Here is an 81,528-nt window from a genome sequence, read left to right as displayed (position 1 = left end):
TCCCGACCGTGCGTTTGTTTCCAACGCTAGCGGTAGCGGGTCGGCCGAACAACCGCGGCCTGCACATCAGCTAGATCCCTCGGCTGCGCTCGGGATGACAAGAAGGTTTAGTCGCTCGGCTTTTCCGTCGGCCGCATCAACGGGAACAGCAGTACGTCGCGGATGCTCTCGGCGCCGGTCAGGAGCATGATCAAACGGTCGATACCGAGCCCCATCCCGCCGGCTGGGGGCATGCCGACTTTCAGGGCGTTGAGGAAGTCGTGGTCGATCGCCTGTTTCTCGGCGTCGTCGCCGACCTGCTGCCGGAAGAGGTCTTCCTGGACATCCGGGTCGTTGAGCTCGGTGTAGCCGGGCGAAATCTCCTGGCCGTTGATCGCGAGTTCGTACACGTCGGCGAAGTACGGATCGTCCACGCACGGCTTGGCCAGCGGGATGATGACCGATGGCACGCGCGTGACGAAGGTCGGGTTGATGAGCGTGGGCTCGACAAGCTTCTCGTACACATTTACTAGCTGCTCTGCCGGTGATGTGGCTCCGATGCAGAACTGGGTGAACTGCACCAGGTTTCGGCGACCGATGTCGGTACCGGCTGATGTAAGAAGATCGACAATCTTTAACCGCAAATCTTCGTCCGAGATGCGGGCAGCTAGCTTCTGTACGTCGTCTTTCGTCAACTCTAGCTTCTCTATCTCATCTGCAGCGTCATCGGTCAACGCTGTAGCAAGTGCTTGAAGTACGTCGGCGTCTGCGTCTGCGAGTGAACACTTGCTGAACGCCCATCCCGTCCGCTCCTCCACCAACTCCGCCATCGACGCGCGGCGCCACGGGCGTGTAAGGTCGATCATCCGGCCGTTCGGATGCTCGATCTTCAGCCCGCCGCAGAACTTCTCGGCCAGCTCGCACACCAGCTCCTCGACCCACTCGGCCATCGTCTCCCACGATCCGAACGCCTCGTACGCCTCGAGCATGGTGAACTCGGGGTTGTGGCGGGGGGAGATGCCTTCGTTGCGGAAGTTGCGGCCGATCTCGAAGACCTTGGGCATGCCGCCGACCAACAGCCGCTTGAGGTACAGCTCGGGGGCGATGCGCATGAACAGGGGGATGTCCAGGGCGTTGTGGTGGGTCGTGAAGGGCCGCGCGGCCGCCCCACCCTGCAGGCTTTGCAGCATCGGCGTTTCGACCTCGATGTAGCCGCGGTTGCGGAGGAACTCTCGGATGTGCTGGACGATCTGCGTCCGCTTGACCGCCAGGTCCATCACCTCCGGGTTGGCCCAGAGGTCGGTGTAGCGCTGGCGGTAGCGGAGGTCGGTGTCCTCGAGGCCGTGGTACTTGTCGGGCGGCGGGACCAACGCCTTGGCGACGGCGTGGATCTTCGTGACCCAGATGGTGGTCTCGCCCTTGTTGGTCGTGCCGAGCGCGCCCTCGACGGCGAGGCGATCGCCCAGGTCGAGCAGATTGCGGACGGCCCAGGCGTTGTCGTCGTGCTCGGCGAGCCGCTTCTTGTCCAAGCCGATCTGCAGGTCGCCCGACGCGTCGCGCAGGGTGATGAACGAGAGCTTGCCCATGTCGCGCTTGAGCACGATCCGCCCCTGCCCGAGCACCGTCGGCCCGCCGTCGTGGCCCATCGACTCGTCGTACTTGCCGCGAATGTCCGCCAGCGGCTCGATGCTATCGACGCGGTGGCCGTACGGATCGACGCCGAGCTCGCGGAGTTTTTCGAGCTTGGCCCGGCGTTCGTTTTCGTATTCGGAGCGGTGCTGCGTGCGTTGTTCGGCGGAAGCGTCCGGCATGGAGAAAGCGTAGGCGGGCTCGCGACTGCGGCGGTGCCGTTCGCTCTCGGCCAATCATCGCCGCTCCTCACAGCGCAAGACGGAGAACGATCTCGCCGTCGTCGACTTCGCCGGTGGGGCGAAAGCCGTAGCGTTCGTAGAATGGGCCGGGGCAGCCGTCGCCGGGGACGTAGGACGTACCAAGCGCGTCACCGTCGGGAAGCGTTCGGACGTGGGCGACGATAAGGTCAAGGCCGGTGGTGCCGTAACCTTTACGTTGGTGCTCGGCGTAGATCATGTAGCGCCAAAGAAAGTACGACGCCTTGCCATCGGGGGCTTCGGGATGGTCCGGGCCAAGGAGCTCGAGCATCGCGAACCCGATGGGCTTGTCGCCGATGCACAGCGCACGCGGCCAGGCGCGCTCCAGGTCTACGTACGCCTCGGCGAGGGACCGGACGTTGGGCGCGACGAACTTTTGCTGCTGCGGTTCGACGCTCAAGGCGAGGACGTCGCGGAGCATCGGCCGCGTGATCGGCTTGAGTTGGATGGCGTGGGCGGGTGAGGTCATATGGGCCTGAACGAATGAAAGCTTAGGCGAGGTCACAACCACCACGTGCCGTTGTCCTTCGGCGGTCGGATGACCGAGAGCTCTTCTTACCGAGCCCAAGTGTCCACCGGCGTTACCGGACGTTTCGTCCGTGGACATACCGCGACGCTTGGCCGATAAGACACCGGTGCGGCGGGTTGCATTTGCGTTCATTTTCCTCCTGATCTTCGCTCAGTCCGCGGCGGCGGCGCTGCGGACGGTCGAGACGCGGTACTACCGGATTCACGCGGACCTGCCGAGCTCGCTGGTCGCGTCGATCGGCGACGAACTGGATCGCATGCACGTCGAGTACGCGCGGCGGTTGGCCGGGTTCGGCGTGCCGGCGGCGGCGAGCAAGTGCGAGATCTACCTCTTCGAAAACGAGTCGGACTACGTCGGCTTCGTCGGCGAAGCGCACGGTCACAGCGGCGGCGTGTTCATGCCGGACCGGAACGCCATCGCGGCTTACCTCGGCGACCAGGGCCGCGACCGGCTGCGGGCCGTGCTCCGACACGAGGGCTTCCACCAGTTCGCCCATGCGGTGATCGATCACGACATCCCCGTCTGGCTCAACGAGGGCATCGCGCAGCTCTTCGAGGAAGGCATCTGGGTCGAGGAAGGCAACGCATCGCGCCTCGTGCTCGGCCAAGTCCCGCCGACCCGGCTGCGTCGGCTGCTCGTCGACGGCAAGTCCGGCAAGTTGATGCCCCTCGACCAACTCATGGCCCTCGACAGCGAGGCATGGTGGGCGAACATGGCCGACCCCGACACGTCGGCGATGCAGTACAACCTCGCGTGGGCCGCGGCACACTTTCTCGTGTATGACGAGCAAGGCGGCGACCACCGGCTGCGGCGGCGTCTGCTCCACGCGCTCAAGCTCATGCACGCCGGCTACGGGGCCGACGTCGCGATGCGGCGGAGCTTCGGTGACGACTACCGGCCGATGCAGTCGGCGTTCCTCCAGTACTGCAACCAACTCCGCCCCACCGCCGAGGCGACCGCGCTGGAACACCAACGCATCCGCGCCGACATGATCCGGCTGCTGCACGGCAACGGCATCACGTTCAAGAATGCCGGCGAACTACGCCGCTTCGCCGACCGGCACAAGGTACGGATCACCTACCAGGACGGCACGCTCCGCTGGCAGAGCAACGCGGACCCCGCGCGGCATTTCGTCGATCACGCCGGCAACCCGCTGCCGGACAGCCAGCTGTTCTTCTCACGCGCACAGCGTTCGCTGCCGGACCTGATCTGCCGGCCCGGCGGTCGGGTCGAGCTCGTGACGCGGTTCCATCGCTTCGGCGATCACGTCGACCACGAAACCGTCGTTCGTCTGCGGTAGACTTCGCGAATGTCCCGTGCAGCGATCGGACTCGGCTCGAATCTCGGTGACCGGGCGGCGCACATCCGAGCGGCGCTCGACGTGCTCGCGCCGGTGTCGGTGAGCACGAACTTCGAGAACCCCAGCGTCGGCGGGCCGGCCGACGCGCCGGACTTTCTCAACGCCGCGGCCGTCATTGAAACCGACCGCTCACCCCGTGAACTGCTCGCTAAGTTGCACCGCATCGAGTCGGACCTCCACCGCGAGCGCCCCTTCCCCAACGCTCCGCGGACACTCGATCTCGACCTGCTGTTGTACGACGACCTGATTGTCGACGAGCCGAATCTCACTGTGCCACACCCACGGCTGCACGAGCGGCGGTTCGTGCTGCACCCGCTGGCGGAAATCGCGCCGGACTGGCGACACCCAGTGTTCGGACGGACCGTCGCAGAGTTGCTGTCGGGCCTGCCGGCGAATGCGTAACGTGCGGCCATGCAGGTCGCGGAGAAGATTGCGGAGTTTCGGAGACTGCGGGCCGAGTGCGGCAACGTGGCGTTCGTGCCGACGATGGGGGCGCTCCACGAGGGCCACCTCGCGTTGATCCGGGCGGCCAAGACCCACGCCGCGACGGTTGCCGTGAGTATTTTCGTGAATCCGACGCAGTTCGGGGCGAACGAGGACCTGAGCCAATATCCGCGTCCGATCAAAGCCGACCTGGCCAAGTGCGACGCCGAGGGTGTTGATCTGGTGCTTAACCCGTCGCCACAGGAGATATACCCGACCGGCACGCTCGACACGATCGTCGATCTGCCCGAGTTGACCGGCAAGCTGGAAGGTCGCCATCGGCCCGGCCACTTTCGCGGTGTGTGCCAGGTCGTGCTCAAGCTGTTCAATATCGTCCGGCCGACCGTGGCGGTGTTCGGGCGTAAGGATTTCCAACAACTCCGCGTGATCGAAGCGATGGTCGAGGCACTGGACGTGCCCGTGCAAATCGTCGGCGAGCCGACCGTTCGCGAAAGCGACGGGCTGGCGCTGAGCAGCCGCAACGTCTACCTCGCGCCCGACGAGCGGCGGCGTGCCCTGTCGATCATCGGCGGGCTGCGCACGGCTAAAGCCGAGTACGAGTCCGGCATCGAACAAACCAATCGGCTCGAGTCCACCGTCCGCAACGCGATCATGGCCAGGGGTTCGGTCGAACAGGGCGACAACCTCGGCCACATCCCCGTCTCGATCGACTACGTTCAAGCGGTCGATCCCCGCACGCTCGAGCCGAGGCTCGCCGTGGATGGGCCGACGATCATGGTCGTCGCGGCCCGCATCGGGAAAACCCGACTGATCGACAACTTGGTCATCCGCGATTGACGCCTACGCTTTTGCGTGCAAGACGTTCTGTTTCGCATCCCGTTCCTGGACCTGCCGATCTACGGGTACGGGCTCATGCTCGTGCTTGGCGTCTTTTCCGCGATGGGTTTGTCGAAATGGCTCGCGCCGAAGGTCGGGATCGATCCGGACTTTTTTCAGAACGCCGCCCTGCTCGCGGTGTTTTCCGGCATCGTCGGCGCACGTCTCTCGCACATCTTCGAGAACCTCGACAAGTTCACCGATCCCACACGCTCGTTCGGTGCCAACTTCTTCGACGCGATCAACCTCACCAGCGGCGGCCTCACGTTTTTCGGCGGGTTGATATTCGCCGCGCTGGTGACCATCGCTTACGCGGTCTGGAAAAAAGTCCCGCTCAAGCTCGGGATGGACGTGGCGGCTCCCTGCATCGTGCTCGGGCTGGCGTTCGGGCGGATCGGGTGTTTGCTCCACGGCTGCTGCTGGGGCGGCGTGTGTGACCTGCCTTGGGCGATCGAGTTTCCGTACGGCTCGCCGGCCCACATGGATCATGTCGAAGCCGGGCTTGTCGCACCTCCAGGGCCACAACTGGCGGCGCTCGAAGCAATCAACCCCGCGGCCGCCGAGCGGCTCAAGGCCGACTTTCACTCCCTGCCAGTTCATCCCACGCAGCTCTACTCCTCGGCCAACGCGTTCTTTCTGACGGCGGTCCTCATTGCGTTCTTCCACGTCCCGCACCAAGCCGGCCGGGGGTTGGCTTTGATGATGATTTTGCTCGGGTCGAGCCGGTTCTTGCTCGAGACGATTCGTCGCGAGCCGACCGTGATCGGAAGCTTCTCGTTCAGCATGGTCGTGGGACTCCTGCTTGCGGCGGCGGGCGTGGTGCTGTGGTTCCTGATGCCAAAGCTTGGGCCCACCACGACCGTCGACGTGACGGCGAATCCGCCGGACGTTGAGCCCAAACCCGCTCCCGCTACGGTGCCGGCATGACGTTCCCCGACCGCCTCCACGCGGCCATCCGTGAGAAGAACTCCGTCGTCTGCGTGGGCATCGATCCGAACTACTTTCGGCTCCCCGACGCGGTGATTCCGGGAGCACGCAACGCCAATGACGCCGCGGCGGTGGTCGATGCGTTTTTCACGTTCACGTTGGGCGTGCTCGACGCGGTCGCCGAGTACGCTGCGGCGGTGAAGTTTCAGTCGGCGTACTTCGAGCAGTACCACGCCGAGGGCGTCGAGGCGTATTTCTCGCTCATCCACGAGGCGAAGACCCGCGGCCTGATCGTCATCGGCGACGCCAAACGCGGTGACATCGGCGCGACCAGCGAAGCCTACGCCGCGGCCCACCTCGCCCCCATGGCCGGTGAGGACGTCGAAACGCCCGACGCCTTGACGGTCAACCCGATGCTCGGCATGGACACGCTCGAGCCGTTCGTCAATGCCGCCGTTGACGAAGACAAGGGGCTGTTCGTCCTGGTGCGCACCAGCAACCCGGGCAGCGCGGAACTGCAGGACGTGCAACTCGCGGACGGGCGGACGTGGAGTGAGATGGTCGCGGAGAAAGTGAATGATCTCGCTCACCGCCCCGCCGCGCTCGGCCGTTGCGGCTGGTCGGCGATCGGGGCGGTCGTGGGGGCGACACAGGCTGAGCAAATGCAAAGCCTGCGTCGACGCTTGCCGGACAGCCCGTTGCTTTTACCGGGCTACGGGGCACAGGGGGCGACGGCCGAGATGACCCGCGCGGCCTTCGAGAACGACGCCCCCGCTCTGGTCAGTGCGAGCCGCAGCGTGCTCTATCCCGAAGGTGACGGCGACTGGCAACAAAACATCGCCGCCGCCGCGAAGGCGATGCGGGACGAGCTGCGCAATCTCTAACTTCCACGGCTTCAGCCGTGGGTCTGCAACGAGTAACGTCAACCGCTGACCCACGCCTGAAGGCGTGGGCTTTCGTATGGTGTGGGCGTGAACGACCTTGCCGGCAAACGTGTGACCGTCTTCGGGCTCGGCCGCTTCGGCGGCGGAGTGGCCGTGACACGCTGGCTCTGCACGCAAGGCGCGATCGTGACGGTCGTCGACTCGGCGAACCGCGATGCGTTGGCCGAGTCGATCACCGAGATCGACGGCTGTGACGTGACGCTGAAAATCGGCGACGAACCGGATGCCGGCGATTTCTCGGACACCGACCTCGTGGTCGCCTCGCCCGCAGTCCGGCCGGGCCATCCCATGCTCGCGGTGGCGGCCGACTCGAAGGTCGAAGTCACGACGGAGGTGGTGCTTTTCGCCGAACGTTGTCGCAGCCGATACGTCTTCGGCGTCACGGGCACCAAGGGCAAGTCCACGACCGTCGAGCTGCTGGCCCGCATGCTCCGCGTCGTCGCCAAAGGCGATCGGCCGGACGTCCGCGAACGGCCGAACAAGGTCCGAGCCGTCTTCGACCACAAGCGTCCCCATGGCGTCTGGGTCGGAGGTAACAACGGCACCCCGCTCATCGAGCACCTCGACCGCATCGACCCCGACGATTTCGTCGTGCTGGAACTGTCGAGCTTCATGCTTTGGCACCTGGGCCGAAGCGGATGGTCGCCGCACATCGCCGTCGTCACGATGATCGGCTCCGACCACCTCGACTGGCACGGCTCGCAGGAGGCATACGTCAACGCCAAGCGAAACCTCGTGCGGTTCCAGCGGGAAAGCGATTACGCCGTCGTGGCGAGTAGTTCGCCGCTGAGCCGGGGGTTCAAGGATTACACGCCGGCGACAGTGATCGAGTACGGCAAGCGGGCGAACCTGCCGGAGAAGATCGCCCCGCTGCTGCCCGGCAAGCACAATCGGCTCAATGAGCGAGCTGCCTACGCCGCGGCCAAGCTCTTCGGGCTTTACACGGACGAGGCGGTTGAAGCTTGCGCCGACTTTCGTGGCCTACCGCACCGTCTGGAACTGGTACACGAAGCGGACGGCGTCCGCTGGATCAACGACTCGATCGCGACGATCCCCGCCGCCGCAGCCGCCGCATGCGAGGCGTTCCCGGCAGGCAACGTGATCCAGATCATCGGCGGCAAATCCAAAGGCGGCGACGAAACGCCGATGATCGACACGCTGACCAAGCGGGCCAAAGCCGTGCTTTGCATCGGCGAGACGTCGGCCGCGTTGGCGTTGAAATTGGGGGGGATCGCCCGGGTGTGCGAAACCCTCGACGCGGCCGTCGCCGAAGCCCGCGACCTGGCCACCGAGGGCGATGTCGTTCTGCTCTCCCCGGGCTTTGCCAGCTACGACCAGTTCGCCAACTTCCAGGAGCGTGGGGATGCGTTCCGGCAGCTTGCCAAGGCCTAATCCCATTCGCCTAGCCGCATTTTCGGGGCTCCGGTCCGATAAAATCTTATCCGACGGTCGTTTATTGGTTGCCCGATGGGCGGATTTCGCCATAGTCGTAGTTTCCGCCTATTCCCCCAACCCGTGCCGGTTCAGCCCGCACATGAGAGTGAGAGATTGATGCGTCTTACGAGAACATCGGAGCTTGTATGTGGGCGTACGTCCGCACGTCATTTGATTTGGGCTGCCGCGGTGGCAACCTTTCTTCCCGCGGCGACCGCCGCTGCTTGCGACATTTGTAGCTGGGGCTCGGCCCACGCGGACGGCACGCCGTTCCCCGTCGAGGATCGTATCGCCGCCTACAACGCCAACCTCGCCCCCGGCCAACGGCCCATCGACCTGAACAACTACGGCCCCAACGCCGCGATCGCCGAGATCGGCCCCGGCGGCACGACCCAGCAGGTCTTCGTCGACTTCAGCGGCGCCATCCCCGGCGTTTACTCCCCCGCCGAGCAGGCCAGCGTCATCACCGGCCTCAGCAACCTGTTCGCCGGCTTCGATATCAACTTTTCCCTGACCGACCCTGCCGGCGCGGATACCGATCTGGTCTTCGACGCCTTCGGACTTGGCGGCATCGCCGTCACGGGCATCGACTTCCGCAACATCTCCGCCAGCGATCTGGCGTTCATCGGGACCGACGGCCTGCTGGGGTTTTCATCGGCCGAGCAGGTCAACTACGCCATTAACGTTGGCGGCCATGAGCTGGGACACACCTTGGGACTGCGCCACCATGACGCGTTCGGGCCGATCGGTTCGGGTGTTCCCAGCACCGGGCTCGAGACCGGCTTTGTGCCGTCTTTCCCTGGCGGTACTGCTGCCAACGAGTTCTTTGGCAACACCATGTCCACCCCCGCCTTCGGCGGCGACTTCGGCGTGTTTTTCAGCGGCTTCACAAACTTCAGCGACCGCTCGGCGATCAAACTCCAGTTCGCTGCAGTGGACGACATCATCCCCGAAGCGGCCGGCTTCAATAACACGCTCGCCACCGCCCAGCCGATCGAACTGCAACTTCTCGACCTCTCCGGTATCCAGCCGATCGGCGAAGAGTTCTTCGGCGAAGATGTTCCCGTCCGCGCCAACGCCGTCACCGGCACGCTCAGCAGTGCGGCCGACCTCGACGTCTTCGAAATCCAACTCTTCGCCGGCAACCTGCTCAGCGTCGAGATCGTGAGCGAATCGGTCGCCGAACGCTTCACGGACCTCATCGACGCCGAGGTCACCGTCCTCGACGAAGACGGCAACCCACTGGACTATTTTGGCACCAGCGCGTTCAACGACGACGAGATCGAGACGCTCGACTCGTTCATTTTCGATCTGCTGATCCCCGAGGATGGGACTTACTTCGTGGAGGTTGATGCCACCTCCCTCAACCCGACCGGCAGCTACGAGGTGTTCTTCGCCAGCGTCGGCTTCATCCCCGAGCCGGGCTCGCTGGCACTGGCGGGCGTGGCCGGACTTGCCCTGCTGCGTCGCCGGGTCGGCTGATCCCATTGCTCATCCGCTGCTCCTGACAACCGCCGATCTGGCCTTCTGCCAGATCGGCGGTTTGTCGCGCCATGACCGCCACAAGTGCGGCAGTTCGACTCACGAAACCACCGTCACGGCCCCAAAACAACGATTTCCAACTGGCATGCCGGTTGTAATTGCTTTGGCTTACCACGACTTTCCCGTATCCCAACCCCGTTTTCTCGGAGTTCCAAAGACCCATGCCCGCCAAAATGCTCTCCTTCGACGCCGAAGCCCGCAAGCATCTGCTGACCGGTGTCCAGAAGCTTTCACGTGCCGTTAAGACCACCCTAGGCCCCCGCGGCAAGAACGCCGTCATCGACAAGGGCTGGGGTGCCCCCACCGTCACCAAGGACGGCGTCACTGTCGCCGAGGAGATCGACCTCACCGACAAGTACGAAAACATCGGTGCCAAGATGGTCAAGGAGGCCTCCAGCAAGACCTCCGACGCCGCCGGCGACGGGACGACGACCGCGACGGTCCTCGCCGAGGCGATCTTCGCCGAGGGCTACCGCTACCTCACCGCCGGCACCGACGCCAACGCCCTGGCCCGTGGCATCCGCCGTGCCACCGAGGCCGCCGTCGACGCGATCGTTAAGCAGTCCAAGCCGATCGACGCCTCCAAGAAGGCCGACATCCAGAATGTCGCCGCCATTTCCGCCAACAACGACCAGGAAGTCGGCAAGATCATGGCCGACTGCTTCATGAAGGTCGGCAAGGACGGCGTCATCACCGTCGAGGAAGGCAAGAGCCTCGACACCTACGTCGACGTCGTCGAGGGCATGCAGTTCGACCGCGGCTACCTCTCGCCCAACTTCATCACCGATCAGGACGAGATGGCCGTCGAGTTCGACAAGCCGCTCATCCTCGTTTACGAAGACAAGATTTCCTCGGCCCAAAAGCTGCTGCCGATCCTCGAGAAGATCCAGACGGCAAAGAAGCCGCTGTTGATCATCGCCGAGGACATCGACGGCGAGGCACTCTCGACGCTGGTCGTCAACAAGCTCCGTGGCATCCTCAACGTCGCCGCCGTCAAGGCTCCCGGCTACGGCGATCGCCGCAAGGCCATGCTCAACGACATCGCCGTCCTCACCGGCGGCCGGGCGATCATGAAGGACCTAGGCGTCGAGCTCGACGCCGTCGAACTGACCGACTTCGGCACCGCCAAGAAGGTCCGCATCGACAACGACAACACCACGATCATCGAGGGTGCCGGCAGCAGCGCCGACATCCAGGGACGCATCGAGCAGATCCGCCGCGAGATCGACACCACCACGTCCGACTACGACCGCGAGAAGCTGCAGGAGCGCCTGGCGAAGCTCGCCGGCGGGGTGGCCCAGGTCAACGTCGGTGCCGCGACCGAGGCCGAGCTCAAGGAAAAGAAGGCCCGCATCGAGGACGCCCTCCATGCGACCCGCGCGGCCGTCGAGGAAGGCGTCGTCCCCGGCGGCGGCACCGCGATGGTCCGTGCCCTGGCCGCCCTCGACGAGAAGAAGCTCAAGGTCACCGGCGACGAGGCCGCGGGCGTGAAGGTCATCCGCCAGGCACTCATGGCCCCGCTCAAGCAGATCGCCGAGAACGCCGGCCACAGCGGCAGCGTCATTGTCCGCCGCGTCATGGAAGACAAAGCCGCCAACGGCTTCAACGCCCTCACCGGCGAACACGTCGACATGATCGCCGCCGGCATCCTCACCCCCGCCAAGGTCGAACGCACCGCCCTGCAAAACGCCAGCGAAGTCGCCACACTCCTGCTGACCACCGACTGCATCATCGCCGACCAACCCAGCAAGGGCGGCGACGACCACGACCATGACCACGAGGGCATGGATTACTAAGGAGCCTCGATGACGTTTCGCATCACTATCGATCGCGACGAGGATGGCGCTTGGGTTGCCGAGTGCCCATCGATTCCTGGCTGTGTCAGCCAAGGGGCGACACGCGACGAGGCCATAGCGAACATTCGCGAGGCGATCGCGGTGTGCCTTGAGGTTCGCCAAGAACAGGGCCTACCCCTGACTGTTGAGACCGCTGACGTCGAGGTCACCGTCTGATGCCAGCTCTGCCCGTGATGAGCGGCCGAGAAGTTGTTGCTCGATTCGAGTCGTTCGGCTGGTCGGTCGCCCGACAACGCGGCAGTCACATCGTCATGATCAAACCCGGCGAGATCGCAACGCTTTCCATCCCAGATCACCGTGAAGTAGCCAAAGGCACCCTCCGCAAACTAATCCGATCCGCTGGCCTGACGGTCGCACAGTTCGTCGCCGGCAGCCAAGACTGAGAAACCAAATGCCCACCAAACTCAACCCCCTGAATGACCGCGTCGTCGTCAAGCGTGACGATGCTGAAGAGACCACCGCCTCCGGCATCGTCCTGCCCGAGGCTGCCAAGGAGAAGCCGACCAAGGGCAAAGTCCTCGCCGTCGGCCCCGGCAAGCAGTCCGACGACGGCAAGCGCCACGCCCCCGGCGTCAAGAAAGGCGAGACCGTCTACTACGGCAAGTACGCCGGCACCGAGATCGAGGTCGACGGCGACAAGCTCGTCATCCTCCGCGAGTCCGACATCCTCGGTGTACTCGAGTAAGTGGGAAGTGTGAAGGCTGAAGTTTGAAGTTGCAGAACGCACTTCGACGCTCAGCCAGCTTCCCCCACTTCACCCTTCCGCATTCACACTTCAAACTTCCCCACCATGTCATCCAAGCAAATGAAATTCGACACCGACGCCCGAGCCGCGGTGGCCAAGGGATTGTCGACGCTCGCCAAGGCGGTCAAAGCCACGCTCGGGCCCAAGGGCCGCAACGTCGTGCTCCAGAAATCCTTCGGCGGCCCCCGCATCACCAAGGACGGCGTCACCGTCTCCAAGGAAATCGAACTCGAAGACCCCTTCGAGAACATGGGCGCCAAGCTCATCAACACCGTCGCGAGCAAGACCGGTGACAAAGCCGGCGACGGCACCACCACGGCGACCGTCCTCGCCGAGGCGATCTTCTCCGAAGGCGTCAAGCACCTCACCGCCGGCGTCAACGCCGTGCAGGTCCAGCGTGGCATCATGAAGGCCACCGAGGCCGCCACCGCCGCCATCGACGAGATGAGCAAGAAGGTCAAGGGCAAGGACGACTACCAGAAGGTCGCCACCATCAGCGCCAATGGCGACGAGGCCATCGGTGCCCTACTCGCCGAAGCGATGGAAAAGGTCGGCAAGGAAGGCGTCATCACCGTCGACGAGGGCAAGGGCCTGGAGTCAACGCTCGAGTACACCGAGGGCATGGCCTTCGACAAAGGCTACCTCTCGCCGTGGTTCATCACCAACCCGAACACGCTCGAATGTGAGCTTGAGAACCCGTACATCCTTCTTCACGAGAAGAAGATCAGCAACCTCAACGATCTATTGCCGTTGTTGAACAAGGTCGTCGGCGGCAGCCGGCCGATGCTCATCATCGCCGAGGACGTCGAGGCCGAAGCGCTCGCCGCGCTGGTCGTCAATAAGATGCGCGGCATCCTCAACGTCGCCGCCGTCAAAGCCCCCGGCTTCGGTGATCGTCGCAAAGCCATGCTCGGCGACTTGGCCGCCGTCACCGGTGGCACGTTCCTCTCCGAAGACCTCGGCGTCTCTCTCGAAGCCGTCGAGCTCGACCAGCTTGGCACCGCCAAGCGCGTCGTCATCGGCAAGGGCGAAACCCTCGTCGTCGAAGGTGCCGGCAAGAAAAAGGACATCAACAGCCGCGTCGAGCAGATTCGCCGTCAGATCGAGACGACCACCTCCGACTACGACCGCGAGAAGCTGCAGGAGCGTCTGGCCAAACTCACCGGCGGCGTTGCCGTCGTGAAGGCCGGCGCCGCGACCGAGACCGAGATGAAGGAACGCAAGGACCTCATCGACGACGCCCTCCACGCGACCCGCGCGGCCGCCGAGGAAGGCATCGTACCCGGCGGCGGCGTGGCCTTGCTCCGCGCGATCTCCGCCGTGGTCGCGGCGAAGAAGTCGGGCAAGGGTGACGAGAAGCTCGGCTTCGACATCGTCGCCGACGCCATGAAGGCCCCCGCCGCCCAGATCGCCGACAACGCCGGCGAGGACGGCGAGGTCATCGTGTCCAAGATCCTCGACAAGGCCAGCCCCGTGTCCTTCGGCTACAACGCCCGCACCGACACGTTCGAGGACTTGTACAAATCCGGCGTGATCGACCCGGCCAAGGTCGTCAAGACCGCCCTGCAAAACGCCGCCAGCGTCGCCGGCCTGGCCCTGACTACCGACGTGCTTATCACCGAGCTCAAGGAAAAGGACGACAAGTCCACGCCCGTCGCCGGTGCGGTTGCGTAACGCCGCCCTGACGAGGTGCTGAATGCTCAAGTCCATCGCCAAGGGAGTGCTTCGACGACACGGCCTCGGGTCTCACAAGGGCCCGGACGTGCCGTCGAAGCACTTGCTGAACGTGCTCGAGCTTGCTGTGACGAGCCTGTTCGATCAGGACGCGGGCGTGACGTGCATCCAAATCGGTGCCAACGATTGTGCCGGCTACGACCCGTTCGTTCCCTTGATCCGCCCTGGTTGGAAGAGCATTCTCGTCGAGCCGCAGCCTTGGGCGGCGGACCGTCTCGACGCCACCTACGCTGACAACGCGAACATCCATGTGGAACGTAGCGTGATCGCCGCGGCATCCGGCGTGGCCAAGCTGTATCACGTGTCGGGGCTGGACGATGGCTCCTCGATGCTCGAAGGCGTCGCGTCCTTGTCACGAGATCATGTCGTTCGACACGTGGGCGACGAAAACCGGATCGCGACGATCGAGGTGCTCGCACTCACGTTTGCAGACCTCAAACAAAAGTACGGGATCGAGCAACTCGACATCCTCTCGATCGATGCCGAGGGGTTCGACTTCGAGATTCTCAAGATGATCGATTTCGAAGCAGACCGACCGAGCGTAATTTTCTACGAGCACCGAAACTTAGCGTTTGAGGACGCCGAATCGGCAATCGAACTGCTCGCCGATGCGGGATACCACCTCGCCCGCGTCGGGATGGATACCGTTGCGGTGCGGACCGACCGACTGACCAATCCGAAACCCGCCGACAGCCGTTAGCACGCCCAAGAGTGTCATTCCATGCCAGCGACCAAGCGCGACTACTACGAAATCCTTGGCGTCGCCAAGTCCGCCTCCGAGTCGGACATCAAGAAGGCGTACCGCAAGCTGGCGATGAAGTACCACCCAGACCGCAACGAGGGTGACGCCGGCGCCGAGGCAAAGTTCAAGGAAGCCGCCGAGGCGTACGAAGTCCTCTCCGACGCGACCAAGCGGCAGCGCTACGACCAGTTCGGCCACCAGGGCGTCGCCGGCGCGACCCACGACTACTCGCACATGAACGCGACCGACATCTTCTCGATCTTCGAGGAGATGTTCGGCGGCGGCGGGCGTGGCGGCTTTCACGTCAACATGGGCGGAACCGGCGGACGCTCCCGTCGCGGCCGGCGCGGATACGACTTGGAAACCCAGGTCAAACTCACGCTCAACGAAGTCGCCGAAGGCACCGAAAAAACCATCGAGTTCGAGCGCCAGGAGATCTGTGACAACTGCGACGGCGACGGCATGAAACCGGGCGTCGAACAGAAACCCTGCGTCGCCTGCGGCGGCCAGGGACGCGTCGCGCAGCAGGGCTTTGGCGGCATGTTCCGCATGGTCAGCACCTGCCCCAACTGCAAGGGCCGCGGCAAGATCGTCGACCCCTCCGACCGCTGCGACAAGTGCCGTGGCGAGGGCAAGGTCGACATCAAACGCAAAGTCACCGTGAAGATTCCCGCCGGCGTTCACGAGGGCCAAGCCGTCCGCATCGCCGGCGAAGGCGAACCCGGCGAAAACGGCGCGCCGCCCGGTGATTTGCACTGCTACATCGAGGTCGCCGACCATCCGATGTTCAGCCGCCAGCACGACGACATCGTCTGCCAGATTCCGATCAGTTTCACGCAAGCCTCGCTCGGCGCGGCCCTTGACGTTCCGACGCTCGACGGCAAGGAACAACTCACCATCCCCGCCGGCACCCAACACGGCCAGGTCTTCAAGCTCAAAGGCAAGGGCCTGCCCGACCTCCGCAGTTACAAGCGCGGCGACCAGCTCGTGCAGACCATGATCGAGATCCCCAAGAAGCTCTCCGAAAAGCAGCGCGATCTCCTAATGGAGTTCGCCAACACCGAGGACCACGACATCCTCCCGCAACGCAAGGGCTTCATGGACAAGCTCCGCGACCTGTTCGACTAAACACCCCAACCTCCCGCCATGAACGGCCAAGAAGAACAGTACGAAGAACCCACCGAGCAGGACTTCATCGAGGACGATGAGCAACAGCCGGAAGACGTCGACATACCGATGACCGACGCCGAGGCCGATCCCGCGGCGGAAATCGAACGACTCCAGGCGGAGCTCGCCGCGTTCCGGGAGAAGTTCGCCCGTGTTCAAGCCGACTTCCAGAACGCCAACCGCCGCATGGAGCGTGACAACGCACAGCGGCTCGGCATCGCCGTGGGAGCGTTCGTGAAGGAACTGCTCCCGGTCATCGACAACCTCGAGCGCGCCCTGCAAGTCGACCCTGATGCCCCGGCCTCCCAAGTCCTCGGCGGCGTTCAGGCGACGCTCGACAGCTTCCTCCAAACGCTCGGCAAACAGCAGGTCGAACGCATCGCCCCCGAACCGGGCACCCCGTTCGATCACAACGAGCACGAGGCGCTCATGCAACAGCCGACCGACGAGTACGACGAGCCGACGGTGACACAATTACTTCAAGCCGGCTACCGCCACGCCGGTCGCACCATCCGGCCGGCCCAGGTCGCCGTGTCTTCCGTGAGTTGAGAACTGCCATGCCCACCTACGACTACCGCTGCGACGCCTGCGAGCACGCCTTCGAAAAGTTCCAGTCGATGTCCGCATCGCACTTGCGCAAGTGCCCCGCATGCGGAAAGAACAAGCTCAAGCGGCTCATCGGCACCGGGGCCGGTGTGATCTTCAAAGGTGGCGGGTTCTACGAAACCGACTACCGGTCCGAGAGCTACAAGAAAGCAGCCGACGCGGACAAACCCGACGCGGGGAAGAAGTCCGACGCCAAGCCGGCAAAGTCGGAAAGTAAGGCGAAGACAGAAACCAAGCCAGCCGAGCCAAAGCCGACGAAGAAACCCGGCAACGATGCCGAGTGACGCCGCCGAGCCACCGCCCTGCCCGATCTGCAAAGGCACCGTCGAGCCGGACGCCACGACATCGCCGTTCTGCTCGAAGCGTTGCCGTCTCGTCGATCTGAACCGCTGGCTCGACGGCAAGTACCAAGTGCCGGCCGTCGAGGGGGACGGCGACGAGGTCGAGGGCGTGGTCGACTCGCCGGATGACAAGTCGCCCTAGACCGTCGCGCCGCCCCACCGGTTCGCTTTTGCTCACCACACGCCGGGCCAATACCATCGCCCGCCCATGACTGAGCAGCCGTCCGAGCCCGCCGAGCAACCCGAACCTGGTGAACCGGGGTCCGCACCCGCGTCGCTGATCCGCCCGCAGACCCTCGTCCACGGCATCGATTGGCCCAACTTGTTTCCGTTCACCCGCCTGTTCCGCGCCTTCGGCGTCGCGGCGCAGCCGTCGATGCTCATCCTCGCGTTGGCCGCGATTCTCACGCTCTACGTCTTCGGCCAGGCGCTCGATGCTGCGTGGTACTACGTTTCCGATCGTGTCGTCCCCGGCGAGGTCGAACTGTTCCATGAGACCGCGGGCGGCGACAATTTCGAAGCGGCACTCGAAACCAAACGCGAGAGCATCCGCAACCACTACGAGGCCTACCAGCGATCGGTCAATGCCGGCAATCCCGAAGGCGTGTCGCTCGATGCGATGCGCGACGCATCGATCGAAAGGCGTGACAACGCCATCGCCGCCGCCGAGCGTGCGCTGGACGGCGTGAGTGATGAACGTCGCGCCGACGCCGAACGGTTGTTCGACCGCCGCGTGCAGGACGCTTACGAAACGACGAGCCAGGATTGGGCCCGGCTCAAACAAATCAACGGCGAAGGCCCGTTCGCAACGACGCTCAAGTGGCAGACCGACGCATTGAACCAGTTGGTGGGATCGCTGCTTCGGCTAGACATCGACGGTGCGGTCGCGGCGATCGGCCGCTCGCTGGGTACGGGGCCGTCCTGGGCGGTCACCCGGTTTCCCGTGTACTTTGCGATCTTCTTCGCGTTCAAGATCGCCGTCCTCGCGGTCTTTGGCGGCGCGTTGACCCGCATCGCGGCGGTGTATGTCGCTCGGGACGAGAAGATCTCGATCCGCGAGGCGCTCAAATTTTCCTCCGGCAAGTTCCTCAGCTTCGTGAGCGCGCCGTTGATCCCGTTGTTGATGCTCGCGGGACTCGGACTCGCGATCGCGTTGGCGGGACTGCTGCTGAACATCCCCGCCATCGGGCCGATCGCGGTGGGCGTGGGGTTCATCCTCGTACTGCTCGGCGCGATGGTGATGAGTCTGGTCGTTGTCGGACTCGTCGGCGGGTTCAACCTGATGTACCCGACCATCGCCGTCGAAGGCACCGACAGCTTCGACGCGATCAGCCGCAGCTTCAGTTACCTGTACGCCCGGCCCTGGACGTTGGCGTGGTACACGTTGCTGTCGCTGCTTTACGGCGCGGTTGTCTATAGCGTGTTCCGACTGTTCGTCTGGCTCACGCTCTCGCTCTCGCACGGCTTCATCGGGCTGTTCTCGTTCCGCAAACTCGAGGGCGGACGCGAGGTGATCCCGGCCGTGTGGGACGAAGCACCGAGCTTCGGCAAGCTCAGCTACGACATCGATTTCATCGCACTGTCGTTCCCACAGGACATCGCGGCGTTCTTCATCGCGTTCTGGGTGTACCTCGCGATCGGGCTGCTGGGCGCGTTCGCGATGAGCCTCTACTTCGCCAGCTCGACGATCATCTACTTCCTCATGCGCAAGGACGTCGACGCGACCGAACTCGACGACGTGTACATGGAAGAAGACATCGACGACATCTTCGGCACGTACGACGAAGAGGAGCAGGACGCAGCACCGGCCGACACGGCCACCGCGTGAGTTGGCTTCACGAATCAGAACCGAAGCTCGACCGCCGCACGGACGTACGCCTCGTCGCTGATATCGGTGAGACTGTCCTCGTCACGGACGTCGAAGCCGACGTTGAACTCGGTGTCGAATGCGTAGCCGATCGCGAGGATGGCGTTGGCCCGGTAATCCTTGGTTTCCTGCACGCGATACCGCAAACCCATCTCCAAGCGTGACTGCTGGAAGAGGATGCGATCGTTTCCGTTGGGCAGGTCGTCGACGGCGAACGCTTCGGACTGGCCCGCGATCTCGCCGAAGATGCCGAACCCTTCGCGGAAGCCGTAGTCGATGCGGCCGGTGAAAGAATCCGGCAACGAATAGTTCAGGCGAATTTCCCAGTTATCGTCGGGCCGCCACGTGACCGAACTGAACGGGAAGCCGACCGAAAGTTCGAGCTCCTCGGTGACCGGGCGTGTGTATTGAAAACCGAGCAGCGGGAAGTCGGGGAAGATGGTGCGGTTGCCGTCGAAGTTGATCACGACCCCGAAGCGGTCGCCGGCCTTGAAGTACTTGCCGTTTTGGGTGAACTCCTTACCGACCGCTAAGTTGGCCAACGCGTACCAGGCATTGCCGTCATCGAAAGCCCCCGCCCCGGCGTAGCCGACGCCGAGCGTCAGGCCGGCGACGATCGTCTTGTCTTCGCTCTGGAACAACCCCATGCCGTAGCCGATCGACACGTCAACAAGCTCTTCCGGCAAGAGCGGGTCCCCGGTATCGAGATACAGGTGCGTGATGTTGTAACCGACGCGCGCTTGAGCCCGGCGGAGGATGTCGTCCTCGCCACCCGGGATGCGGAGCCGGCCTTCACTTTGGAAAATGTCGAGCCCCGCGCTGAAACCGTCGCTGGTGCTGCCGGTTTCAAAGATCAGGGCATGGGTCATCGTTTCAAACTCCACGTCCTCGGGCAACGGGTTCAGAAGCAACTCCGGCCCGGTCTGAGCCACGGCCAACGAAGATGCGGCCGAGACGGCCACGGCGGCGACCAAAACGCGCGTTTGAATGCTCATGGGGCGAACTATCGGCAAACTGCCCCCAGATTCAAGCACTCAAATCGCTACAAACTACACAAGCAGACGTTCAGATTTGCAGAAATGAGCGATTCGGTTAGCTTCGTGCGGTCACCTCATTCACGGAGAATCACCCGCCAATGCGCAAACCAACCCCACTCGCTGCCGCTTCCGCCGCGGCGTTGATCGGACTGACCGCTCCCGCGACGTATGGTGCCGCCGTGTCGCTGACCGCGTCGGGCACGATCGATCAACTGTTCAACAACACCGCCGGCGATCTGCCCAGCCCGCTCGACGGCATCGCCATCGGCGACGAGTTCACGGTGCAGTTCACGTACTTCGACGACGGTGCGGTCGATTTGGATCCCGACCCGAACGAGGCCGCTTACGCGGGACAGATCGATCCAGATTCCTACGTCATCACGATCGCCGGGCTCACGCTCGACTTTGTGGTCGAGACGGCCATCGGCGTCGGTAACGACGGCGGAACCGACCCCAGCCCCGGCAATGTCACCGACACCGTGAGCTGGGGTGCCCAGCAGAGTGTCGACGGCACGGAGGCGGGTGCCTTCTCGTCGGGGATCGCCCTTTCCGACACGGACGGCACCGCGCTGAGTTCGACCGCCATCCCGCTCGGCCCGTTCACGCTCGCCGACTTCGAGGTCGCCGCGTTTTCGATCAACAACATCATCCTCGACGAGTTCGGCGTGCCGACCGGCGAGTCGTTCTCCATCACCGGCGACATCGATTTCCTTGAAGTCGCCGGCGACGTGGACACCGGCGATGGCGACGACGGCGAGCCCGGCGGCGGCAACGGCGATGACGGAAACGGTGGCGACGGCCCAGACGACGGTGACGGCGGTAATGGCAGCGGCGACGACGGGGGCGACGACCTGCCGAACATGGGCGATGACGACGGCGGCATGGGCGGAACCGGCGGCGGTGGCAACGGCAGTGGCGGCGATGGCGACGACCCGGCCGTGATCCCCGTCCCGGCTGCGGCGTACTCGATCCTGCCGATCCTCAGCTTCCTCGGCTACCGCAAGCTACGCCGACGAAGCTAGCCCCTGAAGCCAGACACGGCTCTGCCGCGTCGTTTCGGCCAAGCGTCGGGCCTAGGCTCGACGCTTGGCCGATTTTCGCTTCGACATCCACGCCTTCGATGACTCCGCCCGACAAGGCACCGCACGCTACGGAACCGTCACCACCCCACACGGCACCTTCGACACCCCCGCCTTCATGCCCGTCGGGACGCAGGGGTGCCTCAAGGGGCTCACCCCGGACATGGTCCGCGACACCGGGGCCCAGTGCATTCTGGCCAACACCTACCACCTGATGCTCCGCCCGACCGCCGAGGTCGTCGCCGAACTCGGCGGCGTGCAGCGGTTCGGGGCGTGGAACGGGCCGATGCTCACCGACTCGGGCGGGTTCCAGGTCTTCTCGATGGCCGACATCTCCGACCGCGATGACGACGGCGTGACCTTCCGCAGCCACCTCAACGGCGACCGAGTCCGCCTGACGCCCGAGCGGTCGATGCAGGTCCAGAACCTGCTCGGGGCCGACATCATCATGGCCTTCGACGAGTGCCCGGACTCCACCGCCGACCGTGGTGTGCAGGAAACCGCGCTGGAACGCACCCTCCGCTGGGCACAGCGTTGCATCGACGCCCATCAGCGACCGGATCAGGCCCTTTTCGGCATCGTTCAGGGCGGGCTCCACCGCGACCTGCGGCTGCACTGCGCGGCGGAGCTGTCCAAACTCGATCTGCCCGGCTACGCCGTGGGCGGGTTGGCGGTGGGTGAGGGGTACGACGCGATGGTCGGGGTGCTGGACTACACGTGCGACGCCCTGCCGGCCGAGAAACCGCGATACCTGATGGGCGTGGGCTACCCGCGGGACATCGTGGCGGCGGTGACGCGGGGGATCGACATGTTCGACTGCGTCCTGCCGACGCGTAACGGGCGGAGTTGCACGGCCTTCACCGCCAACGGCGTGGTCAAGCTCCGCCACGCCCGCCACAAGGCCGACACCGGCCCGATCGAGCCGGGCTGCGACTGCTACGCCTGCACCCACTTTTCCCGCGGCGCCATCCGTCACTTCTCACATGCCGGCGAGATGCTTGGACCCATGCTCGTGAGCCTGCATAATGTGCGGTTCTACCAACAACTCATGGCGGACCTCCGCCGGGCGATCGCCGACGGAATGCTCGGAGCGTTTCTCGAGCACGACCCTCGGACCCACATCGGCCCCGCCGCCGACTCGCCAGACGTGTCGATCGCCACTGCCCCCAACGACGCACCCGAATGACCCTCCCGTCAACGATCCTCCTGCTCGCCGAAGCCCCCGCCCCGGGCGCGGGCTCCCTGCTGACCAGCCCGCTCATCCCGTTGATGCTGGTCATGGTCTTCTTCATCTACATGTCCTGGTCCAACAGCCGGCGACAAAAGAAGGAGCGCGATGCGATGCTCTCGTCGCTGAAAAAGGGTGACGGCATCACGCTCAACGGCGGGGAGATCGGCAAGATCGTGGATCTCGACGAAAAGACCGTGTTGGTCAAGGTCGACGAGACCAACAACACCAAGATCCGCTACCGTCGTGATGCCGTGCTCACCCGCAACGGCGACCCCAAGGCGGACGCCAAGTCCGACAAGTCCGGCTCGAAAGACGAGTCCAAGGCGGACTCCAAAGACGACACCGACACGAAGAAGTAATCGGCCCCAAACCGCAAGCTCATGCCCACCGAAGTCAAAGGCCGCGTCGCCGCCATCCTCTCCGTGCTCATCCTCGCCATATGGGCGATCTTCCCCGGCATGTTTTCCGGGGATTTCAAGAGCAACCTCCGCCCCGGCATCGACATGGTCGGCGGGACTTCCCTGCTCTATGAGATCCAAGCGCCCGAGGGTGCGGACACGTCCAATCTCGTCGATCAGGTCATGGCCGCGCTCAAGAAGCGTGTCGACCCCGACGGCACGCGCAACCTGATCTGGCGCCCCCAGGGGAACCGGCGTCTGGAAATCCAAATGCCGCTCACCGACGAGGCCAACAGGGCCGCCGAGGTCAGGCAGCAATACGCCCAGGCACAAACCGCGCTTGAGAACACCAACGTCCGTACGTCGACGGTCTTGTCGGCCCTTCGGGCGGACCCGACCACGGACGCCGCAAGCCTCGCCGGCGACAACCCGCTGCGAGCCGATCTGTTCGCCCAGATCAAGGACGCGTTCAACGCATTGCAGGAAGCGGAGGCCGCCGAAGACGCTCAAGCCGCCGCGACCGCGGAGCTCAAGCTCGACGAGCTTTCGCAGGCCGTCCCCGCGACCAACCTCCGCCCCGACGAGCTTCGGCTCATCCTCGACGGCGACCCCGAACTGCTCGACGAGAAACTCGAAAACATCCGCGCCGATGCGGCCGACTTCCCGAGCCGGCTCACGGCGATCGACCAGTACGTCGACGCTTACAACGAGTTCAAGCTCGTTCGCGACTCGATCGACGACAGCGCGTCCCTCAAGCAACTCCTCCGTGGCAGCGGTGTTCTGTCGTTCCACATCGTCGCCAACGACATGCCCCCGGCCGAGTATCAGGGGTGGGTGCAGCGCCTCCAGGAACGTGGCCCCCGTGCCGCGGCCGGCGACATCGCACGGTGGTACGAGGTCGCCGAGGAGAACGCCGAGGGACTGGGCACCACCTTGTTCAACGGCAAGCAGTACATTCTCGTCTACACCGACCCGCAACGGTCGATGATCAACGCACCGGGCAGGCCCGACTGGTCGCTGGCCAGTGCGCAGGAGCAGTTCAACGGCTCCGAACGGGTCGCCGGATTCAAGTTCGATGCGATCGGCGCCCAGCTTTTCGGTGACCTGACTCGGACGTACAAGCCGCAGGGCGCTCAGCGTTGGCAAATCGGCATCGTGCTCGACGACGAGCTGATCTCGGCACCGAACATCAACGGTCCGATCCTCGGCGGCCAGGGCATCATCGAAGGCGGTGGCCAGGCCGGCTTCGATCCCGACGAACTTGCCTACCTCGTCACCACGCTCAACGCCGGCTCACTCCCGGCGCAGCTCACCGACGACCCGATCGTCGAACGCACCATCGGCCCCTCGCTCGGTGCCGACAACCTCTGGCGCGGGCTCATGGTCTGCATCGTCGGCGTCATCATCGTCGCGGTCTTCCTCACCAGCTACTACTACCTCTCGGGCGTCGTCGCGACCTGTGCGGTGCTGATGAACCTGCTGCTCATCCTCGGGTCGATGGCGGCTTTGCCGGGCGCGACGTTCACGCTGCCGTCGGTGGCGGGCATCGTGCTCTCGATCGGCATGGCCGTCGACGCCAACGTGCTCATCTTCGAACGTCTCCGCGAGGAACAACAGCGCGGCCTCTCCATCCGCCAGGCCATCGCCAACGCCTATGACCGCGCGTGGTCGGCGATCATCGACTCGAACGTCACGACACTCATCACCGCCGCGATCCTGTACGCGTTCGGTTCCGAGGAAGTGAAGGGCTTCGGCCTGACGCTGATGATCGGCACTGTCGTCTCGCTCTTCACCGCGCTGTACGTCACCAAGACGGTCTTCGCGATCCTGGTCAACAACTTCGGCATCGAGAAGCTCGGGTCGATCCCGCTGTCGCTGCCGTGGTGGGACGACTTCCTCAAGCCCGACATCGACTGGATGCGCAAGATCTGGATCCTCACGATCCCGAGCTTCGCCACCATCTTCATCGGCTTGGGCTTGTTCGGCTACTACTGGACTCAGGACCGCATGCTCGACATCGAGTTCTCCAGCGGCACCGCCGTGCAGTTCACGCTGAACGAGCCGATGGAAATCGAAGACGTTCGCACGCTTGTCGGTGACGAATCGTTCGAAGAAGTGCTCGAAGCGGTCAACGTCCAAAGCGTCGATCAGCCCGGCATCGAGGACGGCAAGGTCTACGAACTCGTCACCGTCAACCAGGACTCCAACCAGGTCCGAGACGCGGTGATGAACGTCTTCGGCGAGAAGCTCGAGCTTCAGTTGCCCAGCAACTTCACCGGATCGGACCGGTCGTTCGCCGAGGTCGAAGGCACGCTCGTGCAGCCGATCGAGAGCGGACAAACAACGATCGACGACTTCGACGTGCCGGACCTCGCCGGCTTCGGTGGCGGTGCGGCGGTTCTGCTGACCGACCTCGATCCACCGCTGCCGGTCGACGAGATCAAAAGCCGAATCGAACAGAAGCGTCTCCAGCCCGACGCGGGCAAGGCGGCCAACCTCACCGGCATTGACGTGTTGCCCGTCGCCGGCACCGGCGGCACCACGGCGGTCGTGGTCATGTTCGATCCCAACTTCGCCTACAACCCCGACAACCCGGCCGTCATCGCCGACTTCGCCGAGAACATCGCCGCCCCGCTGTGGGACGTGACCCGCTCCGCGATCTCCGACCCGGCCGAGCTCGACAAGGTCACCAACTTCGACCCGTCGGTCGCCTCCGACTTCCGCAACGACGCGATCGTCGCCGTCATCCTCTCGCTGATCGTGATCGTAGCCTACATCTGGCTGCGGTTCGGCAACCTCAAGTACGGTGCCGCCACGATCATCGCGCTGCTGCACGATGTCTGCTTCGTGTTCGCAGGCATCGGCGTCGCGCACATGCTGGCCGAGACGTTCATCGGCGACCTGCTGCTGCTCGAAGCGTTCCGTATCAACCTCACCACCGTCGCGGCGGTCCTGACCGTGATGGGATTCTCGATGAACGACACCGTCGTCGTCTTCGACCGCATCCGCGAGAACCGTGACAAGGTCGGCCACGTCGACGCAAAGGTCGTCAACAACTCGATCAACCAGACGCTCTCACGCACCCTGCTCACCGGCGGCACGACGATGGTCACCATCTTCGTCATGTTCGTCTTCGGCGGACCCGGCATCCACGCGTTCACCTTCGCGATGCTCATCGGCATCGTGGTCGGCACCTATTCCTCGATCGCCATCGCCTCGCCGATCCTGCTGCTCGGCGGCGCGCCCAAGGACGAACGCGTCTACCGCGGCGAAGGCGGGGGCAAACTCGACGTGGGCGTGCCGACCGACATCGTCAATCCGGCAAGCTGACCCCGCCGGTCCGGGCGTTTGCGTCCGTCGGCCAATCGCTATGATAACGGTGAGCCAAGGATCGGCTCACCGCACGCAACCGCACCGGTCAGGGATGACCCCAACACGAGGTTCTCGCTCATGCGTCTAGCCCGAAATGAACTGAAGATCGCCGTCGCGGCAATGTGTCTGCTTGTTCTGTTCGCCGCGGTGTACTTGGTGATCAAGCTCACGAGCGACAACGGGACCATCGTTGCCGACTCCGGCGATCAGCCGAGTGTGCCCGTGACCGACGAAACCGGCACGGAAGCGACCGACGAAACCGAACCGGTCACCGTGATGGACGACGAGCCGGTCGATCCGTTCGAAACCGAGCCGACCGTTGACCCGTCCGAGGCGAGCAGTGCCTGGGACGAACTTTTTGCCGGCGGCGACAGCCCGACGCTGATGCAGACGCCCGGCGCCGACGGCTCCGAGCCGCAGTTGGCCGGCGACCTCGGTGGTGGCATCGAACTCGGCGACGACGATGATGTCGAGCCGGACCTCGCCAGGCTTTCGGCCGGCACGACCGACCTGCCCGACACGCCCGCTGACGACGTCGATGACACGCCCGTCCCGGACTTCACCGGCCCGCGAACGTACATCGTCAAGCAAGGCGACAGCTTCTACACCATCGCCCGCGATCAACTCGGCGACGCCAATCTCTACCGTGCCATCGAGCAGGCCAACCCGCTTGTCGACCCGCGTCGCATCCGCCCGGGCATGGAGATCAAGCTACCCGACGTCTCCAATCTTCGCAGCGGCAACGGCACCCGCGCCGTCGCCCCCGAGGCCGACCTCACCATCGACGGCCACGTCATCAAACCCGGCGAGACGCTCTCCGACATCGCGCTCCAGCACTACGGCAAGAGCTATCTCTGGCGCGACATCTACGAAGCCAACCGCGACAAACTCGAAAGTCCAAACCGCCTGAAAGTCGGTGTTGTGCTGACTATCCCGGAGCTTACCGAGTAGGCAAGTTTCTGGTCCATGCCACGGGCTTTTCCTTACCCTAACCGCGCTCGTCGCTGTGTGTCTTCTTCCCCGGAGGTACACCATGCGGGTGACGACAACTCACGTTTTGACACTGCTGGCAACGCTTTTCGTGTTCCCGGCTTTCGCACTGGCCCGTGATCGATTCTCACCCCTTGACCGAGCCCTGGCTCGTGTCGAGCGGGCCGAACGGGATGTCTACGACGCCAAGCTTTCGCTACGCGACGCAACATCGCTGTTCGACAACATCGCGGTCCAACTCCGCGAAGCCCAGCGTTTTGGTGGCCGCCTCGACGGTTTACGCAACGACCTGATCCGCGCCGAGCGCGACCTGATCGAAGCCGAGCAGGCCGTCGCGATCTACACGCAGGAGGTTCGCAGCCTCGACCGGCTGCTCCACGAGCAACGGGCCTTTCGCGCCCGCTGTGTCGACCGCTACGCTAACGAGCGCGAAGTGGCCCGCTTGCGGTACGAACTCGATCACATCGAGAGCGACCTGCGCCGCGGACACGGGTACGGTTTCAACCGTGCCGACTTGATCCGCAGGGCCGACCGCGTCCGCTTCGAGTTGCGTGTGCGCACCGACAGCGAGCGGAACATCATCGCGGACCTGCGCCGGGCACAGGACACGCTTCTCGATGCCGAGCGGGCCGCGGAGCGATTCCGTTGCGACGTGCGTGACCTGCGTGCCGCGATCGCCGAGTGTGATCGGTACGACCTGCGTGGCCTCCGACGCGACTACGCCCTGGCCGAGCAACGCGTCGACGATGCCCGATGCCATCTGGACCGTGCCGAGTCGAACTACGCCCTGGCCGTGCGAGACTATGAGCGGATCGAGCGTGAGTACGCCTTGGCTCACCGTGACGATCGCGAGGCCGACCGGTTCTACGGCCGTGACCGCGGAGGCCGTGGCTACGAAAATGGCCGCCGACCCCGCGAACGCTACCGCCGGTGATGGCGTATCACTGTCATGCGGGGCTGACTGCCCCACGACGCATTTTCTCTCCTTCCCATGCAAGCCCGCGGCGTGAAACCCGCGGGCTTGTTTTTGCGTCATGTGGGGCCAACGTTTCTTTGGCGACGAGACGCGCGTGCTGCCGATGTCAGGGGTAACTCCACCCCCTCATGGCCCGCACCCGAAAGTCCGAGAAAAAGCCGTCCAAGCCCGCCAAGAAGCCCGATCCCGCCCGGATCGAGCGAAATCGACAACTGCGACGCCGCCTTGCCCACGGGGCCGGTGTCGTCGCGGTGCTCGTACTCGTCGGCGCGGGATACCGGCTCTCGTGGAACGAGGTGCGTCAAGCGTCCTTGCCCGAGGAGCCGCCGAAGCTTGTGCTTCTCGACTTCCCCGATTGGCTCGGGGATCAGGGCGAGCTTTTGGTTCGACAAGCCGTCGGGCAGGTGCCAGCGACGAGTCCGCTAGAGTCGGACGCCTTGCTCGCCGTGCGCAGCCGGCTCGAAGCCGAGCCGTGGGTGCGCAGCGTCACGTCCGTGCGTCGTCGAGCGACGACCGAGGGTGACGTGATCGAGGCCGTCTGCGACTACCGCGCGCCGGTGGCCGTGGTCGAGCACGGCGGTTTCTTCTGGATGGTCGACCGCGACGGGGTGCTACTGCCCAAGAAACTCGGCGTCGATCAACTCCGCCGACAGGTCATCGGCGAGGATGGCGAAACCCGCATGCGTCGCATCGAGAACGTCAAGCTCGACCCGCCCCATCCCGGCGAGGTCTGGGCGGGTGAGGACTTGAAGGCGGCGCTGCGGATGGAAGCCCTGCTTCGGCAAGAGCCCTGGGCCGGGCAAGTCGCGGCGATCGACATGGCCAACTACGGCGGTCGCCGCGATGTGGTCGGCCCGCACGTCGCACTTCGGACCCGCCATGGCAATCAGATCGGCTGGGGCCGACCGCCGGGCGAGGAAGATCCGTTGCTCGAAATCGCGACCGATGCCAAGTCCGCCCGTTTGCGTCACCTGCTCGCCCAGTTCGGCCGCATCGACCTCAACGCCTCCCGCACCGACCACCGCGACGAACGCATTCTCGTCTATCCCGAGGGTAACGGCGAAGCGAAGCTGGCAGGGTACGCGGACCTGAGCGAGTAAGGGGGCTCAGAGCTCCACCGAACCACGCTCGGTGATGCCGCGAACGAGGTCCTTGAAATCGTCGTGGAAGACGAAGTTGTGCTCGGGGAACGACCGACCGCCCATGTTGTTGTCGATGTGGCTGAACATCAGTTGGATGTCCGCGACGTCGTGGCCGTCCTGATTGGTGACTTTGCCGGTGATGCCGGCGCCGGTGTCGTTGAGCGTGTCGATCTTGGCCGAAAACGTCAGCGTGTCACCTGGGACGGTGAGGCGATGAAACTCAGCCTTGCCGACCTTGGCGAGGATCACCTTCAGGGCGAAGTCGTTGGCATGCCCGACGAGGATGCCGGCCGTCTGGGCCATGCCCTCGACGATCAGCGAGTGCGGACAGACCGGGAAGCCGGGATAGAGATCGTGCAAGTGCTCCTCGGCTGCGGTGACGTTCTTGACCGCGACCGCGGAGGTCCGCGGTTCGAGTGACGTGAACTTGTCGATCCAGAGCCAGCGCATAGGGGGGAGAAGTGGGTGAGTTGGTAAGTGGGTGAGTAGGTTGAGCGATTCGGTCTGCAGGCTCTCACCTACTTACCGACTCACAAACTTACCTACTCCCCCTCCCCCAACTTCCGCTCGACGTAGTTCACGATCGCGTCGACGGTGAACAGCTTGCTCATCTCGTCGAGCTCACTGCCGGCCTCGAAGTCTTTGAAGTCGGCGTGGGGCATGCGGCTCTTGAGTTCGGTGATGCCCGCTTCGGTCATCTTGCCGTCCTTCACGTACTCTTCGTTCTGGGCGATGTTCTCGGGCATCATCTCGCCCCGCGGGATCTTGAAGCCGAACTCTTTTTCCAGGCGGAACTGGATGTCGAGGAAGTCGATACTCTCGGCCCCGAGGTCGTCGCGGATAACGGCGTCGGCCGTCACTTCGTCATCGTCGACGCCGAGCGCTTCGACGAGAACTTCCTGCACCTTCTCGAAAATTTCATTGCGATCCATCTTGTTCAGTCTTTCGTGGGTGTTTGTTTTTACAGGTTCAAAGGGCCGGTCGCGGTCAGCGTAGCCCAGGCGGCTTTGTGATGTGCGACCAAACGGGAATCGACCTCAACCGGGGCGGCCTGCTTGTCGGCGAGGTTGAACGCCGACAGGTCCAGCTTGCCGGCCAACGCCCGCTCACCGGCGACCGTGCCGACCGCGTCGAACGTCGCTATGCCGTCGGCTTCCTTCTTGAGTTCGACGGTCACGTCGAGCGTATCGCCGGGGGCGACGAACGTGCCATAACGGACGTTGCGGGCCCGTTTGAGCACCACCATGCTGTGGGCAAAGTCGCTCCGCAGATGCACCAGCCACGCCGACGCCTGGGTCAGGGCTTCGAGCATCATCACGCCCGGCAACACCGGAAAGCTCGGAAAATGGTCGCCGAGGTACTCCTCGGCGAGGCTCACGTTCTTGCGCGCCACAAGCTTCGACTTGTCGTCGCTGACCGATTCGATGCTGTCAATGAGGCGGAATTTCAAAGGTGCTGCCCGGTTACCGTGCATTGGTACCGGTAGCCGGACCCAACTTCAAGCGTCCTTCGGCTTGACCGCGTCATTCACCGCTCCAACGATGGCCGTCCCCCCAGAGGTCCGCATCATCATGTACGCAATCATCGACGACAACGGCAAGCAGCGCAAGGTTTCCGAAGGCGACATCGTCCGCATCGACCGCCCCTACAACGCCGAGGAAAAGTCGATCACCTTCGACCGCGTCCTGCTGGTCGGCGGCGATGATGTGAAGGTCGGATCCCCCGCCGTTGCCGGTGCGTCCGTGACCGCCGACGTGCTCCGGCAGGTCAAGGACAAGAAGATCGTCATCCAGAAGTGGAAGCGTCGCAAGGGTGACAACACCAAGTCCGGCCACCGTCAGAAGTACACCGAAGTGAAGATCACCGGCATCAGTGTCTGATGCCGGCAAAGCCCACGCCTTCAGGCGTGGGTCCGCCGCGATGCACGATCTACCGCAGACCCACGGCTGAAGCCGTGGGCTTTTATTTGCGCGGATCGCTCACCTTCCCCGCGAACAGGATGACCCCGTCCGCACTGCGGATCAGGTACGCAAATGGGCGGTCGACGATGAACTCGGCCATGTCCATCGGCGGAATGCTGGTTGCCTCCATGCCGAGCGCCGTCGCTGCGGCGGCTTGGGTGCCTTTTTCATCAACCCGGATGTACATCTCGTGAACCGCCGTGCCGACGCGCAACGTCTCGGTCGTGGTGATCCCTCCAAAATCGGCCCCCTCGGCGAATGGCAGCGTCATTCCGAGCGACTTCATCGTCTCGATCAGCGACGTGTTGAACCGGGTCTGGAACTTGGGAATGCCCACACGGACTTGCTGATCGACCAGTGCCGCGTCGAGTTTGGATACATCAAGCTGATCGATTATGGCGTCGAGTGATTCGCCCTCGTCGGGCAGCAGCACGACCATGGTCGCGTCGCCCTCGTACGGCATCCGCAATGCAGCGGCAGCGTCGAGCTTGGCGTAACCGAATCGCGCGGTTTGGTGCATCCTCGGGACGTCTACCGCACCACCGGGCGTGGCGAACGGGCGGTCGAAGGTCGATTCCTTCTCAAACGGCTGTTGCCAATCGGCATTGAAGTACACTGCGCTGGTCAGCATGAGCCGGGTCGCGTCCGGGTCGATGCTGTCGGGACTAACCAGGTCCGTGATGCGTTCGGCGGTGGTTTGCTCGACCCAGCTGTTGATCCGTTCTGCAGCCGCTTCAGGATCGGTGAAGTCCAATGGGATGACGCCCACACCGAAGTTCAACTGCAGATTTACCTCATAATCCGACTCAATCTGAAGATCTTCAGCGGCCCAGACGGCGTTGATCACACTGAGCTTGAAACCGTCGGATGATCGAGTCAGCTTTGCGAAACCGCCAGCCGTGTTCCCGGGGACCTCGTCCAGGTGCAGGGTTCGGAGCATCTCGGCATGGGTCTCCCCACGTGCGCCGTAGGCAACCATGCTGAATGCCGCCGCGATGCTCACGGGCGAGAGGTGCAAGTCGTCGCCCTCCACCGTTCGCAGCAAGTCCAGCGCGAAGGCATTGGTCGCCGCGGTCGCGGCATCGAGGGAGACTGGTTCCACCTCAGCCTGCGGGGGCTCGACCGGCTCAGCCGGCTCGATCGGCGGCTGCGGCTCACCGTCATCACAACCGACAAGAATCCACACCATCGGGATTGCCAGCAGCATCAAGTGTTTCATGCCTGGCAGCATAACGAGTCTGTCAAGGTCGATGATTCCCGCGCGGCTACAGTGAACATCGTGAGTACCTCGCTGCCGATCTACGACCAGAACATCGACACCGTCGAGAAGAAAGAGAAGTGCGGGCTGTTCGGGATTTGGGGAACCGAGCAGGCGAGCCGGGTGACGTACCAGGGCCTGTTCGCGCAGCAACATCGCGGGCAGGAGTCGGCCGGCATCGCCGTGCGCAAGCGTGACGGCGAGCTCAACGGCCACGCGGGCATGGGACTGGTGTCCCAAGTCTTCAAGAACGGCCGACTTTTCGAAGAAGAACTCGCCGGCCACGCCGCCATCGGCCACGTCCGCTACTCCACCACCGGCAGCTCCGAAGTCTGCAACGCCCAGCCCATCCTCCAACGTTACCACCTCGGCCCCGTGGCACTGGCCCACAACGGCAACCTCGTCAACGGTGAAGTCCTCCGCCGTCAGTACGAAGAGCACGGCCACATTTTTCAGTCGACCACCGACACCGAAATCATCGTCCACCTGCTGGCCAAGCCGAGCCATGCCAGCAAGGCCGACCCGTTGCCGCACGTGCTCAAACACCTTCAAGGCGCGTATGCACTGCTGTTTCTGTTTCCCGACCGGATCGAATGCGTGCGTGATCCGTGGGGCATTCGGCCGCTGAGCATCGGCAAACTGCCCGGCGGCGAGTGGGTCGTGGCGAGCGAGACGTGCGCGTTCGATGCAATCAACGCCACGTTCGTGCGCGACGTCGAACCGGGCGAGATCGTTTGCCTCAATGACGAAGGCATGTCCAGCCGCTGCTTCATCGAGCCGGCGGAGAAGCGTGCGCAGTGCGTGTTCGAGCATGTGTACTTCGCCAACCCGGCGAGCCGGGTCTTTGGGCAGAACGTGCATGTCGTGCGCGAGCGGATGGGTCGGCAGCTGGCACGCGAGAGCGCCGTCGAGGCCGACATCGTCATCCCCATGCCCGATAGCGGCCGATCCGCGGCACTGGGTTACTCGAAAGAGTCCGGCATCGAGTTCGAGGAAGGGATCGTGCCCAACCGCTTCGTCGGCCGCACGTTCATCCTCCCCGATCAGGTCGCCCGCGATGCCGCCGTGGCGCTCAAGCTCAACGTCATCGAGGAACTCGTCCGCGGCAAACGCGTCATAGTCGTCGACGACAGTATCGTCCGCGGCACCACGACACGCTCGAAGATGCGCGCCCTGCGCCGCGCCGGTGCAAAGGAAATCCACCTACGCATCAGCTGCCCGCCGATCCGGCATCCGTGTTTCTACGGCATCGACTTCGCCACCAAGAAAGAGCTCATCGCCGACGGCCGAAGTGTCGAGCAGATTCAGAACTTTCTCGAAGTGGACAGTCTCGCCTACCTCTCGCTCGAAGGCACGGTCGCGTGCAGCAAGGTCGAGTCTGACCATGCCTGCACCGCCTGCTGGACCGGCGAGTACAAAGTGCCCATCGACGAGGCGACGGCCAAGTTCAACTTCGAGCGCGACCAGCTCCGAATGTTCAAATGATCAAGCGGCAGCCCGAACTTCGGCAGCCGGGTCGTAGCCGGACACGCGACGCAAAAGTTCTATGAACTGATGGCAGGCCTTGCGCACCGCGTCCGGTGACGCCGTGGCAGTCACCGCGTTTTCGAGGACGGTCGCCTCACGGGTGATCGCGTCAAACCCGTAGCCTCCGCCGGCACCTTTGAGTTGGTGGGCCGTGCGTTTGATCTGCCGCAGCGCGTCCGCGTCGGGCAGACGATCAAGCTCGCGGGTGAGCGTGACGACGTGCTCGGGCAGATCAGCCACGAACGCCCCCACCAGTTCAACCATCATCGGGTCGTCGACGAAGCTGCTGTGGAGCTTGCGCGTCGCCACGGTCCCGGTGTCGATCGCCGACTCGATGAACTCGTAAAGTTCCGCAGGACGCACGGGCTTGGCAAAGTAGGTGTCGCACCCTGCCGCGATGCATCGCTCGCGATCGCCGCTCATCGCGTTGGCGGTGAGTGCGGCGATCGGGCGCTGGTAACCCTTGGCCCGCAACTGGCGAGCGGCGGTGTAGCCGTCCATGACCGGCATTTGCATGTCCAGCAGCAGGCAATCGAACGGACGCCCGGTCTTCTCCGCCTGAGCAATCGCCTCGATCGCATCGCGGCCGTTTTCCACGTAGGTCACATCCAGGCCGGCCGCTTCGAGGTGGTGAGCGAGCAACTGCCGATTGTCCGCCCCGTCTTCGGCCAAAAGCACACGGCCCGAAAGGCTCGGCACGCTCGGCCGATCCGCGACGGCAGCGGTGGCGCTGCCCGAAATGATCAACGAGTCGATCGGCCGGCAAACATCCAGATCGACAGGCCCGGGATCGATGATGACCCGGAACGTCGTCCCTTTGCCGGCAGTGGAACTGCAAACGATCGACCCGCCGAGCAGCTCCGCCAGTTGCCGGCTGATCGAGAGCCCGAGACCGGTCCCGCCAAAGCGTCGGGTGGTGCTCGAGTCGGCCTGCTCAAAACTCTCGAAGAGGCGACCGAGTGCGTCGGGATGAATGCCGATGCCGGTATCACTGATGAACACGCGAAGCATTCGCTTGCCTGCCGCGTCGGGCGGCATCAGTTCGCAGGCGATCTCGACCTTGCCCTGCTCGGTGAACTTCAGTGCGTTGCCGGCGAGGTTGAGCAGAATCTGCCGAAGCCGCACGGGATCGCTCACGATCTGCGTCGGTACCGGTCCCTCGGACCGCAGCACGAGCTCGATGCCCTTCTCGGCCGCACGAACCTTGAGCAGATCGGCAACATCGGCGAGCAGCGTGGGTAGTTCGATCTCCAGTTGCTCCACGTCCATTCGGCCCGCTTCGATCTTCGAGAGGTCGAGGATCTCGTTGATGATCGACATCAGATGCTCCCCATTACGACGGATGGTGGCGATGTGGGCGTTGCGATCGTCGGGCAGGATCGACTCGTCGCGCAGCAGGTCCGCGTACCCGAGGATCGCCGACATCGGCGTGCGGATCTCGTGGCTCATGTTGGCGAGGAAGTCGCTCTTGGCCTGGTTGGCCAGTTGAGCGGCGGCCGTCGCGGCGTCGGCGCGATCCCGGGCGGCTTTCAGTTCGACACCCTTGGCCTCAAGCTCGCCGGTGGCCTGCACGAGCTTCTGGTTGAACAGGATCATGTCCAGCTCGGCCTGCTTTCGCTCGGTAACATCCTCGGCGATCCCCAGCACGCCGATGACGTTTCCGTCGGCGTCACGCATCGGGATCTTGGTTGTCGAGAAAACGCGCTGGCTTCCGCCTGGGCCGGACACGTCCTCCTCCTTGGCCCGCATCGGCACGCCGGTGCGGATGACGTGCTCGTCATCCCGACGAAACGCCTCGACCTGCTCGGGTGCGAACGGCAGGTCCGCGTCGGTCATGCCCTGGAGTTGGTCTTTGGGTATCCCGAACATGCGTGCGGTCGCGTCGTTGCAGCCCTGGTAGACGCCGGCGCGGTCTTTCCAGAACAGCAGGTTCGGGTTGATCTCGATGATCTCTTCGAGCCGGCGACGCTCGACTTCGAGCTCGCGGAGCAGCACGTCCCTGCGTTCTTCGAGTTTGTGCGCGTCGTTGATGTCGTGGATCGAGCCGCTGCAGTGAATCCGGCCATCGTGCTCGAACCGCTCCCCACGGGCGGCGAACCAGCGGAAGGTGCCGTTGCGATGACGCAATCGGTAGCGAACGCGGAACGGTTCGCCCAGATCACGCATGCGGTGGTACGCGACGGTGACACCCGGCACGTCGTCGGGGTGCATCAGCGCGAAGAACGCCTCGCGGCTGTCCTCCATCTGGCCGGGATCCGTGTAGCCGAGCAAGCCCTTGAGCCGTGGGCTGAGGTACACGATGCCGTCGGGTTCGATGGTTTCCCAGAAGCCGGCGCTGCCGGCGATGGCGAAGCGGTCGAGCCGGCCCTGTGCGTCGTTGAGCCGACGCTCACGGTCGGCCAGGTCGGCCTCGGCCGTGACCGAAGGGGTGATGTCCTGAACCGCCGCCACGGTGAAGGGGTTGCCGTCGGCGTCGATCGACTTCACCGCCGTTACGCACCCCCATGCCGATTCACCGTCGGGCCGAAGATACCGCTTCTCACACTGCAACGTCGGCTCATCACCGGCGAGCCATGCGCCGACCGTCTCGATGCTCCCGGTCGGGTCGTCGGGGTGAGCGAAGTCATGCACGCAACGTCCGATCGCATCGGCACGGGTGCGGCCGAGGAACTGGCACAGCGCATCGTTGGCGTCGAGTAAGACGCCCTGTGTGTCGGTCACGGCCACGCCAATCCCACGCAGATCCAGCACGTCGAACTGCGCGGCCTTGGAACGGGCACGCGTCACATTCCGGCGGTGGCTTTGCAACGCCTGCTCCGCGACACGCGCGACCCGTTCGAAAGCGGTGCGTTGGTCGGCGGTCAACGAGCCTGGCGCGTTGCCACAAACACACAGAACGCCCACCGTTTCGCCATCGCTCCGCAACTGGATACCCGCGTAGCGTCTCAGCCCGTCGTCAACCGCGACGAACCGATTATCGGCCGTGTGAGAATCCGCGAGACAATCGGCGATCTCCAAAAAGTCCGACCGCATCACCACGAGGTTGCATAGCGCGTCGGACCGCGGAATTCTTTCGATGTCGCAGCCGAACGCGCCCTTGACCTCCAACACCTCCCGGGTTGCCATCGAGACAAGGGCCATGGGCGAGTCGGTCACCTGCGCGGCGAGCGCCGCCAGATCGTCAAAGACGGGGAGTCTGCCGTGCTCAAACGCCAGCGCATTCACGGCGTCGAGGCGTGCCGACTCGTCGGCATCGTTACCCTTCGGCGGAAGTGTTGGGTCGGCGTGGGTCATCGACAGGCCTCGCGATGCCAGCACCGGACGTCCCAAGGACGACCGCGCGGGTCAGGAATTGCATCGACGTGGCAAGGCCGCCCCTTGACCCGTTGGGCCGACGGTTTGCGCAAAAGACTTGGAACTGACCCGACACGATTTGGCTTATCGGACAGAGCTGATCGTCAGTCGATCGACCACGAGCCGAGGAACGCGGTGCAACCCAGCGACATCCGTGTCGCCCACACCGGTCCCCGACGTCGCACGCTCCGACGGAACTTCGCGACGTCACAACCCTGTCACGTCACGCGCTCGACGTCAGTGCGTGGGCCAACACGCTTGCTCGGATTCCGTTCCCAGCGCCGGACGCAGTTGGATGTCCCGCCCGGCACTCATTGCCGGGCCTGCTCTACGGAGCCTGGTCCATCCGAAACGTCCGGTCAGGCATCCTGCCTGTCACCACGACACGGGTTCGATCGCGCCGCGGCGCCGCCCTCGCGAGCCGGCCCGGTCTGACATGTCCAACTGATCCGGCCACACATCCCGGCCGGGTCATTCACCAAGGTCGATCACGCGGGGTCAACCGCATAAGCATCAGCCACTTCGGGCGTCAGCCGTTCTTGATCGACTGTTCGTAGAGCTCGTCCTGCCGCACCTTCGCAGCGATGTGCCCCATCTGGGGCGTGAGCTCCTCGTCGTACCGCTCCCACTCCTCGCGGTTCCAAATCTCCATGTGATCACCGAGCCCGAGGACGGCGACATCCTTGCCGGTGTTGGTCCGGCGTAGTGACTTCTCGGGGATGAGCAATCGGTTCTGCTTGTCGAGCGCGATGGGGGTCGCCTTGGCGAAAACCATCATCGCGAGCTTCTGCTGCTCGGGCGTCGGGATGCCGAACCGCTGGACCTGACCGACAAGCACCTCGTAAGCCGGCTGCGGATAAAGCCAGAGCTTGCCGTTGGTGCCGGTCATCAGCACGAACTCCTTGCCGGCGGCCTTGTCACCGTTGCCCGCCTTTTCGGCTTCGAGGGCGCGCCGCCAAACCGCGGGAAACAGCAACCGGTTCCGCTCATCGATCGTCAGATCATGCTCGCCGATGAGAGGCGGTAAGGCCACTTCGGTTCCCGTCGCTGCTTGTTGTCGCTCACACCCCGGTCTCCACGGCTGACAAAACTGACCGTTCTGCGTTGCCCGAGTGCATCGCCATCCCTGTACCCAACCGGCCCACGATCCTTGTGGCCGACTGCCCGCACTCTACCCATTATTTCCCATCAAGCAACACTTCCGTTCCATGACAACACACGAATCTGGGCAGAACCGGGACGGACCGGCCATTCAGTGCCATACACGGTGAAAAAACATTCCATCCGAGTGCTTACGTTATCCTGAATGACTTGTGGATAAACGCCGCCGCCCCCACCACGCCACGGCGACAACAAGCGGGAAAAGTGCGAAAATCAAAGGGAAAACCACAAAATTCACGCCACCCCTAAACCCCACGAACAGCGGCGACACCGCGATGGGGGAAATACTGGGGGCTGAACCCACGATGTACGCCAGCACCAACGTTGACAACAACAGCGCGATAAAACTCGTGGCGATCCGCGATCGGCTATGTGGCGTCTGGACCAATCCGTGACACCACGCCAGACCCGCCAGCCAAACGATGGTGACGGCCGCCGGGAACACCGCGTCGCCGATCACCGCCCCGTCGGCCGTCGCGGCAAGCACGACCCAGGCGGGCGCGGTTGCGACGATCCCGGCCGCCGATTCCCGCTCCCGAAACAGCCACCCCGACAACGCCGCCCCGAGCAACAGATCGCCGGCCACCACCCAACCTGCTCCGCCCCAAAGCAGGAAACCGAGCCGCATCGCGGACATCACGCACAGCGCCAATAGCGCCCGCCCCCTCACGCGTGAGGGGCCGTCGGTGCGTTGCATGTCGGCCGTGACCGTCATCGCCGGCATCCTAAACCATCATGTTGCTGGGCGCGCCGGACTCACCGCCCGCGCGGACCGGCCCGCAAGCCGTAGCATGCGACACTCATGAAGGACGCCATCCGCAAGCAGATTCTCGAGCACGTCGCCGCCGAGGGATACACGCCCAGCCGACCCCGACAGATCGCCAAGGCCCTTGATATTGACGCCGAGGGGGGCGGGTTTCGCGATGCGTTGCGTGATCTGATGGACGAGGGCCGGATCGTCACCGGCTCGGCCGGCAACGTGCTCATGCCCTGCGAGCTCCAACCCGGTGGCGAGTTCATCGGCTCCTACCGGCACAACCAGAAAGGCTTTGGCTTCGTCGTCCCGTCCGACCCCAACGCCCACGAAGACCTGTTCATCCCACCGGGTAACCAGAACGGGGCCCTCACTGGCGATCTCGTCCGCGCCAAGATCAAAGAGGCCGGCAAACGCAACGGCCGCGACTCCTACGCCGGCGAGATCCTCGAAGTCCTCGAACGCAAGCACTCCCGCTTCGTCGGCACCCTTTCCAAGGTCGGCGACAACTGGGTCGTCTACCCCGACGGCTCGGCGATGACCGACCCGATCCTCACCCCCGACGCCGCCGGCAAGTACATCAAGCCCGGCACCAAGGTCGTCGTCGAGATCACCCAGTACCCCGACGACACCGGCCGGTTCATGCGCGGCGTCATCTCCGAGGAGCTCGGCAAGCCCGGCGAAAAGGACGTCGACCTCAAGTCGATCATCGTCCAGCACGGCCTGCCCGAGGAGTTCCCGCAGGAAGTCAAGGACGCCGCCAGCGAAGCGCTCAAGGCGCTCGAAGACCCAGAGCTCAAAGCGAATCGCCTCGACCTCACCGGTGAGACGATTCTCACCATCGACCCCCCCGACGCCAAGGACTACGACGACGCGATCAGCCTGCGCCGCACCGACGACGGCCTGGTCGAGCTGGGTGTTCACATCGCCGACGTTTCCACCTTCGTCAAGCCCGGCGGCCCGCTTGACCTCGAGGCCCACCACCGCGGCAACTCCACGTACTTTCCCGGCCACGTCATCCCGATGCTGCCGGAGGTCTTGTCCAACGGCGTATGCAGCTTGCAGGAAGGCGTGCCCCGCTTCGCCAAGAGCTGCTTCATCGCCTACGACAAGTTCGGCACGCCGATCCGCACGGCGTTCTCCAACTCGATCATCTCCTCGGCCAAACGTCTGCGCTACATCGAGGCCCAGGCGATCATCGACGGCGACGAAACAATCCCCCACCCCGACGGCGACAGAAAGCGTTCGGACTACACCGCCGACGTCATCGAACTGCTCGAGGGGATGAACACGCTGGCGAAGACGATCCAGAAGCGCCGCCGCGAGCAGGGGCAGCTCGTCCTCGACTTGCCGCAGATCGAGCTGGTGCTTGACGATGAGGGCAAGGTCACCGGCACGCAGGAGGAAGACGACGCGTTCACCCACACGCTTATCGAAATGTTCATGGTCGAGGCCAACGAAGCCTCGGCCCGGCTCTACGACAAGCTCGGCGTGCCGTACCTGCGCCGCGTCCACCCCGGCCCCGACCCCGAGGGCGAGGAACGGCTGGTCAACTTCATCCGTGTCGCCGGGCATCAGCTGCCCAAGGACATGGACCGCCACGCGCTGCAGGCACTGCTCGGCAAGGTCCGCGGCAAGCCCGAGCAGTTCGCGATTAACCTAGCGATCCTGCGAAGCATCAGTCGGGCCGAGTACTCGCCCAAACAGCAGGGCCACTTCGCCCTCGCCTCCGACAACTACTGCCACTTCACGTCACCCATCCGGCGATACGCCGACCTCACGGTGCATCGCTTGCTCGACGACTGGTTCAAGAAGATCGGTGCCGACTTCAAGGACGGCCCGATCCCCGCACCACGCGGCCAGAAGAAGACCGACCTCAACTCACCGACCTACGACGAACTTGTCGAGCTCGGCCGACACATCAGCTTCACCGAGCGCCGCTCTGAAGCCGCCGAGCGTGAGCTGAAACAAGTCAAAGTCCTCGAACTGCTCGCCGAACAGATCGGCAACAGCTTCGACGGCGTCGTTACGGGCATCACCAACTTCGGCGTCTTCATTCAGGTCAGCGAATACCTCGTCGACGGGCTGTGCCGTTACGAGGACCTGATGGACGACTGGTGGGACGTCGACGCGAAGAACGGCCGAATCATCGGGCAACGCAGCGGCATGAAGATCCAGATCGGTGACGTCGTCGACGCGAAGATCATCAACGTCGATGTCGCCAACCGTGAGCTGAGCCTAAGCATCAGCGACGTCAAGACCCGCGGTATGAAGCCGATGCCGGTCAAGGAAAAGAAGAAGCCCAAGAAGAAAAACAAGTCCAACGCCAAGCCCAGAGCCACCGGCACCGACAAGCGCGCCGCCCGCAGCAAGTCCCGCGACAAGCGCAAGAAGGACCACCGCCGCGACAAGAAGAAATGACGCCGCGCGACGAACCCCACCGCCTAACGGCCCCATGCCTACCAAAGATGACTACCAAGCCCTCCGCCGCGATCCGGCCGCCAAGGCCGAGCAACAGCGCCAGTGGCACGCCGCCCGCCGGCGTGAACGGCGGGTGTTCGTGCTGCTGGTCACGGCTGGGGTGGTGATCGTGGCCCTGATCGGGGTGACGATGCTTTACGCGGCCATGCAGATGAACCGCAACGGCTGACTTCTATCAGCTTCCGATGAACATTTTTCTTCCCGGTGTGTCCCCGCTTCCGCGATACTCACGCATGCAGCGGTGAACCCAGTTCAACCAAGGAACACCCGATGAACTTCAAGAAAATCACCACGGTCCTGACCCTCGCCGCCGCCACCGTTGTCTTCGGCACCGCGACCGATTCCTCCTTCGCCCGGCAACAACAGCAGCAGCAAAACCAACAGCAGCAGCAAGGCCCCGGCGTGGTCTTCGCCGGCGACGGACTGCGCTTCGAAGTCTGGGGCTACGACGAACCCAAGAGCGAGCTTGGCGGCTACCTCGTCATGGGCCAGAACCAGTATCCCTTCCTCGCCAACGTCGACTTCAACAACGGTCAGCTCAACGGCAAGTTCGCCGTCGCCCGCGGCGAGGAGTACACCTTCACCGGCCAGCTCACCCAGGACGGCAGCCGGCTGACCTTCACCACCGGCGGCAAAATCTACAACCTCGTCAACGACGCCATCGGCCAGTCGCAGAACCGCCAGCCCGACGCGACCAACCCGCTCGACCAGGGCGGCAATGCCAAGGGCGATTACCGCGGCCCCGATGCCGGTGGTGCCCCCGCGGGCAATCAGGGCCAGACCCCTGACCAGCCACGCAACTTCACCCCCGATTACGAAACCGGCTGGGCCGCCCTCGAAGCCGGCGACGGCAAGACCGCCCACGACCACCTCTCCTACTTCGCCATGGAGGGTGACGTGGACGCGGCTGCGGCACTTGGCGTGATGTTCCACTACGGCCAGGCCGGCGTCGCGGTCGACGGTGCACTGGCTGCGCGATACTACGAGATCGCCGCCAAACAAAACGACCCGCAAGCCCTGGGCAACCTCGGCATCCTCTACCGCGACGGCATCGGCGTGGCCAAGAACGCCGACAAGTCCAGTGAGTACCTCGGTCGAGCCGCCAACCTCAACGAACACACGGCCCAACTCGCCTACGGCGCGCTCTTCTGGGTCGGCGACATGGTCAAACAGGACGATGTCGAAGCCATCGCATGGTGGATCATCGCCGCCGAAAACGGCAACGGCCCCGCCCGGGAGAACCTCGACGAGATTCAACGCGAAGTCTCCGCCGACGTGATGCAAAAGGCCCGCACCCGGGCCGAGGAACTCCGCAACCAGATCGAGAAAATCATGCAGATCGATGCCGCTGCCAAGCACCAACGGGCACTCGACGACATCCGCAATCTCGGCCCCGCGAGCAACCTTGCCGAGATCGAGGACGCCTTCGCGGAGTAGATCAACACGCAACGTCAACGGCGGCCGGCGAGAGCTTGCAACGCTCGCGTCGGTCGCCGCTTAAATTGTTCGCGAAATTCGCCACACGTTGTCCCCCGATCCACGACACTATCGCATGGCCGGTTGACCAGGAGACCCTCCCATGACCTTCCCAAAAACCACCACCGCCCTGCTCGCCACGACGCTGCTCGCCACCCCGGGCTTTGCCCAGAACCCGCTCGGCAACGGCGGTGGCGCGAACCCGCTCGACCGTGGCGGCTCGAACAATCCCCTCGACCACGGGCAAGGTGGCGGCAATCCGCTCGACAACGGCGGCCACGGCAACAACCTCGGCAACACGCCCGCCCCCGCCGGCTTCGTCGCGTTCAACCCGCACACGCTCAAAGACCCGGGCATGGACAATATGGACGCCTTTACCATGCTCGTCCCCGACGGCTGGCGGGTGAACGGTGGCGTCCGCTGGAAGCCCACCGAGATCGAGTTCGCCCAACTCGTGCTGAGCATGGTCGGCCCCCGCGGAGAAGAGGTCGCGTTGTTGCCTTCGCAGATGTATGAGTACACCGAGATCGACATGGGCCAGCTACCCGGCATGCCGCCCCAGCAGCCGCCGCAACTGCCGAGACTGGGCTCGCGTAGCCGGGAAGGCAAAATCTTCCTGCCCGTCCCCAACAGCACCAGCGAGTACCTGCTCGACACCTACTTCCCGGCCAACCGCCCCGCCGCGCGCAACGTGCGGATCATCGAGATGACACCGATGACCCAAATGCGGCAACAGCTTGAACAGCAGTTCCGCCCGATGATGAATAATGCCCGGCAGACGGGCCAGCAGCTTCAGCAGATGGCCCAAATGAGCGGCGGGCAGTACTTCACCGACAACGGCCTGTTCGCGGACTTGTTCAAGGTGCAGTACGTCGAGAACGGCCAGAGCTTCATCGAACTCATCCCGGTGGCGGGCTTCTGGCAGGCCGACGAGAACCGGATGATGAACACCGGCATCGACCAGTTCGGCAATCTCGTCCAGACGCCGGGTATGCGAACGCTGCAACAGAACTGGTGGGTCGCCGCCGGTCAGGGTTATCGCGCACCGGCCGACACGTTCGCCCAAGCCAAACCGATGATGGTCAACGCCGCCCTCTCGGTGAAGCCCACGCCGCACTATCAGGCGAAGATGATCGCCCTGGCCCAGAAGATCGCCGCCATCCGCCACAAGGGCCACATGGACCGCATGAAGCACCAGCAGGCGATGCACGAGCTGCGGATGAAGACCAACCGTGAGATTTTCGAGATGCACCAGGACAGCGTCCGTCGTGCGGACGAGGCACGCAGCCGGCAGAACGAACAGTTCATCGCCTACATCCGCGACGAGGAAATCTCGGTCGGCCCCGACGGCAAGCGCTACACCCACCCGCAAGGCAGCAAACTCTTCCAAGGTCCCGGTGGCCAGATCGGCTACGGCCCCGAAGGCGGCGAACCGCCCAGCGGCTGGACCCCGTACAACCCGTGAAGCTCACGGACTCAACGGCTTCCATCCACAACGCTCACGCTCACGGTTCACCACTGTGAGCGTTTCGCCATCCCGCGTCACCGCCTTGGCGATGCTCGCGGTGCTCACCCCCAGCCGGGCCGCCGTGTCGCTCACGCTCCACTGCGCATCGGCCAGGTGATCCAGCAACACCGCCAACGCTTCGAGCGACGTGGCCGACCAGCGTCCGTGCCGAATGAACGCCGAGGGGTCGGTCGGTCGGCGACGTTGCTCCAACACCAACCGCCGACGTAGCCGTTTGAGGGCGGCGGCAAGGTTCTGTTTCTGGCTGCGTGTCTCGACCGCGGTCACCGAAACGCTCGTCGGCAGGTGCGTGAGCCGGACGGCATTGGAGGTTTTGTTGCGCTTCTGCCCGCCCGGGCCCGGGCCGCGAAAGTGCTCCAGCCGACACTCGGCGAGCAGTTCGCTGTCGGACTGTGCAAAGGAAGCGGGCATCCGGACGCGGGGACGATACCATCGCCCCGCCATGCCGGCCGTCTGTTTCTATTTCCAAATCCACCAGCCGCGCCGGCTCACGCGGTACAACGTCTTCAACACATCGACCCAGTACTTCGAGGACGGGCAAAACCAACAGATCATGCGGCGGGTCGCCGACCGCTGCTACATCGCCGCGACCCGAACGCTCATCGACGCGGCCAAAGATGCCGACGTGAAGCTCGGCCTGAGCATGTCGGTTTCGGCCGCCAAGCAGATGAAGGCCCACGCGCCCGAAGCACTCGACTGCCTCGGCGAACTCACCGATTCGGCCGACGTCGAATGGCTTGCCGAGACGTCGCACCATTCGCTGGCCTGCATCTACAACACCGAGGAGTTTGCCGAGCAGGTGCGGGTGCATCACGCGATGGTTGAAGCCGAGTTCGGCCAACGGCCTGCCGTGTTCCGCAACAGCGAGTTGATCTTCAGCGACGCGATCGCCGCCGACGTGACGTCGATGGGCTACGACACGATCCTGGCCGAAGGGGCCGACGGCGTGCTCGGCGTTGACTCGCCGAACGCCGCCCGACGGAGCGGCGACGCGACCGTGCTGCTACGCAACTGGCGAATGAGCGATGCCATCGCGTTCCGGTTCAGCGACCCGAACTGGGAAGCCGGCCCGCTCTCGGCGGAGAAGTTTTCCGGTTGGTGCAAGCAGGCCGAGGGCGACTGCGTGAATGTCTTCGCCGACTATGAAACCTTCGGCGAACACCACGCGGCCGACACGAACATCCTTGACTTCCTCCGCAAGCTCCCGACCGCTCTCGCCGAGGCTGGCGTCGAAATGCTCACGCCCAGCACAGCCGCCGGCCTCACCGCCAATCCGCAGGCACTGCACGTACCTAACCCCACGAGTTGGGCCGACGCCGAGCGCGACGTGACGGCCTGGCTCGGCAACGCGATGCAGTCCAACGCCGCCCACGAACTCTACAAGCTACTCACCCCCGCCAAGGCCGCCGGCGGTGAGATTCTCGAGACGTGGCGTGACCTGAGCTCCAGCGATCATCTCTACTACATGGCCACCAAGCACGGCACCGACGGCGAAGTCCACAAGCATTTCAGCCCATACGACTCGCCTTACGACGCGTACATCAACTTCATGAACGTGCTCGACAGCCTCCGCACTCAGCTCGGTGTCGTCGGATGAACCGTGGGCATACTCACTCAAGCGAGTGTGCCGAAACGCAGTGACTCATCCAGTTTCCCCTCGTCGATCAGCGCCTTCACCCGGCTCACCCGCTTGTACTTCGGCCCCTCGAAGTCTTCCACCGTCAGCCCGACCCCGCGATACACGTCGAGCAGTTCCCGCACCCCGCTGGCCACGTCGTGCTTGGGCGCGAAGCCGACCAACGTGTCGTACGCCTTGCTTACGTCGACCTGGTAGTTCCGCGTGTCGCTGTCGGCCCCGTCGGCGAAGGTCACGCCACAGCGAGTCACCTCCGACACGATGTTGGCCACGTCGCGGATCTGGTAGTTGCTGTTACGCGGGGCGATGTTGAACGCCTCGCCGCGGAGCTTGTCGGCCGGCGTGTTGAGCGTACAGATGAACGCATGGGCGATGTCGGCGGCGTGGACCAACGGCCGCCAGGCGGTGCCGTCGGACTTAAGCCGGACCTCACCGATCGCGACGGCGTAGGCGGTGAGATTGTTCACCACCAAATCGAACCGCAGCCGCGGCGTCAGGCCGTAGGCCGTCGCGTTACGCAGGAACGTCGGGCAGAAGTTGGCGTCCGCCATCGGGGCGACGTCGCGCTCGGTGTCGACCTTGCTCTGGCCGTACGGCGTGACCGGGTTGAGGTCGCTCTCCTCGGTCAGCGCACCTTCACCGCCGGCCCCGTAGTTGGAACAGCTCGACGAAAACACGTACCGCTCGACGCCGGCCTCTTTGCAACACTCCGCAATGCGGACCGACGCACGGTGATTGATGTCGTCGGTCAAGTCCGGATTGATGTGCCCAAGCGGATCGTTCGAGAGTGCCGCCAGATGCAGCACGGCATCGAAGCCACGAACGTCATCGACGGTGCAATCGCGGACGTCCTTCGTGATGGCCGGCACGTCGGCGAGTTCGCCGGTGAACGTGCAGCCCGCGTAGTAGTCGCAGTCATAGCCGGTCACGTCATGCCCTTCGTCGAGGAGCATGGGCACGAGCAGCGATCCGATGTAACCGGTGTGGCCGGTGACGAGAACTTTCATGGTATTTCCTTACAAAACCAACTTGCGCAGGTGAAAACCCTCCGCGTAACGGGCATTGCTTTCCAGGCCGCGCAAACGCATCAGCGACTTGAACGTTTCTTCGTCAAACCAGTGCTTGGACCGCTGCGTGCCGAAGTGTTTCATCAGCAGTTCACACTTGCGATCCGCGACATCGGGTTCGAGATGCACATACCCGTTGGGCGTCGCGAGGTCGCCGTCCCATTTGGGGATTTCGTACTGCAGGATGAGGTGCGATCGAAAGGTGTTCCACGCAAGCTCGGCCAGCACGCGATGATCCTGATGGGCGTCGTCGAGGCGGTGCGTGAGGATCAAGTCGTAGTCGTCTTTGAGCTTCTCGAACTCATCCTTGATCGCGGCGTGCTGTTGCGGGAAGAAGCCGTCGCGGAAGCCGAAGCAGCGTACGTCGGCGTTCGGCGCGTAGTCGGCGGCCGACGCCTTGGCCTCGGCGTGTCGTTGCTCGTTGCCGCTGAACACGCACCACGTCACGGCAACGTTCGGCGACTCGGCGAGCAGCCGCAGGATCGTCCCGCCCGCACCGATCTCGATGTCGTCGGAGTGGGCGCCAAGGCAAAGCACCGAGCGGACGTTTGAGAGGAGGTTGGTGCTAATCACGCTCACCCCTCCTGTCATCCCAAGCGGAGTCGAGGGATCTGGCCTCGGACGCCGGGCGGTCAACCGGGTGCAACCGGCCGCGGAAGCTAGATCCCTCGGCTGCGCTCGGGATGACAGGAAGTAAGAAGCACGGACTCAGCACCTGCCGTCCCCCTTCTTCCACACTTCCCACGGCGCTACGCCTTCGGTGACCATGTCGTCGAGGGCCATCTTCTCCTTGAACGTGTCCATCGCGGCCCAGAAGCCGGGGTGCTGGTAAGCCTTGAGTTTCTTCTGCTGGATCAGTCGACCGAACGGCTCGAGCACGAGTTCCTCGCCAGGCTCGATGACGTCGAAGACGCGTTGGTTGAGCACGAAGAAGCCGCCGTTGATCCGCAAGTCGCGCTGCCGAACATCGCTGATGTCGCTGACCGTGCCGTCGTGGTCGTACGCGACGGTGTGAAACGTTTGGGCCGGGTAGACGGCGGCGAACGTCGCGGTCATGTCCTTCCGCTTGGCCCGTTCGATCATGTCCGGCAGATCGACATCGCTGAGGTTGTCGGAGTAGTTGGCGAGGAACCACTCGTCGGTGCCGAGGTGTTCGCGGACCGCACAGAGTCGCTCGCCGATGTTGGCCTTGAGGCCGGTGTCGACGAAGGTGATCGTCCAGTTGTCGATATCCCGGCCGAGCATCTCGACGTTGCGTCCGCGCCGGTCGCCGTCCTTGCTGCCGCCGTGGAGGATGAAGTCGTTGCTGGCCGCCTCGTTGTAGTTGAGGAAGTAGTCCTTGATCACTTCGCCCTGGTGGCCGAGTGCGAGGATGAAGTCGGTGTGGCCGAAGTGCGCGTAGTACTTCATCAAATGCCACATGATCGGCCGGGGGCCGACGGGCACCATCGGTTTGGGTACGCGGTCGGAGTACTCCCGAAGCCGAAGCCCCTGACCGCCGCAAAAGAGAACCACTTTCATCGCATCAGCTCCATCATCAAAACACGCTCACTTCCGGGATCGGCACCACGAACTGCCCGCCCCACTCGCGGACCACGCTCATCTGCTCGGCGATCTCGTTCTTCAAGTTCCACGGCAAGATCAGCACATAGTCCGGCTTGGTCTGCTCGATCATCTCCGGGGCGTGGATGGGGATGCGGCTGCCAGGGAGATAGTTGCCCTGCTTGTGAGGGGATCGGTCGACCGTGTAGTCGATGAAGTCGGTGCCGATGCCGCAGTAGTTGAGGAGCGTGTTGCCCTTACCCGGCGCGCCGTAGCCAACGACGGTCTTGCCGGCCCGCTTGGCGTCGATGAGGAACGTGAGCAGCTTGCGCTTGGTCTCGCGGACCTTCTCGCCGAACTCGGCGTAGAGCGTCGGGTCATCCATGCCGAAGGCAACTTCGCGCTTGCACATCTCGCCGACGCCGGCGTTGATTTCGTGTTGCCCCGGCATCCCAGCGAAGACGCGCATCGACCCGCCGTGCGTCGGCAGCTCCTCGACGTCGAACACCTCCAGCCCCGCCGTCGCCAGAACTCGGCACAGCGTCGTGAACCAGTAGTACTGCCAGTGCTCGTGGTAGATCGTGTCGAACTGGTTGTTCTCGATGAGGTTCAGGATGTGCGGTATCTCGACGGTGACGACGCCGGTCGGCTTGATCAGCCCGGCGAGGCCGGCGCAGAAGTCATTGAGGTTCGGCACGTGGCCGATGACGTTGTTCGCCGCGACGAGGTCGGCTTTGCCGACGCGACCGACGATCTGAGCCGCCGTCTCGGCCCCGAGGAACGCGACGGTCGTTGGAACCCCGACCTTCTCGGCGGCCTCGGCGGTGTTGCCGCTGGGCTCGATGCCATGAACCGGAATCCCCGCCTCGGCGAAGTGCCGCAACAGGTACCCGTCGTTGCTCGCCGCCTCCATGACCATGCTGTCCCGGCCTAACCCGAACCGCCCTGTCATGTCCACGGCGTACTTCCGCGCATGCTCCAGCCAGCTGGTGCTGAAGCTGGAGAAGTAGGCGTAGTCCTCGTTGAAGATCTCATCGGGCGCAACGTGGTCGGGTAACTGGACGAGCTTGCACTTGTCGCAGACAAACGCCCGCAGCGGATACGTCGGCTCGGCGACCTGAAAGTTCTCGGGCGTGACGTGCCGCTGGCACAACGGCGTGACGCCCAGATCGACAAACGTCCGGCTCAACGGCGCGGCGCAATGACGGCACGTCAACGCGACGGACGGCGAGTTTGACGGGGCGGAGATGGTCATGGGCGCGGCCACTTTGTCGGTGTCGGCGAGATGGGGTTGATACTGAGGCCGGAAACCGCGATATCGCGTTTCCCGGCTGCGAAAAGGCCGGCGATCCGGTACAACCGTCGTGACGCGAGCCTCCCTTTCACACGACCATTTCAGCAAACCCACCTTGAAGCACAAGCAACGTATTCGCGGTTTTATCAGACTCCCCGGGCACGACGCGATCGAGCCGGCCCCGATGGACGAACAGCCGCTGCGCCGCGACCTGCTCAGCGTCGATCAACTCGAACATCACGCCCACCAACTCGCCGAGCGCCACGAAGCCATCGACGCCATCGGCTCCGACCATCTGCTGCCGCGCCTCGACGAGAACGAGCAGGTCCTGCTCGGGGCCTACGAGATCGTCAACGAAGCCGCCGAGGCCAACCGGCGCATCACCCCCGCCGCCGAATGGCTCATCGACAACTTCTACCTCATCGAGGAGCAGTTCCGCATCTCGCGGCGTCACCTGCCCAAGGGTTACAGCCGGGAGCTGACCAAGCTCGCCGCCGGACCGAGCAAGGGTTTTCCGCGGGTTTACGACATCGCGCTGGAACTGATCAGCCACATCGACGGCCGCATCGACGGCGAGTCGCTGGGCGCTTTCGTCGCCAGCTACCAACACGTCACGCCGCTGAAGCTCGGCGAGATCTGGGCGGTGCCGATCATGCTTCGGCTCGCGCTGATCGAGAACCTCCGCCGCGTCGCCGCCCGGATCGCCACGAGCCAACAGGACCGGGACCGCGCGTTCGACTGGGCCGAGTCGATGACGTCGATCGGCGCGGAGAAGCCCGACGGTGTGTTGTTGGCATTGGCGAACATGGTTCGCGATCGGCCGGACCTGTCGCCGGCGTTCACGGCGGAGTTCTCCCGCCGCATGCAGGCCGCCGGCAGCCGGATGACCTTGCCGCTGCGGTGGCTCGAAGAACGTCTCGGCGAGCGCGGCCTGAACATCGAACAACTCGTCCAGACCGACAGCCAGGAGCAGGCCGCCGACCAGGTCTCGATCGGCAACTCCATCGGCTCGCTGCGGCATCTCTCGGCCATCGACTGGAAGGACTTCGTCGAGCAGCACAGCATCGTCGAGAAGGCGCTGCAGCGCGACCCGGCAGAGACCCATGCGCTGCAGGACTTCACCACGCGTGACCGATACCGCCACGTCATCGAACAGTCGGCCAAGCGGAGCCGCAAGCCCGAACTCGATGTCGCCGAGTTGGCGATTTCCCTGGCCAAGTCGGAACCGCCGACGTCCAAGAAGTCGCACGTCGGCTTTCACCTGATCGACGACGGCCTCGAACGGCTCGAACTGCGCACCGGCGTCGAGTTGGGCGCGGTCACCAAGCTGCGGCGGTTCGGGCGTGACCATGCGGTGACGCTGTTCCTGCTCGGCGTGATCGGCACGGCGCTGCTGGTGACGTTCGCCGTTGCCGGGTGGACGATCGCGACGCGGTCGGCGTTCTGGTTGGCGTTGGTCGCGGCGGTGCCGTTGCTCATCGCGACCAGCCAACTCGGCGTCGCGACGATCAACTGGATCTGCACCCGCCTGGTCGGCCCGAACCGCCTGCCAAGGTTGGACTATTCGGCCGGCATCCCGTCCGAGTGCCGCGCGATCGTTGCCGTGCCGTGCATGATCACCAGCACCGACGGCGTCCGCGAGCTACTCGACAACCTCGAAGTTCGCCACCTCGCCAACCGCGATGCCAACGTTCATTTCGCCCTGCTCAGCGACTTCGGCGACTGCGAAACCGAGTCGAAGGAACAGGACGACACACTGCTCAAGCAAGCCGCCGACGGCATCCGGCTGCTCAACAAAACCTACGGCTCCGACAAGTTCCTCCTACTGCACCGACCCCGCCTGTGGAACCCGCAGCAGCATTGCTGGATGGGCGAGGAGCGCAAGCGCGGCAAACTTGAGGACTTCAACGACCTGCTGCGTGAAGAGGAAGGCGCGGCCGACCGGTTCAGCGAGATCGTCGGCGACCGCTCGGTGCTTTCGTCGATCAAGTATGTCATCGCGCTCGACGCCGACACCATGCTGCCGCGCGACGCGGCCCGGCAGTTGGTCGGCACGATGGCCCATCCGCTCAACAAGCCGGTCATCGACGAACAAACCAACCGGGTAGTCGACGGCTACGGATTGCTTCAGCCCCGCGCTTCGATCGCGATGGGCGGCGCGCCGCGCACGTGGTTCATCGAACTCTTCGCCGGCGAGCCGGGCGTTGATCCGTACACCAACGCCGTCTCCGACGTGTATCAGGACGTCTTCCGCGAAGGCTCGTTCATCGGCAAGGGCATCTACGACGTCGACGTGTTCAAGCGCGTCCTCGGCGACCGCCTCCCGGCCAACCGCATCCTCTCACACGACCTCCTCGAAGGTGCCCATGTCCGCAGCGGTCTGGTCAGCGACGTGCAAGTCTTCGAGGACTACCCGGCGAGCTACCTCGTCGATGCCGCCCGGCGACATCGGTGGGTGCGCGGCGACTGGCAGATCGCGCCGTGGGCGTTCTTCAAGGTTCCCCACCCTGACGGCAGTCGGCCCAACGTCATCAACGGGCTCAACCGCTGGAAAATCTTCGACAACCTGCGCCGGTCGTTGGTGCCGATCGCGTTGGTGCTGATCCTGCTTTGTGGTTGGCTCAGCGGTGCGCCGGTTGCGTGGACGTTGTTGGTGCTCGGCTTCGTGTTCGTGCCGCCGTTGCTCGACGGGATTCTCGGGATGGTCTTCGACATCGACCGGGAGTTGCCGCTGACGATGCACCTGAGACTGCGGGCCATCGCCTTGCTGCGAAACCTTGGCCGCTCGACGTTGAACTTTCTCGTGCTGCCGTTCGAGGCGATGCTGAATCTCGACGCCATCGGCCGGACGCTTTGGCGGGTGCATGTCTCGAAGAAGAATCTGCTGCAGTGGCAAACGTCGACCGACGCGGCGCGCAAGGCCAAGGCAGACCTGCCGGGCTTCATCGCATCCATGCAGACCGGTGCATGGGTTGCGTTGTTTGCCTTGGGCCTGATCCTCGCGGCCAACCCCGACGCCTTGCTCGTGGCACTGCCGATCCTCTTGCTCTGGGCCCTGGCACCGATCGCCGCGTGGTTCGTCAGCAAAGCCCCCGCTGACAAAGACGTCGAACTCTCGCCTTCCGACTGGTCGTTCCTTCGCCAACTCTCGCGTCGCACCTGGCGGTTCTTCGAGGACCACGTCACCGACGAGGATCACTGGCTCCCGCCCGACAACTTCCAGGAACACCCCGCCGTCGGCATCGCCCATCGCACGTCGCCGACGAACATTGGGCTGAGCCTGCTGGCCAACGTCGCGGCCCACGACTTCGGTTACATCGGTGCCGCCGCCGTCGCCGAGCGTTGCGGAAATACCTTCGACACGCTGGGCAAACTCGACCGGTTTCGTGGACACCTCTACAACTGGTACGACACGCAGAGCCTCGCCCCGCTGCCGCCGGCGTACGTCTCGACCGTCGACTCGGGCAACCTCAGCGGTGCGCTGCTCACGCTGCGACAAGGGCTGCTCGAGATCGCCGCCGCGCCGGTGGTCGGGCAGCAACGCTTCGACGGGCTTTCCGACACGGCCGACCTGCTCATCGCCGCCGCCGACGGCACCGACGCGCTGGCCGAGCCGGAGGACGGCGAGCCGGCGGCGCGGATCGAGTTGCCGCCTGAGCTGCTGTCCAAGCTCAAGTCGGCGATCCCCCCGGCGGCGAACATCCGGACACCGAGCGAGATGCGGGCCATCGCCGAGTTGATCGTCGGCCTCGCGAGCCAAGCGATGGAGGTCGCCGACGACGTTTCGACCGAGACCGGTTACTGGGCCGCAGCGTTGCAGCACCAGGCGCTCTCGATCGTGCACGACCTCCCGCCGGCCGGCGCGGACAAGATGCCGACGATCGCCGAGGACGACGAACTCTCGGCCGAGCTGCGTCGGCTGGCGGACCTGTGCATCGACTTCGCCGACGCCGATTACAAGTTCCTCTGGGACGAGACGCGCGACCTCTTCGCCATCGGCTACAACGCGCAGGAGCGTCGGCTCGATGCGAGCTACTACGACCTGCTCGCCTCCGAAGCACGTCTGGCCAGCTACTACGCGATCGCCACCGGCCAGCTCTCGCAGGAGCACTGGTTCGCGCTGGGGCGCCAGGTGACCTCGACGAGCGGCGCGCCGACGTTGCTCTCGTGGTCGGGCAGCATGTTCGAGTACCTCATGCCGTTGCTGGTGATGCCGACCTACGAAGGCACGCTGCTGGATCAAACGTACCAAGGCACTGTCTCGCGGCAGATCGACTACGGCAACCAACGCGGCGTGCCCTGGGGCGTGTCCGAGTCCGGCTACTACGCCACCGACGCGAACCTCAACTTTCAGTACCGCCCCTTCGGCGTGCCCGGCCTGGGCTTCAAGCGCGGCCTCGGGCAAGACCTGGTCATCGCGCCCTACGCAACCGTCATGGCGCTCATGGTCGACGCAGCTTCCGCGACCGCGAACCTCAAGGACATGCGCGAGCGTGGCCTGCTGGGTCGTTGCGGGTTCTTTGAAGCCGTCGACTTCACGCCGAGTCGGATCCCGCGCGGTCAGGACAAGGCCGTCGTGCGTTCGTGGATGGCGCACCACTCAGGCATGTCGTTCCTGTCGCTGCTGTACCTGCTCAAGGGCACGCCGATGCAGCGGCGATTCCTGGCGGACCCGCAGTTGCGATCGGTCGATTTGCTGTTGCAGGAGAAGACGCCGCGCAGTGCACCGGTGTATCCGCACCCGGCCGAGGCCGACGAGCCGCAACGACGCGGCGGCGAGAACTTCGGCGGCACCCTGCGCGTTTTCCAGAACCCCGCGACCACCACGCCCGAAGTTCACCTGCTCTCCAACGGCACCTACAACTGCATGGTCACCGCAGCCGGTGGTGGCGTGTCGCGATGGAAGGATCTGGCCCTGACCCGTTGGCGGGAGGACGCGACGCGTGATCATCACGGCACGTTCATCTACCTGCGCGACACGACCGCCGGCGACTGGTGGACAGCCGCGCACCAGCCCTCGCAGAAGTCGCCGCAGCACTACGAAGCCGTCTTCAGCCAGGCCCGCGCCGAGTACCGCCGACGTGACGGCGACATCGAGACGCACACCACCGTCGTCGTCAGCCCCGAGGACGACGTCGAACTCCGCCGCGTGTCGCTGTGCAACGGCGGCAAGCAACGCCGCACCGTCGAGGTCACCAGCTTCGCCGAGGTCGTGCTCAACCAGCCGGCGGCCGAGGCGGCACACCCGACGTTCAGCAACCTGTTCATCCAGACCGAGCTGATCCGCAACCGCTGCGCGATCCTCGTCAAGCGGCGTCCGCGGCAGGCCGACGACCATCCGCCGACGATGCTGCATCTGATGGCCGTCCACGGCGCGACCGTCGGCAGCACGACCTACGAGACCGACCGTAGTGCGTTTCTCGGGCGCTGCCGCGATGCCTCGGACCCGGCCGCGCTCGATGTGCCCAGCCTCGGCGACTCCGAAGGCAGCGTGCTCGATCCCTGTGTCGCGGTCCGCCGCAAGGTCATCCTCGAACCCGGGCAGACCGTCATCGTCGATGTCATCACCGGCTGCGCGTCGACGCGTGAAACCGCGCTGTCACTCGTCGAAAAGTACCACGACCGCCGACTCGCCGACCGCGTGGGTGATCTGGCGTGGACGCACTCGCAGGTGGTGCTTCAACAGCTCAACATCACCGAGGTCGACGCGCAGTTGTACGCCCGGCTGGCCGGGAGCGTGGTATACGCCTCGGGCCGACGCCGGGCCGACGGCGACACGATCGCCGCCAACACCCGCGGCCAGAACGGTCTCTGGGGCTACGGCATCTCCGGCGACCGCCCGATCGTCCTCCTGCGATTGACCGATCGTGACAATCTCAAACTCGTCAAGCAGTTGGTGCAGGCCCACGCCTACTTCCGGCGCAAGGGGCTCGACGTCGACCTGGTCATTCTCAACGAAGACGCCGGCGGCTATCGCGATGAACTCCACGACGCGGTCGTCGGCATCGTCAACTCCACGACCGAGGCCGGCCAGATCGACAAGCCCGGCGGCATCTTCATACGCCGCTCGGACCAGATGTCCGAGGAAGACCGCACCCTGCTCAAGACCGTCGCCCGCGTCGTGCTCATCGACACGGCGGGCACGCTGGAGGAACAGATCGAACGCCGCGGCCGGGGCCAGTTCACGATGCCCAAGTTTGTGCCGACCCGTGCCCGGCGGCGCGAGGTGATGACCGCCAGCGAACTACCACGCCGCGACCTGATGTTCTACAACGGCATTGGCGGGTTCACGTCCGACGGTCGCGAGTACATCATCAACGCCTCCCCCGGTGCCGCCCGCAGCGCGAAGGTCACCCCCGCGCCGTGGATCAACGTGCTGGCCAACCCGCACTTCGGCTGCATCGTCAGTGAATCCGGCGGAAGCTACACCTGGTGCGAAAACGCCCACGAGTACCGGCTGACCCCGTGGTACAACGACCCGGTCACCGATGCGTCCGGCGAGGCGTTCTACCTGCGCGACGAGGAGAGCGGCCGGGTCTGGTCACCCACGCCGCTGCCGGCGAGCGGGTCGATGCCGTACACGACCCGCCACGGCTTCGGGTACACCGTTTTCGACTACACCGAGTCGGGCATCAACTCCGAGATGTGGACCTACGTCGCGACCGACGCGCCGGTGAAGTTCACCCGCATCAAGATCCGCAACGACAGCGGCCGCGACCGACGCATCAGCCTCACCGGCTACGTCGAGTGGTGCCTAGGCGAGTTCCGGCAGAAGTCCGCGACCCACGTCGTCACCGAGCTCGACCCGACCACCGGCGCGGTGCTGGCCCGCAACGCCTACAACACCGACTTCGGCCCGCGCGTGTCTTTCTTCCATTGCTCGGCGCAGCGCAAATCCTTCACCGGCGACCGCACGGAGTTCCTCGGCCGCAACGGCTCACCCGCCGCGCCCGCCGCCCTCGCGCGGACCAAACTCTCCGGCACCGTCGGCGCCGGCCTCGACCCGTGCGCCGCCATCCGCACCCCGATGGACCTTGCCGACGGCGAGGAGGTGACCGTCACCTTCGTCCTCGGCTCCGGCCAGAACCGCAACGACGCCCGCGAACTGCTCAAGCGCTTCCGCGGCAACACCGCCTCCAAGGACGCGCTCCAGCAGGTCTGGGATTACTGGAACCACACGCTCGGCGCGGTGCATGTCGAGACGCCGGACAAGGCCGTGGAGTTCCTCGTCAACTGGTGGCTGCCGTACCAGGTGCTCTCGTGTCGCTATTGGGGCCGCAGCGGGTACTACCAGTCCGGCGGTGCGTACGGCTTTCGTGATCAGTTGCAGGACGTGGCCGCGTTGATTCACTGTGCGCCCGAGACGACCCGCGAGCACATCCTTCGCGCCGCCGCTCATCAGTTCGTCGAAGGCGACGTGCAACACTGGTGGCACCCGCCTACCGGCCGCGGGGTGCGCACACACTTCTCCGACGACTACCTCTGGCTGCCGCTGGTCACCGCCCGCTACGTCCGCACCCTCGGCGACACCGGCGTCCTCGACGAAGCCGTCCCGATGCTCACCGGGCCGCCGGTACCGCCGGATCAGGAGTCGATCTACGACCTCTTCCCGCGCGGCGACGAATCGGTGTCGATCTACGAGCACTGCAAACGCTCGATCCGCAACGCCACCGTCAACCGCGGCTACGGACGCAACGGCCTGCCGCTGATCGGTTGCGGCGACTGGAACGACGGCATGAACCTCGTCGGCGAGCACGGCAAGGGCGAGTCGGTGTGGATGGCGTTCTTCCTGATGCAGGTGCTACGCGACTTCGAGCCGATCGCCCGCGAGCGTGGCGATGTCGAGTTTGCCGACCATTGCCTCGAACACATCGACACGCTCAAGGCCAACGTCGAGGCCAACGCGTGGGACGGCGACTGGTACCGGCGTGCCTACTTCGACGACGGCTCGCCGCTGGGCTCGTCGGAGAACACCGAATGCCAGATCGACTCGCTGCCGCAGTCGTGGGCGATCCTCGTCGGCGAGACCGATCCCGAGCGGGCCACGCAGGCGATGAGCGCGGTCGACCATCGGCTCGTGCGGCGTGACGCGGGGCTCATCCAACTGTTCGATCCGCCTTTCGACGACGCCGAGGTGCGCGAGGGGGCCGACCCGGGCTACATCAAGGGCTACCTGCCCGGCGTCCGCGAGAACGGCGGGCAGTACACGCATGCCGCCGTGTGGACGGTGATGGCGTTCGCCGAGATGCGCGACGCCGGCCGGGCGTGGGAGCTGCAACGGCTCATCAACCCGATCAACCACGCGCTCGATGCCAACAGCATGGCCAAGTACAAGGTCGAGCCGTATGTCTGCGCCGCGGACGTCTACGGCGTGAACCCCCACGTCGGCCGCGGCGGCTGGACGTGGTACACCGGCTCGGCCGGCTGGCTCTACCGGCTCATCACCGAGTCCCTCCTGGGCATCAAGCTCCGCGTCGACCGCCTCGAGTTCAACCCGCTGCTCCCGCCGGAATGGGGCGGCTTCAAACTCCACTACCGCTTCCGCGAAACCTTCCACCACATCAACATCATCAACCACAACTCCGGCCTGGTCACCCGTGTCACCGTCGATGGCGTTGAACAGGACGATTTGCACGTCCCGCTATGCGACGACCGCCACGATCACGAGATCACGGTCGAGCTTTAATCGCCGCGACCAGCCGACCGACGATGGCTTGCGTGTTTACGCCTGGGATGCTTACGGCGAGTGACGCAATACTGCCCGGACAAACGCGCCGTCGCTGCCCGGAATCAGAATCGGCAACGCGATCAGCTCATACCGGCCCGCTTCGACATTGGCGAGATCGAAGCTTTCGAGGATGCGAAGGCCAGCCGCATGGATGGCGTGATGAATGGGAAGGGTCTTGCTCGTCGGCTTGTCGACGCTCGGAACGTCGTTCGGAAACGTCCCGCTTTCGGGCCAGCCACCGGTTTTGAGCAACACGCGCGGCGGCAGGTCGATCGGCAGATGCTCCGGCAAGATCGGGTCGTGCCCGACCACGTCGACGACTTCGCATTCGCCGAGGTACAGGTCCAAGTCGAGCCCTTCGATCCCGCAGCCGGCGTCGTCGTAGTGCAACGGTGCATCGACGTGCGTGGCGTTGTGAACACTCGCCGTGATCGACGAGAGGTTCACGCTCGCGCCGTCGGCCAGCGCCGCGTTGCGAGTCAGCGTCGTCGGGGTGTCGCCGGGCCATGCGGCGGTGCCGGCCGAGAGCGGGCGGGTGATGTCGATCAGTGGCATGAGTTGATCCTATCTAACGCCCAAGTCTTCAAGCGTGCGTCGGGATTCGGTCACGCTCGCCGACCCACGGCTGAAGCCGTGGGCGTTGACGTCAACTTCACGAGCGCCTCCACCACGGCATCCACGTCCGGCTCGTCGTTGTACAACGCGACCGGTGCGACGCGTATGAGGTCCGGGCGACGATAATCGGTGACGATGTTCATCTTCGCCAACGCGTGAACCAAGCGCTCGGCATCGGGATGCCGTAGCGATACATGCCCGCCTCGACGGCTCGGATCGCGTGGCGTCGCGGTGCCAAACCCATGTGCGGCGAGTGTGTCGTCGAGCCGGTCGAGCAGATGACCGGTCAGCTCCAACGAACGCTGGCGAACTTCGCCAATCGCTGGGAAGCCGGACAACGATCCGAGCAACGGCGCGAGCGACAGCATGTGCGGCGTCCCCTGCTGCAACCGCGCCGCACCGTCAGCCGGTCGCAACTCGCTCGGCATGTCGAACAACGCCTCGTCACTCGACCCGAACCACCCCGCCATCCCCGGCTCGAGCGCTTCGCGTAGGTAGGCGAACGCCACGCAGCCTGGGCCGCCGTTGAGGTACTTATAGCCGCACCAGAACGCGTACTCGCAACCCCAATCATCAAGCCGCATCGGCACCGAACCGGCCGCATGCGACGCATCCCAAAGCACGGTCACCCCCGCCGCCGTCGCTGCCGATTGCACGCGCTCGACATCGATCAGTTGCCCGGTAGAAAACACCACCACCGGCAACACCGCAAGCGCGACACCGTCCGACTCGATGGCCGCGATCAGGTCTTCCTCCTCGAACAAATCGCCACGCATCGGCACACGCTCCAACGCCGAGCTCGGCAAGCCACGCATCCGCAGATGGCTCTGCACTGCGTAGCCGTCGGTGGGAAAGCAGCCGTCGTCGATGACGATGCGATCTCGCTGCGGTGTCGGCTTGTAAAACGTCGCCAATCCCTGGTGCAGGTTGGCCGTGGTGCTCCCGGTGGCGATCACGCGGCTCGGCTCCGCACCGACGATCGGGGCACATAGCGCACCGCCCTCACGAGACATCCGCAGCCACGGCGGGTCCGCGCCGAACCAGCCGCCGATGCCGAGCGTTTGCCACTCATGAAGCACAAGTTTGGCCTGCTCCGCCGATGCCTTCGTGCAAAGCCCCAGCGAGTTGCCGTCGAGGTAGTGACCGTCGAAGGGCACGAAGCGCTGTCGGATCTCTTGCCAGTCGATTGCCACGTTGGCCGCAAGGCTAGAGCACCGTCAACGTCATGGGAACCGCGTGGAGAATTGAAACACCGCCGCGCCTTTGAGGAGTCGACGCGGCGGTGAGAAGGATGGTTTGCGTGAGAGGGATCAGCGACCCGGGCGTCCGCCCCAGAGGCCGCGGAGGCCGCGGCCGCCACCGGGTTGCGGATCGGTCACGCCGTCGAGCGATTCGCTGTCGCCCTCGTCACCGCCAGCGTTGAGGGTGTCTTCATCGTCGTCTTCGCTCTCGTTACCGCCGAAGAGGTCATCGGCACCACTGCCGCCGTTGAGCGTGTCGGTGCCGGGCCCGCCGAAGAGCTTGTCGTCGCCGTCGTCACCGTTGAGCAGGTCGTCGCCGAGGCTGCCGATGAGCAGGTCGTTGCCAAGGCCGCCGGACATGACGTCGTCTCCGCCGCCGCCGAGCATGAGGTCGCGTCCGTCGCCGCCGTTCATCTCATCGTTGCCGTCGGAGCCCTTCATGTAATCGTTGCCGCCGTTGCCGTTGAGAGTGTCGTCGCCGATGGAGCCGCCGAGGAAGTCGCGGGCGTCGGAACCGTTGAGCACGTCGTTGCCGGCGCCGCCACGTTGGATACTGCGCGACTCGGCGGTGATTGTGTCATCACCACCCCAGCCGAAGACGCGGGTGAGTCGGCCGATGGCGGCGACGTCGATCGTGTCGTTGCCGTCACGGCCGTGAACGTAAACGCGACGGATGTCCTCGGCAGGCGCACGCAGTTCCTCGGTGCCGTTGATCGTCACGATGGCGGTGGGCTGGACGTCCGGCCCGCCGGCCGGGTCCTCCAAGAGCGAGACGCTGATGACGTTGTCGACGCCTTCGTCACCGACGACGCGGAGCACGCCGGCATCGCTGAGATTGGCCGAGAGGAGTTTGCGCAGTTCGAGCTGTTCCATGGGCTGCATGGGTGGTTCCTTTCCAAGGTGGTTCGTGAGATTCGCGTCGGGTGACGCCGTGCTGGAAGTGGAAACGCGCCGACCGTTCGAACTATTTCCGTCCAAGCGAATTTTCTTCGAATCGCGCTACCGTGTTGCCATGCGTGTTCTGGCGATCGGCGATGTGGTGGGCAATCCGGGGCGGGCGGCGGTGCATGGGTTGTTGCCGGGGATCGTCAAGAAGCACGAGGTCGATTTCGTCGTGTGCAACGGCGAGAACATCGCCGGCGGCAGCGGGATCACGCCGAACCTGTTCCACAAACTCCGCCGATACGGCTGTGACGTGGTCACGCTCGGCGACCACTGCTACAAGCGGTTCGAGATCGCCGACACGCTGCGGGAGAGCGAACGGCTGCTGCGGCCGGCGAACCTCTCGCCCGACGGGCCGGGCCGGCGGTACACGATCGTGAAGTCGGCCGGCGGCGTGCGGGTCGCGGTGTTCACGCTGCTCGGGCGGATCTTCATGAATCAGCTGCCGCCGAACGACCCGTTCGCGGAAGCGGATGCGATCCTGCGGGACATCGGCAAGGGCGCGGACGTGATCGTTGCCGAGGTGCATTGCGAGGCGAGCAGCGAGAAAATCGCACTCGGCTGGCACCTGGATGGCCGGGCTCACTTCGTCTTTGGCACCCACACCCACACGCCGACCGCCGACGCCCGCCTGCTGCACCACGGCACCGCGTTCATCAGCGACCTCGGCATGACCGGGCCGTACGACGGGGTGCTCGGCCGCAAGACGGATGCGGTCGTGGCGACGATGCGGACCAACACGCCGCACCCGTTTCACGTCGCGACCAAGGACGTTCGCCTGTGCGGCGCGCTGGCCACCATCGAGGACGGGAAAGCGACGGCAATCGAGCGGATCGAGGTCCCGCTGGTCGGCGAAGTCGCTAACGACCCGGGGGACGGATGATGCCGACCTTGCTCGCCAACGTGGCCGCGACGTGGTTTCTCGTCGGGCTGATCTGGATGGTGCAGGTCGTGCACTACGCGCAGTTCGACGGCGTCGGTGCCGACGGGTGGGCGTCATACCACACGCGACACACGCGGAACATCACGCTGATCGTCGGGCCGGCGATGCTGGTGGAACTGGTCTCGGCCATCGCGCTGATCTGGCTCGCGCCCAAGGGCGTGCCGGTGTGGATGATCTGGGCCGGGCTGGGCGGAGTCGCGGTGCTTTGGTTGAGCACCGCGTTGGTGCAGGTGCCGATGCACAACACGCTGGCCACCGGCTTTGACGCGGCGATCGGTCGGCGCTTGGTGCTGACCAACTGGTTGCGCACGGCGGTTTGGACCGGGCGCGGGGTGTTGGTGCTGTGGATGCTCAAGTGTGCCTTTGACAACGTTCGGGCGTGAAGCGCGCATGAAAAGACCCACGCACGAGTGCGTGGGCTTTCGGCGAGAATTTTGGCATTCTCTCTACGCTGCACCGCGGCCGTGGCTACGACCACCTTTGCGGTTCTTGCGTCGGCCAACGGCTTGGGTGCGACGCATCGCGTTGCCCTTGGCGTTGATGGCTTTGAGGATATCTTCGTCCTTGTCGGTGCCAAAGACCTGCCCCCTGCTGCGACTTTCACGGCCGACGTAGCTGTCGGACCGGCTCTTCTCATTGGTACTCATGTCTGGGTTTCCCTTCTGGCCTTCCTCCCGCCGAAGCGGTAAGACGGCCAACGGTCGGCTGTGATCGCGACCATGAACGTACCCGCTTTGTTTATCTGTCACCGGGTTCATCCACACGACGCTCTCCTTGGTTATGCCACGGTCGCCGGCAATCGCCGGCGTGTGGCGCTTTCTCGTTCGGAGACCGACACGGCGACGGTCTCACTCGTGGTTGGCCGACGGTTTCCAGTCGTCGGCCGGTCCTCGTTCGGGGGTTCTCACACCCCCGACTTGCAGGGCCCTTACGTCCCTGCTTCGCCAGGCTGCTTTTCGGTGCGTCGGGTTCTCAGGCCTTGGGCACCACGGATGTTGGAACAACGCTTCTTGCCGCCCGTCGAACCTTCGAGCAACGCTCGGTGAGTTCGACGAGTTGACCCCAGCCGTCGTCCCCGTCGACCACGGCGGCTGCGCCGTTGCGACGGGCCCAGAGTTCGTCGGCGGCGATCGCGGTCGGCTCGTCGGCCGAACGCCACATCGCCCACGCCAACTCCGGCCAAGCCGAGGTCACCTTCCGAACGAACCCTTGCAGGGGTTGGTCCGGCAGGTCGGTTTCGCCCACAACCAACAGGTCGACCGCCCCGAGTCGCATGCGTCCGATCGCCTCGTCGCCGGTCTTGGCGAGGTCGGCGGTAAACGCACCGTCTTTGAAAACACCGTCAGCCCGGTGGGGCCGATCCAGCTTCCCGGAGTCGTCGCAGCCGACCATCAGCATCGTCGCCGGCGCGGATTCGCGTCGGACGTTTGCTTCGAGTTCGGACCACGCCGATCGGCCTGAGTCACGCACCTGCCGCTTGCGTTTCCGCGAACGGTCCGCAGGACCCTCATCCCGCGGGCGGTGTCGATCGTCGGTCGGTTTGTGGACACGTCGTCCCATACACAATCCCTCCGGACCCACGCGGCGAGGAAGTACGAAGCCTCGTCGCCCCGACCACACCACATGGGCCCGCCTTGACATTGCGACGGGCGTGCCGGACCGATAAAATTTCGCGTAACTCATTGCCTTTTAGGCACTTGAAGAAATAGCCGTCGTGCGATCCGGTTCGCTCTGCCTTCGCGTTTCAAACATCCCCGCCCGCACTTCCTGGCGATAAATCCTGCTGCGAGATTTGCTTACCGCCAAGAGGTGCAGATTGCACCGCCGATGCATTTTGCACTGCCGCGGGTTTATGCCCTGACGCCCACCCCGCCGACTGGGCGATCCGGCGTACACTGGGCTTGTGCTGTCCGTGGTCGTGCCCATCTACAACGAGCAGGAGAACCTGCCCGAACTAAGCCGGCGGCTGCGTGAGGCATGCGACACGACCGGTCTGTCGTGGGAAGTCCTTTTCGTCGACGACGGCAGCACCGACGGCTCCGGCGAGGTGCTCGAAGCACTGCACGCCTCGGACGAGCGGATGAAGGTGGTCACGCTGAGCCGAAACTTCGGCCACCAACCCGCGGTCAGCGCCGGACTCGCCGAGGCGCGGGGCGACGCGGTCGTGCTCATTGACGGCGACCTGCAGGATCCGCCGGAGCTGATTTCGGACTTTGTCGCCCGCTGGCGTGAAGGGGCGGACGTCGTGCTGGCCGAGCGGACCAGCCGGGACGACGCGACGTTCCGCAACCCGCTGCGGGCGATCGGATTCACCCTGTTCTACCCACTGTTTCGCCGGGTGAGCGATCTGCCGACCGCGCCGGACACGGGGATCTTCGGGCTCATGGACCGGGCCGTCGTCGATGAACTCAACGCCATGCCCGAGCGGAGCCGGTTCATTCCCGGCCTGCGTGCCTGGCTCGGTTTCCGGACCGCGACCGTCCAGTACGACCGCGCCGACCGTGCGGCCGGGGCACCGAAGCAGACGCTCGTTCGGTTGATCAAATACGCCGCCGACGGGATGTTCTCCTTCAGCACCAAGCCGCTCAAAATCGCGACGCTGTTGGGCTTTCTCGTGTCGCTCGGCTCGCTCTGGCTTGCCGCGTACTACGCGCTGAGCAAGTGGATCAACGACAAGCCGACCGACGGCTTCACCACCACCATCGTCGTCGTACTTTTCCTCGGCGGCGTGCAGTTGATCACTGTCGGCATCCTCGGCGAATACATCGGACGTATCTACGAAGAGGTCAAGCAGCGTCCGCTCTACGTCATCCGCCGAAAGCTTGGCGTCGGCGAAACATCGACTCGGCCCGTCGTCCGCCGCGAAGTCGAAGTCTCCACGTCCGAAAATCCTTGATGAGCGTCGTCTCAATCCCGCACTTTCGCCAACCGATAAGCGGAACACGGACTGTTGGCATCTTGCCGAACTCCGTCGTCTGTTGTGCCAATCGCTTCCGGGGAAGAAGAGACGTTGATCACCGCCAAGAAACACCTCGATATCGCAAGTCGGCACTTGGTGGTCGTCGTGCCCGCCTTCAACGAAGAAGATGTGCTGAGCGACACGATCGAGGCATTGCTCGGCACCGTTCCCGACCGAGTCACGGCACTGGGCATGACCTGCGAGTTTATTTTCGTCAACGACGGCTCGACCGACGCGACACCGGGTTTGCTCGACTGTTGGGCTGATAACGAAGCACGCATTCGCGTGGTCCATCTGACGCGAAACTTCGGACACCAGCCGGCGGTGAGCGCCGGGCTTTGCGTCGCGCTCGAGTCCGCCGACGTGATCGCGGTGATGGACTGCGACCTGCAGGACCCGCCCGAGGTCATGTGCGACATGCTCGAGCGTTGGGCCGACGGCTACGACGTGGTCTACGGCGTGCGGCGCAACCGCAAGGAGTCGGTCGTGCGACGGTTCGGCTATTCGGTGTTCTACAAACTACTCGCGGCGGTGAGCGACTTCGACATTCCGCGCGACTCGGGCGACTTCTGCGTCATGGACCGGCGAGTCGCGGAGTTGATGCAAAACCTGCCCGAACGCCAACGCTTCATCCGCGGGCTTCGAGCCTGGGTCGGCTTGCGACAGACCGGTTTTAAATACGACCGCCCCGCCCGCGCCGCCGGTGAAACGCACTACTCGTTGCACCAACTCCTCAAGTTCGCGTCCGACGGGCTGGTGAGTTTCTCGAACCTGCCGTTGGGGTTGGTGACGCGGGTCGGGGTCGCCTGCGGCATCGGTGCATTTCTGATGTTCGCGTGGGTCGTGTTGGACGGATTGTTCGGACTGACCAACGCCGCCCCCGGTTGGCCGTCGATGGCGGCGCTGGTGCTGTTCATCGGCGCGGTGCAGATGATCTCGCTGGGAATCTTCGGCGAGTATCTCGGCCGGGTGTTCGCCGAGGTCAAAGGACGCCCGACTTACCTCATCGCACGCATCGAAGGCGAGTCGCGATGTGAACAGCGATCCAAGGCGGCGTGATGAAGACGCTCATTCCCACCGCTTTGATCCTGCTCGGACTCGCCGTGCTCGTCGGAACCGGTGTGTTCAGTGTCGGTCGCGATCCGGAGTTCCTGCGGCAGGACTTCGCGTGGCTCTGGTCGGCCGGACACATGCTCGCCGACGGGGCCAACGCTTACGACTACGACGCGTTCCGCCCGGTGCTGATGAGCGTCGTCGGCGAGCATGGCGGCAACGCGTACGCCTATCCGCCGCACCTCGGGCCGATCGCGCTGCATTGGGGTGTGTTGCCGTACGACGTCGGGGCGTGGGTGCTCACGATCGAGAACCTGGCGTTCACCCTGCTGCTCGCGGCCGGCGTGTTCGTGATCGTGCGGCAAGCCGTCGGCGAACTTTGGTACGCGGCAACGGCAGCCGGTCTGATGTTGGCTTGCCCTTACGCCGCCCATGTCACGGCGATGGGACAGACGTCGCTGCTCGTTGCGGCGGCGCTGCTTTGGGGGTGGTACTTCACTTACCGCGGCCGGCCGATCGTCGGCGGCGTGTTGCTGGCGATCGCGGCGATCAAGCCGATGTTCCTCGTGCTACCGGTGATCTGGCTGTTGCTCGACCGACAATGGCGGGCGTTTGCAACGTTCACGATCACGGGGCTTTTGTTGAGCACACCGACGGTGATCATCGCCGGCGGGCCGATCGACTTTGCCTACGACTGGGCCGCGTGCATCGCGAACTACAAGGCGTTCTTCGCACAAGCTCCCGGCTACCGGCACGGGACGGGACTCGGCGGCGTCCTCCACCTGCTCGGCGTCAACTCGCCGGACCTGACGCTGCTCGCTGTCCCCGCTGTGGTCGCGTTGTGGTGGAGCCAACAGGATGACGCCGGGGTGTCGTCGATCGACGTCCTCGCGCTGCTCGGCTTGGCGTACTTCCTGCTCGGCAGCGCCCACGACTACGACATGGTCGTGCTGGCACCGGTGATCCCGGCGCTCGCGATCCATGTACGCCACCGGCCGGCGTGGCTGGTCGCGGCGTGCTTGGCGCTGGTGGCCATGTACTTTCCGCAACGGGCGCTGCGTGGGTTCGAGTCGCCCTTGCTCTTGCAATGGCGGATGCCGGTGCTGCTCGGCTTGTTCATCGGACTTGCCTGGCTGGCGCTACGCCAAGGTCGCAAGGCCGTGGCCCAAAGAGATCGACCCTCCACGACACCGGCCACCGCGCTCAACGCTTGAGCGGGCTTCACCGAAAACTCGTCCAACGTCGACCGTTCAAAGTCGGTATGTAGCCAAGTCAGCCCGGCCCGCAAAGGTCATCAATACGACTTGGCTCACTGGCTTCCACCCGAGTCGAGCGCAAATTCTACCTTACACCGGCGGAATGCCAATTTAGTCCATCGCCTCGGTAATAACCCGAAGGTTTGCCTCGTCCGCCGTTAGGCTGACGCGATCGACGGCCGCACTTGCCGAAAACGCAGACAGCATTTCTTCCAGCGTTACATCGAAATCTGCAACCACTGGCGCAAACGACTGTAAGCCAACGACCGGCGTAGATGATCGCAATACCAGCGAATCACTCCAAATACCACCTAGTGACGCATCTAAAACGACATATCGGCAGCCTATCGAGTTGTAGTACACCGCAAACAGAATGTCTTCCTCGTTCTCGGAATCTGAACGAAGGAATAACAGCCGTTCATTGGCCTTCTTTGCCCCTGAAATATCAAGAACTGTTTTAACTTCTGAAATTCGCTCGTCATCTCCAAACCCGATAGCGTTCCATTCGCCCCTGGCTGTCCTTTCGAACACGTACTTTGATTCGGATTGGGCAAAAACATGCGAACAGCATTGAACTTCGCCCAGCTTTCAATCAATCCAGGGCCAAAAGCCGCCACTCCAGCCACGATTAACCCAAACGCCAGAAGGGCGGCGAAAATACGACAGGAGCGCCATAGTTCGCGAAAGCGAGAATGCGCACTAGCAGGAGCGTAGTGCAGAGAGGACATAACTTTCGCCGTTTTACAACAGTTCATCAGGGCTAATCGTCCTCGCCAAGATTCAGCGAGCAACCGGGCAGCTCCGTATGTTACGCCGTTAAACTCTTTCATTGACGAAACGGAGTCAGTTGGTGAAGTCGAGTGACGAAACAACACCCGAGTTCGAGATAATATAAGCTGGGCTACCACTTGAGACATCCAGCCCATGCTCATCGCCGATTTCCGCGAGCCTGCCCCGACCGGTTCCCCTCGACTTTGGGATATCACTAGTCAACGTAAGGCCGTTTATGCCGGACAATTGATCAAGATAGTCTAACAGTTCTTCGTCGATATCGAACAAGATGATTTGCCTAGACAATCCATCAACATCAACGCGTGCTGCTGGACTGCGTAGCCAGCTTCGCCCAACGGCGACTTCAAGCGACGCGTATCGAAATCCGCCACCGTCACGCTGAACAAATACGATCCATCGTGTCTCATCAGGGGATTGAAGGCTGTAAATCTCGCCCGGACCAAACTTATCTTCATACGAACTCAGGCCGAGCAAGGCGACGCAAGTCGCAGCCTCTTCGTGGGGTAACAACCCAGCCTGACTCCGCGCGATCTGATGAATCCTAGCATTGCCAATAACATTACTCGAGTAAGGCGAAAACACAAAACAAAGCACGATTGACGCGGCCACAGCCAGTACAAGTATACAAACCCGCTTTCGACGAGCTGTGCTTTTAAACCCAAAATAGTGGATGGCGTTCATCGAGTGTTTGGATATCTGGCCTGATCGCCTAAACAGTTTGCTCGGTGGTTATGACCACGCCCCCAGACCCTTCGGGTGCCCTTACCCCAGCAATCCAACGCACGCCTGCTTCAGTGATTACAATTCGGATATTGGACCCGCCTGGGATGAAGATCGAAGTCGTCTCACCGTCATCTGGGCCAGGTAGCCGAATAACGATATCCCCTCCGAGGGTGGCACCGCCGTTGACCGGCAATTCGTCATCATCAATGTCTTCAGGGAGTATCCAGTCTCCGAAAAATGGCAACGCAAAGAAAGGCGCAATACCTTCGCCGAAATCAGGTTCGCCAAGATCCTCGTCAAACTCGGCCCATTCCGGTTGCGCGTTCGGCACCGGTTGCTCCCCATCACCCACCGGGTCATCGACCATCACCTCAATGTTCCCGCGATCAATCAGGACGTCCATCTCAACAGTAGTGTCCACTCGCGCCACGAGGTTCTCGGTCACCTCGGCATTTCCGTCCGGCAACGCCGCCAGCGAGAAAGTCGCCGTGTCTTCGCCGGGGGCGAAGGTCAGCGACCCGTCCGGGATCATCGTATCGACGCCCGGCGTGGCGGTGCCGGTCAGTTCCACGTCCAGCGTGAGTGCTTCGCCGAGATCGCCGGTACGTTGGACTTCGAAAGTGATGAGTTCACCCTCGGTGACGGCGTGATCGGGCGTGGTGATGGTGACGACGGTGCCGCTGAGAAGACGCCGTTGTTCAAGCGTTGCGAGCATGTGGCCCTTTTGGTTTTTTGAATTGCTGAGAAACTTAGCAACTCGCATCACACGCAAACAATACCAGAATGGGCAATTCTCTTACTAATCCGACGTTGTCACTGTCATAGAGATCACGTCAGTCACCACCAAGTGTGACGTTTGGCGGATTCGCCATGCGTCGACGACGCTGATGCTTCCCGTTAGCGTGCGTGCATGCTCATCCTGCAATGGCTCGGCGCGATCGCGGCGGTGTGGGGGACGTGGGTCGTCGCCACGGCGGTGCTGGTCGGGATCGGACTGCTGGTCAGGCCGACCGTGCGTGATCGCGGCGATGTTGCGTTGGCATTTTGGATGGGCTTCGCTGGCGTTATCGGACTGCTGCAGTTTTGGCACTTCGTGTTGCCGATCGACGGCGTTACACAGATCGCCGTCATCGCGATCGGGGGGTTTGGACTTGCGTGGCGCGGTCGTCGGCTTTGGCCACTGCGGCCGGGGCGTCGGACGACACTCGCGCTATTTACACTGAGCCTCTGGCTGGCCAACCGCGCGATCGGGCCCGGTGATGCGTCGGACTCCGGGCTCTACCACTACCACACGATGGCGTGGTACGGCGAACACGCGATCGTGCCGGGGTCGGCGAACCTGCACCTTCGGCTCGGGTTCAACCACGGGTTTCTGCTCTTCGCCGCGTTGTGCGACGCGGGGCCGTGGGAGGGTCGTGGCGAACACGTCGCGTCGGGCCTGACGCTGCTGGGCATCGGCGGGATGGCGGTGGCGGCACTGGGGCGGATGTGGGTCGGCGACCGTCGGCCGGCGATCATCTTCGCAACGCTACTCGTCGTCCCCGTAACCCTCATGGCGCTCGGCAAAGAAGCGAGCAGCCCGCGGACCGACTGGCCGGCGGCAGCTGTCGCGTTGATCGCAGTCTGGCAGTTGTTGCGAACCGATTTCGACAAGACCGCAGCGTTCGTTTTGGTCGGGTTGTTGCCGGTGATGAAACTCTCGGTCGCGGCCATCGGCATTGGTGTTTGGATCGCGGCGGTCGCGTCGAACATGAACCGACGTCGATGGGCACTCGCGTTCGTGGTGCCGCTACTGTTCGTGCCCCCGTGGCTTGTCCGCGGTGCGGTGCTCAGCGGCCACCCGCTGTTTCCCGCCGACATCGGTGCGGTGTCGGTTGATTGGAAGCTCCCGGCGGAGATCGTCGACCAAGAACAAGCGAACATCGAACGGTTTAGCCGGGTGGGCACCGCGGGTCTGGTCGGCCGGGTGCTCAAGCGCGAGGTCGACACTTCACCCGCGGTACTGGAGAACTTCCGATGGGTGCCGAACTGGGCACTGGCCGTCGGGCTGACGGGGTTCGTGCATGTGGTGTGTCCCCTTGTCTTTGGCGTGGCGTTTCTTGCCTGGCGACGGCGACTTGCATTGGCGCTGCTGCCGGGGGTGCTCGGGTTACTGGTCTGGTTCTTCGGTGCGCCCGAGCCGAGGTTCGGTATGGCGGCGGCGTGGTGCTTCGGTGCGGCCGCGATTGCCTTGGCCCGGCCGAAGTCGTTGACCGTGTCGATGACGGTGACGGTCGGCTTGGCGCTCACGGTGACATGGGCGGCCGCGTTGCAGGTCAAACTCCGCCAACGCAACCCGCTCGAAGTCATCCCGCTAATCCTCCCGACCGATGGCGGCTTCCACGAGCACGAGGCCGTCGAACACGTGCCGTTCACGACCAACTGGGGCACGCGGATCATGCAGCCAGAGCCGCTCCACAAGCCGTGGCGTGGTCCGTTGCTGAGCACCGGCTTTCCGCATCGCGACCTGCGGCTGCGCGACCCCAACGACATCGCCGCCGGGTTTCAGATCGTCGAACACCCCACCGCCGAACGGCACGGCTTCGGTGTCACGTTTCCGAGTGACGGGACGAACAACTGAGCGACTCGATCGCATCGACCGTCGTGCATAGCGCAGCATCCAGGTCGAAGCCGCCGAGCGTTGCCGCAAAGGTCTTCGCCGACGCGGTGAAACGACCGTCGGCGAGCAAACGCTGCAAGCCACCCCGCAAACCCTCGGCATCTTCGGGCCCGACGGCAATGCCGATGCCAAGCTCGGCGACCCGCCGGGCGGTGATCGCTTGCTCGGTGTTGAGTGGGATCAGCAACATCGGCACGCCGGCCCGAGCAAACGTCGCGACCGTCGCCGCCCCGGCATGACAGACGCCGATGTCCGCGTCCCGCGCCAACACGTCCAACGGCAACGGTTCAGCGGTGACCGTGACGTTGGGTTGGGTGTTGCGGGCGTTGATCCGGGTGAGGTGTAGCAACGAGGCAATGCCCGTGAGTCCGAGCAGATCGAGCAGCAGACCGAGCATGGCGAACGGCTTGACGTATCCCGCCAGGCGTAGGCCGTTACCCGCTGGCCAATCGGTGTCGGCCGTCGGCACGGGCGGTACTGGTAGCCGGCCGACGTAACGTCCGTCCGGCTGCGGGCCGTAGTGATCTAGTGCGGGCACGGTTGTGCGGATTCGATTCATACCGGCGTACAGATCGGTCAGACGTTGGGTGCCCGACGGGAGTCGGTCAGCGAGCTTTTCGAGCAATCGGCGTTCGCCGATGGTCGTGTCGAAGGTGTCAGCATCGGCGAAGCCGGCCAAGGCGCGGAGGTTGGGCAGAGAATCACGCCCGGCCGGCGGCATGTCGTAGCCGGTGCTGACGTTGATGCAGGGCGCATCGAGCCGCCCCGCCAACAGCACCGCCGTCGGGGCAAAATCAGTCACCAGCACGTCGGGACGACATGCCTCAAGCGCGTTCGCCCAGGCTTCGATGTACGCATGGCAGTCCGACGCGGAACCGTGATAACAGGCGTGGAGCAGGATGTCGGCCCAAGTCGCCACGGTCGGCCGATCGGTCGGCTTGGGCCGTGTCGGTGCCTGGATGACACGGTCGAAACTGCCCGGCCCGGACCAGCGGTGGCCAAGTTGCGGATCGCGACAGAGCAGATCGACGCGATGACCGCGAGATCGCAAAGCGTGGCCCAACACCCCCAACCGGCCGACGTGTCCGCCCCCGCCGCCAAGTTCCCACGCCATGGTCACGCGCATCCGGCACAGGCTACAGGATCTTGCAACGCATCGATTTATTCACTATTTTGCGACAACAGCGTTAATGCCACCACGGGAAAAGGAGAAAAATGGCACATTCCAACCGCACCGCCGCCGCAGCCATGTTGGCCGGCGCGCCCGCCCTCTTGCTCACCGCACAAGCGTCCGCCCAGTTCGCCAGCGGCCCCACCGCGAGCTTCGACCGGTCGGAGTTGACGTCCAGCGTCCAGTTCGACGTCAACGGCGATGAAATCAACGACTTGCTGATCTTCGTCGGACCCACCGATGACATTGATTACGGGTTCTACGGAGATTACGTCGGCATCCTGCCTTTGAGCCCCGATGCCGAGGGCCTTGATTCGAGCATCTACGTCAACTCCGATGTCGCCTTCGGCATCGACGGGTCGTCCATCAACGAGTTTGCCACTCCCGAGGATGTCGGTGCGTTGCTCGGCAATCTCGACGGCGACGGCAACGTCAGCCCTTCGAGCGGTTTGGGGGTGCTGTTCGCCGGTGAGTTGTACGAGGAGCCTTTCGGCAATGACGCGGTGCCTACCTTCGTGGTGTCGCCGGGCAACATCGCCGGCTTCCTGTACGAAACCGATGACGGCCTCGGCCTGGGGTTCATCGAGGTGGAGGTCAGCTTCATATCCCCCGAAGGCACACCGGCAGCGACCGTGACCACCGTCGATATCTTCGCCAGCGGCTTCACGCTGATCCCGGAACCGGCCGGACTCGGCCTGCTCGGACTTGGCGGATTAGTCCTCCGACGACGCCGGTAGTCACGGCCGTTTTTCACCCGCCAAGCCGGCCCGATTCTCCGCTCCAGTCGCGGGAAATCGGGCCGGTTTTCGCCTAAGATTCCGGTCTACCCATGGCCGACGACACGACCACCCCCACCGACGATTCAACGCCGGAATTTGAAGAACAAATCGAGGACCTGCGGATCGAGCGCGAACTGCAGGATTCGTACCTGACCTACGCGATGAGCACCATCATGGACCGGGCGCTGCCCGACGTCCGTGACGGACTCAAGCCGTCGCAACGCCGCATCCTCGTGGCGATGAACGACCTGAACCTCGGCCCCCGATCCAAGCACCGCAAATGCGCCAAGATCTGCGGCGACACCGCCGGTAACTACCACCCGCACGGCGATCAGATCGTCTACCCCACCCTGGCCCGACTCGCCCAGGACTGGGTCATCCGCCACCCGCTGATCGACCCGCAAGGCAACTTCGGCTCCTCCGACGGCGACTCACCCGCCGCGTCCCGATACACCGAGGCACGGATGACCTCCGAGGCGATGGAACTGCTCTCGGACCTGAACCTCGACACGGTCGACTTCCAGCCGAACTACGAGGAGACCCGCAACGAGCCGACCGTGCTGCCGGCGAAGTTTCCGAACCTGCTGGTCAACGGCAGCACCGGCATCGCGGTCGGCATGGCGTGCAACCTGCTGCCGCACAACCTCGGCGAGGTCTGCGACGCGATCGTCACCGTCATCAACAACCCCGATTGCACGTTGGCGGACTTGCTGGAAGTGATCCCCGGGCCGGACTTCCCGACCGGCGGCGTTATCGCCGGCCGTGCCGGGATCATCGACGGTTACTCCACCGGTCGCGGCCGACTCACGCTTCGCGCCGTGCTCGACACCGAAACCGACAAGAAGGGCCGCACCTCGATCGTCGTCACCGAGCTGCCGTATGGCGTGATCCGCAAGAACATCGTCGCCGGCGTCGCCGATGCGGTGAAGAAGGACCTGCTCACTGACGTGTCCGCCGTCAACGACGAGTCGGGCCGCAAACACGCTTGTCGGATCGTGATTGATCTCAAGCGCGGCGCGGAGCCGGACGTTGTGATTAACCAGCTCTACCGCTACACGCAGTGCCAGATCACCGTGAGCATGATCAACATCGCGCTGGTGCATCGCCAGCCGCGCACCTTGGGGCTCAAGGATCTGATCCACCACTTCATCGAGCACCGCAAGGACGTCATCACCCGCCGCACCCGGCACCTGCTCAAGAAAGCCCTGCAACGTGGCCACATCCTCGAAGGCCTGATCTACGCCGTCTGCGACATCGACGAAGTCGTCCGCCTGATCCGCTCCAGCCGCACCCGCGACGAGGCGATCGAGAAGCTCCGCGAGCGGTCCTTCCGCATCGCGCCGGACCACCCGTTTGCCCCGCAGATCCCCGAGAACATGCTCGGCAACGAGCATCGCCTCACCCGCGTCCAGGCCGAAGCGATCGGGCGTCTGCAACTCATCCAGCTCGTCGGGCTCGAGATCGAAAAGCTCACCAACGAGTACCGCGATGTCCGCCAGGAGATCGAAGACCTGCAGTACATCCTCGCCAACGAGTCGGCCGTCCTCGACATCATCCGCGAAGACACGATCGAGCTGAAAGAGAAGTACGCCAACCCCCGTCGCACCAAGATCGACAACAACGAAGCGCAGGCGATCGACCTCGAAAAGCTCATCCAGCCCGAGGACGTGACGGTGACGATGAGCCACGCCGGCTACATCAAACGCCTGCCCATCGACACCTACCGCAGCCAGGGCCGCGGTGGGCGTGGGATCAAGGGGCTCGGCGCGAAGGAAGGCGACTTCGTCGAGCACATGTTCGTGGCCAATACGCACGACCACCTGCTGTTCTTCACCAACACCGGGCGGGTCTATTCCAAGCGCGTCTTCGACGTGCCGGAGATGTCACGCACCTCGGCCGGCCGATCCGTCGCCAACCTGCTGGAGTTCCAGCCGGGCGAGAAAACCGCCGGCGTCCTCGCCATCAAGGACTTCCAGCAAGAGGAAGCGTTCCTCCTGTTCGCGACCAAGATGGGCACGGTAAAGAAGACCGCCCTCTCCGCCTACGGCAACATCAACCGCAACGGCATCATCGCCATCAACCTCGCCGACGCCGACGAACTCATCGGCGTCCGCATGACCGGTGGCAACGATGAAGTCCTGCTCGGCACCGAGGAAGGCATGGCCGTGCGGTTCGACGAGAACGACGTCCGCGCCATGGGCCGAAACGCCGGCGGCGTCCGCGGCATCAACCTCGCAACCAAGGACGAAGTTGTCGCCATGATCGTCGTACCTCCCATGCCTGAGTCGGACGAATCCGACGACGAAGGTGAGGGCGAAATCACCGATACCGGCGTGCCCATGGTCCTGGTCGCCACCGAGAACGGCTACGGCAAACGCACCCCCGTCACCCAGTACCGCAAGACCAAACGCGGCGGCAAGGGCGTCAAGAACATCCGCATGACCGCCCGCAACGGCAAGGTCGTCGGCATGCTCGTCGTCCACGGCGACGAAGACGTCATGTTCATCACCAACGACGGCATCCTCATGCGAACCGCCGTCAAAGGCATCAGCGCATACAGCCGCGCCGCCGCCGGCGTCAAACTCATGAACGTCGGCAAAGGCGACAAACTCGTCGCCCTGGCGAAGATCGACGGGGACGAGGACGACGAAGCCTGATCAAATCGCAGTGAAGAGCGGGTTTAATCCCACCACAATCCGACCGACTTCGTGTTGACTAAGTCCTTACGCAGCAACTCGACGCCGTAGTCGGGGGCGTCGAGGTCGACGCCCTCAATGAGTTCGGTGATGTTCTCAGGCACGTCCATTCCCATGTCCTCGGCGGCATCGATCATCTCGACGACGCAACCGAAGTGCTGATCCACCGTGTCGGGACAAAAGCCATAGATTTCGTCGGCAAGCACCCGGGTGTCCTCGGGGAGCTTCTCAAAATGAACCGTCAGGCGATCGAACGCGACGTCATCGATCCTGATGCCGTAAAGCTCATCCCACTTACGCAACCGCGCGATGATATCGTCGGTCGAGACGTCGAAGTTGTCCCCATTGGTCCCGGCCTCTCGAAGCTGAGCGATGTCGGAATCGTTGATCATCCTCGCCACAATAACGGGTCACCACGGCAACAACGAAACTTCACCGCATTGAGACAAGTCGCCTGTCGGGCGGTTCTTCCCCGGTTGAAGACGCGATAGCCTCAATGCCATGCCCGTCACTATCGACGATGTCCGTGCAGCTACAGAGCGCGTCCGCGAGGCAGTGTTGCGGACGCCTTGCCATCAGTCCGACGCGCTGGCCCGACTTTGTGGTTGCACCGTTTACGCCAAGCTCGATTACCTCCAAGCGACCGGTAGCTTCAAGGAACGCGGGGCACGCAACAAGCTCGCGCAGCTTGGCAATGACGCCGGCGTCATCGCGGCGAGTGCGGGGAACCATGCCCAGGCGCTGGCGTACCACGGCCGTGACCTCGGGCATGATGTGACGGTCGTAATGCCGAAGTTCGCGCCGCTGGTGAAGGTCGCCAACTGCCGTGCGCTGGGGGCGCGTGTCGTCATCCACGGCAGCACGTTCGACGAAGCACGGCGTCATGCCGTGGAGATCGCCGAGCGCGACGCCCTGACCTACGTCCACGGCTTCGACGACCCGGCTATCGTGGCGGGTGCTGGGACGACGGCGCTGGAAATTCTCGAAGACGTGCCCGAGCCGGATGCGGTGATCGTGCCGGTCGGCGGCGGCGGACTGATCAGCGGTGTCGGCTTGGTGATGAAGGCGCTCGCGCCGAACTGCCGGTTGATCGGCGTCGAGGCGGACAGTGCGCCGACATTGCAGGCCGCCCTCGCCCATGGCGGGCCGACGCCGGTCGAGGTCACCCCCACCATCGCCGACGGCCTCGCGATCGCACAGCTCGGTCAACTCAACTACGACATCTGTAAAGGCGTCGTCGACCAAGTCGTTTCCGTCGACGAAGCGCAAACGGCACGCGCGGTGTTGCAGTTGATGGAAAAGGAGAAGGCCGTCGTCGAGGGCGCGGCGGCAACATCGCTGGCAGCGCTGACCGGCCCGCTGTGCGAGGAGCTTGCCGGCAGAACCGTGGTGATCCTGCTGTGCGGCGGAAACGTCGATGCATCGGTACTGGCCCGCGTGATCGAGCGTGGCCTTGCCGCCGATGGCCGACTCTGCCGCTTCGTGTGCCGGACCTCCGACCGACCGGGCAGCCTCGCGAAGCTGCTCAACATCCTCGGCGAGGTCGGCGTGAGCGTGAAGGACGTGCAACACGACCGCAGCTTCGGCCCACCAGACATCGGTCGCGTCGACATCGCCCTCACCCTCGAAACCTACGACGCCGACCACATTGAGCAACTCCGGGCCGCCCTCAAAGCCAACGGCATCGCGCACACGCAGCTTTCCCATCTCGGCGAGCCGGTCGACTGACCGCTACCCTCCGACCATGCCCCACTCGCGCATCACCGGCCTCCATCACGTCGCGGTCTTCGTCAAGAACATCGACGCGTCCGTGAAGTTCTGGACCGACACGTTCGGCTTCGCCGAAAAGCTCCGATGGACTGCGGGCGACAAGCCGGCCGTCATGCTCGATACCGGCGACGGCAACTATCTCGAGTTCTTCCAAACGCCCGACGCGCCCGACCGTGGTGACAACTGGAAGAACGACGAAGCACTCGCTCACGTCGCGCTACGGTGCGTCGGCCTGGACGAGATGCTCGAAAAGGCCCGCGCGGCCGGCTGCCGGGTGCTGATGGAACGGGCCGATGTGAACATCGACAACGCGGCCAAGGCCTCGCCATCGCAGGTACCGATCCGCATCGCATTTTTCACGGCGCCCGACGGCGTCGTTGTCGAGTTGTTCGAGAACGACCTGACGTGAGCACGAAACTTGGCCGTGATGTGGTAAGCTTGCGACATGCGATGCCCCCAACTCGCGATCTTGTCACTGATTTTGCTCGCCGGCGGAAACCGAACCGCTTCCGGAGATGTCCTGTTGAGCCAGGATTTTTCCGATGCGGGGCTCGGTCAGTACACCGACGCGGAAATGCGATCGGCGTTCCCCGAGGTGCCGTGGACGCAAGGTTTCAATGAAGGTCGGGCGACGATTGTCGACGATGGCCGAAAGGGCCACGGGTTGGAGATGTTCTACCCGCAGGGCACGTTCGGCCCGGGCCAGGGCGGCGGGCAGGCACCGCTGCAGTTCGCCGACGGCGCGGTCTATGACGAGTTGGTCTTCAGCTATTCCGCCATGTTCCGCGACGGGTTCGACTGGCAAAAGGGTGGCAAGCTCCCCGGCCTTGCAAGCGGCTGGCAGGCGTCCGGCGGTAACGCGGCCGACGGCACCAACGGCTTCACCGCCCGCATGATGTGGCGCACCGGCGGCAAGCTCGTTCAGTATGTCTACCACATGGACACCCCCGGCGGGTTTGGCGAAGACTTCACCTGGCAACTCGACGGCGAGGACGTGTTGCTCGAGACCGATCGCTGGTACGACTTCAGGACCCGCGTCAAGCTCAACACGCCCGGCGAAGCCGACGGTGAGATCGAGAGCTGGCTCGATGGCGAACGGGCGCTGCATGTGACGGGCCTGCGATTCCGAACAGTCAACGGCGTGATGATCGACAACGTCTATTTCAGCACGTTCTTCGGCGGCGGCGATGACACCTGGGCACCGGACAACGACAGCCGGATCGTGTTCGACAACTTCCTCGTGGTCGACCCCGACCGACGGCGGGCGGCGGTGCCCGAGCCGGCGGTGATCGGTTTTGCCGCACTGGCCGTGCCGCTGACGTTGGTTCGGCGACGGCGAATTTCGCCGGTTTGAGTCCGACGGCAAGCCGCTACGCTACCGGCGTGACCCGCACCAAAGTCCTCGCCACGCTCGGCCCGGCGACATCCGACGTCGACACCCTGCTCGACCTGTTCAAGGCCGGCGCGGACCTAGTGCGGCTCAACTTCTCCCACGGCACGCTCGACGATCATCTCCAAATCCTCCGCAACGTCCGCGAAGCAGCCGCCCGACACGATCGGCCCGTCGCGGTCCTCGGCGATTTGTGCGGACCCAAGATCCGCCTCGGCCAAGTCCGCGACACCGACGGCGATGACAGCGGCGTCCAGATCAACGTCGGCGACACGCTCATCCTCCAACGGCAGGACATCCTCGGCGATCGCGAGGACGACAATACCATCCGCGCCAGTTGCACCTATCCGCAACTCATCGACGACATCCATGTCGGCCATCGCGTGCTCATCGAAGACGGCTTGCTGCGGTTCATTTGCATCGATCAGTCGGCCAACGCACTGCACCTGCAGTGCAACGTCGGCGGTCGGCTCAAGAGCCGCAAGGGCATCAACCTACCTGCCACCGACCTGAACCTGCCGAGCATCACCGACTATGACTGGCAGTGCGTCGAGTGGGCCATTAAGAACGAGTTGGACTTCCTCGCGTTGAGCTTCGTCCGACAGCCCAACGAACTGCAACAGCTCCGCGAGCATCTCCAGTACAACAACTCGCCGATCGACCTCGTCGCCAAAATCGAGAAAGGCGAGGCGCTCGAACAGATCGACGCCATTATCGCGGCCTCCGACGCGCTGATGATCGCCCGTGGCGATCTCGGCGTCGAGGTCGATGTCGCCCGTGTGCCGATCATCCAGAAAGACCTGATCCGCAAGTGCCAGACGGCGGGGAAACCGGTCATCGTGGCGACGCAGATGCTGCAAAGCATGATCGAGAACGCATCGCCGACACGCGCTGAAGTCAGCGACGTGGCCAACGCGATCTTCGACGGCGCCGACGCGGTCATGCTCAGCGGCGAGACGAGCGTCGGCAAGTTTCCCATCGGTGCAGTACACGTGATGAACCGCGTCGCCGAGCAGACCGAGCGTTACCTGATCGACAACCCCGAGCTCGACACCAGCGCCCGACCGAACGTTCGTGCCATGCGTTTGAGCAACGCAATCGCTTCGGGCGTTCGGCAGTTGGTCAAGGAACTCGGCCCCAAGCTCGTGGTCGTCTACAGCCAGACCGGCGACACGGCCCGCATCTTCTCCAAGCACCGCCTGCCCGTCCCGCTCGTCGCGCTTTCGAGCAACCACCGCACGCTGCGGCAAATGGCGTTGCACTTCGGCACGTTGCCGATCGAGATGCCCGCCCCGCCGGACTTGCGGACGCTCGTGGGTTGCATCGACGAGTTGCTGATCAGCCACGACCTCGCCGCCAACGGCGACCGCACCGTCATCGTCGCCGGCGCGAGCATGGGTACCCCCGGCGCGATGAACGGCGTCGTCGTCCACACCGTCGGGGCAAAGCTGCACGACGTGTAACGACAAAGAAGGCCGCGTCCGAAAGCGGACGCGGCCAACACGGGTTCAAAAGCTGTGTGCTGTTCAGCCGCCCCAGCACGGCGCGTCACCGCAGTCGGCGGC

At 64.2% G+C, this 81,528-nt stretch carries 70 protein-coding genes; 45 read left to right on the top strand and 25 right to left on the bottom strand.

Annotated features, from left to right (window positions below):
* Nucleotides 1-107: 107 nt before the first annotated feature.
* Together AAGD32_03660 and AAGD32_03655 are read right to left on the bottom strand one after the other, a co-directional pair.
* Nucleotides 108-1,790, bottom strand: a complete 1,683-nt coding sequence (locus AAGD32_03660) for an amino acid--tRNA ligase-related protein (protein ID MEM8873336.1) — start codon at nt 1,788-1,790, stop codon at nt 108-110.
* A gap of 67 nt (nt 1,791-1,857) precedes the next feature.
* Nucleotides 1,858-2,337: a GNAT family N-acetyltransferase gene (locus tag AAGD32_03655; GenBank protein ID MEM8873335.1), complete on the bottom strand. Its 480-nt coding sequence runs from the start codon at nt 2,335-2,337 to the stop codon at nt 1,858-1,860.
* Between the two features lie 148 nt (nt 2,338-2,485).
* Here AAGD32_03655 and AAGD32_03650 point away from each other — a divergent pair, with 148 nt between their 5' ends.
* The 18 genes from AAGD32_03650 (at nt 2,486) to AAGD32_03565 (ending at nt 18,943) form a co-directional block, all read left to right on the top strand.
* Nucleotides 2,486-3,697 (top strand): DUF1570 domain-containing protein, encoded by a 1,212-nt coding sequence (locus AAGD32_03650; protein ID MEM8873334.1) that lies wholly within the window; start codon nt 2,486-2,488, stop codon nt 3,695-3,697.
* 9 nt (nt 3,698-3,706) lie between these two features.
* Nucleotides 3,707-4,159 carry a 2-amino-4-hydroxy-6-hydroxymethyldihydropteridine diphosphokinase gene (folK, locus tag AAGD32_03645; protein MEM8873333.1) on the top strand — a complete coding sequence of 151 codons (453 nt, stop codon included), beginning with the start codon at nt 3,707-3,709 and terminating at the stop codon, nt 4,157-4,159.
* A gap of 9 nt (nt 4,160-4,168) precedes the next feature.
* Entirely contained in the window at nt 4,169-5,038 is an 870-nt protein-coding gene (gene panC / locus AAGD32_03640) for a pantoate--beta-alanine ligase (protein ID MEM8873332.1), read from the top strand.
* Nucleotides 5,039-5,053: 15 nt separating this feature from the next.
* A complete protein-coding gene (locus AAGD32_03635) occupies nt 5,054-6,004 on the top strand; it encodes a prolipoprotein diacylglyceryl transferase (protein MEM8873331.1) in 951 nt (316 codons plus the stop codon).
* Nucleotides 6,001-6,888 (top strand): orotidine-5'-phosphate decarboxylase, encoded by an 888-nt coding sequence (gene pyrF / locus AAGD32_03630; GenBank protein MEM8873330.1) that lies wholly within the window; start codon nt 6,001-6,003, stop codon nt 6,886-6,888. The genes AAGD32_03635 and pyrF overlap by 4 nt, the downstream gene beginning before the upstream one ends.
* Nucleotides 6,889-6,975: 87 nt before the next feature.
* Nucleotides 6,976-8,340, top strand: a complete 1,365-nt coding sequence (murD, locus tag AAGD32_03625; GenBank protein MEM8873329.1) for a UDP-N-acetylmuramoyl-L-alanine--D-glutamate ligase — start codon at nt 6,976-6,978, stop codon at nt 8,338-8,340.
* A 231-nt stretch (nt 8,341-8,571) separates the two neighbouring features.
* Nucleotides 8,572-9,864: a hypothetical protein gene (locus tag AAGD32_03620; GenBank protein MEM8873328.1), complete on the top strand. Its 1,293-nt coding sequence runs from the start codon at nt 8,572-8,574 to the stop codon at nt 9,862-9,864.
* Between the two features lie 221 nt (nt 9,865-10,085).
* Complete coding sequence (gene groL / locus AAGD32_03615) at nt 10,086-11,720, top strand: chaperonin GroEL (protein MEM8873327.1); 1,635 nt, start codon at nt 10,086-10,088, stop codon at nt 11,718-11,720.
* 9 nt (nt 11,721-11,729) lie between these two features.
* A complete protein-coding gene (locus AAGD32_03610; GenBank protein MEM8873326.1) occupies nt 11,730-11,936 on the top strand; it encodes a type II toxin-antitoxin system HicB family antitoxin in 207 nt (68 codons plus the stop codon).
* Nucleotides 11,933-12,163 (top strand): type II toxin-antitoxin system HicA family toxin, encoded by a 231-nt coding sequence (locus AAGD32_03605; GenBank protein MEM8873325.1) that lies wholly within the window; start codon nt 11,933-11,935, stop codon nt 12,161-12,163. Before AAGD32_03610 ends, AAGD32_03605 begins: the two co-directional genes overlap by 4 nt.
* Before the next feature lie 8 nt (nt 12,164-12,171).
* Nucleotides 12,172-12,465, top strand: coding sequence for a co-chaperone GroES (gene groES / locus AAGD32_03600; protein MEM8873324.1), 294 nt, complete (start codon nt 12,172-12,174; stop codon nt 12,463-12,465).
* A 105-nt stretch (nt 12,466-12,570) separates the two neighbouring features.
* Nucleotides 12,571-14,199 carry a chaperonin GroEL gene (gene groL, locus AAGD32_03595; protein MEM8873323.1) on the top strand — a complete coding sequence of 543 codons (1,629 nt, stop codon included), beginning with the start codon at nt 12,571-12,573 and terminating at the stop codon, nt 14,197-14,199.
* A gap of 22 nt (nt 14,200-14,221) precedes the next feature.
* Nucleotides 14,222-14,959: an FkbM family methyltransferase gene (locus AAGD32_03590; GenBank protein MEM8873322.1), complete on the top strand. Its 738-nt coding sequence runs from the start codon at nt 14,222-14,224 to the stop codon at nt 14,957-14,959.
* 21 nt (nt 14,960-14,980) lie between these two features.
* Nucleotides 14,981-16,129 (top strand): molecular chaperone DnaJ, encoded by a 1,149-nt coding sequence (dnaJ, locus tag AAGD32_03585; protein ID MEM8873321.1) that lies wholly within the window; start codon nt 14,981-14,983, stop codon nt 16,127-16,129.
* An 18-nt stretch (nt 16,130-16,147) separates the two neighbouring features.
* Nucleotides 16,148-16,717: a nucleotide exchange factor GrpE gene (locus AAGD32_03580; protein MEM8873320.1), complete on the top strand. Its 570-nt coding sequence runs from the start codon at nt 16,148-16,150 to the stop codon at nt 16,715-16,717.
* 8 nt (nt 16,718-16,725) lie between these two features.
* Nucleotides 16,726-17,058 (top strand): zinc ribbon domain-containing protein, encoded by a 333-nt coding sequence (locus tag AAGD32_03575; GenBank protein ID MEM8873319.1) that lies wholly within the window; start codon nt 16,726-16,728, stop codon nt 17,056-17,058.
* On the top strand, nt 17,048-17,257 hold the full coding sequence (yacG, locus tag AAGD32_03570; GenBank protein MEM8873318.1) for a DNA gyrase inhibitor YacG: 210 nt from the start codon (nt 17,048-17,050) through the stop codon (nt 17,255-17,257). The genes AAGD32_03575 and yacG overlap by 11 nt, the downstream gene beginning before the upstream one ends.
* Before the next feature lie 66 nt (nt 17,258-17,323).
* Nucleotides 17,324-18,943 (top strand): hypothetical protein, encoded by a 1,620-nt coding sequence (locus AAGD32_03565; protein ID MEM8873317.1) that lies wholly within the window; start codon nt 17,324-17,326, stop codon nt 18,941-18,943.
* A gap of 14 nt (nt 18,944-18,957) precedes the next feature.
* Here the strand turns inward: AAGD32_03565 and AAGD32_03560 are convergent, their stop codons facing one another.
* On the bottom strand, nt 18,958-19,977 hold the full coding sequence (locus tag AAGD32_03560) for a hypothetical protein (protein MEM8873316.1): 1,020 nt from the start codon (nt 19,975-19,977) through the stop codon (nt 18,958-18,960).
* 140 nt (nt 19,978-20,117) lie between these two features.
* Here AAGD32_03560 and AAGD32_03555 point away from each other — a divergent pair, with 140 nt between their 5' ends.
* The 7 genes from AAGD32_03555 to AAGD32_03525 all read left to right on the top strand — a co-directional run bounded on the left by AAGD32_03555 (nt 20,118) and on the right by AAGD32_03525 (nt 29,165).
* Nucleotides 20,118-21,041, top strand: coding sequence for a hypothetical protein (locus AAGD32_03555; protein ID MEM8873315.1), 924 nt, complete (start codon nt 20,118-20,120; stop codon nt 21,039-21,041).
* Between the two features lie 64 nt (nt 21,042-21,105).
* On the top strand, nt 21,106-22,284 hold the full coding sequence (tgt, locus tag AAGD32_03550) for a tRNA guanosine(34) transglycosylase Tgt (GenBank protein ID MEM8873314.1): 1,179 nt from the start codon (nt 21,106-21,108) through the stop codon (nt 22,282-22,284).
* Entirely contained in the window at nt 22,281-22,688 is a 408-nt protein-coding gene (yajC, locus tag AAGD32_03545) for a preprotein translocase subunit YajC (protein MEM8873313.1), read from the top strand. The genes tgt and yajC overlap by 4 nt, the downstream gene beginning before the upstream one ends.
* Nucleotides 22,689-22,709: 21 nt before the next feature.
* Nucleotides 22,710-26,057, top strand: a complete 3,348-nt coding sequence (gene secD / locus AAGD32_03540) for a protein translocase subunit SecD (GenBank protein MEM8873312.1) — start codon at nt 22,710-22,712, stop codon at nt 26,055-26,057.
* 120 nt (nt 26,058-26,177) lie between these two features.
* Nucleotides 26,178-27,050 carry a LysM domain-containing protein gene (locus AAGD32_03535; GenBank protein ID MEM8873311.1) on the top strand — a complete coding sequence of 291 codons (873 nt, stop codon included), beginning with the start codon at nt 26,178-26,180 and terminating at the stop codon, nt 27,048-27,050.
* Nucleotides 27,051-27,132: 82 nt separating this feature from the next.
* On the top strand, nt 27,133-28,023 hold the full coding sequence (locus tag AAGD32_03530) for a hypothetical protein (protein ID MEM8873310.1): 891 nt from the start codon (nt 27,133-27,135) through the stop codon (nt 28,021-28,023).
* 170 nt (nt 28,024-28,193) lie between these two features.
* Entirely contained in the window at nt 28,194-29,165 is a 972-nt protein-coding gene (locus AAGD32_03525) for a hypothetical protein (protein ID MEM8873309.1), read from the top strand.
* Nucleotides 29,166-29,171: 6 nt separating this feature from the next.
* On the opposite strand, the gene AAGD32_03520 is transcribed toward AAGD32_03525, so the two are convergent.
* The 3 genes from AAGD32_03520 to AAGD32_03510 all read right to left on the bottom strand — a co-directional run bounded on the left by AAGD32_03520 (nt 29,172) and on the right by AAGD32_03510 (nt 30,657).
* Complete coding sequence (locus AAGD32_03520; GenBank protein ID MEM8873308.1) at nt 29,172-29,657, bottom strand: beta-hydroxyacyl-ACP dehydratase; 486 nt, start codon at nt 29,655-29,657, stop codon at nt 29,172-29,174.
* 92 nt (nt 29,658-29,749) lie between these two features.
* Nucleotides 29,750-30,139 (bottom strand): acyl carrier protein, encoded by a 390-nt coding sequence (locus AAGD32_03515; GenBank protein ID MEM8873307.1) that lies wholly within the window; start codon nt 30,137-30,139, stop codon nt 29,750-29,752.
* A 29-nt stretch (nt 30,140-30,168) separates the two neighbouring features.
* A complete protein-coding gene (locus AAGD32_03510; protein MEM8873306.1) occupies nt 30,169-30,657 on the bottom strand; it encodes a 3-hydroxyacyl-ACP dehydratase FabZ family protein in 489 nt (162 codons plus the stop codon).
* A 121-nt stretch (nt 30,658-30,778) separates the two neighbouring features.
* On the opposite strand from AAGD32_03510, the gene rplU reads away from it, so the two are divergent.
* Nucleotides 30,779-31,087, top strand: coding sequence for a 50S ribosomal protein L21 (gene rplU, locus AAGD32_03505; GenBank protein ID MEM8873305.1), 309 nt, complete (start codon nt 30,779-30,781; stop codon nt 31,085-31,087).
* A gap of 82 nt (nt 31,088-31,169) precedes the next feature.
* On the opposite strand, the gene AAGD32_03500 is transcribed toward rplU, so the two are convergent.
* Entirely contained in the window at nt 31,170-32,387 is a 1,218-nt protein-coding gene (locus AAGD32_03500) for a serpin family protein (protein MEM8873304.1), read from the bottom strand.
* Nucleotides 32,388-32,447: 60 nt separating this feature from the next.
* On the opposite strand from AAGD32_03500, the gene purF reads away from it, so the two are divergent.
* Nucleotides 32,448-33,911 (top strand): amidophosphoribosyltransferase, encoded by a 1,464-nt coding sequence (gene purF / locus AAGD32_03495; protein ID MEM8873303.1) that lies wholly within the window; start codon nt 32,448-32,450, stop codon nt 33,909-33,911.
* Here the strand turns inward: purF and AAGD32_03490 are convergent, their stop codons facing one another.
* From AAGD32_03490 to AAGD32_03480, 3 genes are all read right to left on the bottom strand, one after another.
* Nucleotides 33,912-37,247, bottom strand: a complete 3,336-nt coding sequence (locus AAGD32_03490; protein ID MEM8873302.1) for a PAS domain S-box protein — start codon at nt 37,245-37,247, stop codon at nt 33,912-33,914.
* Nucleotides 37,248-37,836: 589 nt separating this feature from the next.
* The gene (locus tag AAGD32_03485; protein MEM8873301.1) at nt 37,837-38,340 is read right to left on the bottom strand and encodes a hypothetical protein; all 504 of its coding nucleotides are present in this window, start codon (nt 38,338-38,340) and stop codon (nt 37,837-37,839) included.
* A 264-nt stretch (nt 38,341-38,604) separates the two neighbouring features.
* Complete coding sequence (locus tag AAGD32_03480; GenBank protein ID MEM8873300.1) at nt 38,605-39,183, bottom strand: hypothetical protein; 579 nt, start codon at nt 39,181-39,183, stop codon at nt 38,605-38,607.
* 87 nt (nt 39,184-39,270) lie between these two features.
* On the opposite strand from AAGD32_03480, the gene rnr reads away from it, so the two are divergent.
* The 4 genes from rnr (at nt 39,271) to AAGD32_03460 (ending at nt 44,644) form a co-directional block, all read left to right on the top strand.
* A complete protein-coding gene (gene rnr, locus AAGD32_03475) occupies nt 39,271-41,643 on the top strand; it encodes a ribonuclease R (GenBank protein MEM8873299.1) in 2,373 nt (790 codons plus the stop codon).
* A gap of 34 nt (nt 41,644-41,677) precedes the next feature.
* Nucleotides 41,678-41,872 (top strand): hypothetical protein, encoded by a 195-nt coding sequence (locus AAGD32_03470; GenBank protein ID MEM8873298.1) that lies wholly within the window; start codon nt 41,678-41,680, stop codon nt 41,870-41,872.
* Nucleotides 41,873-41,973: 101 nt separating this feature from the next.
* Nucleotides 41,974-43,140, top strand: a complete 1,167-nt coding sequence (locus AAGD32_03465) for a tetratricopeptide repeat protein (GenBank protein ID MEM8873297.1) — start codon at nt 41,974-41,976, stop codon at nt 43,138-43,140.
* A 142-nt stretch (nt 43,141-43,282) separates the two neighbouring features.
* Nucleotides 43,283-44,644 carry a hypothetical protein gene (locus AAGD32_03460; GenBank protein MEM8873296.1) on the top strand — a complete coding sequence of 454 codons (1,362 nt, stop codon included), beginning with the start codon at nt 43,283-43,285 and terminating at the stop codon, nt 44,642-44,644.
* A 3-nt stretch (nt 44,645-44,647) separates the two neighbouring features.
* Here AAGD32_03460 and AAGD32_03455 read toward each other — a convergent pair whose 3' ends face one another.
* Nucleotides 44,648-45,118 carry a peptide chain release factor-like protein gene (locus AAGD32_03455; protein ID MEM8873295.1) on the bottom strand — a complete coding sequence of 157 codons (471 nt, stop codon included), beginning with the start codon at nt 45,116-45,118 and terminating at the stop codon, nt 44,648-44,650.
* A 31-nt stretch (nt 45,119-45,149) separates the two neighbouring features.
* On the opposite strand from AAGD32_03455, the gene AAGD32_03450 reads away from it, so the two are divergent.
* Complete coding sequence (locus AAGD32_03450) at nt 45,150-46,304, top strand: glycoside hydrolase family 57 protein (GenBank protein MEM8873294.1); 1,155 nt, start codon at nt 45,150-45,152, stop codon at nt 46,302-46,304.
* A 17-nt stretch (nt 46,305-46,321) separates the two neighbouring features.
* Here the strand turns inward: AAGD32_03450 and AAGD32_03445 are convergent, their stop codons facing one another.
* The 4 genes from AAGD32_03445 to AAGD32_03430 form a co-directional block, all read right to left on the bottom strand.
* Nucleotides 46,322-47,350, bottom strand: coding sequence for an SDR family oxidoreductase (locus tag AAGD32_03445; protein MEM8873293.1), 1,029 nt, complete (start codon nt 47,348-47,350; stop codon nt 46,322-46,324).
* A gap of 9 nt (nt 47,351-47,359) precedes the next feature.
* Nucleotides 47,360-47,983 carry a PIG-L deacetylase family protein gene (locus AAGD32_03440; protein ID MEM8873292.1) on the bottom strand — a complete coding sequence of 208 codons (624 nt, stop codon included), beginning with the start codon at nt 47,981-47,983 and terminating at the stop codon, nt 47,360-47,362.
* Nucleotides 47,984-48,118: 135 nt separating this feature from the next.
* A complete protein-coding gene (locus AAGD32_03435; protein ID MEM8873291.1) occupies nt 48,119-48,931 on the bottom strand; it encodes a sugar phosphate nucleotidyltransferase in 813 nt (270 codons plus the stop codon).
* A gap of 16 nt (nt 48,932-48,947) precedes the next feature.
* On the bottom strand, nt 48,948-50,207 hold the full coding sequence (locus AAGD32_03430) for a class I SAM-dependent methyltransferase (protein ID MEM8873290.1): 1,260 nt from the start codon (nt 50,205-50,207) through the stop codon (nt 48,948-48,950).
* 223 nt (nt 50,208-50,430) lie between these two features.
* Here AAGD32_03430 and AAGD32_03425 point away from each other — a divergent pair, with 223 nt between their 5' ends.
* On the top strand, nt 50,431-58,932 hold the full coding sequence (locus tag AAGD32_03425) for a glucoamylase family protein (GenBank protein MEM8873289.1): 8,502 nt from the start codon (nt 50,431-50,433) through the stop codon (nt 58,930-58,932).
* 51 nt (nt 58,933-58,983) lie between these two features.
* On the opposite strand, the gene AAGD32_03420 is transcribed toward AAGD32_03425, so the two are convergent.
* The 3 genes from AAGD32_03420 to AAGD32_03410 form a co-directional block, all read right to left on the bottom strand.
* Nucleotides 58,984-59,529, bottom strand: a complete 546-nt coding sequence (locus tag AAGD32_03420; protein ID MEM8873288.1) for a cyclase family protein — start codon at nt 59,527-59,529, stop codon at nt 58,984-58,986.
* Nucleotides 59,530-59,579: 50 nt separating this feature from the next.
* Nucleotides 59,580-60,782 (bottom strand): kynureninase, encoded by a 1,203-nt coding sequence (gene kynU, locus AAGD32_03415; GenBank protein ID MEM8873287.1) that lies wholly within the window; start codon nt 60,780-60,782, stop codon nt 59,580-59,582.
* 117 nt (nt 60,783-60,899) lie between these two features.
* Nucleotides 60,900-61,712: a calcium-binding protein gene (locus AAGD32_03410; GenBank protein MEM8873286.1), complete on the bottom strand. Its 813-nt coding sequence runs from the start codon at nt 61,710-61,712 to the stop codon at nt 60,900-60,902.
* Nucleotides 61,713-61,842: 130 nt separating this feature from the next.
* Here AAGD32_03410 and AAGD32_03405 point away from each other — a divergent pair, with 130 nt between their 5' ends.
* Together AAGD32_03405 and AAGD32_03400 are read left to right on the top strand one after the other, a co-directional pair.
* Nucleotides 61,843-62,655 carry a TIGR00282 family metallophosphoesterase gene (locus tag AAGD32_03405; GenBank protein MEM8873285.1) on the top strand — a complete coding sequence of 271 codons (813 nt, stop codon included), beginning with the start codon at nt 61,843-61,845 and terminating at the stop codon, nt 62,653-62,655.
* Nucleotides 62,655-63,098, top strand: coding sequence for a hypothetical protein (locus tag AAGD32_03400; GenBank protein ID MEM8873284.1), 444 nt, complete (start codon nt 62,655-62,657; stop codon nt 63,096-63,098). The genes AAGD32_03405 and AAGD32_03400 overlap by 1 nt, the downstream gene beginning before the upstream one ends.
* A 63-nt stretch (nt 63,099-63,161) precedes the next feature.
* Here AAGD32_03400 and AAGD32_03395 read toward each other — a convergent pair whose 3' ends face one another.
* On the bottom strand, nt 63,162-63,362 hold the full coding sequence (locus AAGD32_03395) for a hypothetical protein (protein ID MEM8873283.1): 201 nt from the start codon (nt 63,360-63,362) through the stop codon (nt 63,162-63,164).
* Nucleotides 63,363-63,687: 325 nt separating this feature from the next.
* Nucleotides 63,688-64,275: a hypothetical protein gene (locus tag AAGD32_03390; GenBank protein MEM8873282.1), complete on the bottom strand. Its 588-nt coding sequence runs from the start codon at nt 64,273-64,275 to the stop codon at nt 63,688-63,690.
* A 343-nt stretch (nt 64,276-64,618) separates the two neighbouring features.
* Here AAGD32_03390 and AAGD32_03385 point away from each other — a divergent pair, with 343 nt between their 5' ends.
* From AAGD32_03385 to AAGD32_03375, 3 genes are all read left to right on the top strand, one after another.
* Complete coding sequence (locus AAGD32_03385) at nt 64,619-65,611, top strand: glycosyltransferase family 2 protein (protein ID MEM8873281.1); 993 nt, start codon at nt 64,619-64,621, stop codon at nt 65,609-65,611.
* A gap of 114 nt (nt 65,612-65,725) precedes the next feature.
* Complete coding sequence (locus tag AAGD32_03380) at nt 65,726-66,733, top strand: glycosyltransferase family 2 protein (GenBank protein ID MEM8873280.1); 1,008 nt, start codon at nt 65,726-65,728, stop codon at nt 66,731-66,733.
* Nucleotides 66,733-67,941, top strand: a complete 1,209-nt coding sequence (locus AAGD32_03375; protein MEM8873279.1) for a glycosyltransferase family 87 protein — start codon at nt 66,733-66,735, stop codon at nt 67,939-67,941. Before AAGD32_03380 ends, AAGD32_03375 begins: the two co-directional genes overlap by 1 nt.
* A 153-nt stretch (nt 67,942-68,094) precedes the next feature.
* On the opposite strand, the gene AAGD32_03370 is transcribed toward AAGD32_03375, so the two are convergent.
* The 3 genes from AAGD32_03370 to AAGD32_03360 all read right to left on the bottom strand — a co-directional run bounded on the left by AAGD32_03370 (nt 68,095) and on the right by AAGD32_03360 (nt 70,261).
* Nucleotides 68,095-68,514 carry a hypothetical protein gene (locus tag AAGD32_03370; protein MEM8873278.1) on the bottom strand — a complete coding sequence of 140 codons (420 nt, stop codon included), beginning with the start codon at nt 68,512-68,514 and terminating at the stop codon, nt 68,095-68,097.
* Between the two features lie 312 nt (nt 68,515-68,826).
* Complete coding sequence (locus AAGD32_03365) at nt 68,827-69,456, bottom strand: hypothetical protein (GenBank protein ID MEM8873277.1); 630 nt, start codon at nt 69,454-69,456, stop codon at nt 68,827-68,829.
* 28 nt (nt 69,457-69,484) lie between these two features.
* Complete coding sequence (locus AAGD32_03360; GenBank protein ID MEM8873276.1) at nt 69,485-70,261, bottom strand: hypothetical protein; 777 nt, start codon at nt 70,259-70,261, stop codon at nt 69,485-69,487.
* A 147-nt stretch (nt 70,262-70,408) separates the two neighbouring features.
* Between AAGD32_03360 and AAGD32_03355 the strand changes: the two genes are divergently transcribed.
* Nucleotides 70,409-72,118, top strand: a complete 1,710-nt coding sequence (locus AAGD32_03355; GenBank protein MEM8873275.1) for a hypothetical protein — start codon at nt 70,409-70,411, stop codon at nt 72,116-72,118.
* Here AAGD32_03355 and AAGD32_03350 read toward each other — a convergent pair.
* A complete protein-coding gene (locus tag AAGD32_03350) occupies nt 72,087-73,283 on the bottom strand; it encodes a nucleotide disphospho-sugar-binding domain-containing protein (GenBank protein MEM8873274.1) in 1,197 nt (398 codons plus the stop codon). The genes AAGD32_03355 and AAGD32_03350 overlap by 32 nt on opposite strands.
* A gap of 89 nt (nt 73,284-73,372) precedes the next feature.
* Between AAGD32_03350 and AAGD32_03345 the strand changes: the two genes are divergently transcribed.
* Both AAGD32_03345 and gyrA read left to right on the top strand, forming a co-directional pair.
* Entirely contained in the window at nt 73,373-74,065 is a 693-nt protein-coding gene (locus tag AAGD32_03345) for a PEP-CTERM sorting domain-containing protein (GenBank protein ID MEM8873273.1), read from the top strand.
* Nucleotides 74,066-74,157: 92 nt separating this feature from the next.
* The gene (gyrA, locus tag AAGD32_03340) at nt 74,158-76,764 is read left to right on the top strand and encodes a DNA gyrase subunit A (protein ID MEM8873272.1); all 2,607 of its coding nucleotides are present in this window, start codon (nt 74,158-74,160) and stop codon (nt 76,762-76,764) included.
* 23 nt (nt 76,765-76,787) lie between these two features.
* Here the strand turns inward: gyrA and AAGD32_03335 are convergent, their stop codons facing one another.
* A complete protein-coding gene (locus AAGD32_03335) occupies nt 76,788-77,195 on the bottom strand; it encodes a DUF4253 domain-containing protein (GenBank protein ID MEM8873271.1) in 408 nt (135 codons plus the stop codon).
* Nucleotides 77,196-77,304: 109 nt separating this feature from the next.
* Between AAGD32_03335 and ilvA the strand changes: the two genes are divergently transcribed.
* Genes ilvA through pyk form a run of 4 tightly spaced genes read left to right on the top strand, consistent with a single transcriptional unit; the run spans nt 77,305 to nt 81,426 of the window.
* A complete protein-coding gene (ilvA, locus tag AAGD32_03330; protein ID MEM8873270.1) occupies nt 77,305-78,531 on the top strand; it encodes a threonine ammonia-lyase in 1,227 nt (408 codons plus the stop codon).
* 16 nt (nt 78,532-78,547) lie between these two features.
* On the top strand, nt 78,548-78,982 hold the full coding sequence (locus AAGD32_03325) for a VOC family protein (GenBank protein MEM8873269.1): 435 nt from the start codon (nt 78,548-78,550) through the stop codon (nt 78,980-78,982).
* Nucleotides 78,983-79,018: 36 nt separating this feature from the next.
* Nucleotides 79,019-79,927, top strand: a complete 909-nt coding sequence (locus AAGD32_03320) for a polysaccharide lyase (protein ID MEM8873268.1) — start codon at nt 79,019-79,021, stop codon at nt 79,925-79,927.
* Between the two features lie 29 nt (nt 79,928-79,956).
* Complete coding sequence (gene pyk / locus AAGD32_03315; protein MEM8873267.1) at nt 79,957-81,426, top strand: pyruvate kinase; 1,470 nt, start codon at nt 79,957-79,959, stop codon at nt 81,424-81,426.
* The last annotated feature ends 102 nt before the right edge of the window (nt 81,427-81,528 follow it).

The organism is Planctomycetota bacterium (genome assembly GCA_039182125.1).
Classification (GTDB): Bacteria; Planctomycetota; Phycisphaerae; order Tepidisphaerales; family Tepidisphaeraceae; genus JBCDCH01.
This window is presented reverse-complemented; position numbering and strand designations above follow the sequence as displayed.

Excerpts from the sequence above, each read along its gene's own strand:
- AAGD32_03660 (MEM8873336.1), bottom strand. The coding sequence starts at position 1,790 with ATGCCGGACGCTTCCGCCGAACAACGCACGCAGCACCGCTCCGAATAC.
- AAGD32_03655 (MEM8873335.1), bottom strand. The coding sequence starts at position 2,337 with ATGACCTCACCCGCCCACGCCATCCAACTCAAGCCGATCACGCGGCCG.
- folK (MEM8873333.1), top strand. The coding sequence starts at position 3,707 with ATGTCCCGTGCAGCGATCGGACTCGGCTCGAATCTCGGTGACCGGGCG.
- panC (MEM8873332.1), top strand. The coding sequence starts at position 4,169 with ATGCAGGTCGCGGAGAAGATTGCGGAGTTTCGGAGACTGCGGGCCGAG.
- pyrF (MEM8873330.1), top strand. The coding sequence starts at position 6,001 with ATGACGTTCCCCGACCGCCTCCACGCGGCCATCCGTGAGAAGAACTCC.
- groL (MEM8873327.1), top strand. The coding sequence starts at position 10,086 with ATGCCCGCCAAAATGCTCTCCTTCGACGCCGAAGCCCGCAAGCATCTG.
- AAGD32_03610 (MEM8873326.1), top strand. The coding sequence starts at position 11,730 with ATGACGTTTCGCATCACTATCGATCGCGACGAGGATGGCGCTTGGGTT.
- groES (MEM8873324.1), top strand. The coding sequence starts at position 12,172 with ATGCCCACCAAACTCAACCCCCTGAATGACCGCGTCGTCGTCAAGCGT.
- groL (MEM8873323.1), top strand. The coding sequence starts at position 12,571 with ATGTCATCCAAGCAAATGAAATTCGACACCGACGCCCGAGCCGCGGTG.
- AAGD32_03590 (MEM8873322.1), top strand. The coding sequence starts at position 14,222 with ATGCTCAAGTCCATCGCCAAGGGAGTGCTTCGACGACACGGCCTCGGG.
- dnaJ (MEM8873321.1), top strand. The coding sequence starts at position 14,981 with ATGCCAGCGACCAAGCGCGACTACTACGAAATCCTTGGCGTCGCCAAG.
- AAGD32_03580 (MEM8873320.1), top strand. The coding sequence starts at position 16,148 with ATGAACGGCCAAGAAGAACAGTACGAAGAACCCACCGAGCAGGACTTC.
- AAGD32_03575 (MEM8873319.1), top strand. The coding sequence starts at position 16,726 with ATGCCCACCTACGACTACCGCTGCGACGCCTGCGAGCACGCCTTCGAA.
- yacG (MEM8873318.1), top strand. The coding sequence starts at position 17,048 with ATGCCGAGTGACGCCGCCGAGCCACCGCCCTGCCCGATCTGCAAAGGC.
- AAGD32_03565 (MEM8873317.1), top strand. The coding sequence starts at position 17,324 with ATGACTGAGCAGCCGTCCGAGCCCGCCGAGCAACCCGAACCTGGTGAA.
- AAGD32_03560 (MEM8873316.1), bottom strand. The coding sequence starts at position 19,977 with ATGAGCATTCAAACGCGCGTTTTGGTCGCCGCCGTGGCCGTCTCGGCC.
- AAGD32_03555 (MEM8873315.1), top strand. The coding sequence starts at position 20,118 with ATGCGCAAACCAACCCCACTCGCTGCCGCTTCCGCCGCGGCGTTGATC.
- yajC (MEM8873313.1), top strand. The coding sequence starts at position 22,281 with ATGACCCTCCCGTCAACGATCCTCCTGCTCGCCGAAGCCCCCGCCCCG.
- secD (MEM8873312.1), top strand. The coding sequence starts at position 22,710 with ATGCCCACCGAAGTCAAAGGCCGCGTCGCCGCCATCCTCTCCGTGCTC.
- AAGD32_03535 (MEM8873311.1), top strand. The coding sequence starts at position 26,178 with ATGCGTCTAGCCCGAAATGAACTGAAGATCGCCGTCGCGGCAATGTGT.
- AAGD32_03530 (MEM8873310.1), top strand. The coding sequence starts at position 27,133 with ATGCGGGTGACGACAACTCACGTTTTGACACTGCTGGCAACGCTTTTC.
- AAGD32_03525 (MEM8873309.1), top strand. The coding sequence starts at position 28,194 with ATGGCCCGCACCCGAAAGTCCGAGAAAAAGCCGTCCAAGCCCGCCAAG.
- AAGD32_03520 (MEM8873308.1), bottom strand. The coding sequence starts at position 29,657 with ATGCGCTGGCTCTGGATCGACAAGTTCACGTCACTCGAACCGCGGACC.
- AAGD32_03515 (MEM8873307.1), bottom strand. The coding sequence starts at position 30,139 with ATGGATCGCAATGAAATTTTCGAGAAGGTGCAGGAAGTTCTCGTCGAA.
- rplU (MEM8873305.1), top strand. The coding sequence starts at position 30,779 with ATGTACGCAATCATCGACGACAACGGCAAGCAGCGCAAGGTTTCCGAA.
- AAGD32_03500 (MEM8873304.1), bottom strand. The coding sequence starts at position 32,387 with ATGAAACACTTGATGCTGCTGGCAATCCCGATGGTGTGGATTCTTGTC.
- AAGD32_03490 (MEM8873302.1), bottom strand. The coding sequence starts at position 37,247 with ATGACCCACGCCGACCCAACACTTCCGCCGAAGGGTAACGATGCCGAC.
- AAGD32_03480 (MEM8873300.1), bottom strand. The coding sequence starts at position 39,183 with ATGACGGTCACGGCCGACATGCAACGCACCGACGGCCCCTCACGCGTG.
- rnr (MEM8873299.1), top strand. The coding sequence starts at position 39,271 with ATGAAGGACGCCATCCGCAAGCAGATTCTCGAGCACGTCGCCGCCGAG.
- AAGD32_03470 (MEM8873298.1), top strand. The coding sequence starts at position 41,678 with ATGCCTACCAAAGATGACTACCAAGCCCTCCGCCGCGATCCGGCCGCC.
- AAGD32_03465 (MEM8873297.1), top strand. The coding sequence starts at position 41,974 with ATGAACTTCAAGAAAATCACCACGGTCCTGACCCTCGCCGCCGCCACC.
- AAGD32_03460 (MEM8873296.1), top strand. The coding sequence starts at position 43,283 with ATGACCTTCCCAAAAACCACCACCGCCCTGCTCGCCACGACGCTGCTC.
- AAGD32_03455 (MEM8873295.1), bottom strand. The coding sequence starts at position 45,118 with ATGCCCGCTTCCTTTGCACAGTCCGACAGCGAACTGCTCGCCGAGTGT.
- AAGD32_03450 (MEM8873294.1), top strand. The coding sequence starts at position 45,150 with ATGCCGGCCGTCTGTTTCTATTTCCAAATCCACCAGCCGCGCCGGCTC.
- AAGD32_03445 (MEM8873293.1), bottom strand. The coding sequence starts at position 47,350 with ATGAAAGTTCTCGTCACCGGCCACACCGGTTACATCGGATCGCTGCTC.
- AAGD32_03435 (MEM8873291.1), bottom strand. The coding sequence starts at position 48,931 with ATGAAAGTGGTTCTCTTTTGCGGCGGTCAGGGGCTTCGGCTTCGGGAG.
- AAGD32_03430 (MEM8873290.1), bottom strand. The coding sequence starts at position 50,207 with ATGACCATCTCCGCCCCGTCAAACTCGCCGTCCGTCGCGTTGACGTGC.
- AAGD32_03425 (MEM8873289.1), top strand. The coding sequence starts at position 50,431 with ATGGACGAACAGCCGCTGCGCCGCGACCTGCTCAGCGTCGATCAACTC.
- AAGD32_03420 (MEM8873288.1), bottom strand. The coding sequence starts at position 59,529 with ATGCCACTGATCGACATCACCCGCCCGCTCTCGGCCGGCACCGCCGCA.
- AAGD32_03410 (MEM8873286.1), bottom strand. The coding sequence starts at position 61,712 with ATGCAGCCCATGGAACAGCTCGAACTGCGCAAACTCCTCTCGGCCAAT.
- AAGD32_03405 (MEM8873285.1), top strand. The coding sequence starts at position 61,843 with ATGCGTGTTCTGGCGATCGGCGATGTGGTGGGCAATCCGGGGCGGGCG.
- AAGD32_03400 (MEM8873284.1), top strand. The coding sequence starts at position 62,655 with ATGCCGACCTTGCTCGCCAACGTGGCCGCGACGTGGTTTCTCGTCGGG.
- AAGD32_03395 (MEM8873283.1), bottom strand. The coding sequence starts at position 63,362 with ATGAGTACCAATGAGAAGAGCCGGTCCGACAGCTACGTCGGCCGTGAA.
- AAGD32_03390 (MEM8873282.1), bottom strand. The coding sequence starts at position 64,275 with ATGGGACGACGTGTCCACAAACCGACCGACGATCGACACCGCCCGCGG.
- AAGD32_03375 (MEM8873279.1), top strand. The coding sequence starts at position 66,733 with ATGAAGACGCTCATTCCCACCGCTTTGATCCTGCTCGGACTCGCCGTG.
- AAGD32_03365 (MEM8873277.1), bottom strand. The coding sequence starts at position 69,456 with ATGAACGCCATCCACTATTTTGGGTTTAAAAGCACAGCTCGTCGAAAG.
- AAGD32_03360 (MEM8873276.1), bottom strand. The coding sequence starts at position 70,261 with ATGCGAGTTGCTAAGTTTCTCAGCAATTCAAAAAACCAAAAGGGCCAC.
- AAGD32_03355 (MEM8873275.1), top strand. The coding sequence starts at position 70,409 with ATGCTCATCCTGCAATGGCTCGGCGCGATCGCGGCGGTGTGGGGGACG.
- AAGD32_03350 (MEM8873274.1), bottom strand. The coding sequence starts at position 73,283 with ATGCGCGTGACCATGGCGTGGGAACTTGGCGGCGGGGGCGGACACGTC.
- AAGD32_03345 (MEM8873273.1), top strand. The coding sequence starts at position 73,373 with ATGGCACATTCCAACCGCACCGCCGCCGCAGCCATGTTGGCCGGCGCG.
- gyrA (MEM8873272.1), top strand. The coding sequence starts at position 74,158 with ATGGCCGACGACACGACCACCCCCACCGACGATTCAACGCCGGAATTT.
- AAGD32_03335 (MEM8873271.1), bottom strand. The coding sequence starts at position 77,195 with ATGATCAACGATTCCGACATCGCTCAGCTTCGAGAGGCCGGGACCAAT.
- ilvA (MEM8873270.1), top strand. The coding sequence starts at position 77,305 with ATGCCCGTCACTATCGACGATGTCCGTGCAGCTACAGAGCGCGTCCGC.
- AAGD32_03325 (MEM8873269.1), top strand. The coding sequence starts at position 78,548 with ATGCCCCACTCGCGCATCACCGGCCTCCATCACGTCGCGGTCTTCGTC.
- AAGD32_03320 (MEM8873268.1), top strand. The coding sequence starts at position 79,019 with ATGCGATGCCCCCAACTCGCGATCTTGTCACTGATTTTGCTCGCCGGC.